Annotated in this window: 98 protein-coding genes, 10 tRNA genes and 3 pseudogenes (2 of these 111 running past the window's edge); 34 read left to right on the top strand and 77 right to left on the bottom strand. The window is 63.0% G+C overall.

Annotated features, from left to right (window positions below; genetic code table 11):
- From ACMGGG_RS06025 to leuC, 7 genes are all read right to left on the bottom strand, one after another.
- On the bottom strand, positions 1 to 103 hold the start of the coding sequence (locus ACMGGG_RS06025; RefSeq protein WP_414155047.1) for a FimV/HubP family polar landmark protein. 2,552 nt of this gene lie to the left of the window's left edge; the window shows 103 of its 2,655 coding nt (coding positions 1-103); the start codon lies at positions 101 to 103; its stop codon lies off the left edge, out of view.
- Between the two features lie 72 nt (positions 104 to 175).
- On the bottom strand, positions 176 to 1,180 hold the full coding sequence (locus ACMGGG_RS06020; protein ID WP_063543863.1) for an aspartate-semialdehyde dehydrogenase: 1,005 nt from the start codon (positions 1,178 to 1,180) through the stop codon (positions 176 to 178).
- Between the two features lie 108 nt (positions 1,181 to 1,288).
- Positions 1,289 to 2,401 carry an aspartate-semialdehyde dehydrogenase gene (gene asd / locus ACMGGG_RS06015; RefSeq protein WP_054893100.1) on the bottom strand — a complete coding sequence of 371 codons (1,113 nt, stop codon included), beginning with the start codon at positions 2,399 to 2,401 and terminating at the stop codon, positions 1,289 to 1,291.
- Positions 2,402 to 2,465: 64 nt separating this feature from the next.
- Positions 2,466 to 3,548 (bottom strand): 3-isopropylmalate dehydrogenase, encoded by a 1,083-nt coding sequence (gene leuB / locus ACMGGG_RS06010; protein ID WP_054893099.1) that lies wholly within the window; start codon positions 3,546 to 3,548, stop codon positions 2,466 to 2,468.
- Between the two features lie 52 nt (positions 3,549 to 3,600).
- Positions 3,601 to 4,365 carry a class I SAM-dependent methyltransferase gene (locus tag ACMGGG_RS06005; RefSeq protein WP_112897761.1) on the bottom strand — a complete coding sequence of 255 codons (765 nt, stop codon included), beginning with the start codon at positions 4,363 to 4,365 and terminating at the stop codon, positions 3,601 to 3,603.
- 143 nt (positions 4,366 to 4,508) lie between these two features.
- Entirely contained in the window at positions 4,509 to 5,153 is a 645-nt protein-coding gene (gene leuD / locus ACMGGG_RS06000) for a 3-isopropylmalate dehydratase small subunit (RefSeq protein ID WP_054893097.1), read from the bottom strand.
- Positions 5,150 to 6,583: a 3-isopropylmalate dehydratase large subunit gene (leuC, locus tag ACMGGG_RS05995; protein WP_063543855.1), complete on the bottom strand. Its 1,434-nt coding sequence runs from the start codon at positions 6,581 to 6,583 to the stop codon at positions 5,150 to 5,152. Before leuC ends, leuD begins: the two co-directional genes overlap by 4 nt.
- Before the next feature lie 131 nt (positions 6,584 to 6,714).
- Between leuC and ACMGGG_RS05990 the strand changes: the two genes are divergently transcribed.
- Positions 6,715 to 7,593: a LysR family transcriptional regulator gene (locus tag ACMGGG_RS05990; RefSeq protein ID WP_054893095.1), complete on the top strand. Its 879-nt coding sequence runs from the start codon at positions 6,715 to 6,717 to the stop codon at positions 7,591 to 7,593.
- Between the two features lie 61 nt (positions 7,594 to 7,654).
- Positions 7,655 to 10,947, top strand: a pseudogene (locus tag ACMGGG_RS05985) (PAS domain S-box protein).
- 83 nt (positions 10,948 to 11,030) lie between these two features.
- On the opposite strand, the gene ACMGGG_RS05980 reads toward ACMGGG_RS05985, so the two are convergent.
- From ACMGGG_RS05980 to gltX, 12 genes are all read right to left on the bottom strand, one after another.
- Entirely contained in the window at positions 11,031 to 11,474 is a 444-nt protein-coding gene (locus ACMGGG_RS05980) for an Hsp20 family protein (RefSeq protein WP_054893093.1), read from the bottom strand.
- Between the two features lie 142 nt (positions 11,475 to 11,616).
- Positions 11,617 to 12,597 (bottom strand): tRNA dihydrouridine synthase, encoded by a 981-nt coding sequence (locus tag ACMGGG_RS05975; RefSeq protein ID WP_414155046.1) that lies wholly within the window; start codon positions 12,595 to 12,597, stop codon positions 11,617 to 11,619.
- Positions 12,598 to 12,648: 51 nt separating this feature from the next.
- The gene (locus ACMGGG_RS05970; RefSeq protein WP_054893091.1) at positions 12,649 to 13,083 is read right to left on the bottom strand and encodes an acyl-CoA thioesterase; all 435 of its coding nucleotides are present in this window, start codon (positions 13,081 to 13,083) and stop codon (positions 12,649 to 12,651) included.
- Between the two features lie 43 nt (positions 13,084 to 13,126).
- Complete coding sequence (locus ACMGGG_RS05965) at positions 13,127 to 13,960, bottom strand: alpha/beta fold hydrolase (RefSeq protein WP_153773431.1); 834 nt, start codon at positions 13,958 to 13,960, stop codon at positions 13,127 to 13,129.
- A gap of 25 nt (positions 13,961 to 13,985) precedes the next feature.
- Positions 13,986 to 14,525: a TetR/AcrR family transcriptional regulator gene (locus tag ACMGGG_RS05960; protein WP_054893089.1), complete on the bottom strand. Its 540-nt coding sequence runs from the start codon at positions 14,523 to 14,525 to the stop codon at positions 13,986 to 13,988.
- Between the two features lie 166 nt (positions 14,526 to 14,691).
- A tRNA-Glu gene (locus ACMGGG_RS05955) sits at positions 14,692 to 14,767 on the bottom strand.
- Positions 14,768 to 14,808: 41 nt separating this feature from the next.
- Positions 14,809 to 14,884, bottom strand: a tRNA-Ala gene (locus ACMGGG_RS05950).
- A gap of 67 nt (positions 14,885 to 14,951) precedes the next feature.
- Positions 14,952 to 15,027 (bottom strand) — tRNA-Glu (locus tag ACMGGG_RS05945).
- A gap of 42 nt (positions 15,028 to 15,069) precedes the next feature.
- A tRNA-Ala gene (locus ACMGGG_RS05940) sits at positions 15,070 to 15,145 on the bottom strand.
- Between the two features lie 53 nt (positions 15,146 to 15,198).
- Positions 15,199 to 15,274, bottom strand: a tRNA-Glu gene (locus ACMGGG_RS05935).
- Positions 15,275 to 15,345: 71 nt separating this feature from the next.
- Positions 15,346 to 15,421 (bottom strand) — tRNA-Ala (locus tag ACMGGG_RS05930).
- A gap of 235 nt (positions 15,422 to 15,656) precedes the next feature.
- Entirely contained in the window at positions 15,657 to 17,138 is a 1,482-nt protein-coding gene (gene gltX / locus ACMGGG_RS05925; protein ID WP_054893088.1) for a glutamate--tRNA ligase, read from the bottom strand.
- 143 nt (positions 17,139 to 17,281) lie between these two features.
- On the opposite strand from gltX, the gene ACMGGG_RS05920 reads away from it, so the two are divergent.
- The gene (locus tag ACMGGG_RS05920; protein WP_054893087.1) at positions 17,282 to 18,355 is read left to right on the top strand and encodes an HlyD family secretion protein; all 1,074 of its coding nucleotides are present in this window, start codon (positions 17,282 to 17,284) and stop codon (positions 18,353 to 18,355) included.
- Between the two features lie 50 nt (positions 18,356 to 18,405).
- A complete protein-coding gene (locus ACMGGG_RS05915; RefSeq protein WP_177339334.1) occupies positions 18,406 to 19,896 on the top strand; it encodes an MDR family MFS transporter in 1,491 nt (496 codons plus the stop codon).
- 37 nt (positions 19,897 to 19,933) lie between these two features.
- Here ACMGGG_RS05915 and uvrB read toward each other — a convergent pair whose 3' ends face one another.
- Complete coding sequence (gene uvrB, locus ACMGGG_RS05910; RefSeq protein WP_054893085.1) at positions 19,934 to 21,949, bottom strand: excinuclease ABC subunit UvrB; 2,016 nt, start codon at positions 21,947 to 21,949, stop codon at positions 19,934 to 19,936.
- On the opposite strand from uvrB, the gene ACMGGG_RS05905 reads away from it, so the two are divergent.
- The 3 genes from ACMGGG_RS05905 (at position 21,948) to ACMGGG_RS05895 (ending at position 23,571) form a co-directional block, all read left to right on the top strand.
- Positions 21,948 to 22,109 carry a hypothetical protein gene (locus ACMGGG_RS05905; RefSeq protein ID WP_155738200.1) on the top strand — a complete coding sequence of 54 codons (162 nt, stop codon included), beginning with the start codon at positions 21,948 to 21,950 and terminating at the stop codon, positions 22,107 to 22,109. The two genes, uvrB and ACMGGG_RS05905, sit on opposite strands and share 2 nt — an antisense overlap.
- Before the next feature lie 127 nt (positions 22,110 to 22,236).
- Complete coding sequence (locus tag ACMGGG_RS05900; protein ID WP_414155045.1) at positions 22,237 to 23,433, top strand: amino acid aminotransferase; 1,197 nt, start codon at positions 22,237 to 22,239, stop codon at positions 23,431 to 23,433.
- 62 nt (positions 23,434 to 23,495) lie between these two features.
- Positions 23,496 to 23,571 (top strand) — tRNA-Asn (locus tag ACMGGG_RS05895).
- Positions 23,572 to 23,651: 80 nt separating this feature from the next.
- On the opposite strand, the gene ACMGGG_RS05890 is transcribed toward ACMGGG_RS05895, so the two are convergent.
- From ACMGGG_RS05890 to ACMGGG_RS05815, 16 genes are all read right to left on the bottom strand, one after another.
- Positions 23,652 to 24,212, bottom strand: a complete 561-nt coding sequence (locus tag ACMGGG_RS05890; RefSeq protein WP_112897758.1) for a DUF1285 domain-containing protein — start codon at positions 24,210 to 24,212, stop codon at positions 23,652 to 23,654.
- Positions 24,213 to 24,222: 10 nt separating this feature from the next.
- Complete coding sequence (locus ACMGGG_RS05885; RefSeq protein ID WP_414155044.1) at positions 24,223 to 24,828, bottom strand: DUF4823 domain-containing protein; 606 nt, start codon at positions 24,826 to 24,828, stop codon at positions 24,223 to 24,225.
- Between the two features lie 65 nt (positions 24,829 to 24,893).
- Positions 24,894 to 25,862, bottom strand: coding sequence for a GTP 3',8-cyclase MoaA (locus ACMGGG_RS05880; RefSeq protein WP_414155043.1), 969 nt, complete (start codon positions 25,860 to 25,862; stop codon positions 24,894 to 24,896).
- 130 nt (positions 25,863 to 25,992) lie between these two features.
- Entirely contained in the window at positions 25,993 to 26,628 is a 636-nt protein-coding gene (locus ACMGGG_RS05875; protein WP_054893080.1) for a TetR/AcrR family transcriptional regulator, read from the bottom strand.
- 568 nt (positions 26,629 to 27,196) lie between these two features.
- Positions 27,197 to 27,979 carry a TatD family hydrolase gene (locus ACMGGG_RS05870; protein WP_414155042.1) on the bottom strand — a complete coding sequence of 261 codons (783 nt, stop codon included), beginning with the start codon at positions 27,977 to 27,979 and terminating at the stop codon, positions 27,197 to 27,199.
- Between the two features lie 36 nt (positions 27,980 to 28,015).
- Positions 28,016 to 29,002, bottom strand: a complete 987-nt coding sequence (locus ACMGGG_RS05865; RefSeq protein ID WP_414155041.1) for a DNA polymerase III subunit delta' — start codon at positions 29,000 to 29,002, stop codon at positions 28,016 to 28,018.
- A complete protein-coding gene (gene tmk, locus ACMGGG_RS05860) occupies positions 28,995 to 29,627 on the bottom strand; it encodes a dTMP kinase (RefSeq protein ID WP_054893077.1) in 633 nt (210 codons plus the stop codon). Before tmk ends, ACMGGG_RS05865 begins: the two co-directional genes overlap by 8 nt.
- 9 nt (positions 29,628 to 29,636) lie before the next feature.
- Positions 29,637 to 30,821 carry an endolytic transglycosylase MltG gene (gene mltG / locus ACMGGG_RS05855; RefSeq protein WP_414155040.1) on the bottom strand — a complete coding sequence of 395 codons (1,185 nt, stop codon included), beginning with the start codon at positions 30,819 to 30,821 and terminating at the stop codon, positions 29,637 to 29,639.
- 3 nt (positions 30,822 to 30,824) lie between these two features.
- Positions 30,825 to 31,646: an aminodeoxychorismate lyase gene (pabC, locus tag ACMGGG_RS05850; protein WP_112897753.1), complete on the bottom strand. Its 822-nt coding sequence runs from the start codon at positions 31,644 to 31,646 to the stop codon at positions 30,825 to 30,827.
- Positions 31,646 to 32,890 carry a beta-ketoacyl-ACP synthase II gene (gene fabF, locus ACMGGG_RS05845; RefSeq protein WP_054893074.1) on the bottom strand — a complete coding sequence of 415 codons (1,245 nt, stop codon included), beginning with the start codon at positions 32,888 to 32,890 and terminating at the stop codon, positions 31,646 to 31,648. The genes pabC and fabF overlap by 1 nt, the downstream gene beginning before the upstream one ends.
- Before the next feature lie 175 nt (positions 32,891 to 33,065).
- Complete coding sequence (gene acpP / locus ACMGGG_RS05840; protein ID WP_054893073.1) at positions 33,066 to 33,302, bottom strand: acyl carrier protein; 237 nt, start codon at positions 33,300 to 33,302, stop codon at positions 33,066 to 33,068.
- A gap of 204 nt (positions 33,303 to 33,506) precedes the next feature.
- A complete protein-coding gene (gene fabG, locus ACMGGG_RS05835) occupies positions 33,507 to 34,247 on the bottom strand; it encodes a 3-oxoacyl-ACP reductase FabG (RefSeq protein ID WP_054925392.1) in 741 nt (246 codons plus the stop codon).
- A 17-nt stretch (positions 34,248 to 34,264) separates the two neighbouring features.
- Positions 34,265 to 35,203 carry an ACP S-malonyltransferase gene (gene fabD, locus ACMGGG_RS05830; RefSeq protein WP_414155039.1) on the bottom strand — a complete coding sequence of 313 codons (939 nt, stop codon included), beginning with the start codon at positions 35,201 to 35,203 and terminating at the stop codon, positions 34,265 to 34,267.
- A 127-nt stretch (positions 35,204 to 35,330) separates the two neighbouring features.
- On the bottom strand, positions 35,331 to 36,341 hold the full coding sequence (plsX, locus tag ACMGGG_RS05825) for a phosphate acyltransferase PlsX (RefSeq protein ID WP_081255216.1): 1,011 nt from the start codon (positions 36,339 to 36,341) through the stop codon (positions 35,331 to 35,333).
- 3 nt (positions 36,342 to 36,344) lie between these two features.
- Complete coding sequence (rpmF, locus tag ACMGGG_RS05820) at positions 36,345 to 36,527, bottom strand: 50S ribosomal protein L32 (protein ID WP_008096416.1); 183 nt, start codon at positions 36,525 to 36,527, stop codon at positions 36,345 to 36,347.
- A 13-nt stretch (positions 36,528 to 36,540) separates the two neighbouring features.
- Positions 36,541 to 37,068, bottom strand: a complete 528-nt coding sequence (locus ACMGGG_RS05815) for a YceD family protein (protein WP_081255215.1) — start codon at positions 37,066 to 37,068, stop codon at positions 36,541 to 36,543.
- Positions 37,069 to 37,163: 95 nt separating this feature from the next.
- On the opposite strand from ACMGGG_RS05815, the gene ACMGGG_RS05810 reads away from it, so the two are divergent.
- Positions 37,164 to 37,742 (top strand): Maf family protein, encoded by a 579-nt coding sequence (locus ACMGGG_RS05810; protein ID WP_414155038.1) that lies wholly within the window; start codon positions 37,164 to 37,166, stop codon positions 37,740 to 37,742.
- 33 nt (positions 37,743 to 37,775) lie between these two features.
- On the opposite strand, the gene ACMGGG_RS05805 is transcribed toward ACMGGG_RS05810, so the two are convergent.
- The 3 genes from ACMGGG_RS05805 to rluC are packed head-to-tail and all read right to left on the bottom strand — an operon-like array spanning position 37,776 to position 40,417.
- Positions 37,776 to 38,771, bottom strand: a complete 996-nt coding sequence (locus tag ACMGGG_RS05805) for a S49 family peptidase (protein ID WP_054893067.1) — start codon at positions 38,769 to 38,771, stop codon at positions 37,776 to 37,778.
- A 2-nt stretch (positions 38,772 to 38,773) separates the two neighbouring features.
- The gene (locus ACMGGG_RS05800; RefSeq protein WP_414155037.1) at positions 38,774 to 39,454 is read right to left on the bottom strand and encodes an HAD family hydrolase; all 681 of its coding nucleotides are present in this window, start codon (positions 39,452 to 39,454) and stop codon (positions 38,774 to 38,776) included.
- A gap of 6 nt (positions 39,455 to 39,460) precedes the next feature.
- Positions 39,461 to 40,417, bottom strand: coding sequence for a 23S rRNA pseudouridine(955/2504/2580) synthase RluC (gene rluC, locus ACMGGG_RS05795; protein WP_063543827.1), 957 nt, complete (start codon positions 40,415 to 40,417; stop codon positions 39,461 to 39,463).
- 742 nt (positions 40,418 to 41,159) lie between these two features.
- Here rluC and rne point away from each other — a divergent pair.
- Positions 41,160 to 44,408, top strand: a complete 3,249-nt coding sequence (gene rne / locus ACMGGG_RS05790) for a ribonuclease E (protein WP_112897750.1) — start codon at positions 41,160 to 41,162, stop codon at positions 44,406 to 44,408.
- A 100-nt stretch (positions 44,409 to 44,508) separates the two neighbouring features.
- Here rne and murB read toward each other — a convergent pair whose 3' ends face one another.
- The 8 genes and pseudogenes from murB to ACMGGG_RS05750 form a co-directional block, all read right to left on the bottom strand.
- Positions 44,509 to 45,528, bottom strand: coding sequence for a UDP-N-acetylmuramate dehydrogenase (gene murB, locus ACMGGG_RS05785; RefSeq protein WP_112897749.1), 1,020 nt, complete (start codon positions 45,526 to 45,528; stop codon positions 44,509 to 44,511).
- Positions 45,525 to 45,989: a low molecular weight protein-tyrosine-phosphatase gene (locus ACMGGG_RS05780; protein ID WP_323453847.1), complete on the bottom strand. Its 465-nt coding sequence runs from the start codon at positions 45,987 to 45,989 to the stop codon at positions 45,525 to 45,527. Before ACMGGG_RS05780 ends, murB begins: the two co-directional genes overlap by 4 nt.
- Entirely contained in the window at positions 45,989 to 46,753 is a 765-nt protein-coding gene (gene kdsB, locus ACMGGG_RS05775) for a 3-deoxy-manno-octulosonate cytidylyltransferase (protein WP_414155036.1), read from the bottom strand. The genes ACMGGG_RS05780 and kdsB overlap by 1 nt, the downstream gene beginning before the upstream one ends.
- Complete coding sequence (locus ACMGGG_RS05770) at positions 46,750 to 46,935, bottom strand: Trm112 family protein (protein ID WP_054893060.1); 186 nt, start codon at positions 46,933 to 46,935, stop codon at positions 46,750 to 46,752. Before ACMGGG_RS05770 ends, kdsB begins: the two co-directional genes overlap by 4 nt.
- Before the next feature lie 41 nt (positions 46,936 to 46,976).
- Positions 46,977 to 47,972: a tetraacyldisaccharide 4'-kinase gene (gene lpxK / locus ACMGGG_RS05765; RefSeq protein ID WP_054893059.1), complete on the bottom strand. Its 996-nt coding sequence runs from the start codon at positions 47,970 to 47,972 to the stop codon at positions 46,977 to 46,979.
- Positions 47,972 to 48,405: pseudogene (locus ACMGGG_RS05760) on the bottom strand (ExbD/TolR family protein). Before ACMGGG_RS05760 ends, lpxK begins: the two are co-directional and overlap by 1 nt.
- Positions 48,402 to 49,037, bottom strand: coding sequence for a MotA/TolQ/ExbB proton channel family protein (locus ACMGGG_RS05755; RefSeq protein WP_054893125.1), 636 nt, complete (start codon positions 49,035 to 49,037; stop codon positions 48,402 to 48,404). The pseudogene ACMGGG_RS05760 and the gene ACMGGG_RS05755 overlap by 4 nt, the downstream one beginning before the upstream one ends.
- A 110-nt stretch (positions 49,038 to 49,147) precedes the next feature.
- On the bottom strand, positions 49,148 to 51,370 hold the full coding sequence (locus ACMGGG_RS05750) for a DNA internalization-related competence protein ComEC/Rec2 (protein ID WP_414155035.1): 2,223 nt from the start codon (positions 51,368 to 51,370) through the stop codon (positions 49,148 to 49,150).
- 142 nt (positions 51,371 to 51,512) lie between these two features.
- On the opposite strand from ACMGGG_RS05750, the gene ACMGGG_RS05745 reads away from it, so the two are divergent.
- Complete coding sequence (locus ACMGGG_RS05745; RefSeq protein ID WP_151924181.1) at positions 51,513 to 52,139, top strand: DUF2062 domain-containing protein; 627 nt, start codon at positions 51,513 to 51,515, stop codon at positions 52,137 to 52,139.
- Here the strand turns inward: ACMGGG_RS05745 and ACMGGG_RS05740 are convergent.
- The 3 genes from ACMGGG_RS05740 to ACMGGG_RS05730 all read right to left on the bottom strand — a co-directional run bounded on the left by ACMGGG_RS05740 (position 52,023) and on the right by ACMGGG_RS05730 (position 54,502).
- Positions 52,023 to 52,802, bottom strand: coding sequence for an ABC transporter permease (locus ACMGGG_RS05740; protein ID WP_054893055.1), 780 nt, complete (start codon positions 52,800 to 52,802; stop codon positions 52,023 to 52,025). The genes ACMGGG_RS05745 and ACMGGG_RS05740 overlap by 117 nt on opposite strands.
- Positions 52,799 to 53,731, bottom strand: coding sequence for an ABC transporter ATP-binding protein (locus tag ACMGGG_RS05735; RefSeq protein ID WP_414155034.1), 933 nt, complete (start codon positions 53,729 to 53,731; stop codon positions 52,799 to 52,801). The genes ACMGGG_RS05740 and ACMGGG_RS05735 overlap by 4 nt, the downstream gene beginning before the upstream one ends.
- Before the next feature lie 147 nt (positions 53,732 to 53,878).
- Positions 53,879 to 54,502, bottom strand: a complete 624-nt coding sequence (locus ACMGGG_RS05730; protein WP_112897747.1) for a glutathione S-transferase — start codon at positions 54,500 to 54,502, stop codon at positions 53,879 to 53,881.
- Positions 54,503 to 54,686: 184 nt separating this feature from the next.
- Here ACMGGG_RS05730 and ACMGGG_RS05725 point away from each other — a divergent pair, with 184 nt between their 5' ends.
- Positions 54,687 to 57,134 carry an acyl-CoA dehydrogenase gene (locus ACMGGG_RS05725; protein WP_414155033.1) on the top strand — a complete coding sequence of 816 codons (2,448 nt, stop codon included), beginning with the start codon at positions 54,687 to 54,689 and terminating at the stop codon, positions 57,132 to 57,134.
- Positions 57,135 to 57,266: 132 nt separating this feature from the next.
- Positions 57,267 to 57,677, top strand: a complete 411-nt coding sequence (locus ACMGGG_RS05720) for a PA2817 family protein (protein WP_054893051.1) — start codon at positions 57,267 to 57,269, stop codon at positions 57,675 to 57,677.
- 99 nt (positions 57,678 to 57,776) lie between these two features.
- On the opposite strand, the gene ACMGGG_RS05715 is transcribed toward ACMGGG_RS05720, so the two are convergent.
- The 3 genes from ACMGGG_RS05715 to ACMGGG_RS05705 form a co-directional block, all read right to left on the bottom strand.
- A tRNA-Gly gene (locus tag ACMGGG_RS05715) sits at positions 57,777 to 57,852 on the bottom strand.
- Between the two features lie 85 nt (positions 57,853 to 57,937).
- Positions 57,938 to 58,013, bottom strand: a tRNA-Gly gene (locus ACMGGG_RS05710).
- Between the two features lie 2 nt (positions 58,014 to 58,015).
- A tRNA-Glu gene (locus ACMGGG_RS05705) sits at positions 58,016 to 58,091 on the bottom strand.
- A 337-nt stretch (positions 58,092 to 58,428) separates the two neighbouring features.
- Between ACMGGG_RS05705 and ACMGGG_RS05700 the strand changes: the two genes are divergently transcribed.
- A complete protein-coding gene (locus tag ACMGGG_RS05700) occupies positions 58,429 to 59,196 on the top strand; it encodes a hypothetical protein (protein WP_054893050.1) in 768 nt (255 codons plus the stop codon).
- A 51-nt stretch (positions 59,197 to 59,247) separates the two neighbouring features.
- Here ACMGGG_RS05700 and ACMGGG_RS05695 read toward each other — a convergent pair whose 3' ends face one another.
- The gene (locus ACMGGG_RS05695) at positions 59,248 to 59,730 is read right to left on the bottom strand and encodes a GAF domain-containing protein (protein ID WP_063543810.1); all 483 of its coding nucleotides are present in this window, start codon (positions 59,728 to 59,730) and stop codon (positions 59,248 to 59,250) included.
- Positions 59,727 to 60,617 carry an ATP-binding protein gene (locus ACMGGG_RS05690; protein WP_054893048.1) on the bottom strand — a complete coding sequence of 297 codons (891 nt, stop codon included), beginning with the start codon at positions 60,615 to 60,617 and terminating at the stop codon, positions 59,727 to 59,729. The genes ACMGGG_RS05695 and ACMGGG_RS05690 overlap by 4 nt, the downstream gene beginning before the upstream one ends.
- 225 nt (positions 60,618 to 60,842) lie before the next feature.
- Between ACMGGG_RS05690 and ACMGGG_RS05685 the strand changes: the two genes are divergently transcribed.
- Positions 60,843 to 63,155 carry a response regulator gene (locus ACMGGG_RS05685; RefSeq protein ID WP_414155032.1) on the top strand — a complete coding sequence of 771 codons (2,313 nt, stop codon included), beginning with the start codon at positions 60,843 to 60,845 and terminating at the stop codon, positions 63,153 to 63,155.
- Here ACMGGG_RS05685 and ACMGGG_RS05680 read toward each other — a convergent pair.
- Both ACMGGG_RS05680 and msrB read right to left on the bottom strand, forming a co-directional pair.
- Positions 63,145 to 63,633: a glutathione peroxidase gene (locus ACMGGG_RS05680; protein WP_063543806.1), complete on the bottom strand. Its 489-nt coding sequence runs from the start codon at positions 63,631 to 63,633 to the stop codon at positions 63,145 to 63,147. The two genes, ACMGGG_RS05685 and ACMGGG_RS05680, sit on opposite strands and share 11 nt — an antisense overlap.
- A 12-nt stretch (positions 63,634 to 63,645) precedes the next feature.
- Entirely contained in the window at positions 63,646 to 64,041 is a 396-nt protein-coding gene (gene msrB, locus ACMGGG_RS05675; RefSeq protein WP_054893045.1) for a peptide-methionine (R)-S-oxide reductase MsrB, read from the bottom strand.
- 168 nt (positions 64,042 to 64,209) lie between these two features.
- On the opposite strand from msrB, the gene ACMGGG_RS05670 reads away from it, so the two are divergent.
- Both ACMGGG_RS05670 and htpX read left to right on the top strand, forming a co-directional pair.
- Positions 64,210 to 65,421: a pyridoxal phosphate-dependent aminotransferase gene (locus tag ACMGGG_RS05670; protein ID WP_054893044.1), complete on the top strand. Its 1,212-nt coding sequence runs from the start codon at positions 64,210 to 64,212 to the stop codon at positions 65,419 to 65,421.
- 228 nt (positions 65,422 to 65,649) lie between these two features.
- Positions 65,650 to 66,537: a protease HtpX gene (htpX, locus tag ACMGGG_RS05665; protein WP_054893043.1), complete on the top strand. Its 888-nt coding sequence runs from the start codon at positions 65,650 to 65,652 to the stop codon at positions 66,535 to 66,537.
- 74 nt (positions 66,538 to 66,611) lie between these two features.
- Here htpX and ACMGGG_RS05660 read toward each other — a convergent pair whose 3' ends face one another.
- Positions 66,612 to 67,259: a thiopurine S-methyltransferase gene (locus ACMGGG_RS05660; RefSeq protein ID WP_063543802.1), complete on the bottom strand. Its 648-nt coding sequence runs from the start codon at positions 67,257 to 67,259 to the stop codon at positions 66,612 to 66,614.
- Between the two features lie 102 nt (positions 67,260 to 67,361).
- Between ACMGGG_RS05660 and ACMGGG_RS05655 the strand changes: the two genes are divergently transcribed.
- Complete coding sequence (locus tag ACMGGG_RS05655; protein WP_063543800.1) at positions 67,362 to 68,129, top strand: DODA-type extradiol aromatic ring-opening family dioxygenase; 768 nt, start codon at positions 67,362 to 67,364, stop codon at positions 68,127 to 68,129.
- Between the two features lie 69 nt (positions 68,130 to 68,198).
- On the opposite strand, the pseudogene ACMGGG_RS05650 reads toward ACMGGG_RS05655, so the two are convergent.
- A pseudogene (locus ACMGGG_RS05650) lies at positions 68,199 to 69,912 on the bottom strand (DEAD/DEAH box helicase).
- Positions 69,913 to 70,293: 381 nt separating this feature from the next.
- Positions 70,294 to 71,049 carry a spermidine synthase gene (locus ACMGGG_RS05645; protein WP_153773490.1) on the bottom strand — a complete coding sequence of 252 codons (756 nt, stop codon included), beginning with the start codon at positions 71,047 to 71,049 and terminating at the stop codon, positions 70,294 to 70,296.
- A 117-nt stretch (positions 71,050 to 71,166) separates the two neighbouring features.
- On the opposite strand from ACMGGG_RS05645, the gene ACMGGG_RS05640 reads away from it, so the two are divergent.
- Positions 71,167 to 72,513, top strand: coding sequence for a class II 3-deoxy-7-phosphoheptulonate synthase (locus ACMGGG_RS05640; RefSeq protein ID WP_151924189.1), 1,347 nt, complete (start codon positions 71,167 to 71,169; stop codon positions 72,511 to 72,513).
- On the opposite strand, the gene ACMGGG_RS05635 is transcribed toward ACMGGG_RS05640, so the two are convergent.
- On the bottom strand, positions 72,494 to 73,747 hold the full coding sequence (locus tag ACMGGG_RS05635; protein WP_414160015.1) for a winged helix-turn-helix domain-containing protein: 1,254 nt from the start codon (positions 73,745 to 73,747) through the stop codon (positions 72,494 to 72,496). The two genes, ACMGGG_RS05640 and ACMGGG_RS05635, sit on opposite strands and share 20 nt — an antisense overlap.
- Positions 73,748 to 73,850: 103 nt before the next feature.
- Between ACMGGG_RS05635 and ACMGGG_RS05630 the strand changes: the two genes are divergently transcribed.
- Together ACMGGG_RS05630 and ACMGGG_RS05625 are read left to right on the top strand one after the other, a co-directional pair.
- Entirely contained in the window at positions 73,851 to 74,267 is a 417-nt protein-coding gene (locus tag ACMGGG_RS05630) for a Spy/CpxP family protein refolding chaperone (RefSeq protein ID WP_054893255.1), read from the top strand.
- Positions 74,268 to 74,336: 69 nt separating this feature from the next.
- Positions 74,337 to 75,668, top strand: a complete 1,332-nt coding sequence (locus ACMGGG_RS05625; protein ID WP_063543796.1) for a sensor histidine kinase — start codon at positions 74,337 to 74,339, stop codon at positions 75,666 to 75,668.
- Between the two features lie 60 nt (positions 75,669 to 75,728).
- On the opposite strand, the gene ACMGGG_RS05620 is transcribed toward ACMGGG_RS05625, so the two are convergent.
- On the bottom strand, positions 75,729 to 76,286 hold the full coding sequence (locus tag ACMGGG_RS05620; protein ID WP_054893256.1) for an NAD(P)H nitroreductase: 558 nt from the start codon (positions 76,284 to 76,286) through the stop codon (positions 75,729 to 75,731).
- Between the two features lie 178 nt (positions 76,287 to 76,464).
- On the opposite strand from ACMGGG_RS05620, the gene ACMGGG_RS05615 reads away from it, so the two are divergent.
- Complete coding sequence (locus ACMGGG_RS05615; RefSeq protein ID WP_414155031.1) at positions 76,465 to 77,919, top strand: TrkH family potassium uptake protein; 1,455 nt, start codon at positions 76,465 to 76,467, stop codon at positions 77,917 to 77,919.
- Here ACMGGG_RS05615 and ACMGGG_RS05610 read toward each other — a convergent pair.
- Positions 77,876 to 78,931, bottom strand: coding sequence for an AraC family transcriptional regulator (locus ACMGGG_RS05610; protein ID WP_054893258.1), 1,056 nt, complete (start codon positions 78,929 to 78,931; stop codon positions 77,876 to 77,878). The two genes, ACMGGG_RS05615 and ACMGGG_RS05610, sit on opposite strands and share 44 nt — an antisense overlap.
- Positions 78,932 to 79,085: 154 nt before the next feature.
- Here ACMGGG_RS05610 and ACMGGG_RS05605 point away from each other — a divergent pair, with 154 nt between their 5' ends.
- Positions 79,086 to 79,397, top strand: coding sequence for a DUF962 domain-containing protein (locus tag ACMGGG_RS05605; protein ID WP_054893259.1), 312 nt, complete (start codon positions 79,086 to 79,088; stop codon positions 79,395 to 79,397).
- 21 nt (positions 79,398 to 79,418) lie between these two features.
- Here ACMGGG_RS05605 and ACMGGG_RS05600 read toward each other — a convergent pair whose 3' ends face one another.
- Positions 79,419 to 80,231: a UDP-2,3-diacylglucosamine diphosphatase gene (locus ACMGGG_RS05600; protein ID WP_063543792.1), complete on the bottom strand. Its 813-nt coding sequence runs from the start codon at positions 80,229 to 80,231 to the stop codon at positions 79,419 to 79,421.
- A gap of 173 nt (positions 80,232 to 80,404) precedes the next feature.
- Between ACMGGG_RS05600 and ACMGGG_RS05595 the strand changes: the two genes are divergently transcribed.
- Both ACMGGG_RS05595 and ACMGGG_RS05590 read left to right on the top strand, forming a co-directional pair.
- Positions 80,405 to 81,166, top strand: coding sequence for an AraC family transcriptional regulator (locus tag ACMGGG_RS05595; protein WP_414155030.1), 762 nt, complete (start codon positions 80,405 to 80,407; stop codon positions 81,164 to 81,166).
- Between the two features lie 114 nt (positions 81,167 to 81,280).
- A complete protein-coding gene (locus ACMGGG_RS05590; protein WP_063543788.1) occupies positions 81,281 to 82,171 on the top strand; it encodes a DMT family transporter in 891 nt (296 codons plus the stop codon).
- Here ACMGGG_RS05590 and ACMGGG_RS05585 read toward each other — a convergent pair whose 3' ends face one another.
- Positions 82,172 to 82,453, bottom strand: coding sequence for a SelT/SelW/SelH family protein (locus tag ACMGGG_RS05585; protein ID WP_063543786.1), 282 nt, complete (start codon positions 82,451 to 82,453; stop codon positions 82,172 to 82,174).
- A 68-nt stretch (positions 82,454 to 82,521) separates the two neighbouring features.
- Between ACMGGG_RS05585 and ACMGGG_RS05580 the strand changes: the two genes are divergently transcribed.
- Entirely contained in the window at positions 82,522 to 84,708 is a 2,187-nt protein-coding gene (locus ACMGGG_RS05580; RefSeq protein WP_414155029.1) for a patatin-like phospholipase family protein, read from the top strand.
- An 81-nt stretch (positions 84,709 to 84,789) separates the two neighbouring features.
- On the opposite strand, the gene ACMGGG_RS05575 is transcribed toward ACMGGG_RS05580, so the two are convergent.
- Together ACMGGG_RS05575 and recQ are read right to left on the bottom strand one after the other, a co-directional pair.
- Positions 84,790 to 85,227, bottom strand: coding sequence for a MarR family transcriptional regulator (locus ACMGGG_RS05575; protein WP_054893265.1), 438 nt, complete (start codon positions 85,225 to 85,227; stop codon positions 84,790 to 84,792).
- A 180-nt stretch (positions 85,228 to 85,407) separates the two neighbouring features.
- Positions 85,408 to 87,555: a DNA helicase RecQ gene (recQ, locus tag ACMGGG_RS05570; protein WP_054893266.1), complete on the bottom strand. Its 2,148-nt coding sequence runs from the start codon at positions 87,553 to 87,555 to the stop codon at positions 85,408 to 85,410.
- Between the two features lie 243 nt (positions 87,556 to 87,798).
- Here recQ and ACMGGG_RS05565 point away from each other — a divergent pair, with 243 nt between their 5' ends.
- Together ACMGGG_RS05565 and ACMGGG_RS05560 are read left to right on the top strand one after the other, a co-directional pair.
- On the top strand, positions 87,799 to 88,386 hold the full coding sequence (locus ACMGGG_RS05565; protein ID WP_054893267.1) for a YecA family protein: 588 nt from the start codon (positions 87,799 to 87,801) through the stop codon (positions 88,384 to 88,386).
- Between the two features lie 9 nt (positions 88,387 to 88,395).
- Positions 88,396 to 88,758, top strand: a complete 363-nt coding sequence (locus tag ACMGGG_RS05560; RefSeq protein WP_054893322.1) for a YbaN family protein — start codon at positions 88,396 to 88,398, stop codon at positions 88,756 to 88,758.
- Positions 88,759 to 88,788: 30 nt separating this feature from the next.
- On the opposite strand, the gene ACMGGG_RS05555 is transcribed toward ACMGGG_RS05560, so the two are convergent.
- Both ACMGGG_RS05555 and ACMGGG_RS05550 read right to left on the bottom strand, forming a co-directional pair.
- Positions 88,789 to 89,520 carry a type I secretion C-terminal target domain-containing protein gene (locus ACMGGG_RS05555; protein WP_414160014.1) on the bottom strand — a complete coding sequence of 244 codons (732 nt, stop codon included), beginning with the start codon at positions 89,518 to 89,520 and terminating at the stop codon, positions 88,789 to 88,791.
- Entirely contained in the window at positions 89,468 to 95,929 is a 6,462-nt protein-coding gene (locus ACMGGG_RS05550) for a retention module-containing protein (RefSeq protein ID WP_414155875.1), read from the bottom strand. The genes ACMGGG_RS05555 and ACMGGG_RS05550 overlap by 53 nt, the downstream gene beginning before the upstream one ends.
- Before the next feature lie 479 nt (positions 95,930 to 96,408).
- On the opposite strand from ACMGGG_RS05550, the gene ACMGGG_RS05545 reads away from it, so the two are divergent.
- From ACMGGG_RS05545 to ACMGGG_RS05535, 3 genes are all read left to right on the top strand, one after another.
- Complete coding sequence (locus ACMGGG_RS05545) at positions 96,409 to 97,782, top strand: TolC family outer membrane protein (RefSeq protein WP_414155026.1); 1,374 nt, start codon at positions 96,409 to 96,411, stop codon at positions 97,780 to 97,782.
- A gap of 76 nt (positions 97,783 to 97,858) precedes the next feature.
- Positions 97,859 to 99,994: a type I secretion system permease/ATPase gene (locus ACMGGG_RS05540; protein ID WP_414155780.1), complete on the top strand. Its 2,136-nt coding sequence runs from the start codon at positions 97,859 to 97,861 to the stop codon at positions 99,992 to 99,994.
- 54 nt (positions 99,995 to 100,048) lie between these two features.
- Positions 100,049 to 101,404 (top strand): HlyD family type I secretion periplasmic adaptor subunit, encoded by a 1,356-nt coding sequence (locus ACMGGG_RS05535; RefSeq protein WP_063543774.1) that lies wholly within the window; start codon positions 100,049 to 100,051, stop codon positions 101,402 to 101,404.
- 24 nt (positions 101,405 to 101,428) lie between these two features.
- Here ACMGGG_RS05535 and ACMGGG_RS05530 read toward each other — a convergent pair whose 3' ends face one another.
- The 3 genes from ACMGGG_RS05530 to ACMGGG_RS05520 form a co-directional block, all read right to left on the bottom strand.
- On the bottom strand, positions 101,429 to 102,028 hold the full coding sequence (locus ACMGGG_RS05530; protein WP_414155025.1) for a tRNA-uridine aminocarboxypropyltransferase: 600 nt from the start codon (positions 102,026 to 102,028) through the stop codon (positions 101,429 to 101,431).
- Positions 102,029 to 102,327: 299 nt separating this feature from the next.
- Positions 102,328 to 103,893, bottom strand: a complete 1,566-nt coding sequence (locus tag ACMGGG_RS05525) for a methyl-accepting chemotaxis protein (RefSeq protein ID WP_063543770.1) — start codon at positions 103,891 to 103,893, stop codon at positions 102,328 to 102,330.
- 140 nt (positions 103,894 to 104,033) lie between these two features.
- Positions 104,034 to 104,927, bottom strand: a complete 894-nt coding sequence (locus ACMGGG_RS05520; RefSeq protein WP_112897730.1) for a LysR family transcriptional regulator — start codon at positions 104,925 to 104,927, stop codon at positions 104,034 to 104,036.
- A gap of 227 nt (positions 104,928 to 105,154) precedes the next feature.
- Between ACMGGG_RS05520 and speB the strand changes: the two genes are divergently transcribed.
- Entirely contained in the window at positions 105,155 to 106,105 is a 951-nt protein-coding gene (speB, locus tag ACMGGG_RS05515) for an agmatinase (protein WP_063543768.1), read from the top strand.
- A gap of 141 nt (positions 106,106 to 106,246) precedes the next feature.
- Entirely contained in the window at positions 106,247 to 107,626 is a 1,380-nt protein-coding gene (locus ACMGGG_RS05510) for a sodium:solute symporter (protein WP_414155024.1), read from the top strand.
- Between the two features lie 226 nt (positions 107,627 to 107,852).
- On the opposite strand, the gene ACMGGG_RS05505 is transcribed toward ACMGGG_RS05510, so the two are convergent.
- Positions 107,853 to 107,981 carry a PA1414 family protein gene (locus ACMGGG_RS05505; protein WP_256093825.1) on the bottom strand — a complete coding sequence of 43 codons (129 nt, stop codon included), beginning with the start codon at positions 107,979 to 107,981 and terminating at the stop codon, positions 107,853 to 107,855.
- 124 nt (positions 107,982 to 108,105) lie between these two features.
- Complete coding sequence (gene ptrR, locus ACMGGG_RS05500) at positions 108,106 to 108,999, bottom strand: putrescine utilization regulator PtrR (RefSeq protein WP_054893277.1); 894 nt, start codon at positions 108,997 to 108,999, stop codon at positions 108,106 to 108,108.
- 106 nt (positions 109,000 to 109,105) lie between these two features.
- Here ptrR and ACMGGG_RS05495 point away from each other — a divergent pair, with 106 nt between their 5' ends.
- On the top strand, positions 109,106 to 110,275 hold the full coding sequence (locus ACMGGG_RS05495; protein WP_063543762.1) for a YbfB/YjiJ family MFS transporter: 1,170 nt from the start codon (positions 109,106 to 109,108) through the stop codon (positions 110,273 to 110,275).
- A gap of 207 nt (positions 110,276 to 110,482) precedes the next feature.
- Here ACMGGG_RS05495 and ACMGGG_RS05490 read toward each other — a convergent pair whose 3' ends face one another.
- The 3 genes from ACMGGG_RS05490 to ACMGGG_RS05480 form a co-directional block, all read right to left on the bottom strand.
- The gene (locus ACMGGG_RS05490; protein WP_063543760.1) at positions 110,483 to 110,728 is read right to left on the bottom strand and encodes a DUF3077 domain-containing protein; all 246 of its coding nucleotides are present in this window, start codon (positions 110,726 to 110,728) and stop codon (positions 110,483 to 110,485) included.
- 402 nt (positions 110,729 to 111,130) lie between these two features.
- Positions 111,131 to 112,057 (bottom strand): DMT family transporter, encoded by a 927-nt coding sequence (locus ACMGGG_RS05485; protein ID WP_414155023.1) that lies wholly within the window; start codon positions 112,055 to 112,057, stop codon positions 111,131 to 111,133.
- Between the two features lie 99 nt (positions 112,058 to 112,156).
- Entirely contained in the window at positions 112,157 to 112,561 is a 405-nt protein-coding gene (locus tag ACMGGG_RS05480; RefSeq protein WP_054893282.1) for a hypothetical protein, read from the bottom strand.
- 405 nt (positions 112,562 to 112,966) lie between these two features.
- Between ACMGGG_RS05480 and ACMGGG_RS05475 the strand changes: the two genes are divergently transcribed.
- Positions 112,967 to 113,374, top strand: the 5' portion of a protein-coding gene (locus ACMGGG_RS05475) for an SPOR domain-containing protein (protein WP_414155022.1). 108 nt of this gene lie beyond the right edge of the window; only the first 408 of its 516 coding nucleotides appear in the window; the start codon lies at positions 112,967 to 112,969; its stop codon lies off the right edge, out of view.

The following is a 113,374-nucleotide window of genomic DNA, read 5'->3' as shown; positions in this document are numbered from 1 at the left end:
CCGACTTGAGGGTCAGCTCCCCCAGGCCAAGGGCATTGGCCATGCCGGACGACAGCGCCGAGGCGGCCGCGATGGCCAGAACCAGTTTGCGAATTCGAAGCATGACCTCTTCCCTTGTATGAATCGTCCTAAAAACCTGCCAGTGGTGTAGGACAAAATTGCTGGCCAGTATCTTTTACGCCATTTTTTTTATCAACAATTGCGCCAATTGTACGGCGTTGAGCGCCGCACCCTTGCGCACGTTGTCGGTGGTCAGCCACAAGTTGAGCTGCTGATCCTCGTCGACGCCATGGCGTACACGACCAACATAGACCACGTCTTGCCCCACTGCGTCACCGACGGGTGTCGGATAATCGTCATTTTCCACACGCTCTACGCTGGCAGCGGCGTCCAGCGCCTGGTTGACCGATTGCAGATCGACCGACTGGCGACTCTGCACCGTCACACTGAAGCTATCGCCGAAAAACACCGGGACTTGAACGCAGCTCACGGAAATCTTCAGCTCAGGCAACCCCAGCAGCACGCGCAGCTCGCTGACCAGGCGACGCTCCAGGGCTGCATGCCCCTGCTCATCGGTGGTCCCCACCTGCGCCAACAGGTTGAACGCCACCTGGCGGTCAAAGAAACGCGGCTCCAACGGGCGGGCGTTGAGCAACTCGGCCGTCTGCCGCGCCAACTCGTTCACCGCTTCGCGCCCCTGGGACGAAACAGCCAGGCAGGCCATTACCTGGACCCGCTCGATATCCAGCAACCCCTTGAGCGGCGCCAGCGCAACGGCCAGCGCGACAGCGGCGCTGCTTGGGCTGGCCAGCAAGGCTGGCAATGCAAGGCTGTCGACGACCTCGCCATTGGCCTCCGGCACCAGCGCCAGCGCGTCATCCAGCCCGCCCGACAGATCGATCACCGAGCAGCCGGCCTCGCGCGCCTTCTGCGCAAAGCTGCGGCTGACTGCAGCACCGGCGGCGAAGAACGCCAGCTTGGCCTGGGCGAAGTCGAAGCTGTCCACCTCACGCACTCGCACCTTCTTGCCAGCAAACATCACACTGCTGCCGGCAGATTCCATACTGGCCAGCAGGTGCAGGGTCGCGACCGGGAACTCCAGCTCCTCGAGAATCTGCACGAGGGTCTCACCGACACTTCCGGTGGCGCCGACGACGGCGATATCTAGGGGTTGGCTCATGGTTTGGCTCCTTCTGCGGGTACGGCGGGAGCGGCACTTTACTTGATTGCCGCACAAACAAAAAACCCGCGCTGTCTCCAGCGCGGGTTTTCGATCAACTTGAGGCGATCAACGCTCCAGCAGAATCCGCAACATGCGGCGCAGCGGCTCGGCAGCGCCCCACAGCAACTGGTCGCCGACCGTGAAGGCGCCCAGGTACTGGGACCCCATGTTCAGCTTGCGCAGACGACCGACCGGAATGTTCAGGGTACCGGTCACGTTGGTAGGACTCAGTTCCTGCATGCTGATCTCACGCTGATTCGGCACCAGCTTCACCCATGGGTTGTGCTGGCTGATCATGCCTTCGATATCGGCGATCGGCACATCCTTGTTCAGCTTGATGGTAAGCGCCTGGCTGTGGCAGCGCATGGCGCCGATACGTACGCAGATGCCATCGACCGGGATCGGACTCTTGAAGCGGCCGAGGATCTTGTTGGTCTCGGCCTGAGCCTTCCACTCTTCGCGGCTCTGCCCGTTCGGCAGTTCCTTGTCGATCCACGGGATCAGGCTGCCAGCCAGCGGCACGCCGAAGTTTTCAGTCGGGTAGGCTTCGCTGCGCATGGCTTCGGCAACCTTGCGGTCGATGTCGAGGATCGCGCTGGCCGGGTTGGCCAGATCGTCGGCCACCGCAGCATGGGTTGCTCCCATCTGCTTGATCAGCTCGCGCATGTTCTGCGCACCGGCACCGGAGGCCGCCTGGTAAGTCATCGCGCTCATCCACTCGACCAGGCCGGCTTCGAACAGCCCACCCAGGCCCATCAGCATAAGGCTGACGGTGCAGTTGCCGCCGATGTAGTTCTTGGTGCCGGCGTCCAACTGCTGGTCGATGACCTTGCGGTTGACCGGGTCGAGGATGATGACTGCATCATCCTGCATACGCAGGGAAGAGGCAGCGTCGATCCAGTAACCCTGCCAGCCGGCTTCACGCAGCTTGGGGAAGACCTCGTTGGTGTAGTCGCCGCCCTGGCAGGTCAGGATCACGTCGAGGGTCTTGAGCTCTTCGATCGAATAAGCGTCCTTGAGCGGAGCAATATCCTTGCCCACGTTCGGGCCTTGGCCACCCACGTTGGAGGTGGTGAAGAACACCGGCTCGATAAGGTCGAAGTCCTGCTCCTCCAGCATCCGCTGCATGAGCACGGAACCGACCATACCGCGCCAACCGATCAGACCTACACGTTTCATCGCAACTACACCTTTGCTAAAAAGTGGGCCGCCATCGAAGGGAAACGATGGCGGGCCAGAGAGATTACAGATTCCGCAGCGCTGCGACTACTGCGTCGCCCATTTCCTGCGTACCGACCTTGGTGCAACCGGCCGACCAGATGTCACCGGTGCGCAGACCCTGATCCAGCACCAGGCTCACAGCCTGCTCGATCGCCTCGGCAGCGGCCTGCTGGTTGAAGCTGTAACGCAGCATCATCGATACGGAGAGGATGGTCGCCAGCGGGTTGGCGATACCTTGGCCTGCGATGTCGGGCGCCGAACCGTGGCAAGGCTCGTACATGCCCTTGTTGTCGGCATCCAGCGAAGCAGAAGGCAGCATGCCGATGGAACCGGTCAGCATGGAAGCCTCATCCGACAGAATGTCACCGAACATGTTGTCGGTCACCACCACGTCGAACTGCTTGGGTGCGCGCACCAGTTGCATCGCGGCGTTGTCGACGTACATGTGGCTCAGCTCGACGTCCGGGTAGTCCTTGGCGACGTCTTCGACCACTTCGCGCCACAGCTGGCTGGAAGCCAGGACGTTGGCCTTGTCCACCGAGCACAGTTTCTTGCCGCGCACGCGGGCCATGTCGAAGCCCACGCGGGCGATACGGCGCACTTCACTCTCGCTGTAGGGCAGCGTGTCATAGGCTTGGCGCTCGCCACCTTCGAGCTCGCGCTGGCCACGCGGAGCACCAAAGTAGATGCCGCCGGTCAGCTCGCGGACGATGAGGATGTCCAGCCCGGAGACGATCTCGGGCTTGAGCGACGAAGCGTCAGCCAGTTGCGGATAGAGGATCGCCGGACGCAGGTTGGCAAACAGGCCCAGTTGCGCACGAATCTTCAGCAGACCGCGTTCAGGACGGATATCACGCTCGATCTTGTCCCACTTCGGCCCGCCGACGGCGCCGAGCAGGACGGCATCGGCCTTGCGCGCGCGCTCCAGGGTTTCGTCAGCCAGCGGTACGCCGTGCTTGTCGATGGCCGCACCACCGATCACGTCGTGCTCCAGGGTGAAGTCCAGGCCGAACTTGTCGTTGGCCAGCTCCAGCACCTTGACCGCCTCGGCCATGATTTCCGGACCGATGCCATCACCTGGGAGAATCAGAATCTGCTTGCTCATGCTTTCCTCTATTCATTCAAACAGCGCGGCTCGGTCAGCCACGCCGGAAACTCTATCGCTCGGCCCACAGCACCAGGACATCCGTGCTGAAGGAGCCATCAGCTTCGATCTGGTAATACTGCCGCACTTCCTCGCCCATCGCCTGCTGCAACTGGCGAATGGCCACACGCATCGGTTCGGGAGTACGCATGCGCTCCACCCAGGATGCGAACTCCAGGCGCAGGCGCTGGCGGCTATGGCTGCGCGTGAACAGCCCTGCCTCGCTGACCTGACGCTGCCACTGGGCGGCAGAATAATCGCGTACATGGCTGGTGTCGCGCAGCACTTCGACACTTTGCAGGTAGGTGTCGAGCAACGGGCTGCCCGGCGACATGACATCGACGAACGCCGCCACGCCACCCGGCTTGAGCACCCGACGCACTTCACGCAGTGCCAGGCCCAGGTCGCTCCAGTGGTGTGCCGAGTAACGGCTGAAGACGAATTCGAACGACGCGTCGGCGAACGGCAGACGCTCGGCGGCACCGCGCTCGGTGACGATATTGGCCAGCCCACGCTCGCTGGCGGCCTTGGCAACCACGTCAAGCATCGACTGGGAAAGATCGTATGCCACGACTTGGGCCACCAGTGGCGCCACGTGAAAACTGACATGACCGGCGCCACAGCCCAGGTCCAGCACGCGAGCAGCGCCCTGCCCTTGCAGCTCGGCCTGCAGCAGGGCGAACTCGCTGCCCTGGGCATGCACGGTGCTGCTGAGGTAGGCGCTGGCCTGCTCGCCGAACTGGCGCTGGACTACTTCGGTGTGGCTGGTACCCGTCATGATTCAATCCTTTTGGTTTTATTGCCTGTACCGGCCTCTTCGCGGGCAAGCCCGCTCCCACTGGTACAGCATTGCCTCAGGCCTTGCGATATCTGTAGGAGCGGGCTCGCCCGCGAAGAGGCCGGTACTGTCACCTACCTGCTTCAGGCATCCCGGAACAGCCAGGGCTGCGCGGCGCGATGCTTGCCTTCGAAGGCCTTGATCGCGTCGCTGTCCTGCAAGGTCAGACCGATGTCGTCCAGGCCGTTGAGCAGGCAATGCTTGCGGAACGCATCGATCTCGAAGTGCAGCACCTTGCCGTCTGGACGGGTAACAGCCTGCGCCTGCAAGTCGATGGTCAGCTGGTAGCCCGGGTTGGCTTCGACCTGCTTGAACAACTCATCCACTTCCTCATCGCTGAGGATGATGGGCAGCAGGCCGTTCTTGAAGCTGTTATTGAAGAAGATGTCGGCAAAGCTCGGCGCAATGATGCTGCGGAAACCGTACTCGTCCAGCGCCCAAGGCGCATGCTCGCGGCTGGAGCCACAACCGAAGTTTTCCCGCGCCAGCAACACGCTGGCACCCTGGTAGCGTTCGTGGTTGAGCACGAACTCCTGGTTCACCGGGCGCTTGCTGTTGTCCTGGTAGGGCTGGCCCACGTCCAGGTAGCGCCACTCGTCGAACAGGTTGGGGCCGAAGCCGGTACGCTTGATCGACTTGAGAAACTGCTTGGGGATGATCTGGTCGGTGTCGACGTTGGCACGATCCAACGGCGCGACGAGGCCGGTGTGCTGGGTAAAGGCTTTCATGCTGCGCTCCCTTGGATCAACTCGCGGACATCGATGAAGTGGCCGGTTACCGCAGCGGCGGCGGCCATGGCCGGGCTGACCAGGTGGGTACGACCACCGGCGCCCTGACGGCCTTCGAAGTTGCGGTTGGACGTCGAGGCGCAATGCTCGCCACTTTCCAGGCGGTCCGGGTTCATCGCCAGGCACATGGAGCAGCCTGGTTCACGCCATTCGAAGCCCGCCGCAAGGAAGATCTTGTCCAGGCCTTCACGCTCGGCCTGGGCCTTGACCAGGCCCGAACCCGGCACGACGATGGCTTGCTTGACGGTAGCGGCAACCTTGCGGCCCTTGGCGATGTCCGCCGCAGCGCGCAGGTCTTCGATCCGCGAGTTGGTGCAGGAGCCGATGAACACGCGATCCAGCTGGATATCAGTGATCGCCTGGTTGGCGGTGAGCCCCATGTACTTGAGTGCGCGCTCGATCGAACCACGCTTGATCAGATCGGCCTCGGCGGCCGGATCCGGCACGCGCTGGTCGACGGCGAGCACCATTTCCGGGGAAGTGCCCCAGCTGACCTGCGGCTTGATCTGTGCGGCGTCGAGTTCGACCACGGTGTCGAACACGGCATCGTCGTCGGAAACCAGGTCTTTCCAGGCCTCGACGGCACGCGTCCAGTCCTCGCCCTTCGGCGCATACGGACGGCCCTCAACATAGGCAACGGTGGTCGCGTCGGTAGCCACCAGCCCGACACGGGCACCGGCTTCGATGGACATGTTGCAGATGGTCATGCGGCCTTCCATCGACAGCTCGCGAATAGCGCTGCCGGCGAACTCCATGGCGTGGCCGTTGCCACCGGCAGTGCCGATCTTGCCGATCACGGCAAGCACGATATCCTTCGCGGTGACGCCGACAGGCAACTGGCCTTCGACGCGGACCAGCATGTTCTTCATCTTCTTGGCGACCAGGCACTGGGTGGCGAGCACGTGCTCGACCTCGGAGGTGCCGATGCCATGGGCCAAAGCCCCGAAGGCGCCGTGGGTCGAGGTGTGCGAGTCACCGCAGACCACGGTCATGCCCGGCAAGGTGGCGCCCTGCTCCGGGCTGATGACGTGGACGATGCCCTGGCGCTCGTCGTTCATCTTGAATTCGACGATGCCGTATTCGTCACAGTTCTCGTCCAGGGTCTGCACCTGCAGGCGCGACACCTGGTCGACGATGGCCTCGATACCCCCCTTGCGCTCTGGCGTGGTCGGCACGTTGTGGTCGGGCGTGGCGATGTTGGCGTCGATGCGCCAGGGCTTGCGATTGGCCAGGCGCAGGCCTTCGAAAGCTTGCGGCGAAGTCACTTCATGGATGATGTGACGATCGATATAGATCAAGGACGAGCCATCGTCGCGCCGTTTGACTTCGTGCGCATCCCAGAGTTTGTCGTAGAGCGTTTTGCCAGCCATCAGACTGTTCCTCATCAGCGTCTTTCTATGCCAATAACCCCTTGGCTTGTACGGACGATGCTATGGGGTTAGATTGAATAACTCAAATTCATAATTTTTATGCTTTGGATAACCAATAGGAATTCGAGCGCATGGACCTCGCCAACCTCAGCGCTTTTATCGCCATCGCCGAAACCGGAAGTTTTTCCGGCGCCGGTGAACGCCTGCACCTGACCCAACCCGCCGTCAGCAAACGCATCGCCGGCCTGGAGCAGCAACTGGATGTACGCCTGTTCGATCGCCTGGGCCGTGAGGTCACCTTGACCGAAGCCGGCCGAGCCCTGCTGCCTCGCGCCTATCAGATCCTCAATGTACTGGATGATACGCGCCGCGCCCTGACCAATTTGACAGGAGAAGTTACCGGGCGCCTGACCCTGGCCACCAGCCATCATATCGGCCTGCACCGCCTGCCCCCGCTGCTAAGGGCTTTCACCCGACAGCACCCTTCCGTGGCACTGGATATTCAGTTTCTAGATTCAGAAACGGCCTACGACGAAGTTCTCCATGGCCGCGCGGAAATCGCAGTGATCACCCTGGCCCCCGAGCCCCATCACCTGGTCCGGGCCGTTCCAGTGTGGGACGACGCCCTGGATTTCGTAGCGGCCCCGGAGCACGCCCTGGCCCTTGATAGCGATGTCAGCCTGGCCGATATCGCCCGCCACCCCGCCGTGTTCCCCGGCGGCAACACCTTTACCCACCACATCGTGCAGCGCTTGTTCGAGAGTCAGGGCCTGACGCCGAACATCGCCATGAGTACCAACTACCTGGAGACCATCAAGATGATGGTTTCAATCGGCCTCGCGTGGAGCGTGCTGCCACGTACTATGCTCGATGAACAGGTTGCACCCATCGCCTTGCCCGGCATACAGCTGTCGCGCCAGCTAGGCTACATTTTGCATACGGAACGAACGCTGTCGAATGCGGCAAAGGCGTTCATGGCATTGCTCGACAGCCACTCGGGGTCCGCCTGACCGTCCATCAGCCAGGCATTTCACTTACAAGGACGCTTCATCCGCCAAAGGTCTGGTACCGATGCCCAAATCAGCAAACCGCTTTCCGCGCCTGCCGCGCATCCCTGCGGTCGATCCCCAGGAGTCCGAGCAGGCCTGGCAGAATGCCCCGCAATTGCTCGCCGCGCTCAACGGCGCACGCCTGGGCGCCTGGCTGTGGGATATCGAAACCGGCCGGGTGAGCTGGTCACGAGGCACGCAGGCGCTGTTCGGCTTCGATCCCCTGCGCCCGTTGCCCGCGGATATCGACTACCTGGACCTGCTGCCGGAGGAGGATCGCGCCCGCACCCGCCAGCTGTTCCACGCCGTGGTCAACGGCGAGCCCGTGGAGCAGGCCATGCGCCATCGCATCCGCTGGCCGGACGGCAGCCTGCACTGGCTGGAAATCAATGGCAGCCTGACCCATGATCGCCATGGCCGTCCACAGATGATCGGCGTGATCCGCGAGATCACCCGTCAGCGCGATCGCGAAACCGCACTGATCAACTCGGAAAAGCGCTTTGCCACCCTCTTCCACCTCAGCCCCAATGCCATCCTCCTGACCCGCCGCCACGATGGCATGATCTTCGAGGTCAACCAGCACTTCGAGGACATGTTCGGCTGGCCCGGCGCCCAGGTCGTCGGCAAGACCAGCGTGGAACTCGGCCTCTGGGTCCACCCCGAACAGCGCCAGCAAGTACTGGAAGCCACTCGCAACAATGGCAGCCCGGTGATCATGGAAGTCCAGTTCCGTGCCACCAGCGGCAACATCCACGATGGCATCCTCTGCACCCAGGGTATCGAGCTTGAAGGTATCACCTACCTGATCAGCACCTTTGTCGACACCACCGAACGCAAGCGGGCCGAGCAGGCACTCAAGGACAGCCAGGAGCGCCTGGACCTGGCCCTGGACTCGGCGCAGTTGGGCACCTGGGACTGGCACATTCCCAGCGGCATGCTCTATGGCTCGGCGCGCGCCGCGCAACTGCACGGCCTTGACCCGGTGCCCTTCCATGAGTCCTTCGAAGCCTTCTTCGAAGGCGTGCCGGAGGAAGAACGCAGCGCCATGCGTCAAGCCTACCGCAGCCTGCGCGAAGGGCCGGCAACTACCAGATCACCTATCGCGTCCAGCTGGAGAACGGCGCATCGCGCTATATCGAAAGCCGTGCGCGGCTTTATCGCGACGAGCATGGCAACCCACTGCGCATGGCCGGCACCTTGCTGGACATCACCGACCAAGTCGAGCGCGAGCAACGCCTGAGCGCCTCGGAAGAGAAGTTCGCCAGCCTGTTCCAGGTCAGCCCCGACCCGATCTGCGTCACTCACCAGGATACGGGCCAGTTCATCGAGATCAATCCAGCCTTCACCCAGACCTTCGGGTGGGACGCCGAACAGGTCATCGGGCGCACCGCCGAGCAGATCGGCCTCTGGGCCGAGTCGTCCGCGCGCGCGCAACGCATCGAGCGGGTGATCCGCGATCAGGCCTTGAGCAATGTCGCGGTCGTGGTCAACCACCGCAATGGCTCACCACTGACCTGCGTGATTTCCAGCCGCCTGATCACCGTGGACAGCCAGCCCTGCAGCGTCACCACGCTGCGTGACATCACCCAGCAACAGCGCGCCGAGGCGGCACTCAAGGCCAGCGAGGAGAAGTTCGCCAAAGCCTTCCACTCGAGCCCCGACGCCATCACCATCACCGAACGGCTCAGTGGACGCTATGTCGAGGTCAACGACGGCTTCTGCCGCCTGACCGGCTACAGCAGTATCGAGGTAGTGGGTCGTACCGTTTTCGAACTGGGCATCTGGGCCGACGACAAGCAACGGGCAGCCTTGCTTGCCGAACTCAAGGAGCGCGGCCGGGTACACCACCGGGAGATGCTCGGGCGCAACAAACGCGGAGACATCCTGACCGTCGAGGTGTCCGTCGAGCCGATCAGCCTCAATGAAACCGACTGCCTGCTGTTGACCGCCCGCGACGTCAGCCAGTTGAAGAACGCACAAGCGCAGATCCGCCACCTGGCCTACCATGACCCGCTGACCAACCTGCCCAACCGCGCCCTGCTGATGGACCGGCTCAGCCAGCAGATCGCCCTGCTCAAGCGCCACAACCTGCGCGGCGCCCTGCTGTTCCTCGACCTGGACCACTTCAAGCACATCAACGACTCTCTGGGCCACCCCGTCGGCGACACGGTATTGAAGATCATCACTGCCCGCCTCGAAGCCAGCGTGCGCCTGGAAGACACCGTGGCACGCCTGGGGGGCGACGAATTCGTGGTCCTGCTAAGCGGTCTGGAGGGGAGTCGCGAGCACGTCGAGGGCAAGGTTCGCGAGTTGGCCGACACCCTGCGCGAACTGCTGGCCGAACCCATGTCGCTGGACGGCCAGCGCCTGCAGGTGACGCCGAGCATCGGCGTGGCACTGATTCCCGACCATGGCATCACCCCGGCCGATCTGCTCAAGCGAGCAGACATCGCCCTTTACCGCGCCAAGGATTCCGGACGCAATACCACCCAGCTGTTCCACACCACCATGCAAAAGGCGGCCAGCGAGCGCCTGCGCATGGAAAACGACCTGCGTCTGGCGCTCGCGCGCGGCGAACTGGCCCTGCACTTCCAGCCCCAGGTGGACGCCCGCGACAACCGCATCGTCGGTGCCGAAGTGCTCTTGCGCTGGCACCATCCGCAACTTGGCCAGCAAGCACCCTCCCAGTTCATCCAGGTGCTCGAGGAAAGCGGCCTGATACTCGAGGTGGGTAGCTGGATCCTTGACGAAGCCTGCGACGCCTGCGCGCGCATGCTCGAGGACGGGCTGATCAGTGCCGACGATTTCAGTCTCTGCGTGAATATCAGCCCCCGGCAATTCCGCCAGAATGATTTCGTCGAACGAGTGCTGCGCAGCCTGGACGACTATCGCTTGCCCAGGCGCATGCTCAAACTGGAGATCACCGAGGGCATTGTCATCCAGAACCTGGAAGACACCATCAACAAGATGCGTGAGCTCAAACGCTACGGGGTGAGCTTCGCCATGGATGATTTCGGCACGGGCTATTCGTCGCTGACCTACCTGAAGCGCCTGCCGGTGGATGCCCTGAAGATCGACCAGACCTTCGTGCGTGACGCGCCCAACGACCCCAATGATGCCGAGATCGTTCGAGCCATCGTGGCCATGGCGCGAAGCCTGGAGCTGGCGGTGATAGCAGAAGGTGTCGAACTGACGGAGCAACTGGAATTTCTCGAGCGACAGGGCTGTTACCTGTACCAGGGCTACCTGCACAGCCGACCGCTGCCCTTGCCGGAGTTTCGCCAGATCTTGCAGGAAACCCCGGCAGACTATTGATAGCGCCCTGCCTCTACGGGAGGGGTGTGCCCCATAAATGCGAAAGGGCACCCTAGGGTGCCCTTCCATTCACTTCACTGCATTCAATTCAGTGCAGCCTTTTCACCATTGATCGGAATACGCTTGGCCTTGGCTTCTTCCGGCACGATGCGCAGCAGGTCGATGCTGAGCAGGCCGTTAGCCAGACCGGCAGCTTTTACTTCAATGTGATCCGCCAGGCGGAACGACAGCTTGAAAGCACGCTGGGCGATACCCTGATGCAGATAGGTGACTTCGGCAGCGCCATTTTCGCGCTTGCCACCGGTAACGGTCAGGACGCCTTTTTCGACCTGAAGGTCGAGATCCTGCTCCTGGAAGCCGGCTGCAGCAACCACGATGCGATAGTGGTCATCGCCATGCTTTTCGACGTTGTAGGGCGGGTAGCTGCTACCGGCCTCATTACGTGCCGCGGATTCGAACAGGTCATTGAAACGATCGAAACCTACGGAATGGCGGAACAGTGGTGCGAGGGAGAAAGCAGTAGTCATGGTCATAAACTCCTGAGATTCAGCAAGTAAGTCACTACGCGACCCGACTTCGGCATCGCGTACTCAAGAGATAGGGTCAGGCAACGGACTTTCAAGGGCTCTCATGAAAAAATCTTCCCACCCCGCACGACGCAGCTGCACATCAGGCGACGCACTCGGTGAAAGAGGCCGTTTTCACTGGCTCGACACCCAGCAGCCGGCTGATGCGGGCGCAGTCATCCTCGCGCCGCAACTCGGCGAACAACAGCACCGCCTCCGGGTAGCTGCGGGTCAACATCGCCAACCACTGCTTCATCCGCCCGGGCGCATAGCGCGGCGACAGTTTGGCTTGCGCCTGGCGCCAGAACTCGCGCAGCAGCGGTAGCAGGTCGCTCCACACCATCGGCTGGTAGTCCCGCCCCTCGCGCGCTGCGGCGATCTGCAAGCCCAGATCCGGCCTCGACACCAGCCCGCGCCCGAGCATGATGTTTTCAGCGCCGCTGACTTCGCGGCAGCGTCGCCAATCATCGACGGTCCAGATCTCGCCATTGGCAAAGACCGGCACCTTGACCACATCCTGCACCCGCGCCACCCACTCCCAGTGAGCCGGCGGCTTGTAACCCTCTACCTTGGTTCGCGCATGCACCACCAAGTGCTGCGCCCCACCGTCGGCCAGCGCGATGCCACACTCCAGCGCACCATTCGGGCTGTCGAAGCCCAGACGCATCTTCGCCGTCACCGGGATCTGCGCCGGTACCGCCCGTCGAACTTCACGAACGATGGCATGCAGCAGCTCGGGCTCCTTGAGCAGCACAGCGCCCCCGCGAGACTTGTTCACGGTCTTGGCCGGGCAGCCGAAGTTGAGGTCGATTACCGGTGCCCCGAGTTCACAGGCCAGGGCGGCGTTGTCCGCCAGGCACAGCGGATCGGAGCCCAGCAACTGCACACGCATCGGCGTGCCGGCAGCCGTGCACGCACCGTTGCGCAACTCGGGTGCCAACTTGTCGAACGACGAAGGTGGCAGCAGGCGATCACAGACACGGATGAACTCGGTGACACACCAGTCGATACCCCCGACGCGGGTCAGCACGTCGCGCAGGATGTTGTCGACCAGCCCCTCCATGGGGGCCAGGGCAATTTGCATTTCAGGGTCCCGACGAGAAAAGGCGGCAGTCTAGCAAAAAATGCCCGTGGATCAGGCGCCGATCAGCGCCGGACCATAGCCCTCGATGAACTCGGCCGGCATCCGCCTGGGCTTGCCGCTGGACAGTTCGATACAGGCAAAGGTGGTTTGCGCGCGCAACAGGGTGACGCCGTCACGTGGGCGCTTGAGTTGAAAACGACGGGTCATGCGCAGGCGCTGATCCCAGTCGATGATCCAGGTGGCCAATTGCAGCTCGTCGTCTTCGTACGCCGCTGCCAGGTAGTCGATCTCATGGCGCACCACGGCCATTGCCCGGTCCAGACGACGGTACTCGGCCAGGTCCAGTCCCAGGCGCTGAGAGTGGCGCCAGGCGCAGCGCTCCAGCCAGGTGACGTAGACAGCGTTGTTGGCATGACCGAGGCCGTCGATATCCTCGGTGCCAACGCGAAGGTCGATGATGAATGGCGCTGCCAGATCCCAGCTCATGCCCGCTCCTGTAGTCAGTGAACGGGCAGAGTGTAACGGATGCTCAGGCGCTTTGCCGTGCCGGTTGCGTCGTACGCGCCAGCAGCTCGAGCACAGCCTGGGCCAGACGCGGGTCAGCCAGCACCCGTTGATGCCCACCTTCCTCCAGCAGCAACAGGCGACTGTCGAACCAGGCCTTGTGGATGAGCTGCGCCTCACTGGCCGCGACCAGCGCATCGTCGGCTGCATGAACCACCAACCCAGGCAACTCGAGCTGGTAGCCACTGACATCCAGCCGATCGATCTGCACGCCCACATCACGCTCGACCTGGCGGATGAAGGCTGCACGCGCCCGCCTGGGCATCCCCAGGCGCCGGGCAAAACCCCGCAACACCCCGAGCAATTGAGCAGGTGCCGCAATGCTCACCGCCGACTCGGCACGCAAGCCCCACTGCAAGGCCAACATGACACTGGCGCCCCCCATCGAATGACCGATCACGGCCCGCAACGGCGGCAGCTCCGCCGCGGCTTCAAGCAGTGCCCGGGCGAACAGCACCACATGCGCCTGCTGCCCCGGCGAACGGCCATGGGCTGGCCCCTCCAGGGACACGACCGTGTGTCCTGCCTGCACCAGGGCTTCGATCAGCGCGGCAAACTGGGTGGGCCGCCCTTCCCAGCCGTGCATCAGGAGCACCGTCGGCCCCTTGCCCCAGCGCAAGGCCGACAGACCGAAGCGCAGGGTGATACGCTCGGCCGAAGCCAATAGCGGTAACTCCCACTGCCGCGCAGGCAGGTTACGCGGCGTCATGAAGGCGCGCCGCATGCGCCCGGCGACATGCTCGGGGGCCAGATGGCCGAGGGTGCCGTTGACGCTGCGAATCCAGCTCAGGGTCGTCATCGCCTTGCTCCAGAGTTGAGGTTGCTCAGATAACCGCCGACTTGGCGGCGCGCAGAATACGGTCGGAAAGTTCGGTAGCGCCCAGGGCTCGGGCCAGGGCCAGGCCGCCGACCATCAGGGCGAGGTCGGCGAACGCCTTGTCGATATCCTCGGGACGATCGACCATCTGCGCCGTCATAAGCTCGAGGTGTTCGGCCAACATTTCGCGAAAGGCTGCGGGCAAACGCTGCATCTCACCCAACGCATTAGGCAAGGGACAGGCGTGCTCATGGGCATCACGGTGCTTGCGCGACAGATAGAAAGCCGCTGCCAGCGCACGACGCTCGGCACCAGACAGGCTGGGGTCGACCTGCGAAAGCAAGGCCCGTCGCTCACCGAGCAACTGGTCGAATGCCGCCAGCATCAATTCATCCTTGCTATCGAAATGGGCGTAGAAGCCTCCGACGGTGAGGCCTGCTGCAGCCATTACCTGACCTACGCTGGGGTCGGCTGGCCCCTGCTGGATCAGTGCGCTACAGGCGGCGTCGAGAATACGCTCGCGAGTCCTGGTCTTTTTATCGTTCATGGGCACCCCCACATATGATGATCGAAATATTACGCATGTAATATTTTCTGGCAAGCGAAATCGCGTACCGCTGATCGGGCACCTGGAAGATTAAGGAGGTAGAAAAACAAAAGGCCCATTCAATAATCGAATGAGCCTTTGAAGTCCCGTAAAACACGGGTAAAAGTGGCGTCCCCTAGGGGACTCGAACCCCTGTTACCGCCGTGAAAGGGCGGTGTCCTAGGCCACTAGACGAAGGGGACGTAACCTTCGTGCCGATCCGTTTTCACGAACCGTGGCAGATTGGTGGAGCTAAGCGGGATCGAACCGCTGACCTCCTGCATGCCATGCAGGCGCTCTCCCAGCTGAGCTATAGCCCCGAAACAAAACAAAAAGCTCACTCAACAGTCGAATGAGCCTTTCAACCCCGCAAAACGCGGGAAGAAATGGCGTCCCCTAGGGGACTCGAACCCCTGTTACCGCCGTGAAAGGGCGGTGTCCTAGGCCACTAGACGAAGGGGACGTAACCTTCGTGCCGATCCGTTTTCACGAACCGCGGCAAAATTGGTGGAGCTAAGCGGGATCGAACCGCTGACCTCCTGCATGCCATGCAGGCGCTCTCCCAGCTGAGCTATAGCCCCGGATTTCTAGCCTCTCGGCCCAGCGACATCATGAAATATCGCTTGTGCAATACTGGCGTCCCCTAGGGGACTCGAACCCCTGTTACCGCCGTGAAAGGGCGGTGTCCTAGGCCACTAGACGAAGGGGACGAACCTTCTTACCTTCAAGACCTGGTTGCTGGACCAGTCTTGCTTCACGACCTTGATCACGAAGCGGAATTTGGTGGAGCTAAGCGGGATCGAACCGCTGACCTCCTGCATGCCATGCAGGCGCTCTCCCAGCTGAGCTATAGCCCCACAATGTCGCTTTGAACTGAATCACCGGCTGGGTGCCTGGCGCTTCATTTTCGTTCATCGCTGTGGACGGGGCGCATATTAAGATCGGATTGCAGCACTGTCAAACGAATTCGTGAAAATATCAAAAATTTTTTTCACAGATAACAATCACTTACCGCCCTGCCCTGCTCCCGGCGATTGCCAGGTCCTGTGGCAGCGGGCAAGCCCACTGCCACAGGGGCGTGAGATAAGCCAATCAGGCGATATTCGCCAGCAGCTTTTCCCACTCCTTGTTCTCTTTCTTCGACACGCCGCCCAGCAGTTCCAGCGCCTGGCGCAGACGGTAGCGGGTCAGGTCGGGGCCGAGAATCTCCATGGCATCGAGCACCGACACCGAGCTGGCCTGCCCCGAAATTGCGGCGAACATCAGCGGCATGGCGTCACGCAGCTTCAGCTCCAGGGCCTCGACCACCGCCTGGATGCAGCCGGTAATACGCTCCTTTTCCCACTGCCGCAGGCTTTCGAGCTTCCACAAGATCAACTGCATGACCTGACGCACCTGATCGGGCGACAGTTTCTTGTGCTCGAACAGCTTGGCATCGAGCTTGAGGGCGCCCTCGAAGAAGAACCCGCCCAGTGGCGCGATCTGGCTGAAGGTTTCGACACGACCCTGTACATGCGGTGCGATCTTCATCATGTAGTCGCTGTTGAACGCCCACTTCTGCACGCGCGCAGCAAACTCCTCGACCGGCAGGTCGCGCAACCACTGGCCATTGAGCCAGGACAGCTTCTCGATGTCGAAGATCGGCCCGCCAAGGGAAATACGCGACAGGTCAAAATGCTCGACCATCTCTGCCAGGGAGAACTTCTCGCGCTCGTCCGGCATCGACCAGCCCATGCGCCCCAGGTAGTTGAGCATGGCTTCAGGCATGAAGCCCATACGCTCGTAGAACGTGACCGAGGTCGGGTTCTTGCGCTTGGACAGCTTGGATTTGTCCGGGTTACGCAGCAGCGGCATATAGCACAGCTTGGGCTGCTCCCAGCCAAAATACTCGTAGAGCTTGATCAGCTTCGGCGCCGACGGCAGCCACTCCTCGCCTCGCAAGACGTGGGTGATGCCCATCAGGTGGTCATCGACCACGTTGGCGAGGAAGTACGTCGGCAGGCCATCGTTCTTCATCAGAACCTGCATGTCCATGCGGTCCCATGGAATCTCGACATCGCCACGCAGCATGTCCGGCACCACACAGATACCTTCGCTCGGCACTTTCATGCGAATCACGTGGGGCTCGCCAGCGGCCAGTCGACGCTGCACTTCCTCGGCGCTCATTTTCAATGCGCGGCCGTCATAGCGCGGTGTTTCGCCACGGGCCATCTGTTCGGCACGCATCTGATCCAGCTCTTCGGCGGTGCAGAAGCAATAGAACGCATGGCCGGCATCGACCAGTTGCTTGGCGTACTTGGCGTAGATCTCGCCGCGCTCGCTCTGGCGGTACGGGCCGTGCGGGCCGCCAACGTCCGGACCTTCATTCCATTCGATACCGAGCCAGCGCAGGGCATCGAAAATCTGCTGTTCCGACTCGCGGGTCGAACGCAACTGATCGGTGTCTTCGATGCGCAGGATGAACTCGCCGCCGTGCTGCTTGGCAAAGCAGTAGTTGAACAGGGCGATGTAGGCAGTGCCGACGTGGGGGTCGCCAGTGGGCGATGGCGCGATACGCGTGCGAACGGTGGTCATGGACAGTCTCGGACGAAAGATGAAACAAAGGCGGGATGTTAGCAGGGTGCGGGCATCGGGCTCCAGCAATGGCGCTATCGTCACTTGTGACGGTGCATTGCCGAGCTGTTAAATTTGCTTACATTTCTGGAACGATAGTCCCTATGCCTGCTCAACTCAAACGCCGCCTGCTGATCTTTCTCACCTTGGTGGTGCTGATCGCCCTCGCCTTTCTCGCCCACTGGTATTTCAAGGGGCGTTTCTACGAGAGCACCGACAATGCCTATGTGCAGGGTGAGATCACTCGCATTTCCAGCCAGCTGGGTGCGCGGGTCGACGAGGTGCTGGTAGAGGACAATCAACACGTCACGCAAGGCGATCTGCTGGTCCGCCTGGAGGTCGCCGACTTCCAGCTGGCGGTCGAGCGTGCCCGCGCGGCACTGGCTACGCGTGAAGCCGAACGCGTCCAGGCGCAAAGCCGACTGACCCAGCAAGACAGCTTGATCGCCGCCGGCCGAGCCCAGGTGGCCGCCAACCAGGCCACCCTTGATCGCTCGCGCCTGGACCTCAATCGTGCCGAAGCCCTGCGCAAACCTGGGTTCGTCTCGGAGGAGCGAGTCACCACCCTGTCTGCGGAAAACCACGTCGCCCGCTCCCAAGTCGACAAAGCCCAGGCCGACCTGCAGAGCCAGCGCCAGCAGATCGATGCATTGACGGCCGAGCTCAAGCGCCTCGATGCGCAAATTGCCAACGCCCGGGCAGATCTGGCACAGGCAGAACTCAACCTTACCCGCTGTGAAATCCACGCCCCCATCAGTGGCACCATCGGCCAGCGCAGCGCCCGCAATGGCCAGGTGGTGCAAGCCGGCGCCTATCTGCTATCGATCGTCCCGGACGAAGACATCTGGGTGCAGGCCAACTTCAAGGAAACCCAGATCGGCAACATGCATCGGGGTCTGCGTGCCGAACTGATCTTCGACAGCTATCCCGACACCCCGATCGAAGGCCGTGTCGACAGCCTGTTCGCCGCATCCGGGGCGCAATTCAGCCTGCTGCCTCCAGACAATGCCACCGGCAACTTTACCAAGGTGGTGCAACGCATTCCGGTCAAGCTGACCTTTGCAGCCAATAACCCCTTGCACGGTCGCATTCGCCCAGGCATGTCGGTAACCGCCACCGTCGACCTGCGCAACAGCGCCGATCAGGCAGAGCGCGGCGAAACTCACGATGGCCGGTGACCAACTGCTGCGACCGACTGCGGAGCCTCAGCCGGCGCGACTGGATTGCGGTGATGAGCGTGATGCTCGGTGCATTCATGGCCGTGCTGGACATTCAGATCACCAACTCCTCGCTCAAGGATATCCAGGGGGCGCTGTCTGCCACCTTGGAAGAGGGCTCGTGGATCTCGACCTCCTATCTCGTGGCGGAAATCATCATGATTCCGCTGACTGCCTGGCTTGTGCAGTTACTATCCGCACGGCGCCTGGCGGTGTGGGTCTCGCTTGGTTTTCTGGCGGCCTCGCTGTTGTGCTCGATGGCCTGGAACCTGGAAAGCATGATCGTGTTTCGCGCTCTCCAGGGGTTTACCGGCGGCGCACTGATTCCGCTGGCCTTCACCCTGACCCTGATCAAGCTGCCCGAACACCATCGAGCCAAGGGCATGGCGATGTTCGCCATGACCGCGACCTTCGCCCCCTCCATCGGTCCGACCCTGGGCGGTTGGCTCACCGAAAACTGGGGGTGGGAATACATCTTCTACATCAACATCCCGCCGGGGCTGGTGATGATCGCAGGGCTGCTCTACGGGCTGGAGAAGAAAGAGGCGCACTGGGAGCTGCTCAAAAGCACCGACTACGCCGGCATCGTCACCCTGGGGGTCGGCCTGGGCTGCCTGCAAGTCTTTCTGGAAGAAGGCCATCGCAAGGACTGGCTGGAGTCGAGCCTTATTGTCGGCCTGGGTACCGTGGCCCTGCTCTGCCTGATCACCTTCGTCATCCTCCAGCTTTCGCGGGCCAACCCCCTGATCAACCTGCGCATCCTCGGCAACCGCAACTTCGGCCTGTCGAGCATCGCCAGCCTGGGGATGGGTGTTGGGCTTTATGGTTCGATCTATCTGCTGCCGCTGTACCTTGCGCAGATCCAGGGCTACAACGCCCTGCAGATCGGCGAGGTGATCATGTGGATGGGAATTCCACAGCTGTTCCTGATTCCGCTGGTGCCGCAACTGATGAAGGTGATTGCGCCCAAGTTGCTCTGCGCACTGGGCTTTTGCCTGTTCGGGGCTGCCAGCTTCGGCTCGGGAGTGCTCAACCCGGACTTCGCAGGGCCACAGTTCAACCATATCCAGATCATTCGCGCACTCGGGCAGCCCATGATCATGGTCACCATCTCGCTGATCGCCACAGCTTACATTCAGCCCCAGGATGCGGGCTCGGCTTCGAGCCTGTTCAACATCCTGCGCAACCTGGGCGGCGCCATTGGTATCGCCTTGCTGGCCACCTTGCTGGATGCAAGGACCAAGGTGTATTTCGACTACCTGCGCGAATCAGTGGTGCCAAGCAACCCGCAAGTGGCGGAGCGGCTGGCCCAGTTGGCCGAACGACTGGGCAGTGACAGCGCGGCACTGGGGCGCTTGAGCGAAATCACCCACCAGCAGGCATTGATCATGGCCTACAACGATGCCTTCCATCTGGTAGGGATCGGTTTGGCGGTCAGCATGGTGGCGGTCTTGCTGACACGCAAACTGCCGCAGGGGCTGAAGGCCGGCGAGGCACACTGACCCTGTAACCCGGCCATTTCTGCGCCGACGAGTGCACTCAGCTGGCGATCAGGCGCTCACGCAGTTGCCCGATCTCGTCGCGCAACTGGGCGGCGGCCTCGAACTCCAGGTCGCGCGCCAGCTGGAACATCTTCTCTTCCAGCACCTTGATGCGCTTGGTGATCTCGCCAGGAGTGGCGAGCTCTGCCTCGTAGCGCGCAGCCTCCTCCGCCGCCTTGGCCATGCCCTTGCGCTTCTTGCTGCGCGCACCGGGCACCGTGGCGCCTTCCAGGATATCGGTGATGTCCTTGACCACCCCCTTGGGCACGATGCCATTCGCCTCGTTGAACGCCACCTGCTTGGCCCGACGCCGCTCGGTCTCGTCGATCGCCCGCTGCATGGAGCCTGTCACCTGGTCGGCATAGAGAATCGCTTTGCCGTTTAGGTTGCGCGCAGCGCGGCCAATGGTCTGGATCAGCGAACGCTCCGAACGCAGGAAGCCTTCCTTGTCGGCATCGAGAATGGCCACCAGCGACACCTCCGGCATGTCCAACCCCTCACGCAACAGGTTGATGCCCACCAGTACATCAAAGGTACCCAGACGCAGGTCTCGGATGATCTCCACCCGCTCCACGGTGTCAATGTCCGAGTGCAGGTAGCGCACACGCACATCGTGGTCTGCGAGGTAGTCGGTAAGGTCCTCGGCCATGCGCTTGGTCAGGGTCGTCGCCAGCACCCGTTCCCCCACCGCCACGCGCTTGCCGATTTCCGACAGCAGGTCATCCACCTGAGTGAGGGCTGGACGCACCTCTACCTGAGGATCGACCAGACCGGTTGGCCGCACCACCTGCTCGACCACACGCCCGGCATGCTCTGCCTCGTAAGGGCCAGGCGTCGCCGAGACGAAGATGGTCTGCGGGCTGACTGACTCCCACTCGTCGAAGCGCATAGGCCGGTTATCCAGCGCCGATGGCAGGCGGAAGCCATACTCCACCAGTGTCTCTTTGCGAGAACGGTCGCCCTTGTACATGGCGCCGACCTGAGGAACGCTGACGTGTGACTCATCGATCACCAGCAACGCGTCGGCAGGAAGATAATCGTAGAGCGTCGGCGGCGGGGCGCCAGCCGGGCGACCGGACAGATAGCGCGAGTAGTTTTCGATACCGTTGCAATAACCCAGCTCGAGAATCATCTCCAGGTCGAAGCGCGTACGCTGCTCCAGACGCTGGGCCTCTACCAGCTTGTTGGCCTTGTTGAGGTACTCCAGCCGCTCGCCGAGCTCCTCCTTGATGCCGTCCACCGCCTCGAGCAGAGTCTCGCGCGGGGTCACATAGTGGCTCTTGGGGTAGAAAGTGAAACGCGGCAGCTTGCGGATCACTTCGCCGGTCAAGGGGTCGAAGGCGGCAATGTTCTCCACCTCGTCGTCGAACAGCTCGATACGGATGGCCTCAAGGTCCGATTCGGCCGGAAAGATGTCGATCACATCACCACGCACCCGGAAGGTGGCACGGGCGAAGTCCATCTCGTTGCGGGTGTACTGCAGGTCGGCCAGCCGACGCAGCAGTGCGCGCTGGTCGAGCTTGTCGCCGCGATCGACGTGCAGAACCATCTTCAGGTAGGTTTCCGGGCTGCCCAGGCCATAGATACACGACACCGTGGTGACGATGATCGCGTCGCGCCGCTCCAACAATGCCTTGGTCGCCGACAGGCGCATCTGCTCGATGTGGTCGTTGATCGAGGCATCCTTCTCGATGAAGGTGTCCGACGACGGGACGTAGGCTTCCGGCTGGTAGTAGTCGTAGTAGGAGACGAAGTACTCCACCGCGTTGTGCGGGAAGAAAGCCTTGAACTCGCCATACAGCTGGGCAGCCAGCGTCTTGTTCGGCGCCAGCACCATGGTCGGGCGCTGGACCTGTTGAATGACATTGGCGATGCTGAAGGTCTTGCCGGAGCCGGTCACCCCGAGCAGGGTCTGGTGCGACAGGCCCGCTTCGATACCCTCGACCATCAGGCGAATGGCTTCGGGCTGGTCGCCGGCCGGCTGGAATCGGGTAACGAGCTGGAACTCGGACATGACGGACCTCTTGGATGTCGCGGCAACTGTAAATTTAGCCAGTAGTCTATACGCAAAAAGACGCGTCGGGGTGGCCTTTGCCGCCGCAGATGTGAACGCTCATTGCGGTGGACAAGGCAATTCGACCAATGGTCGAAAAATATTTGCGCAAAGCGCCTGAAAACCTGTGCCAGAGTGTCGCAGTGACCGATCGGTATCACTATACTGACTCCCCGTTTGCACCGCTTCAGTGCACTGGGCTGGAGGGTGCATTTCCTATCACTCTCCTATTCAGAGCCAAGGTAACAATGAGCCTGTTTTCCGCTGTCGAGCTGGCACCCCGCGACCCCATCCTGGGCCTCAACGAAGCATTCAACGCTGACCCACGTACCGACAAGGTCAATCTGGGCGTTGGCGTCTATTGCAATGAGGAAGGCCGCATCCCGCTGCTGCGCGCGGTGATCGAAGCCGAAACCCAGCGTGTCGCCCAACATGCCTCCCGCGGCTACCTGCCGATCGACGGCATCGCTGCCTACGACCAGGCCGTACAAAAACTGCTGTTCGGCGCTGAATCCGCACTGCTGGCTGAAGGCCGCGTAGTGACCGTGCAGGCTGTCGGCGGTACCGGCGCCCTCAAGATCGGTGCCGACTTCCTCAAGCGCCTTTCGCCGAACGCGGTAGTCGCCATCAGCGATCCGAGCTGGGAAAACCATCGCGCCCTGTTCGAGACTGCAGGCTTCCCAGTACAGAACTACCGCTATTACGACGCACCGAGCAACGACGTCAACCGTGACGGCATGCTCGAAGACCTGAACACGCTGCCCTCGGGCTCGATCGTTGTCCTGCACGCCTGCTGCCATAACCCGACCGGTGTCGATCTGTCGCTCGACGACTGGAAGAACGTGCTGGAAGTGGTCAAGGCAAAAGGCCACGTGCCATTCCTCGACCTGGCCTACCAGGGCTTCGGCGAAGGCATCGGCGAAGATGCCTTCGCCGTACGCCTGTTCGCCGAGTCGGGCCTGGAGTTCTTTGTCTCCAGCTCGTTCTCCAAATCGTTCTCGCTGTATGGCGAGCGCGTCGGCGCGCTGTCGATCGTCACCGCTTCGAAAGACGAAAGCACGCGTGTGCTGTCGCAGGTCAAGCGGGTGATTCGCACCACCTACTCCAACCCGCCGACTCACGGTGCAACCATCGTCGCCACTGTGCTCAACAGCCCGGAACTGCGTCAGATGTGGGAAGCTGAACTGGGCGAAATGCGCGAACGCATCCACGGCATGCGCAAACAGATGGTCTCGCTCCTGGCCGAGTACGGTGCCAACCGCGACTTCAGCTTCGTCGGTCGCCAAGTCGGCATGTTCTCCTACTCGGGCCTGACCGTGGAACAGGTCGCGCGCCTGAAGAACGACTTCGGCATCTACGCGCTGGACACCGGTCGCATCGCTGTGGCGGCACTGAACCAGAGCAACATCCACGTGGTCACCAAGGCCATCGTCGAAGTGCTGTAACTGCTTGATTTGCCAGGGGGCAGCTTGACTTCCCCTTGGCATTCAGTAAGATACGCGCAGATTCCGCGATAGCTCAGTCGGTAGAGCAAATGACTGTTAATCATTGGGTCCCTGGTTCGAGTCCAGGTCGCGGAGCCAGACACTGAAAAACCTCCAGATGCGCAAGCACTGGAGGTTTTTTGTTTTTCCGGGATCAGAAAGATCGTCGCAAGATGCGCTCAGTGGTCGCGCCCGATGGGGTAGAACACCCCGCCACTCCAAACCCCCAACCACTCCTCGCCATCGATCACGCGTGGCACCGCAAGCTCCACCAGTTGGTAGAACACATTGCGGTGGATGAGCGCTTCGAGGTTGCTGCGCATCAGCAGGTAAGGCGATGGCTCATGCGTTGTCGGATCGGTCTCTACCCGAATGGGGTGATCAGGACCGGCCTCGACCTGATCCTCGACATTGCTGGTGAATCGCAGGACCTGCTGCTCACCACTGCCCTCCACTTCCAGGCTGACCGCCACGAACGGCGCATCATCGACACGAATGCCGACCTTTTCCACAGGCGTTACCAAGAAATAGTCATCACCGTCGCGACGAATGATGGTAGAGAACAAGCGCACCATCGGCTTGCGCCCGATCGGCGTCCCCAGGTAGTACCAGGTGCCGTCGCGGGCGATGCGCATATCGATGTCGCCGCAGAAATCGGGATTCCACAGATGTACGGGAGGCAGCCCCTTGTCCTTGGGTATCTGCGCCAGAAGATCGTTGGCCTTGCCCGTACCTGTCATCACCCGTTCCTTACCGACTCATTCCCAGGAGGCTACGAGCGTACTCGCGCATGGGTGCCGCGAGCAAATCCTGCGGCGTATTGTCGTGGAACGTCAACAAACCGCCACGGCTCTTGATGCGTGCGGTATCGATCAAATAGCGCGTGCTGGTTTCGATCAGCATCATCTGCACCACACCCGTGTCCCAACCAAGGCGATCCACTGCCTGCTCGTCGTACCATTCGTCGCCATTACCAATGCGGTCATCGGTGCGAGCGAAACGGGTATAGAGCACGTAATGGGCTCCGACCGAACGCGCCTTGGCTATCGCGTCCTCCAACCCCAACGGCGCCCTGGCGCGACGCACCAACGGGAAGTACTCGACGAAGCTCTTGAATGCTTCTTCTGCAACGGCGTTCTGCTGCGGCACCGGCCCTTTTCCAGGCGGCACGAAAGCGCCCTGGCCAATGAAGATGAACGAATCAGGCTGCAGCCGAACCGACAGGGTTCGAGCGGTATCGCTGTGATCGAGCAGACCGGCGTCGCTCATCTGATAGCGAACACCTTCGCCCATGTCGCTGACTTTCATGCAGCCGCTCAACGCCATCAGCGCCAGCAGCAAGACCAGGCTACGCATCTTTCCTCCAGTGACCGGTGACGAAAAACCGGCGAATAGCCGCCAGATGCAGCTTTTGCGCCAGCTCAGCCGCCGATCACCTTCATCACTGTCACACCCCCCGAGAACGCCAGCTCCTGCTTGTCCGCCAGAGCCTTGACCAGCAGCCGCTGAATCACTGGAAGTGCCTGGTGACGCGGCTTGTCGAGCAGATCGCCGATAAAGTGGCGATTGCCCGAAGACAGGCAGCCATGCAGCCAGCCAGTAGAGGACAGACGCAAGCGCGAGCAGGTCCGGCAAAACGGCACGCTCTCGTTGGCAATCACACCAAAGTAACCTTGGCCCGGAATCTGGTAGCGCAGGGCCGTTGCATCCAAAGCCGCTGGCGCCTGCTGGAAGTGATGATGATCGCCGATCAATGCCAGCAATTGCTCGAGACTGACGAACTGACGCAGGAATGCATTCGAATCAAGCGCCAGGTGACCCATGCGCATCAACTCGATGAAACGCAGTTCATAGCCTCTTGCCAGGCAGTAGTCGAGCAGCGGCACCACCTGATCGAGATTGTGCCCGCGCATCGGCACCATGTTGATCTTGATGCGCATACCCGCCGCACTCGCCTCCTCCATGCCCCTCAGCACGCTGGCCAGGTCGCCGCCCCGAGCGATGCTGCGAAACGCGGTGGGGTCGAGGGTATCGAGCGAGACATTGAGCCGGTCGATACCCGCTGCACGCAACATCGCAAGCTTGCGACTGAGCAACTGACCGTTGGTGGTCAAGGCGATATCCTTGAGCCCCAAGCCACCGATAACCTTCAGGAACGGCTCCAGGCGGGGGCTGATCAATGGTTCGCCACCGGTGATGCGCAGACGCTCAATACCTGCGGCATCGACCAGAAGAGCCACCCCGAGCGCCAGTGCATCGGCGGACAGCTCATCCTGCGCCGCCACCAGGCGCTTGCCATCGGGCACACAGTAACTGCACGCATAGTTGCAGGCAGCTGTCAGGCTGACGCGCAGGTTGCGAAAACGCCTGCCTTGACGATCGACGATCATGGGTGACTCCGGCATGAGAAAAGCGAGTCGGCAAAACTTGACTCAAAGATCAGGTTTTTGCAAGCCCTGTCGCCGAAGCAGAAGTGACTGGCGGAGCCTGTCCGTCATGGACAACGCTCCGCAGGGGTCTTCAGGTGGCCGGTTCCGGGTCGCGCTTGCGCTTGTTGCCCATGCGCACGCCGATGTCCATCAGGAACTGGAAGAAACCTTCCTGATCCTCGAGAACGTTGCTCCAGAACGGCGAGTGATACAGCGCTACGGCGCCATGCACCAACGCCCAGGCAGCGCAGTAGTGGAAGTATGGCGGCACATCCTCGAGCTTGCCTTCACTGATACGGCCCTTGATCAGCTGGGTCAGTCGCTCGAAATTGGAGGCGCGAATACGGTGCAGTTCCTCGACCATCTCCGGCACCTGGTTACCCTTGACCACCTTCTCCTCGAGACGGTCGAACAAGCGGTAGCGCTGGGGATCGCGCATGCGGAACTCGAAATAGGCTCGCGACAGGGCTTCCTTGTCGCGATCGACGTCGTCCGAATGCAACAGCGCGTTCAAATCACGCTCGTAGTCGAGCATCAGGCGCAGGTAGATCTCCGCCTTGGACTTGAAGTGCTTGTAGATCGTGCCTTTGCCGATACCGACCGCGTCGGCGATCATCTCGACGGTGACACTGTCTTCACCCTGTTCGAGAAACAACTTGAGCGCCGTGTCGAGGATTTCTTGCTCGCGGCGACGAAACTCACGGACCTTACGAGGTTCTTTCTGCATAAGAAGGACTGGATGACAATCGAAGCGGATTATTATGCCTAACTTGCAGCAAATTGCACGGATCATCCAACCATATCTGTGTTTCATGATGAGTTCGAGTGCAAACCGGGTCTGCTTGGTCTGAATCCCAGGGATGCGTGAGATACTCCGCGCCCGACTGACACTCGTCTACAACCGACGCGGCAGGGCTCGCCAGACTCGCCAGGCTCATCGAACGCTGTACGCAGCCGGGAAGCCGCGCACGATCTACACACTCTCCAGACTTTTCACCGCACATCTATACAGATAGGTACGTAATAGCAGCAAACTCATCCGATTTCTGCTGGCTGCCATACCCTGATGGCCCATTGGTTGTCAGGTGTATTCCAAATCTGTTTAAAAAACGACCAACTGACGCTGGCAGTGCGAGGATACTCGCCAATACTTGAAGTGTTGGCGCGGCGCATCCCCCCAAGTGGCGCGCCGATAAAGGTGCCCAGGGACCGCGTACCTTTGTTTTACTCCTAATGGTCTTAACCCGGATTCCTCCCCCAGAATCCGGGTTTTTTTTGCCCGCCTTGCTTTAGCTTCAGGCGACGCGTGCCAAGGGGAACAGGCGCTTGAAGTTGGCGGTCGTCTGCTCGGCCAACTGCGCGTAGCTCACCCCTCGCAATGAGGCGACGTACTCGGCGACCTCACGCACGTACTGCGGCAGATTGGGTTTGCCGCGATACGGGATGGGCGCCAGGTATGGCGAGTCGGTCTCTACCAGCAGCCGGTCGACAGGCACCTGGCGTGCGACCTCGCGCAGGGCGTCGGCATTGCGGAAAGTGACGATTCCGGAGAGCGAGATGTAATACCCCAGATCGAGTGCAGCCTTGGCCATGTCCCAGTCTTCTGTAAAGCAGTGCAACACGCCCGCCTGCGGCAGACTGGCCTCGCGCAGCAGCGCCAGGGTGTCGGCCCGCGCCGCGCGCGTGTGAACGATCACCGGCTTGCCTGTCTGCCGGGACGCCTCCAGGTGCAAGCGGAAAGACGCCTGCTGCAACTCGGCGGCCTCAGGCTCGTAGTGATAGTCCAATCCGGTTTCGCCAATGGCCACCACGTGCGGGTGAGCCAGTTCGCGCAACAACCATTCCAGCGCCGGCGTCTCCCCCGGGGCCAGGTCGAGCGGGTGCACGCCCACCGAACAGTCGACGTCGGCGTACTGCTCGCTCAGGGCCTTGACCGCCCCGGCGTTCTCGGCGCTTACGCCGATGCACAGAAAATGCCCGACCCCACGCTCGCGGGCCGCCCGCAGGGCGGCGTCGAGCGAGCCCGCATGGGCGCTCAGGTCAAGTCGGTCGAGGTGGCAATGGGAATCTACGAGCATGGAATGAAAGCACACATGAAAATGAACGATGGGGAATCAGCGCGTGGCCAGCATCTGCAGCCAATGGGCCAACAGGGCTTCGAGCAGCAGCACGCGATTGAGGTTGGCCTTGCCCTGCACTTTCTGGCGCTGCTCGAGAATCCAGGCCTGGACCTCGAGCACCCTGCCCTGCCTGCTCTTCTGCGCAAGGTATTGTATGACCTTGCGCATGTCGGCCAAGCCTAGCCCGTCTTCGTCCTGGGTCAATTGGTAGCGCAGGATCAGGTGCGACCAGTCGCAGAACCAGTCGAACAGCAACAGCAGCGGCACGTTGTTCCAGGCCTCAGCCAACTGGCTGGGCGATTGCTGCTGCTTGATCAGCTTCTTCACCCCCTCGGTGACCAGTGCCCGTTGCTCGCGCACACCCTGGGACTGCAACTTGACAGCCATCAGTGGCGACTCTGCCGCCAGGGTCAGCAGTTCGTCACGCTCGACCTGATCGAGCTCCGGTAGCGCCGTCGCCAGCCAGGCCTGACTCTGCGCAAGCGTCGGCTGCGCACAGGCGACTTGCTGGCAACGGCTCTTGATCGTTGGCAACAAACGGCTGGGCTGATGGCTCACCAGCAGCAGCACGGTATCGCCCGAAGGCTCTTCGAGACTCTTGAGCAAAGCGTTGGAGGCGTTGACGTTCATCGCTTCGACCGGCTCGATCAGTACCACCTTGCGCCCGCCCAGCTGCGCAGTCTGCACCACGAACGAAACCAGATCCCGCACCTGGTCGACCTTGATGGGCTTGTCGGCCTCTTCGGGTTCCAGCACGAAGTTATCGGGATGGCTGCCAGCCTTGAGCAACAGGCACGACTTGCATTGCCCGCAGGCATCCACCCCTTGCGGCTGCTGGCACAGCAGGCGAGCCATCAGGCGCTCGGCCATGGCGCGCTTACCGATACCCTGCGGCCCGTGCAACAGGTAGGCATGGGCATGCTGGCTGCGCCCGGCCAACTGCTGCCAGAGCGCTTGCTGCCAGGGGTAGGCCTCAGCCACGGCAACGCTCCAGGATACCTGGCAGCAATGCGTCGATGGCGCGCTGCACCGCCTCAAGCGGCTGCCCGGCATCCAGCAGGCTGTAGCGCTGCGGCGCTTGGCCTGCGCGCTGCAGATAAGCCTGACGCACCGCCTCGAAGAATGCCTGGCCCTCCTGCTCGAAGCGGTCCAGGCGACCGCGGGCGGCAGCACGGGCAAGACCGACTTCTACTGGCAGATCGAAGACCAGGGTCAGGTCTGGGCGCAGCGTGCCCTGAACGAAGTCTTCCAGCACCGCGATGCGCTCCACAGGCAGGCCACGTCCCCCGCCCTGATAAGCGTAGGTGGCGTCGGTGAAACGGTCGCAAAGCACCACGGCGCCCCGCGCCAGTGCTGGGCGAATGACCTCGGCCAAGTGCTGGGCGCGCGCAGCGAACATCAACAGGAGCTCGGTGTCGACCGCCATGGTTTCGTCGCTGGGAGCGAGGAGCAACTCGCGGATACGCTCGGCCAACGGCGTACCACCAGGCTCACGGGTCATGACCACATCCACGCCCTGCTCACGCAGGCGCGCGGCCAGGTACTCGCGATTGGTGCTCTTGCCTGCACCTTCGGGGCCTTCCAGAGTGATGAACAAACCGCTCACGGGCATTCCTTACTGTTTTTCGGTGGGCGCCGGCGCTTGTGCGGGCGCGGGCTCTTCGGCGGACTGGGCTGGTGCGCCTTCAAGGGGTTCGCCGGACCGAGGCGCGGCTTCAGTTGGCGGCTCGGCCACCGGTGCCTGATCGGCCGTGCCCCGCGGGGCTTGTGGCGCCGGACTGGAACGGTAGTCGGCGCGGCGCTTGAGCTGGTATTCGCGCACAGCCGTGTTGTGGTCGTCCAGGTCATCGGAGAAGACGTGGCTGCCATCGCCACGCGCGACGAAATACAGGCTGGTACCGTCTGACGGATTCAGCGCGGCGTGAATCGCTTCGCGCCCGACCATGGCAATCGGTGTCGGCGGCAGGCCGGTCATGGTGTATGTGTTGTAGGGTGTCGGTGCACGCAGGTCGGCACGCGTGATCTTGCCGTTATAGCGCTCCCCCATGCCGTAGATAACCGTAGGATCGGTCTGCAGCATCATGCCCAAGCGAAGGCGGCGCACAAATACGCCTGCGATCTGCCCTCGCTCCTGAGGAATACCGGTTTCCTTCTCCACCAGCGAGGCCATGATCAGCGCCTGGTAGGGATCACGGTATGGCAAATCGGTCATCCGATCCGCCCACTCCTTGGCCAGCACCTCCTCAAGGCGCATGTAGGCTTGCTGCAACAGTTCGACATCGGTCATGCCGCGCACGAAGCGATAGGTGTCCGGGAAGAAACGCCCCTCAGGGAAAACACCGGTATGCCCAAGCTTGTCCATCACTTCAGTGTCGGAGAGCCCGTCGAGGGTGTGCTTGATCTTTTCATGCCTGGCCACGGCCGTGCGCACCTGGCGGAAGGTCCACCCCTCGACCAGGGTGAGGTTGTACTGCACCACATCGCCACGGCGCCAGGCGTCGAACAGGGCTTCGACGGTCATTCCGGGCGTCAGGCGGTACTCACCCGTATGCAGTGCGGTGCCAGCCAAGTTGAAACGCCAGTAAAGACGCAACCAGAAGGCATCGTCGAGCAGCCCCTCGCTCTGCATGCGGTAGAACATGCGGTTGGGGTTGGTGCCATTGGGCACATCGAGCAGGCGCTCTTCGGTGACATGCAGCGGCTGCTCCAGGACCGAGTTAACCTTCCAGGCCGACCAGCCTACGGCCAGGCCGGCAAGGATCAGGCCCATTTCCAGCAGCAGCAGGATTTTGCGTCTCACGAATCAGGTATCCAGTAACGTACGGGCAACGGCCTGCAGTTTACGGGTGAGCGGCCCGGCCGGCCAGTCGAGGTTGAGCGCAGCGACAGTACGCACGGGCCAAATTCCATACACGCTGTTGCAGACGAACACCTCGTCGGCCGCCTCCAGATCGGCTTGCACAAGGTCGCCGGTCCGGACTTCGATACCCAGCGCCGGGGCTTCGTCCAGCAGCGCAGCGCGCATGACGCCTGCCACGCCGCAGCGGCTCAGGTCGGCAGTCAGCAGCACGCCGTCGCGGACCAGGAACAGATTACTGTAGACCCCTTCGATCAGGTGCCCCTGCACGTCACGCATCAGACCCTCGGCATAGGCAGAGTCCTGCCATTCGGCGCGAGCCATTACCTGCTCCAGGCGATTGAGGTGCTTGAGCCCGGCCAGCAGCGGCTGCTGCGCAAGACGGGTCTGGCAGTCGAACAGTCCGATGCCTTGCTCGGCGTTGCCCGCAGGATAAGCTGGCATTGGACCGCCCTGGAGAATGCGTCGGGTCAAGGCTTCGGAGGCGGGCGCATAGCCGCGCTGGCTATCACCACGAGTGACGATCAGTTTGGCTACGCCTTCACCGAGCTGGCTGGCGTAGCGCAGCAACTCGTCGCGAACAAGCGCAAGATCGATATCGATCGCCAGCCGCTGGCAACCCAGCGCGAGACGTTCGAGATGTCGCGACAGCAGGCTGGGCCTGCCGCCGCGCACGGCGATAGTCTCGAACAGACCATCGCCATAGGCCAGGCCGCGGTTCTGCAGGTTGACTGCAGTCGCCGGCTGGCCGTCGATCCAGCTGTGCATCAATCGGCGAACCGGCGGAATACCAGCGAACCGTTGGTACCGCCAAAGCCGAAGGAGTTGGAGAGCACGACATCGATCGGCATGCTGCGCGCCTGGTGCGGCACGAAGTCCAGATCGCAACCTTCGTCGGGCTCGTCCAGGTTGATGGTCGGCGGCGCCATCTGGCTGTTGATTGCCAACACGCTGAAGATCGCTTCTACCGCACCGGCAGCCCCCAGCAGATGGCCGGTCATCGACTTGGTCGAGCTGACGGCCAGCTTGTAGGCGTGCTCGCCGAAGACACGCTTGATGGCCGCCACTTCGGCGATATCGCCAGCAGGAGTCGAGGTGCCGTGGGCGTTGATGTAGCTGACCTCTTCAGGCTTCACACCCGCATCACGCAGGGCGTTGACCATGCAGCGTGCAGCGCCGTCGCCGGTATCCGGTGGCGACGTCATGTGGAACGCGTCGCCGCTCATGCCGAAACCGACCAGCTCGGCATAGATGGTCGCGCCACGAGCCTTGGCGTGTTCGAGTTCCTCCAGCACCAGGGCACCGGCGCCATCGGACAACACAAAGCCATCGCGCCCCTTGTCCCACGGACGGCTGGCACGGGACGGCTCGTCATTGCGAGTCGAAAGCGCCCGCGATGCGCCGAAACCGCCCATGCCCAAACCGCACGCCGCCATTTCCGCACCGCCGGCGATCATCACGTCGGCCTCGCCATAGGCGATATTGCGCGCAGCCATGCCGATACAGTGGGTACCGGTGGTGCACGCAGTGGAGATAGCGTAGTTGGGGCCCTGCAGCCCAAGGTGGATCGACAGGAAGCCGGAGATCATGTTGATGATCGAGCCGGGGACGAAGAATGGCGAAATCCGGCGCGGCCCTTGCTCGTGCAGGGTTCGGCTGGTGTCTTCGATATTGGTCAAGCCACCGATGCCCGACCCCATGGCCACGCCGATACGCTCGCGGTTGGCGTCGGTCACTTCCAGGCCGGCATTGCGCACCGCCTGGAAACCGGCCGCCAGACCGTACTGGATGAACAGGTCAAGCTTGCGAGCTTCCTTGGCCGACAGGTACTGCTCGACCTCAAAGCCCTTCACCGAGCCGCCAAAACGGGTGGAGTAGGCACTCAGGTCCGTGTGTTCGATCGGACCGATGCCACTGCGGCCAGCCAGAATGCCCTGCCAGGTGCTTGGTACATCAGTACCCAGTGGCGACAGCATACCCATACCGGTGACCACGACGCGTCTACGCGACACAGCACTCTCCTTTTCTAATAACAGAGTCTCTTGCGATTGCATTCAGCATGGCCGAATGAAATGGCAACAGGCTCTCGATTGCCCGGTGAATGACGCCAATGGCTCGCAAAGAAAAAACCGCACGCCGGCAAAGGCAGTGCGGTTTTTCCCGACAAGAAGCGTCGACTGAAACGTCTTAGGCCTTGTGGCTGTTGACGTAGTCGATTGCAGCTTGAACGGTAGTGATCTTCTCGGCTTCTTCGTCAGGGATTTCGGTCTCGAATTCCTCTTCCAGAGCCATCACCAGCTCAACGGTGTCAAGCGAATCGGCACCCAGGTCATCAACGAAGGAAGATTCGTTCTTGACTTCCTCTTCCTTGACGCCCAGTTGCTCGGCGACGATTTTCTTGACGCGTTCTTCGATGGTGCTCATACCTAGTTTTCACTCCTAATGGACATATGTCATGCAGCTGGCCGGTGACCAAGTTTATAGGAAGACGCCTGCTTTTCAAGCGTAACGCGCCTTCACGAGAGATACCCGGCCTGCCACCTGGAATCTGGTTGCAGCTTTATAACGGATTTTAGGCTTGCAGTATGACTGTTTTTTTAAGCAATCCGTCACATTGAGTTGCTGATGTTACATGTACATCCCGCCGTTCACCGGCACGGTAGCGCCTGTGACATAGGCTGCGCCGTCGGATGCCAGGAAGGAAACCACTTTCGCGATCTCCTCGGCCTGACCCAGGCGGCCCAGCGGAATCTGGGTCTGCAGCGCTTCACGCTGCGCTTCGGGCAGCTCGCGGGTCATGTCGGTATCGATGAAGCCCGGGGTGACCGAGTTTACAGTGATACCGCGCGAGCCGACTTCACGCGCCAGGGCACGGCTGAAACCTTCGAGGCCCGCCTTGGCAGCGGCGTAGTTGGCCTGGCCGGCGTTACCCATGGCACCGACGACCGAACCGATGCTGATGATACGACCCCAGCGCGCCTTGGTCATGCCGCGCAGCACGCCCTTGGACAGACGGTAGAGGCTGTTGAGGTTGGTGTCGATGACATCGAACCATTCTTCATCTTTCATGCGCAGCATCAGGTTGTCGCGGGTGATGCCGGCATTGTTGACCAGGATCGCCGGAGCACCGAACTGCTCGGTGATCGCTGCCAGCACGGCACTCACGGACTCTTCGCTGGTGACATTGAGTTCAAGACCGGTACCGGTGATACCGTGCTCCTTGAGGGTCTCGGCGATACGCTGGGCACCCGAAGCGGAAGTGGCGGTACCGATTACGGTAGCGCCCTGGCGGCCCAGTTCCAGGGCGATGGCCTGGCCAATACCACGGCTGGCGCCGGTGACCAGTGCAACTTTACCTTGCAGGCTCATGCAAGTTTCTCCAGATATCAGGCCAGCGCCGCACGGGTGGCGGCGACGGCGTCAGGGGTATTGAGGTTGTAGGTGGTAACGCCATCGGCGCAACGCTTGTTCAGGCCAGCCAGGACCTTGCCCGGGCCGCACTCGACCAGATTGACCGCACCGCTGGCCGCCAGGGTCTGCACACACTCCACCCAACGTACCGGCTGGTACAGCTGCGCCAACAGGTCGCGCTTGAGTGCGTCGAGATCGGCAGCGATGGCGGCGGTGACGTTCTGCACCACCGGAATCTGCGGCGCCTTCCACTCGATGGCGTTGACCGCTTCAGCGAAACGCTCGGCAGCCGGTTTCATCAGCGCACAATGCGACGGCACGCTGACCGCCAATGGCAGCGCACGCTTGGCGCCCTTGGCCTTGCACAGCTCGATCGCACGATCGACCGCCGCCTTGTTACCGGCGATGACGACCTGGCCCGGGGAGTTGAAGTTGACCGCACTGACCACTTCATCCTCGGCAGCCTCGGCGCAGATGGCTACCACATCAGCATCATCCAGGCCGAGAATCGCAGCCATGGCACCGTGACCTGCAGGCACGGCTTCCTGCATCAGCTGGCCACGGCGCTCGACCAGGCGAACGGCGTCCTTGAGCGACAGGCTACCGGCAGCGACCAGGGCACTGTACTCACCCAGGCTGTGACCAGAGACCAGGGCGGGTTGCGCACCACCCTCTTCCAGCCACAGACGCCAAAGGGCGGTAGAGGCCGTCAGGATCGCCGGCTGGGTCTTGTCGGTTTGATTGAGTTGTTCTTCCGGACCTTCCTGGACCAGCTTCCACAGGTCGTAGCCCAGAGCCTCGGAAGCCTCCTTGAAGGTCTCGACGATTACCGGCTTTTCAGCGCCGAGCTCGGCGAGCATGCCCAGCGACTGGGAGCCTTGACCAGGAAAGACGAATGCGAGGGATGCAGACATTGAACAAGCCCTTATGATCTTGTCGTCGGATAGGGTGCGCCCCACCAATGGCGAGGCGCGGAATCTGAAAACTTGGATGGAAACGCAGACCAAGCGGTCACATTTAACCACTTCATCGCCAATATGCCTAAAGCAACAGGTCTTCGAGACGACCGTGCAGCCGCTGCGGCAGGTTTTCCTGGATCTCGATCAGCGCGCGCTGGATGGCGCTCTGCAGGCCCTGTACGCCTGCCGAACCATGACTCTTGATGACGATCCCCTGCAAACCGAGAAAACTTGCGCCATTGTGTCGCGCCGGTGCCAGGTCAGCCTGCAGGCGCCTGAGCAACGGCATCGCCACCACCCCGGCCGCACGAGAAAACAGCCCACCCTTGAACAGCGCCTCTATACGCGCACCGATCATGCTCGCCAGCCCTTCGCTGGACTTGAGCAGGATATTGCCGACGAAGCCGTCGCACACCACCACATCCGCCTCGCCGCGATACAGGCCATCGCCTTCGACAAAACCGATGTAGTTCAGCCCACGGGCATTGTGCAACAGACTGGCGGCCAGTTTGACCTGCTGGTTGCCCTTGATATCCTCGGTACCGACATTGAGCAACGCCACGCGCGGTCGCTGGATCCCCAGGGCCTGAGCCGCCACCGACCCCATCACGGCGAACTGGTAGAGGTTCTCGGCACTGCAATCGACATTGGCCCCCAGGTCGAGCAACTGACAATAGCCAGCCTGGGTCGGAATCGCCGCCACCATGGCGGGGCGATCGATGCCCGGCAGCGTCTTGAGGACAAAGCGCGACAGCGCCATCAGCGCCCCGGTGTTCCCGGCGCTCACACAGGCCTGAGCCTTGCCGTCACGCACCAGCTCAAGGGCGACGCGCATCGACGAATCAGGCTTGCCGCGCAACGCCTGCGAAGGCCGCTCGTCCATGCCCACCACCTCGCTCGCCGCGACAATTTGCAGGCGCGCACGATCGGCAGCTGCAAGGCCACTGACAAGTTCTTCAAGGAGAGAGGGTTGACCGACGAGGGTCAGGTGCAGCGAGGGGGTAGCCGAAAGGCAGGCAATGCTAGCCTGGACAATGCTGCGGGGACCGAAGTCCCCGCCCATTGCGTCGATCGCGATGATCTGAGCGGACAAGGATTACTCGTCAGCGCCCTTGTCGATCACTTTGCGACCACGGTATACGCCTTCTGGCGAAACGTGGTGGCGCAGGTGTACTTCACCGGTGCTCTTCTCTACGGACAGCGCGTTTTCCGACAGGGCGTCGTGCGAACGGCGCATGTCACGGGCAGAGCGGGATTTTTTGTTCTGCTGAACAGCCATAATTGATTAACTCCTAAACGTTTGGGTCACGCTTTAACTGCGCCAAGACACTGAACGGGTTGGACCGCGATACCTCGTCCTTGCTCGATTCGGGCTCGTCTGCGCCCGCCGGCTGCTGGCATTCTTCCGGATGATGAGCAGGCACGATGGGGAGGGCGAGCAAAAGCTCCTCCTCGATCAGCGCCTGCAGATCCAAAGGATCTTCGCCCAGTTCCAGCACGTCATAGCCTTTCGGCAACGACTGGGTATTCGCACCCTCCTTCACCACGGCATAAGTACATTCGCTGTGGATCGGCAGGGTGACCAGCTCAAGACAACGCTGGCAAACCATTTTGACTTCGACATTCAGATCGCTGTGGATAACCACAACGTGCTGCTCGTCTCGCTCAAAATCGAACTTCGCCTGCACCGTACCGACATTATCGGAAAGCGGGTCGCAGAGTCTTTCCAAATCAGCGAGTTGCAGCGAACCTTGAAGGGTTACGCCACGATCGGCTAATTTGCGCGGGTCAACGTGAGGTGGAATCGGGTCATTCAACATAGGCGCAGCATTCTAGGGATGCCCCCCGCCCCTGTCAAAGGAAATTAGGCGGCATCACACATGTTAGAATCGGTTCAATTGCGAAGGAGTCTACCATGCTTCCCCTGCTGCTTGCTTCAAGCTCCCCCTACCGGCGCGAATTGCTCCAGCGCCTGCGCCTGCCTTTCACCTGGGCAAGCCCCGATATAGACGAAGGGCGCAATGCCGAGGAGCCGGCCACCGAACTGGTTCGCCGCCTGGCCCGACAAAAAGCCGAAGCCCTGGCGAACAGCCATTCGCAACACCTGATCATCGGCTCGGACCAGGTCGCCGTGCTGGGCGAGCAGATCCTTGGCAAGCCACACACCTTCGAACGCGCGTGCGAGCAATTGCTGGCTGCCAGCGGCCAGCAAGTCACTTTCCTGACCGGCCTCGCCCTGCTCAACAGCAGCACAGGGCAATGCCAGGTCGACTGCATACCATTCACCGTAACCCTGCGCGAACTGGACCGCGAACGGGTCGAGCGCTACGTGCACGCAGAGCAACCACTGGACTGCGCAGGGAGCCTCAAGGCGGAGGGATTGGGGGTGACACTGTTCCAGAGCACCCACGGCTGCGATGCGACGAGCCTGATCGGGCTCCCGCTGATTCGCCTGGTGGACATGCTGCACGCAGAAGGTGTGCAGCTACCCTGAAAGACGGGGCTGCCAGGCAGCCCCACTCATAACTCAACGCAGGGATGGCCCCTGGAAGCCCATGTACATGGCCAGACGCTCGGCGACGCTGGCACCGATACGCTTGGAGAAGCGATCGAACGGCGATTCCTGCACCGTGAAGTCCACCAACTCCTTCTCGCCGACGATGTCACGCGCCACATAGCTGGCACTGCCCAGCCCATCGATCAAGCCTAGCGCCTTGGCCTGCTCGCCCGACCAGATCAAACCACTGAACAGCTCGGGATGCTCCTTGTCCTTCAGACGCTCACCTCGCCCCTGCTTCACCATGGCGATGAACTGATTGTGCGTGGTATCCAGCACACCCTGCCAGAACGCTGTCTCTTCAGGCTTTTGCGGCGAGAACGGGTCGAGGAAGGCCTTGTGCTCACCAGAGGTATAGGCACGACGCTCGACACCAAGCTTCTCCATGGCGCCGACGAAGCCGTAGCCCGCGGCAGTCACACCAATGGATCCGACCAGGCTGGCCTTGTCGGCGTAGATCTCGTCCGCCGCACTGGCGATGTAGTAGGCGCCCGAAGCACCAAGGTCAGTGATCACCGCATACAGCTTGATTGCCGGATATTCAGCACGCAGCCGACGAATCTCGTCATATACGTAACCCGCCTGCACCGGGCTGCCGCCCGGACTGTTGATGCGCATCACCACAGCCTTGGTCTTGGCGTCCTTGAACGCCTCACGCAGGCTCTTGATGATGTTGTCGGCGCTGGCAGCTTCCTGATCGGCGATCACCCCGCGCACTTCCACCAAGGCGGTATGATTGGCACTGCGCGAAGCCGTGCTCTCCATATCCATCAGCGGAGAGAACAGGAACAGGAGACCGAACAGGTAGAGAAAGGTCAACAGCTTGAAGAAGATCCCCCAGCGCCGCGCACGACGCTGCTCCTGAACACCCGCCAGGAGCGTCTTTTCGAGCAGCTTCCAGCTCTTGCGCTCTTCCTTGTCCTGCGCCGCACCCTCGGACTCAGGGGCTTTCCACTCGTCAGCCATGCTCACCTACCTTGGAGTTGAAGCTGCGCGGGACCAGCCAGCCACTCACGCAACTGTGAAAAATGCTCGACGCACACCTGCGGCCCGAATTCGCTCAGCGCCTGCAGCGACATCGCGCCATACCCCACCGCAACCGAGTGCATGCCTGCATTACTGGCCATCTGCAGATCGAATGCCGAATCTCCGACCATCAGCGCCCTGCCAGGTTCGACCCAGCAATGGGCGAGAATTTCCTCAAGCATCAACGGATGGGGTTTACCGCGGGTTTCATCAGCGGCCCGAGTGATATCGAAATACCCTTCCCAGCCATTGGCCTTGAGCACCCGGTCGAGCCCACGACGCGCCTTGCCGGTGGCCACCGCCAGACGATAGCCCTCACTACGGAAGGCTTCCAGCGACTCCACCACCCCTTCGAACAGCGGTGAGGGCTGCTGATCCAGCGCCGTGTAGATATCTGCATAGTGCTGGCGAAAAATCTCGAGCTGCCGGGCATCCAGATGCGGATAGAGCACCGAGATCGCCTCGCTTAGGGCCAGGCCAATGATGCCCTTGACCGCAGCGTCGGCACTGGGAGCCTCGCCGGCACGCTCGGCAGCGGCATTCATCGCTTCGACGATGCGTCCGATGGAGTCGGCAAGGGTGCCATCCCAATCGAAGATCAGCAGCTCGTAGGGTTTGCTCATGACAGATCAGGTCGCACTCAGGCGCTCCACGGTCTTGGCCCACATCTCGTCCACCGGCGCCTCGAGCTTCAATTCGCCACCGTCCGGCAGGGGCACGGTCAACGCATAAGCGTGGAGGAACAGGCGCTTGCCGCCCAGATCACGAATTTCGCGGGTGAAGTCTTCATCGCCGTACTTGCTGTCACCGGCGATCATGTGCCCGGCATGGAGCGTGTGCACACGGATCTGGTGGGTGCGACCGGTAATCGGACGCGCCTCGACCATCGTGGCGAACTCACCGAAGCGACGCAGCACGCGGAACAGCGTCAACGCTTCCTTGCCCTCTTCGTCTACTTCGACCATGCGCTCGCCAGAGCGCAGGTTGCTTTTCTGCAAGGGCGCATTGACCTGTTTCTTCGACGTTGGCCAGTGCCCACGCACCAACGCCATGTAACGCTTGTCGACGCCATCGCCACGCAGCGCTGCGTGGAGGTGACGAAGCATGCTGCGTTTCTTGGCGATCATCAGCAGGCCCGAGGTGTCGCGGTCCAGCCGGTGCACCAATTCGAGCTCCTTGGCATCCGGACGCAACTGGCGCAGCGCCTCGATCACCCCGAAGCTCAGGCCACTGCCACCATGCACGGCAATACCGGCGGGCTTGTTCATCACGATCAGCGCCTTGTCTTCGTAGACGATCGCCGCCTCCAGCCGCTGTAGCAACCCCTGCGCCACGGGAGCCGGCTCGTCGCGCTCGGGCAATCGGACAGGCGGCACGCGCACGATGTCACCCGCCTGCAGCTTGTATTCGGGTTTGATGCGCCCCTTGTTCACCCGCACCTCACCCTTGCGCAGGATGCGATAGACCAGGGTCTTGGGCACGCCCTTGAGGGCCGTGATGAGGAAGTTGTCGATGCGTTGGCCGGCAAGTTCCGGCGCGACTTCGATCAGCTGAACGCCGGAAGTCGGGGGATTATTGGTCGTCATTGCTGGATCATAACAATTTTTTATGGAATTGAAGCACTTAATGATTACTGCTATAGTCGCGAACGCCGCCAAAAGCGGTAGGTCAGTACCGCACGGTTTCGAACCGGCCCTGACCAACGCAATTCTCGAGGACGCGAGGCCGTCCGACGGGGTTTTCGCCAGTTTACCGAAATGCCTGGAATCGCCACCAGCGCCGAGCAGAGAAGAACGAAAAAAAACGACAAGTGCGGTGTTTCACCTCCCTCCTGTTCTTTTTCGCATGCCCCTGCCCCGCCTCGTCGCTTCCGTGCAGCGCCTGGCGAATGCTTCGGAAATACCTGCCTTGGACATGAATGGCGCCAGCCCAGAATCTGCGCTGGCGAAAAATGCAACCCGTTGCGGATTCAGCGCGCGGCAGCACCCGAATTATCAGGGATACGTGCAGGGTGGAGATGTACAGCCCGGACCGTACAGCACGGCCGGCCACCGGCCCACTGTAATGGCCCGGCGAGCGGAACCGGTGTTTGCAGATGCCCCAGAGGCGTCCACGGCCCTCGGCTGATTCCTCCTCCTGACTGAGTGCGATAGGCACCGCAGCAAACAGGACGCGTCGTCGCGACAACGGCAGGCTGGGCAACCGGCTGGTGCCGAACGTCGTTGGACACGGGGGTGGCACGCCACCCTTTGCGCACCTTGGCACCGACCATGAGAAGTCGTGTGTGCCGAACGCCGTTTCCGGCAGCCCGGAAACCGACGGTACAACATGAAAAGAATGCTGATTAACGCAACTCAACCCGAAGAGTTGCGTGTAGCCCTGGTGGATGGCCAACGCCTCTACGACCTGGATATCGAGTCCGGCGCGCGTGAGCAGAAAAAGGCCAACATCTACAAAGGCAAGATCACCCGCATCGAACCCAGCCTCGAAGCCGCCTTCGTCGACTTCGGTTCCGAACGTCACGGCTTCCTGCCGCTGAAGGAAATCTCCCGCGAGTATTTCAAGAAGTCGCCTGAAGGTCGGGTGAACATCAAGGAAGTGCTGAGCGAAGGCCAGGAAGTCATCGTCCAGGTCGAGAAAGAAGAACGTGGCAACAAGGGCGCTGCCCTGACCACCTTCATCAGCCTCGCCGGCCGCTACCTGGTCCTGATGCCGAACAACCCACGCGCAGGCGGCATTTCCCGCCGCATCGAAGGCGAAGAGCGCAACGAGCTGCGCGAAGCCCTCAACGGCCTGACCGTTCCCGGCGACATGGGCCTGATCGTGCGCACTGCCGGCCTGGGCCGCAGCAGCGAAGAGATGCAGTGGGACCTCGACTACCTGCTGCAACTCTGGACCGCCATCAAGGAAGCCTCCCAGGATCGCGTCGCGCCCTTCCTGATCTACCAGGAAAGCAACGTCATCATCCGCGCCATTCGCGACTACCTGCGCCAGGACATCGGTGAAGTGCTGATCGACAGCATCGATGCCCAGGAAGAAGCCCTGACCTTCATCCGCCAGGTGATGCCGCAGTACGCCAGCAAGGTCAAGCTGTACGAAGACAGCGTCCCGCTGTTCAACCGCTTCCAGATCGAAAGCCAGATCGAGACCGCCTTCCAGCGCGTGGTCGACCTGCCGTCCGGCGGTTCGATCGTCATCGATCCGACCGAAGCCCTGGTCTCCATCGACATCAACTCGGCGCGCGCCACCAAAGGCAGCGACATCGAGGAAACCGCCCTGCAGACCAACCTGGAAGCGGCTGAGGAAATCGCCCGCCAGCTGCGCCTGCGTGACATCGGTGGCCTGATCGTCATCGACTTCATCGACATGACCCCGGCCAAGAACCAGCGCGCCGTCGAGGAACGCGTTCGCGAATGCCTCGAAGCCGACCGCGCCCGCGTCCAGGTCGGCCGCATCTCACGCTTCGGCCTGCTGGAGATGTCTCGCCAGCGCCTGCGTCCGTCGCTGGGCGAAAGCAGCGGCATCGTCTGCCCGCGCTGCTCGGGCACCGGCATCATCCGTGACGTCGAGTCCCTGTCGCTGGCGATCCTGCGCCTGATCGAGGAAGAAGCACTGAAGGACCGTACCGCCGAGGTACGCGCACAGGTGCCGATCCCGGTAGCCGCCTTCCTGCTCAACGAGAAGCGCAACTCGATCACCAAGATCGAACTGCGCACCCGTGCACGCATCATCATCCTGCCGAACGACCACCTGGAAACCCCGCACTTCGAAGTCCAGCGCCTGCGCGACGACAATCCGGACGTGCTGAACAACCAGTCGAGCTACGAGATCGCCACCAGCGAAGCCGAGGAAGCGCCGCAACCAACCGCTACCCGCACCCTGGTTCGCCAGGAAGCTGCAGTGAAGACCGCTCCGGCTCGCACCAACGCTCCCGAGCCTAGCCCGAGCGAAGAAAAACCTGCTGCAACCGCTCCAGCGCCTGTCGCCGCGCCAGAGCCAAGCCTGTTCAAGGGCCTGGTCAAGTCGCTGGTCAGCCTGTTCGCCGGCAAGGAAGAACCCGTCGTCGCTCCCGCCGCCACCCCCGAGAAGCCAACCACCGAGCGCAGCCAGCGCAACGAGGAACGCCGCAACGGCCGTCAGCAGAGCCGCAACCGCAATGGCCGTCGCGATGAAGACCGCAAACCGCGTGAAGAGCGCAGTGAGCGCACCCCACGCGAAGAGCGCCAGCCACGTGAAGAGCGTGCGCCACGCGAAGAGCGCGCACCTCGTGAAGAACGTGCACCACGCGAAGAACGTGCACCTCGTCAACCACGCGAAGACCGTCGTGGTAATCGTGAAGAACGCGTCCGCGAATTGCGCGAGCCACTGGATACCGCCCCGGCGGCCCGTGAGGAGCGTGCTCCACGCGAAGAGCGCGCACCTCGCGAGGAACGCGTAGCCCGCGAGGAGCGCGCACCACGTGAGGAACGCGCACCACGCGAAGAACGTGCCCCACGCGAAGAGCGCGCACCTCGTGAAGAGCGCCCGGCCCGTGAGGAACGCGCACCACGCGAGGAGCGTGAAGAGCGCGCACCACGCGAAGAACGGCAACCACGCCAGCCGCGCGAAGAGCGCCAGCCACGTGCCGCCGAACAGGCTGCCGAGGCGAGCGAGGAGCAACTGCCTAACGAAGAACTGCTGCAGGATGAGCAGGAGGGTGCCGATGGCGAACGCCCTCGCCGCCGCTCCCGTGGCCAGCGTCGCCGCAGCAACCGTCGTGAGCGCCAGCGCAATGCCAATGGTGAACTGATCGACGGCGATGATGAAACCGGCGAAGAGCAGCAGCCAGAGCAGCACAAGGCCACTGAGCTGGGTGCCGAACTGGCCGCAGGCCTGGCAGTCACCGCTGCCGTTGCCAGCAGCAATATCAGTGCCGACGCCGAGGCCCAGGCCAACGAGCAGGCCGAGCGCGCCACCGCCACTGTCGTGGAGGCTGACGACCGTGAAGTGGTTCAGCCCGCCGAGCCGGCCGAGGTTGTCGCCAAAGCTGAGGAAGTCGCGATCGCGCCTGTCGTCGAGCAGCCGGTCAATGCGCCTGTGACCGTGGTCGAACCAGGCATCGAGCCTGTCGTCGAAGCGCCTGCACAACCACAGGCCGAAGTGGCCACCAGCGAGCCTGCGCCTGCAGTCGAAGCGCCAGCCACCGAAGCACCGGCCGTGGAAGCGAGCGAAGCGGAGAAGGCACCGGTTGCTGAAACTGCCGTAGAGCAAGCACCCGCTGTCGAAGCCGAAGTGATCGAGCCTGTCGTGGTCGAGCCAGTGGCTGTCGAGGCAGCACCGGTCGTCGCTGAAGCAGCCCCTGCCGAAGAGCCTGCCCCTGCCGTAGCTGAAACTGCTCCGGCCCAAGAGCCGGCTGTAGAAGAAGCGGCCACCATCATGCTGCCGAACGGCCGTGCGCCGAACGACCCGCGTGAAGTGCGTCGCCGCAAGCGTGAGGCTGAAGCCGCTGCCGCTGCTGCTGCCGCAGCCCAGGCTGCCGCCGAAGCTGCCCCGGCACTGGAAACCACCGAGGATGAGCACAAACCTCACCACGGTTGATTCCAGCAGCTGAATGAAAAACCCCCGCCAGTGCGAACTGGCGGGGGTTTTTCTTTATCGCTCAAAACCCAGGAAAGCCGGGCCAGCCTGGTGGTGGCGATCAGTACAGATTTGGCTCCATCTCCAACTCGACGCCAAACCGTTCAAGGATATCCGCCTGGATTCGCTGCGCCAGGGCGTGCAACTGTGCGCCACTCGCCTGGCCGTAATTGACCAGCACCAGCGACTGCAAGCGATGCACACCAGCATCACCCTCACGGTAGCCCTTCCAGCCCGCCTGCTCGATCAGCCAGCCTGCCGCCAGCTTGACCTGCCCCTCAGACTGGGGATAGGCGACCAGACTCGGATAACGTGCGCGAATACTCTCAGCCAACTGCACCGAGACCACCGGGTTCTTGAAGAAGCTGCCAGCATTGCCCAGCTCTGCCGGATCCGGAAGCTTTTCGCGACGAATACTGCAGATGGCATCGCTGATGGCCTGTGCAGTCACTTCCTGCACGCCCTGCTCTTGCAAGCGCTGTCGAACCGGCCCGTAGTCCAGGTGCGCACGCAATGTACGGCTCAGCACAAAACGCACACGCAGGATCAACCAACGGCCCGGGTTGCGCTTGAACACACTGTCGCGATAGGCGAACGCACACTCGTTCAACGTGAAGTCGCGCAGCTGGCCGGTCTCACGGTCCAGAGCGGTCAAGCCTGCGAACACATCCTTGATCTCGACCCCGTACGCACCGACGTTCTGCATCGGTGCCGCCCCGACCGTGCCGGGAATCAGGCTGAGGTTCTCCAGCCCGCACAAGCCCTGCGCCAGGCTCCATTGCACGAACGGATGCCAGGGCTCGCCTGCCTCGGCCTCGATCACGACACGCTCGCCATCGTCACTGAGGATGCGTCGGCCACGACTGGCCACGTGCAGTACCAAGGCATCGACGTCGCGGGTCAGCAGCAGGTTGCTGCCGCCGCCGACCACCAGCACCGGCAACTGCCGTTGCGCAGCCAGTGCCAGAGCCTGGCGGACCTCATCGTCGTCATGGGCCAAAGCGAGGTAGCGCGCCTTGACGTCGATACCGAAGGTGTTGAACGGCTTGAGCGATACACGCTCCTGCCACTGCGCTGTCATAACCGCCCCTTGATTTCCACGACCAGCTCGCGACAGGCCGCTTCGATCAGGTCCAGAACCTGCTCGAAACCTTCGGCACCGCCATAGTAAGGGTCCGGCACCTCATCCAGCATCGCGCCATACCTGCGCAGGAACAGGTCGAGCTCGCCGCGCGCATCGTGCGGGCGTAGCGCCTGCAGGTTACCCAGATTGCTCTTGTCCATGGCCAGGATCAGGTCGTACTCACCGAAGTGAGCGGCCTTGACCTGCTGTGCGCGCTGGCGCGACAAGTCATAACCCCGTACCAGTGCAGCCTTGCAGGTACGGCTGTCGGGCGCCTTGCCCACGTGCCAATCTCCGGTGCCTGCTGAGGCCACGTGCACGCGCTCTGCAAGCCCTGCAGCCTGCAATTGGTGGCGCAGAACACCCTCGGCGGTGGGTGAACGGCAGATATTGCCCAGGCAGACGAACAATACGCGCATCAGGCCTCCAGCAAGCGCCGTACGCGCTCCAGGTCTTCAGGGGTATCGACACCCACTGCCGGCGCTTCGATGGCATCCTCGACATGGATACGCACCCCATGCCAAAGCGCCCGCAACTGCTCCAGCGCCTCGGTCTGCTCGAGCCAGCACGGGCCCCAACCGACGAAATCCTGCAGGAAGCCGACACGGTAGGCATACATGCCGATATGACGACGATACGGCACCCCATCCGGCAACAGGTCGCGGCCTTTGGCGAAGGCATCGCGCGCCCATGGCAGCGGCGCACGGCTGAAGGTCAGGGCAAGGCCGTTCTTGTCGCTGACCACCTTGACCGCGTTGGGGTTGAACACGCTTTGCGGCTCGTGGATCGGTTCGGCCAGGGTTGCGATACCCGCCTCGGGGTGAGCCGCCAGATTGGCGGCCACTTGGTCGATGATCACCGGCGGAATCAACGGCTCGTCGCCCTGCACGTTGACTACGATGGCGTCTGGCGGCAGACCCAGATGCGCGACCACCTCGGCCAAACGGTCGGTACCCGACTCATGGTCGGCACGCGTCATCAGCACTTCGGCGCCAAAGGCCTGGCATGCTTCGAGAATACTGGCATCGTCGGTAGCAATGACTACCCGTGCAGCACCGCTCTTGAGGGCCTGTTCCCAGACATGCTGGATCATTGGCTTGCCGGCGATCGGTAGCAACGGCTTGCCCGGCAGGCGCGTGGAGCGCAGCCTGGCAGGAATCACCACAGTGAAATTCAGGCTCATTTGTCCAGGCGCTCGTCGTCGCTCAGGGTGCGCGCCTCGCTCTCCAGCATGACCGGGATGCCGTCGCGGATCGGATAGGCCAGGCCGGCGCCCTTGCTGATCAGCTCGGTCTTGTCGGCGCTGAGCTTGAGTGGGCTTTTGGTGATCGGGCAGGCCAGGATATCGAGCAGTTTGGTGTCCATGGAGGTGTCCTTGAGGCCGGAGGCCGGAAAGTGGAAGTGATTCAAGGCAGCAGACGAGCGAGCTGCGCATCGAACCAGGCGACGAAGGATGGAGACGGTTCGGCATCAACGGCCAGGTACCACCAGTCGTCACCTGCAAAGTCACGGCATTTCACCGCGTCCTTTTCAGTCATGACCAATGGCAGCGGTGGCTCGAATGCCAGGCTCTGGGCATCGAACTGCGCATGGTCGGCGAAAGGGTGCGGCACGGGCTGCCAGTTTAGCCCTTGCAGGGTGTTGAAGAAACGTTGCGGGTTGCCAATGCCAGCCACGGCATGAAGGGCCTGACCGGCAGGAAAATGCTCGAGCGGACGACGCTCGCCGGTACGGAGGTTGACCAATGCACTCGGGCGCAGACCGAACGCGAATCCACGCGGCGGATCGACGGTCGCACCGTTGTGCAGCACTGCACCGACGTCATCCAGGCGCTCGACCGGCTCACGCAACGGGCCGGCCGGCAGGCATCGGCCGTTGCCGAGACCACGGGCCGCGTCGATCAGCACCAGCTCCAGGTCGCGCGCCAGCCGGTAATGCTGCATGCCGTCATCACAGAGAATCAGGTCCAAGGGCTCGCTGGCCAACAGCGCTCGCACGGCACGGGATCGGTCAGGGTCGATCATCAGCGGCACGTCGGTACGCTGCACGATCAGCAACGGTTCGTCTCCGGCCTGCGCAGCGCTCTGACTGGCGCGGACCCGCCAGGGGAAATGAGGCGGCTTGGCGCCATATCCACGACTGACCACGCCGACCTTCAGCCCCAGGCTTCGGCAATGCTCGATCAGCCAGAGGATCATGGGCGTCTTGCCGGTCCCCCCGACGGTGATATTACCCACCACGATGACCGGCACCGGAGCCCGATAGCTGGCGCTTTCGCCACTCAGGAAACGCGCACGCTTGCGCGTCACCACCCGCCGGTAAAGGGCCTCGAGCGGGCGCAACAGCCCCAGAGCGGGATGGCCTTGGTACCAGGCCGCGAGCAGACGATCGGTGAAAGCCATCAGGGCGTCCCCGGAGCCGCCTCGACGGTGGTCATGCGCAGGTGGCTGAAGCCGAGCTTGCCGGCAGCATCCATCGCCGTGATCACCGCCTGGTGCGGGGTCTTGCCATCGGCACTGATCGCCAGAGGCAATGTGTTGTCCCCCCGGACTCTCGCTCAAGGGCCTCGGTCAGGGTGGCCAGGTCGCTCTTGGGCAGCAGGTGGTTGTTCACCGAATACACGCCATCGGCGCTGATCGTCACCTCCACCAGCTTGCCATCCTGCGGCGCGGCCGGTGCGCCGCTGGCGGTCTCGGGCAACTCGACACGCAGTTGGGTCTCGCGGGTGAACGTGGTGGTGACCACGAAGAACAGCAAGAGCACGAACACCACATCGATCAGCGATGCAAGGTTGATGTCGACGTTCTCGCGTTGTCGATTGCGCCGGAACTTCACGCCTTGCCTCCGGCCACCTCGACCTCGCGATCGCCCTGCAGCACCTCGACCAGCTTGATCGCCTCCTGCTCCATGCCAACCACCAGCTCATCGATGCGGCGCAGCAGGAAACGGTGGAAGAATACGGCGGGGATACCAACCATCAGGCCCGCTGCGGTGGTCACCAGCGCCTTGGAAATACCCCCGGCGAGCACCGCGGCGTTGGCAGTCATCTGCGAGCCCATGAACGCACTGAAGATGTCGATCATGCCAAGTACGGTGCCAAGCAGACCGAGCAACGGCGCCATTGCAGCGATGGTGCCCAGCGTGCTGATGTAGCGCTCGAGCTCGTGGATGACCCGGGAGGCGGCCTCCTCGATGCATTCCTTCATGATCTCGCGGCCATGGCGAGAGTTTGCCAGGCCCGCGGCGAGAATCTCGCCCAAGGGGGAGTCGGCGCGCAAGGCCTTGAGCTTGTCACTGGTCAGTTGCTTGTCCTTGATCCACATCCATACCTGGCCCAGCAGGTGCGGCGGGGTGACGCGACTGGCACGCAGGGTCCACAGGCGCTCGACGACAATTGCCATGGCTGCGACGGAGCTCAGAATGATCGGCAGCATCATCCAGCCGCCGGACTTGACCAATTCCCACACAGTAAGCATCCCCCTGAAAAAGGCCGCCACTCTACCATAGGCAGACATGGGGCTCATCTGCCGAAGGTCAGGGGCTGGCGGGTGACCAGCATATTTCAGGTGTGCACGGCCTAGGAAGGCGGCTCACGCCAGAAGCGCCGCTGCACACGCAACCCCTCGACCTCTCCGTGCCTGCCCAGTCGCAGGCGCAGCGCCCCTTGCAATGCCGTGTCATGCACTGCCAGCCCATGCCGCCGATAGCGCTCGATCACCTGCGGGTGCGGGTGACCGAAACCATTGTGTCGCCCACGGGAAATCATCACGCCACGCGGCGCGATGGCGCGGATGAAAGGCTCGGTGGAGGAACTACGGCTACCATGATGCGGGGACTGCAGCCAGTCGATACGCGCCGCATTGGCGGACTCCAGCCAGGCACGCTCGGCACCGGCCTCCATGTCGCCAGCCAGCAGCAAGCGCTCACCCTGGGCCTCGACCAGCAGCACACAGGAGCGGTCGTTGCTGTTCTTGCCACTGGGCCAGTGCCACAGCGAGAACATCACGCCATCCCACTCCCAGCGCTCACCACTGCTGCACACCTGCGCGTCCAAGACTGCGGGCAACTCCCGTGCTTCGCCAGCCAGCACCCGCACCACCGGCAGGCCGCGCTGCACGGCGAGAGCGCCGCCGGCGTGGTCGGCATGTGCATGGCTGATCAGCATCAGATCGAGCTGGTTGACACCCAGCCTGCGCAAGGTCGGCAGCACCACGCTCTGCCCAAGGTCACTGGTGCCCATCGCCGGCCCGGCATCGTAGAGCAGGCTGTGATGCCGCGTGCGCAACAGCACCGCCAAGCCTTGACCCACGTCCAGTTGCCAGACTTCCACCTCTGCGTGCGGCACCTGCTCGCGAGGCGCCCACAGCGCCAGCAGCATCACCGCCCCCAGTCCTCGCAGCGGCACGCCGCGTGGCAGCAAGAGCAGCAACGCGCCCGCACACACCAGCGTCCACGCCCACAGCGAAAGCGGCGGGGGCGTCCAGGGTGGACGCCATTCGGCCAGCAGGCCGAGCGCGCGAAACATCAGGTCGATCAACCCACCTGCCAGCCACAGCAACGATTCCCCCACCCCTGCCAACGGCAGCGTCGCCGTTCCGAGCAGGGCCAATGGCAACACCGCCAGGCTGATCCAGGGTACTGCCAGGAGATTGACCAACGGCGCGCTGAGGCTGACAGGCAGACCCAGCGCCAGCATCGCGGGCAGCAAACCGATGGCGATCACCCATTGAGCACGACTCCAGGCCTGCCAGGGCCGCCAGCCACCCAGACGCGCGCTGAAGCAGTAGATCAGCACTGCCACCGCCGCGAAAGACAGCCAGAAGCCCGGCATCAGGCTGGCCAGGGGCTCGAACAGCAATACACCGACCAAAGCCAGCAACAAGGGGAAGAACGCCCCCAGATGACGAAAGCGCAGACGCCAGACCAAGACAGTGGCCAGCATCAGGCATGCACGCTGCACAGGCACCTGAAAGCCAGCCAGGGCGCCATAGGCCAAGGCTGCCGCCATCGCCAGGCCGCACGCCCAGGGCAACCACGGTAGCCTCCCTGGCCAGGCACCCAGACGGGCCAGTCCGGCAACCAGCCCATAGATCAGCCCCGCCAGCAAGCCAATGTGCTGCCCCGAAATCACCATCAGGTGCACGGTGCCGGTCGCCTGCAAGGCCTGCCAGTCCTCCCGCGCCAGCCCAGAACCGTCACCGAGCACCAACGCCGCCAGCACCACCTCCCGCCCTTGGGCGTCCACCGCCAGCAAGCGCTGGCGCAGCCTGTCTCGCCAGCCCCCGCTCGCCGGGGCCAGCATCTCCCCGGCCTTGACCGTTCCTGTGGCACCAATGCGCCGTGCCAGCAGCATTGCCTCACGGTCGGGACCATGGGGATTGAGCAGCCCCTGAGGGCGTCTGAGGTTGACCGCGAGCCGCCAGCGCTCGCCAGTCCGGACCATGGGGCCGTCGAACCAGCTCAGTTGCATCCGGCGGGGTAACTTCGCACGCCGGGACTGTGCCTCGTCCAGCTCGAAACGCACGCTGCGCCCGGACTGCGTCGCCAGCCCCGTCACCCTGCCCTCCAGCCACAGCGTGCGCCCATCGAGCTCGGCGATCAGGCGATCATCAAGGGCCTGCTGCGCCGACCAGCAGGCCCAGCTCAGCCCCAGCAGGAACCACCCTATCGGCCAGACGCGAGTGAACAGGCACATCAGTGCCGACAAGAACAGAAGGAACAGCCATCCGACCGACGGCAAGGCAGGCAAGAGACCCAGGCTCAACAACCCGAGCGCCAGCGCAGACATCCCTGTGCGCATGAAGTAAAGCTCCGCAAGCGTAATCACCCCGTCAGGCTAGGCCTGTTTGGCCGCCGAGCTCACTCAACAATTGTCACAAACTCTGAACGAGGCTGACGTGGAATCAAGGCATACTCGCCCTATTCGAGCACCGGGAGCCTACATGCCGCGCCGCCTCTTCAAACGCTACATGCCGGATCCGACCAGCATTCGGGAACACAAGTCCTTACGCTTTTTCGGCCGATTGCTGCACGACCCCAACCTCTGGCACCTGAATCGCCATTCGGTCGCTCGGGCCATGGGCGTAGGGTTGTTCGCAGCGCTCATCCCCATCCCCATGCAGATGCTGCTGGCCGCCAGCCTGGCGATACCGGTACGCGGCAACCTGCCCATCGCGGTCAGCCTGGTCTGGCTGACCAACCCGCTGACCATGCCACCGGTGTTCTTCGTCACCTACATGACCGGCGCGTGGCTGATGCAGATTCCTCCGCGAACGCTACCGGAAGAACTGACCTTCGAATGGATCACCGACCAACTGTCCACCGTCTGGCAGCCTTTCCTGCTCGGCTCGGTGGTGTGCGGCGTGATACTGGGCGTTGCCGCCTACTTCACCACCTTGCTCTACTGGCGCTGGTGGGTCGGCCGGCAGTGGCGCCGGCGCAAGTGCAGGGTGTCATGCACGCATGCCGCGACCACTGACCAGCAGGCGGACGCACAGGGTATAGAGCACCGCGGTAGCCACCAGCATGAAGGTGATCGCCGTACCAATGCTGATATCCGACACCCCTAGAATGCCGTAGCGGAACGAGTTGACCATGTGCAGCACCGGGTTCGCCAGCGACACGGTCTGCCAGAACGGCGGCAGCAGGTTGATGGAGTAGAACACGCCACCCAGGTAGGTCAGCGGTGTCAGAACAAAGGTCGGAATGATCGAGATATCGTCGAAATTACGTGCGAAAACGGCATTGACGAACCCCAGCAGCGAGAAGATCGTCGCCGTCAGCAGCACCACAACGATGGTCACACCCAAGTGATGCACCTGCAGGTGGGTGAAGAACATCGACAGGATGGTCACGATCACGCCGACCGCCAGGCCGCGTAACACACCACCGAGGGCGTAGCCGACGAGAATGGTGTGCGGCGAGACCGGCGAGACCATCAACTCTTCGATCGAACGCTGGAACTTGCTGCCGAAGAAGCTCGACACCACGTTGCCGTAGGAGTTGGTGATCACCGACATCATGATCAGCCCCGGCACGATGTACTCCATGTAGGTGAAGCCACCCATGTCGCCGATCTGACGGCCGATCAGGTTACCGAAGATGACGAAGTACAGCACCATGGTGATCGCCGGCGGCAGCAGGGTCTGCGGCCAGATACGCAGAAAGCGTCGAACCTCGCGATAGACGATCGTATTCAGGGCGACCCAGTTGGTGCGCAGTTCCACACTCATACCGCCACCTTCGACAGATTCTTTTCCACCAGGGCCACGAACAACTCCTCGAGTCGGTTGGTCTTGTTACGCAGGCTCTGCACCTCGATGTTCTGCAACGCCAATTGGCCGAACAACGCTGTGATGCCGATATCCTTTTCCACCTGCACTTCCAGCGTGTGCGGCGTGATCAGCCGGCACGGGTAACCTTGCAGCTTCGGCGCCGCGGGCAGGTCCTGCTTGAGGTCGAGGACGAAGGTCTCGACGTGCAGCTTGCCCAGCAACTGGCGCATGCTGGTGTTCTCGACAATGGTGCCGTGGTCGATGATGCCGATGTTGCGGCACAGCTGCTCGGCTTCCTCGAGATAGTGGGTGGTGAGGATGATGGTGATGCCTTTCTGGTTCAGCTCGGTGAGGAAACTCCACATCGAGCGACGCAGTTCGATGTCCACGCCAGCCGTCGGCTCGTCGAGGATCAGCAAGCGCGGCTCATGGATCAGCGCACGGGCGATCATCAGGCGACGCTTCATGCCGCCGGACAGCGACCGCGACTGCACGTCGCGCTTGTCCCACAGCCCCAGTTGGGTGAGGTACTGCTCGGCACGCTCCTTGGCCAGCTTCGGCGGGATGCCGTAGTAGCCGGCCTGGGTGACGACGATGTCGAAGGTCTTCTCGAACTGGTTGAAGTTGAACTCCTGGGGCACCACGCCGATGCTGCGCTTGAGCGCGGCTGGCTGGCGATCCAGGTCGTGGCCGAAGACATTCACCGTGCCGCTGGTCTTGTTCACCAGGGTCGAAAGAATGCCGATAGTGGTGGATTTACCGGCGCCATTGGGGCCCAGCAAGGCAAAGAAGTCACCTTCGGCGACCTCCAGGTCGATGCCCTTGAGGGCCTGAAAGCCGTTGCCGTAGGTCTTGATCAGCTGTCTTATGGACAGGGCAGAACTCATAGCGGGTCACGTACCGAAGAAAAAGGTTCAGGACACGCCAGGTCAAGTCACTGGCGCAGTGAGTAGTGCGGCCATGGTGCAAGGCCTGACCGCACAAGTACAGTCATGTATATCGATAGTGACTATCGAAACGGGCGGGGTATCCGCTCAGGTCAGCGCCGTCATTACTGCGGCCTGATAGGCCGGACGCGCCTTCAGGCGCTCGTACCAGGCCTGCAGGTTGGGGAGATCGGGACGCTCGATGGGCATCTCGAACCAGGCGTAGGCAAAGCAGCCCAGCGGAATGTCGCCCATGCCGATCTGCTCACCGGAAAGGTAGGGTTGGGTGGCCAGCGTCTTGTCGACGATCGCCAGCAACTCGCCGCACTTTTCCCGCGCAGCGTTGATCGCCGTCCAGTCACGCTCATTCTCCGGGGTACGCAGCATGCCCCAGAACAGCGGGCGGAACGGCGCGGCAAAGGAAGAGGTGGTCCAGTCCATCCACTTGTCCGCCAGGGCACGCTGGCGCGGATCGTCCAGGTACCAGCCCTGCTCAGCACCATATTCGGCGCTCAGGTAGCGCACGATGGTGTTGGACTCCCAGAGGACGAAGTCGCCATCCTCGAGCATCGGCACCAGGCCATTGGGGTTGCGCTCACGGTACTGAGGCTCGTTGACCACACCGAACGCCCCACCGGCGTCGATCGACTCGAACTCCAGCCCCAACTCGTGGGCAATCCACAACGCCTTGCGCACATTGCTCGAGTTCTTGCGACCCCAGATCTTCAGCATGACAACGTCCTTAGTGAGTGCAGAGGGTGGACAGTCTACTCCACAGTGACGCCACCTGTACCAGGGGACAATGCTCTGAAACTCCTGTGGCCACACCCTGTCACTGTTCTTAGCGAGCCATCCGGCGCATCGCGTCTAAGCTATCCGGGATGGCTCGAGCCCAAGCTTCCAAGGAGGAAGAACTATGCTGCTGTTGTGGTTGGTGGTGCTGGTGATCGGCGCCGCATATCTCACCCATCGACGTCTGGCACCGCTGCAGATCCTCGGGGTGATCGCCGCCTATGTGCTGTTGATGGGCATCTTCGCCGACGCACCTGGCTGGCTGCTGACCGTGATCTGGCTGGTGCTGGCCGCCAAGGCCGCCCTGCTGATATTGCCGCAGTGGCGGCGCCAGGTGTTCACCGGCCCCGTGTTCAAATGGTTCCAGCGCACCCTGCCACCCATGTCGCAGACCGAGCGCGAAGCGATCGACGCGGGCACTGTATGGTGGGACGGCCAGCTGTTCAGCGGCCAGCCCGACTGGAACACCCTGCTCGACTACCCTGCCCCCACGCTCACCGCAGAAGAACAGGCGTTCATCGATGGCCCCACCGAGGAACTCTGCGCCCTGGTCAGCGACTGGCAGATCGGCCAGGACCTCGACCTGCCACCCGCAGCCTGGGAACACATCAAGCAGCACGGCTTCTTCGCCCTGATCATCCCCAAGGAATACGGCGGGAAGGGCTTCTCCGCCTACGCTCACTCCCAGGTGGCGATGAAACTCGCCACTCGCAGCGGCGACCTGGCTTCGACCGTGATGGTGCCCAACTCGCTCGGCCCGGCCGAACTGCTGCTGCACTATGGCACCGATGAACAGCGTAACCACTACCTGCCGCGCCTGGCCCGTGGCGACGAAATCCCCTGCTTCGCCCTCACAGGCCCACTGGCCGGCTCCGACGCTGGCGCCATGCCTGACACCGGCATCGTCTGCAAGGGGGAATGGAACGGCGAGGAAGTCATCGGCCTTCGCCTGAACTGGGAGAAGCGCTACATCACCCTCGGCCCGGTGGCCACCCTGCTGGGCCTGGCCTTCAAGGCCTACGACCCCGATCACCTGCTGGGCGAACAGGAATCCCTGGGCATCAGCCTGGCACTCATCCCCACCGACACCCCGGGCGTGGAGATCGGCAAGCGCCACCTGCCGCTGGGTGCAGCCTTCATGAATGGCCCGAACAGCGGCAAGGACGTGTTCGTGCCCCTGGACTTCCTCATCGGCGGCAAGGACATGCTCGGCAAGGGCTGGATGATGCTGATGAACTGCCTGTCGGTCGGGCGCTCCATCTCGCTGCCTGCGGTTGGCACAGGCGCTGCCAAGTACACCAGCCTGGTCACCGGCCAGTACGCCCGCGTCCGCGAGCAGTTCAACGTGCCGCTGTCCGCCTTCGAGGGCATCCAGGAATCGCTGGCACGAATCGGTGGCAACGCCTGGCTGATGGACAGCGCCCGCCTGCTCACCGCCAAGGCAGTGGACCTGGGCGAGAAGCCCTCGGTACTTTCGGCAATCCTCAAGTACCACCTGACCGAACGCGGCCGTGAATGCATCCAGCACGCCATGGACGTACACGGCGGCAAGGGCATCATCATGGGCCCGAACAACTACCTGGGTCGCAATTGGCAGGGCGCGCCGATCTTCATCACCGTCGAGGGCGCCAACATCCTGTCACGCAACCTGATGATCTTCGGACAGGGCGCGATCCGCTGCCACCCCTTCGTCCTCAAGGAAATGGCTCTCGCTGGGCGCGAGGATCGCGAGCAGGCACTCAACGAGTTCGACGATCTGCTGATGAAGCACATCATGTTCGCCGCCAGCAATGCGGCCAGCACTTTCGTGCTCGGCATCGGACTGGGGCACTTCGAGAAGATGCCGGGCGACGCCCTCAGCCAGGGCTACTTCCGTGCGCTGAACCGTCAGGCGGCCGCATTCGCCTTGCTTGCCGACCTGTCGATGATGCTGCTCGGCGGCGCGCTGAAGCGGCGCGAACGCCTGAGCGCGCGTCTGGGGGATGTCCTCAGCTACCTGTACCTGTCATCCGCAGCGCTCAAGCGCTATCACGACCTCGGCTCACCCGAGCACATGCAACCTCTGCTGCGCTGGGCGCTGGAAGAAAGTCTGGGGCAGGCCGAAAAAGCCCTCGACCGGCTGCTCGATAACTTCCCCAATCGCTTCCTCGGCTGTGCGTTGCGGGTTCTGGTCTTCCCGTTCGGTCGCCGCCACACCGGACCAAGCGATGAACTGGATAAAGAAGTTGCTGAACTGATCGGCCGACGCAAGGGTGATCCGGCACTGGAGGAACTGCTGGCGGGCTGCTTCCGCCCTGACGGCGAAGGTGATCCGGTAGCCGCCCTGCAGACAGCTTGCGACCTGCTGGACGAGGTGGCGCCACTGCACAAGGCGCTGCACCAAGGACTCAAGGAGGGCAAGGTGCATCCCTCGCCGGGCCAGTCGGACATCGAAGCCGCCGTGCAGGCCGGCGTGCTGCAGGCTGATGAAGGCGAGAGACTCCAGGCAGCCGAAGCCGCGCGCCGGACAGTGATCGATGTAGATGCTTTCGACAAGGCGCAACTGCTGCCCGCGGAGGGCAAGGTGCGCTGAGCACCTTCAGTCAGACAGATCCCCGGCCCCTGGCGGGCCGGCGGTCAGCGCAGTGCGAGCGGCTGCGCCTGCCCCTGCGGGGCAAAACCTGCGTATACTCCGGCCCCCGTTTCAACACCAGAGGATCGCCCCATGGCCAACCCCCACCTGGAGTACCACCTGCAACTGCTCCAACACCTGCGCACCATCCTGGTGGCCCTGGGCGACGCCGAGCAAGTGCCGGAAGAAAGCCACGCCCTGTTCCTCGAACGCTTCGACGAACTGCTGACCCTGCTGCCGCAGAACCCACTGGAAAGTCAGTATCTGGGCCAGGACCTGATCTGCCAGGTGATCACGCGCTACCCGCAAATCGCTCATCTGGTTCCGCGTGACCTGCTGTGGTTCTTCGGCGGCGACTGTCTGCACTACATGCCCGATGAAGAACTCGAGCTGTACCAGACGCTGGAAGAGCGTCGCTACGAGGCCGAGCAGAATGAAGAGCCCTTCGACTGGAACCTGGAGAAGCAGTTGCTGAGCGCACCCGACCAGGGCGAGCGCCACTGAGCAAAAATGGCCACGGGCATTACAAATGTCCGTGGCCCCATGGCTGCGATGTTTTTGAAGGCAAAAAAAACGCCACTTCGATGAAGTGGCGTTTTCAAATGGAGCGGGAAACGAGACTCGAACTCGCGACCCCGACCTTGGCAAGGTCGTGCTCTACCAACTGAGCTATTCCCGCAATGTGAAGCAAAACCGCATTTGGCGTGAATGGCCTGAACCTTTCACTGCCGCTGCACCGTCAATGGACGCCACAGTTCTAAAACTGGAGCGGGAAACGAGACTCGAACTCGCGACCCCGACCTTGGCAAGGTCGTGCTCTACCAACTGAGCTATTCCCGCATTGGCGTCCCCTAGGGGACTCGAACCCCTGTTACCGCCGTGAAAGGGCGGTGTCCTAGGCCACTAGACGAAGGGGACACACTACAACTTCACTGCCTGCTGCGTTTGGCTGTGTGCTTTACGCTGCAAGTGGCGCGCATTCTATGGATGCCTCGACAAGCCGTCAACCCCTTTGTGGAAATTTATTTAAATCAACGACTTCCGCCCCTGTACATAGGTCGCGCATGATGCGCCCGGGGATTGGCGTTGCTTTTCTGACGCCAGCCCGGCAAGCTCGCATCAAAGTGCCAGCACTGTAGATTTTTGGCCTTGAGCCGACACCCATGGGTAGAGCCTGTCCGCCAGGCTGCACTGTTCGCCCCCTGGCGAACTCACTACACTCAATGATGCAAAACTTCTTCATGAGGCGTTAACGGTGACACCACTTCTGATCACCCTGCTCATCGTGGCGGGTATCGCGTTGCTGATCGTGATCGGCTACCTCAACAATGTCGTGGAAAACGCCAAGCTCGAGCGCGCGCGCCTTAAAGTCGAGCTGACCGAACGCCTGCGCCGCTGCGGCGAGATCACCGAAACCTTCCCCGGCCAACTGATGACTCCGGCGCTCAAGCTGCTGCTGACCCGCCTGGAGCTGAATCTCAATCAGCGCCTGCTGGCGCTGGACAAGCATAACGGCGATTTCAAGGCGCGCATCGTCGAACTCGAAGGGTTGATTGCCAAGGGCGACAAGTTGCCGGTCAACAACCCGCCGAGCCCGATTCAGACCGAGGTCAAGGCCAAGGACGTGCGCTTCCTGCTCGAGTCGCTGCATAACCAGATCGTGCGCGCTACCCAGGAAAACTTCCTGCAGTCCAACGAAGGCAAGTACTGGGTCAGGGAAATTCGCCACATCCTGGTGCTACTGCACATCGAATTCTTCAATAACCTGGGCCAGCAGGCGTTGCAGCAGAATCAACCAGGCCATGCGCGCCTGGCGTTCGAACGCGGCGTGCAGTACCTGCGCAAACAACCGGAACCGAAACAATATGAAGAGCAGCTGACCTACCTGGAAAAACTGCTCGCTCGCGCCAACGCGCAAGTACTGGACCAGATGGAACCGGCCGAAAATGACCAGAACGCGCTGACCCAGGGTCTGAAAACCGATGAAGACGAGACGTGGAAAAAGCGGGTGATCTACGACTGATCCACAACCGTTGAAAACAAGAAGGGCCGCAAAAGCGGCCCTTCTTGTTTTTCAGCAGTCGCTCAACGCCAGGAAGATCGACGCCAGGCGTTCCAGCCCTCGCTGATCGGCCTCACTGAAACGCGCAAGGCTCGGGCTGTCCAGGTCGAGCACGCCAATCAGCCTGCCCTCCTTTACCAGCGGAATCACCAGCTCGCTGTTGGATGCGCTGTCACAGGCGATGTGTCCAGGGAAGGCATGCACATCCTCCACTCTCTGGGTCTGCAGGGTGGCTGCTGCCGTGCCACACACACCCTTGCCGAATGCGATGCGCACGCACGCCACCTGCCCCTGGAACGGCCCGAGCACCAGTTCTTCGTTGCGGTTGAGGTAGAAACCCGCCCAATTCAGGTCTTCCACCTGGTGGTAGAGAAATGCCGAGAACTGCGCGGCGTTGGCGATGAAATCACGCTCGTCGGCGAACAGCGCCTGCACTTGCGCAGCCAGCAGGTCGTAGCCATCGAGGCCTTTGCCACTGGCGTTGAGGTCGATCATTGGTTCTGCTCCAGCAATTGCAGTCCAACCCAGTAGCGGGCGAACTGGTAGGCACAACGGCCATTACGGTTGCCGCGGCCGGTGGCCCAGCGCGCAGCGAGGATGTCGAGTTCTTCAGTACGCTGCCAGACCAGCCCGGCCGGGCGCGCCAGTTGGCCGATCCAGTGCTCGACCACGTTGAGGAAATGCTCCTGGGTGAACGGGTAGAACGACAACCACAAGCCAAAACGGTCGGACAGGGCGATCTTGTCTTCCACCGCTTCGTTGGGGTGCAGCTCGCCGTCGATCATCTTCCAGTTTTCATTGTCGCTCTGCTTCTCGGGCACCAGGTGACGGCGGTTCGAGGTGGCATAGAGCAGGACGTTGTCCGGCGCCTGTTCGAGCGAACCATCGAGCACACTCTTGAGCACTCGGTAATCGCCCTCTCCCGCCTCGAACGAAAGGTCGTCGCAGAACAGGATGAAGCGTTGCTCGAGCTTTTGCAGTTGCTCGACCACCCGCGGCAAGTCGGCCAGATGATCGCGCTCGATCTCGATCAGGCGCAGGCCCTGCCCGGCATGTTCGGCCAGCAGCGCGCGTACCAGCGACGACTTGCCGGTGCCCCGCGAGCCCCACAGCAGGGCGTGGTTGGCGGGCATGCCATTGATGAACTGATGGGTGTTGCGGCCCAGTTGCTCACGCTGCTGATCGACCCCGATCAGGTCCGAGAGCCGGATGTCGAGGCTGACTTCCAACGGCATGAGGTAGCCGCTGCGGCCATCACGCTGCCAGCGCGCAGCGAGGGTCGACGACCAGTCGATCTGCGGGCGGGGCGCCGGCAGCAGTGGTTCGAGGCGCGTCAGTATGGATTCAGCGTGTTCCAGGAATGCAATGAGGCGGGTGTCCATGAAGGTTTCCTTAATCAAGACCGGTTCAGGAGCCGAGGCGCAGCCATTGCGCGACGACACTGCCCCTACAGAGCCAACAGGGGTTGTGGGAGCGAGCTCGTCTCGCGATGGCCGCGCACCGGCCCATTGATTGGATCGCTCGAAACAACAGACAGACCCGCCAGCAGCCGGGGCTGATCGGCTATGCTTGCGCAGCGCAAGGGGCGTTGAACCGGCTCGGGAACCATGGATATCAAGTTCACCAATCGCCTGTCATACAAGCAAGCCCGGTTGACAGTCCTGGTCGGCTTCATCCTGGGAACATTGCTCAGTCTCATCCAGATCGGCATCGATTATGCCAGCGAAGACGCGTCCATCAACCGCGAAGTGCAGGCATTGCTGCAAATAAGCCATGACCCGGCCTCGCGCATCGCCTACAACATCGACGCGGAGCTGGCCCAAGAGCTCACCGGCGGGCTGCTGCAGTCGCCAGCGATCATCCGCGCACGCCTGATCGACAACAACGATACGGTGCTGGCCGACGTCCATCGCCCGCGCCAGGAAGACAGCTATCGGCCGCTCAGCGACTTTCTGTTCGGCGAGCAGCGCCAGTTCAAGGATCGCCTGTTCCTCGCCCACATGCCCGACGATTACCTCGGCACCCTGTACCTGGATGTCGACACCTATGCCTTCGGCAGCCGCTTTCTCGACCGAGCCGGCATCACCCTGCTCAACGGCTTCGCCCGCAGCCTGGTGCTGACCGGCATTCTCCTGGGGTTGTTCTACATCATGCTGACCAAACCCCTGGTCACCGTCATCGGCGCCCTGAGCGGCAGCGACCCACGCCAGCCCGGCCAGACTCGTCTGGACTACCCCAACGGTCATGAGCACGACGAGATCGGGGTACTGGTGAAGGTCGCCAACCAGCAATTCGTCAGCATGGCCACCGAGATCCAGCAGCGGCGCAACGCCGAAAACCGCCTCACCCAGTACCTCAACGAACTGGAAGACATCGTTTCGGCCCGCACCGAAGAACTCAAGGCCAGCAACAGCCGGCTGAGCCAGTCCAACGAGGAACTGGAGGAAGCCCGCCGCCGCGCCCTGGACATGGCCCAGGCGCGCGCCGCCTTCCTGGCCAACATGAGCCACGAGATCCGCACGCCGCTCAACGGCATGCTCGGCATGATCGCCCTGGCCCTGGACAGCGGGCTGAACGCCGAGCAACGCCAGCAGCTGTCGATCGCCCACGACTCAGGCAAAGTGCTGGTCGAGCTGCTCAACGATATTCTCGACCTGTCCAAGTTCGATGCCGGGCAACTGGAGCTCGAACGCATCCCATTCGACATGGGGGCAATGGTCGAGGACACCGCCAACCTGCTGTCGCAGAACGCCGCGCCCAGTGTGGAACTGACCTGCCTGATCGCTCCGGACTTTCCCAGCACCGTGCTCGGCGACCCCACCCGGGTACGCCAGATCGTCAGCAACCTGCTGTCCAATGCGCTCAAGTTCACTCGCTTCGGGCGTGTCGACCTTCGTCTTTCGAGCATCGTCGGCGGCGTACGCCTGGAAGTGTGCGACACCGGTATCGGAATCCCGGAGGAAGCCCAGGTGCGCATCTTCCAGCCCTTCACCCAGGCTGGCGCAGGCATCACCCGCCAGTATGGCGGCACCGGCCTGGGCTTGGCCCTGACCCGTAACCTGTGCAAGGCCATGCAGGGGCATCTGCATATCAACTCGCAAACCGGCTTCGGCAGCCGCTTCAGCGCCGATCTTCCGCTGCCCACGCACACCGAAGCAGTCCCGCCTGCGCCGCTTAAGGGTCAGGTGGTGGCACTGAGCAACGCCTCCAGCGGTCTGGCTGAACTGTTGCATGGCCTGCTGCCAAGCTGGGGGCTGGATTATCAGCGACGCGACGATGCCAGTGGGCTCGACGGCATGGACATCGACCTGCTCATCACCGACGACACCGAGCACCTGTTCGAACTGCGCCCCGGTATCAAGGCACCGATCCTGCTGGTCACGGCCTATGGCAACTTCCTGCCCGCAGAGCAGACCGCGCAATTGGCCCCTTTGCACCAGCAGGCTCGCCCGCTGGCGCGCAATGCCCTGTACCAGATGCTGCGCCGCACCCTGCAAGGCGAAAACGCTACACCTGCACCCTCGGAGGTCGGCCGCCTGCTGGAACGACGCGCTCAGATCCTGCTGGTGGAAGACAACCCCGTGAACCAGTTGGTAGCCAAGGGCATGCTCGCCAAGCTCGGCTGCCAGGTGCAGGTTGCCGCCCATGGTGCCGAAGCGCTGGAGATCCTCGAGCGCGAAGGCTTCGACATGGTGCTGATGGACTGCAACATGCCGGTGATGGATGGCTACGAGGCCAGCCGGCGCATCCGCCAGAGCGGGCGCTGGCCCGACCTGCCGATCGTCGCCCTGACCGCCAACGCCATGCCCGAAGAGCGCGAACGCTGTCGCGCCGCGGGCATGAACGACTACTTGGCCAAGCCGTTCCGGCGCGAAGAATTACTCGCCCTGATCGACCATTGGGTGCCGGTCAGCGGCTGAGCAGACGCTCGATATCGGCTTCCAGCGCCTGCGGCTTGGTGGTCGGTGCGTAGCGCGTGACCTTGCCACTGGACGGGTCGACCAGGAACTTGGTGAAGTTCCACTTGATCTTCTGCGTCCCCAGCAGGCCGGGCGCTCGCTTCTTCAGCTCGGCGAACAGCGGGTGGGCGCCCGGGCCGTTCACCTCGATCTTGCGAAACAGCGGGAAGCTCACGCCAAAGTTGAGTTCACAGAACTGCGAAATTTCCAACGCATCGCCCGGTTCCTGCTTGCCGAACTGATTACACGGAAAGCCCAGTACCACAAGGCCCTGCGCGGCATGGTCCTGCCACAGTTTCTCAAGCCCCTTGTACTGCGGCGTGAAACCGCACTGACTGGCGGTATTGACCACCAACAGCGCCTTGCCGGCGAAGTCGCCGAGTTTTTTCTGCTCCCCCTTGAGGGTGACGCAGGGAATGTCCAGCAACGCATCGGCCATGTCGATCTCCCTTCACGCTTGCGGTTTGAAATCCAGGCATACCGAGTTGATGCAGTAGCGCAGCCCTGTCGGTGGCGGGCCGTCCGGGAACACGTGGCCCAGGTGCGCATCGCACTGGGCGCAGGTGACTTCGGTGCGGATCATGCCGTGGGAGGTGTCGCGGATCTCGATCATCGCACTGTCCTCGATCGGCGCGTAGAAGCTCGGCCAGCCGCAACCGGAGTCGAACTTGGTCTGCGCATCGAACAACGGCAGGCCACAGCAGATGCAGTTATAGATGCCGGCGCGCTTTTCGCTGTTGTATTTGCCTGTGAACGGTCGTTCGGTCCCCTTCAGGCGGCATACCTGGTATTGAGCGGGGTCGAGCATCTCGCGCCATTCTTCAAGTGTTTTGTCGATCTTTTGCATGGATGGACCTCGGCAGGCTGAATTTCACCCTGCGCCGTCTTTTCCCTGGCGCGGGTGGCACGTATATTAGTTGGCTTGTGTGCAGACGATCAGTCTGGCACCCGCGCCCCGTCCTTTTCAAACCTTTTGACGACCGCGCCCCGCGACTTATCCATTCGGGATCACATCATGCAGTTCAGCAAATCGAACAAGCTCGCCAATGTCTGCTACGACATTCGCGGTCCGGTGCTCAAGCACGCCAAGCGTCTGGAAGAGGAAGGCCAGCGCATCCTCAAGCTGAACATCGGCAACCCGGCGCCCTTTGGTTTCGAGGCGCCGGACGAAATCCTCCAGGACGTGATCCGCAACCTGCCGACCGCCCAGGGCTACAGCGACTCCAAAGGCCTGTTCAGCGCGCGCAAGGCGGTGATGCAATACTGCCAGCAGAAGCAGATCGAAGGCGTCGGCATCGAGGACATCTACCTGGGCAACGGTGTGTCCGAGCTGATCGTGATGTCGATGCAGGCGCTGCTCAACAACAATGACGAGGTGCTGATCCCGGCCCCCGACTACCCACTGTGGACCGCAGCGGTGAGCCTGGCCGGCGGCAAACCCGTGCACTACCTGTGCGACGAGCAGGCCGACTGGTTCCCCGACCTTGACGATATCAAGGCCAAGATCACCCCGAACACCAAGGCCCTGGTGATCATCAACCCGAACAACCCGACCGGCGCGGTGTACTCCAGGGAACTGTTGCTCGGCATGCTGGAACTGGCCCGCCAGCACAACCTGGTGGTGTTCTCCGACGAGATCTACGACAAGATCCTCTACGACGAAGCCGTGCACATCAGCACCGCCTCGCTCGCCCCGGACGTGCTGTGCCTGACCTTCAACGGCCTGTCGAAGTCCTATCGGGTCGCAGGCTTCCGCTCCGGCTGGCTGATCATCTCCGGGCCCAAGCACCACGCGCAGAGCTATATCGAAGGCATCGACATGCTGGCCAACATGCGCCTGTGTGCCAACGTGCCGGCGCAGCACGCCATCCAGACCGCCCTGGGTGGCTACCAGAGCATCAACGACCTGGTATTGCCGCCGGGCCGCCTGCTCGAACAGCGCAACCGCACCTACGAGTTGCTCAACGCCATCCCCGGCGTCAGCTGTGTCAAGCCTATGGGCGCCTTGTACGCCTTCCCGAAAATCGACCCGAAGGTCTGCCCGATCCACAACGACGAGAAGTTCGTCCTCGACCTGCTGCTGTCAGAGAAACTACTGATCGTCCAGGGCACCGCCTTCAACTGGCCGTGGCCGGACCACTTCCGCGTCGTCACCCTGCCGCGAGTGGATGACCTGGAGCAAGCCATCGGCCGCATCGGCAACTTCCTGCGCACCTACTCGCAGTAAAGCGATCAAGGCCTTGTCGTGCCAACCGGCCGTGTTGGCACGACGTCCTCCGCACCACGGATGAATTCTTACATCCTGCAACGGTCTATCTCCCGGCGACTCGCCGCGGCTCTGTCATACTTCGCGGTACACAGTTTGAAATAGTCGGCCAGTTGAATCGCCTTGGCCGCCACCTTATATACCCCGCAGTAGAGCGACATTTTCATCCGTCAGGAGAACGTAACAACCATGATGCGCATTCTGTTGTTTGTAGCCACCAACCTTGCGGTGGTGCTGGTTGCAAGCATTACCCTCAGCCTGTTCGGTTTCAACGGGTTCATGGCCGCCAACGGCGTCGACCTGGACCTGAGCCGCCTGCTGGTCTTCTGCGCCGTGTTCGGGTTTGCTGGCTCGCTGGTTTCGCTGTTCATCTCCAAGTGGATGGCGAAGATGACCACCGGTACCCAGATCATCACCCAGCCGCGCACCCACCACGAACAGTGGCTGCTGCAGACGGTCGAGGAGCTGTCCCGCGAGGCGGGCATCAAAATGCCGGAAGTGGGCGTGTTCCCCGCCTACGAGGCGAACGCCTTCGCCACAGGCTGGAACCGCAACGACGCACTGGTCGCCGTTTCGCAGGGCCTGCTCGAGCGCTTCTCGCGGGACGAAGTACGTGCGGTACTGGCCCATGAGATCGGCCACGTCGCCAACGGTGACATGGTCACCCTGGCACTGGTCCAGGGCGTGGTGAACACCTTCGTGATGTTCTTCGCACGTATCATCGGCAACTTCGTCGACAAGGTGATCTTCAAGAACGAAGAAGGCCAGGGCATCGCCTATTACGTCGCGACCATCGTCGCCGAGCTGATCCTGGGCATTTTGGCCAGCATCATCGTCATGTGGTTCTCGCGTCGCCGCGAGTACCGCGCCGACGAAGCCGGGGCTCGCCTGGCGGGCACTGGCGCGATGATCGCTGCCCTGCAGCGCCTGCGCTCGGAACAAGGTATGCCGGTGCACATGCCAGATACGTTGAAGGCCTTCGGCATCAACGGCGGCCTCAAGCAGGGCCTCGCCGGCCTGCTGATGAGCCACCCGCCGCTGGAAGACCGTATCGATGCACTGCGTCGTCGCGGTTGATTCAAAGCGGCAATTGGAAAGGGCGACTCAGGTCGCCCTTTTCTTTGCTCGTATTCTGGCCAGAAGAAGGCCGATCATCGCTGCAACCGATAGACCCGCTCCATCAGGCTGCCGACTCCCGCCTTCTGGAATTTGGGGCTGTCCTCGATGATATCCGGCGCCTCCAACTCGGCCACTTCTTGCCATCCAGCAAATCCGCGCCGGACTTCGTCATCCGGCACCGAGAACGGCGGCCCATCCAGACGCGACTGATCGTAATCCAAGGTAACCATCAGCCCCTGGCAAGCAGCCGGCAGGCAGGCAGAAAGCAACTCAAAGTAACGGGTACGCAGCGCCTGCGGTAGTGCAATCACCGCAGCGCGGTCATAGAGCCCCGTGCACTGTGCCAGATCTTCCGCCTGCAACGCGAAGAAGTCACCACACCACATCTCCACCAGGCCGCTGCGCCAAGTCTCGAAGGCGCCATGGCGGGACACCTCGGCCTCAAGGCTGTGCTCCCGGAAGAAATCCGCCACCGCACGTTGCGACATTTCCACCCCTAGCACGCGATACCCCTGCCCCGCCAACCAGGCGACGTCCAGGCTCTTGCCGCACAAGGGCACCAGCACCTGGCTGCCGGGGGCCAGCATTGGCCAGTGTGCCTGCAGGTACGGGTTCACCTGCGACTGGTGAAAGCCGATCTGGTTGTCCGCCCACCGCTTGTGCCAGAACGCTGGCTCCATGACTCCTCCGATTTTTTCGATAGATAACTTGCAAAACTTATATTGGATGTCGATCGGTAACTGATCGAAGATGGCGGCATCTTAACCGCTCAGGACCCCGCCATGCTGCCTAGCCTGTTCATTTCCCATGGTTCGCCCATGCTTGCCCTGCAACCCGGCGCCAGTGGACCTGCACTGGCCCGCCTGGCGGCAGGCCTGCCGCGGCCGAAGGCGATAGTGGTGGTTTCCGCGCACTGGGAGAGCCAGGGACTGTCGGTGATGAGTGGCGCCCAGCCCCAGACCTGGCACGACTTTGGCGGCTTCCCTGCTGCGCTGTACGCCGTGCAGTATCCGGCCCCTGGCGCTCCCGAGCTGGCACGCCGGGTAGCAGGCTTGCTCGGTGACGCCGGGCTGCCCGCCCAGCTCGATGCACAACGCCCCTTCGACCACGGCACCTGGGTGCCACTGTCGCTCATGTACCCGGATGCTGGCATCCCGGTAATCCAGGTTTCGCTGCCCAGCCGCCAGGGCCCGGCCCTGCAGTTGCAGGTTGGCAAGGCCCTGGCCGGCTTGCGCGCCCAGGGCATACTGCTGGTCGGTTCCGGCAGCATTACCCACAACCTGGGCGAACTGGACTGGCATGCCGGGCCAGACGCCATCGAGCCCTGGGCACGCGCGTTCCGCGACTGGGTGGTCGAGCAATTGAAGGCAGAGGATACGGCCACGCTGGAAGACTATCGGCAGCAGGCACCTTTCGCGGTGCGCAACCACCCGAGCGATGAGCACCTGCTGCCCTTGTTCTTTGCCATGGGCGCAGGCGACAGGTTCGGGATCGTGCACCAGGGCTTCACGATGGGAGCACTGGGAATGGATATCTACAGATTCGACTGATTTCATACACCCCAATCGGCAGGCAAAAAAAATCCCCGGCAAGCCGGGGATTTTTCATTGCTGCAGGACTCAGTCCTCGCGATAGCGGCGCAGCTTCAGTTGCTTGCCGGCCACGCGGGTGTCCTTGAGCTTGGACAGCAGACGCTCCAGGCCCTCTTCCGGCAGCTCGACCAGGCTGAAGCTGTCGCGCACCTGGATGCGACCGATAGCGTCACGGGCCAGGCCGCCTTCATTGAGAATCGCACCCAACAAGTTTTTGGCGGCGATACCATCACGGGCACCCAGGGCGGTACGGCAACGCACGCGGCCTTCGGCCAGCGGCATCGGCGCGCGACGCTCGCGGTCACCGCGCTCGCTGCGCTCACCACGATCACTGCGCTCGCCGGTGCGCTCACGCGGCGTGTAGGTCGGCACCAGCGGTTGCTCGCGCTCGACGGCAGCCAGGTCCAGCGGCTGGCCATTGGTGGCCTTGCGCAGCAACGCGGCAGACAGCGCGCGAGCCGAGCAGCCCAGGTCGGCAGTCAGGCGGTCGAACAGCTCACCATGGGTGGCCTCAGCTTCAGCCACCAGCGGTGCGAGGCTTGCGGTCAGCTTCTTGATGCGCGCATCCAGCACGGCCTGTGGGCCAGGCAGACGAGCCTCGGCAACCTTCTGCCCGGTAACACGCTCGATCACCTGCAGCATGCGACGCTCACGCGGCGTCACCAGCAGCAGTGCGCGCCCATCGCGACCAGCACGACCGGTACGGCCGATACGGTGTACGTAGGATTCCGGATCGTATGGCATGTCCACGTTGAACACGTGGGTGATGCGCGGTACGTCCAGGCCACGGGCAGCGACGTCGGTAGCGACGACGATGTCCAGGCGACCGTCCTTGAGCGAGTCGATGACGCGCTCACGCTGGTTCTGGGCGATATCGCCGTTCAGCGCGGCAGCCTTGTAGCCCTTGGCTTCCAGCGCGGCGGCCAGGTCCAGGGTGGCTTGCTTGGTACGCACGAAGGCGATCAGCGCGTCGAATTCCTCGACTTCCAGCAGACGCAGCACAGCCGGGATCTTCTGGTCGGCGTGGACCATCAGATGGGCCTGCTCGATCGCGGTGACGGTCTGGGTCTTGCTCTGGATCTTGACGTGCTTGGGCTCGCGCAGGTGACGCTCGGCGATCGAACGGATCGACGACGGCAGGGTCGCGGAGAACAGCACGGTCTGGCGGGTGGCAGGGATGGCGTCGAAGATCACTTCGAGGTCGTCCATGAAGCCCAGCTTGAGCATTTCGTCGGCTTCGTCGAGTACCAGGTACTGAACGGTGGACAGCACCTTCTCGTCACGACGCAGGTGGTCGCACAGACGGCCAGGCGTGGCGACGACGATCTGCGCACCGTTACGGATGGCACGCAGTTGTGGGCCCATCGGGGCACCACCGTACACAGCCACCACGTTAACGCCCGGCATCTGCTTGGCGTAGGTTTCGAAAGCGGTGGCTACTTGCAGCGCCAACTCACGGGTTGGCGCCAGGATCAGGGCTTGCGGTTCGCGCTTGCTCACGTCGATCTTGTTGAGGATCGGCAGGGCGAAGGCAGCGGTCTTGCCGGTGCCAGTCTGCGCCTGGCCGATCATGTCATGACCGGCGAGAATGATCGGGATCGACTGTTGCTGGATGGCCGACGGCTCTTCATAGCCGGTGGCCAGAACGGCGGCAACGATGTTCGGATGAAGATCGAGAGCGGCGAATCCGCCGGTTTCCTGGGTCATGGGTCTGCCTCTATGTGCATCCGCAAAGACCCATGCTCCAAAGCTGCACATGCCTTGAAAGACCCGGAGGTCACCCAGGCAGCTTTGGCGGCGGGGATTTGCGAAAACGATTGAAAAAGAATTACGTGGGAAAGGTCCGCCTAGCGGACGTGCAGCCGAAGCTGGACTCGGAGGATTTGCACCACCTGATTTTGAGGTCCGCTAAAAGACCGGCGCGTACTATATACGAATTCGCGTTGATCTGTGAGAACTTTTTCACAGGAAGTGGCCATTATAAGGCCATCATTTAATCGAAAACTGAAACGTTTTTTCACGAGCGGCGGCGACTGCTTCGCGGGTAAACCCGCTCCCACAGGGGCAGCGCTGTCCCTGTGGGAGCGGGTTTACCCGCGAAAGGTACACCGCAGCTTTACGATCAGCTCGCCGGCCGAACTTCGCGAATCAGGTAGTCCAGCGAATAGCCCAGCCGCGCTGCCAACGCCTCGGCCCGCGCCCGCAACCCCTCCAGATCCAGTGCCTGCTCCAGATCCGCCGGCACCAGCAGGATCACGTTGCCCTCCTTCACCGGCAGCTCCCAGTAATGCCGGTGATACAATCCACGCAACAATGCCGCACCCAAAGGCCGACCATCGTCGCCGGCCCACTGGTTGATCACCAGCCAGCCTCCCGGATTGAGCTGCTGCTGGCACTGTTCCAGAAAGCCCCAGGCCAGATGGCCTACGCCCGGGCCATGATCGGTATAGAGATCGACGAAGATCAGGTCGGCTTTTTCAGCCGTGGGCAGCAGCTCCAGGGCATCGCCAACGCGCACGTACAAGCGCGGATCATCGTCGAGCCCCATGTATTCCATGGCCAGACGCGGCACGTCCGGGCGCAGCTCGATGGCCTCGACATCCTCCAGCGGCAGGAACTTCAAGCAGGCCTGGGTCAGGGTACCGGCCCCCAGCCCCAGGAACAGCGCGCTCTCCGGCTGCGGATGGCAGAGTGCACCGACCAGCATTGCACGCGTGTAGTCGTACTCCAGCCAACTGGGGTCGGCGGTGAAGGTACAGCTCTGCTCGATGGCGTCACCGAATTCGAGGAAGCGATAATCCTCGACCTCGTACACACTGATGACCCCGTAGGCATCTTCCACCCGGGCCAGCAGCCGTTCTTCCCGCTCCGTCGCCATCGCCTGCCACCTGCACACACAAAAACCGGCATTGTCCGCCAATGCCTGCGGTGCAACAAGCGCGCTGCCAACTGTTACCATGGCAGCTACGCCTGAACCGACCACATCGAGCCCGTGATGAACCGACCCTGGACCCCCGACAGCTGGCGCGCCCTGCCGATCCAGCAACAACCGACCTACCCCGACGCCACTCACCTGCTCAAGGTCGAGCAGACCCTGGCCAGCTACCCGCCGCTGGTGTTCGCCGGCGAAGCCCGCGAGTTGCGCCGCCAGTTCGCCGAGGTCACCCAGGGCCGCGCCTTCCTGCTGCAAGGTGGCGACTGCGCCGAGAGTTTCGCCGAGTTCTCCGCCGCGAAGATCCGCGACACCTTCAAGGTGCTGCTGCAGATGGCCATCGTCATGACCTTCGCCGCTGGCTGCCCGGTGGTGAAGGTCGGGCGCATGGCCGGGCAGTTCGCCAAACCGCGCTCGGCCAACGACGAAACCATCGGCCAGGTCACCCTGCCCGCCTACCGCGGCGACATCGTCAATGGTATCGGCTTCGACGCCGCCAGCCGCGTCCCCGACCCTGAGCGCCTGCTGCAGGCGTACCACCAGGCCACCGCCAGCCTCAACCTGCTGCGCGCCTTCGCCCAGGGCGGCTTCGCCGACCTGCACCAGGTGCACAAGTGGAACCTGGATTTCATCGCCAACTCGGCGCTGGCCGACAAATACCATCAGCTTGCTGATCGCATCGACGAGACCCTGGCCTTCATGCGTGCCTGTGGCCTGGACAGCGCACCGCAACTGCGCGAGACCAGCTTCTTCACCGCCCACGAGGCGCTGCTGCTCAACTACGAGGAAGCCTTCGTACGCCGCGACAGCCTGACGGGGGACTACTACGACTGCTCGGCGCACATGCTGTGGATCGGCGACCGCACCCGCCAGCTCGACGGTGCCCACGTGGAGTTCCTGCGGGGCGTGCACAACCCGATCGGGGTCAAGGTCGGCCCAAGCATGAACACCGAGGATCTGATCCGCCTGATCGACGTGCTCAACCCGGACAACGACCCCGGCCGCCTTAACCTGATCGTGCGCATGGGGGCGAACAAGGTCGGCGATCACCTGCCCGGGCTGATCCGCGCCGTCGAGCGCGAGGGGCGCCAGGTGCTGTGGAGCTCCGACCCGATGCACGGCAACACCATCAAGGCCAGCAGTGGCTACAAGACCCGCGATTTCGCGCAGATCCTCGACGAAGTGCGGCAGTTCTTCCAGGTGCACCAGGCCGAAGGCAGCCACGCCGGGGGTATCCACATCGAGATGACCGGGCAGAATGTCACCGAATGCATCGGCGGCGCCCGACCGATCACCGAAGATGGCCTGTCGGACCGCTACCACACCCATTGCGACCCCCGGATGAACGCCGATCAATCACTGGAACTGGCCTTCCTGATCGCCGAAACCCTCAAGCAGGTGCGTCGCTGAGGGCCTGACGCAACGGCCCTGCCGACTCGCGCGCGCAATCCAGGCGCACCCGCTCCAGGCCCAGCCACCCCGCCAGCCGTTCCAGACTGCGGGCCAGGGCCTGGAAGCCCTCTTCATCCAGTCCCTGGACCTCCTCATGCACGGCATGCACCGCCAGCTCACCGCGTGCTCGCTCTGCACGCAGGTCCAGGCGCGCGGCGATACGGCCGTCGTGCAGGAACGGCAACACGTAGTAGCCATAAACCCGCTTGTGCGCCGGGGTGTAGATCTCCAAACGGTAGCGAAAGTCGAACAGCCGCTCGGTACGGGCCCGCTCCCAGACCAACGAATCGAACGGCGAAAGCAAGGCACTGGCCTCCACTCGCCGGGGAATGCGCGGCGTGCCGGCGCAGTACGCCGGCTGCTTCCAGCCCTGCACCGTGCAGTGTTGCAAGCGACCCTCGGCGAGCAGTTGCGCCAGGGCAGCCCGCGCCTGCGCAGGCGTGAGCCTGAAATAGTCGCGCAGGTCTTGCTCGGTCGCCACGCCCAAGGCCGTGGCGGCTTGCAGCAACAGTCCTTGCTGGGCTTCGCTGTCGGATAGCTCGGGCTGATCGAGGATCGCCGCCGGCAGCACGCGCTCCGGCAGGTCGTACAGGCGCTCGAACCCGCGGCGCCCGGCGACGGTGACCCGCCCGGCCGCGAACAGCCACTCCAGGGCATGCTTCTCCTCGCTCCAGTCCCACCATGGGCAGGCGCGCTCTTGCCGGGTCGACAGGCTTCCGGCGCCCAAGGCGCCCTGGTCGCGCACCGCAGCCAGCACGCGGGCAATGACATCCTGACGCTCGCGGCCGAACTGCGCCAACTGCCGGTAGATACCCTCGCCCTGTTGCGCTCGCGCCATGCGCCAACGCATCAGCGGATAGAGCGACAGCGGCAGCAAGGACGCCTCATGCCCCCAATACTCGAACAACTGGCGCTGACGCCCACGGCCCCAGGCCAACTGGTCGAGCAATTCGGTCGGGTAGTCGCCCAGGCGTGAGAACAGTGGGAGGTAGTGCGAGCGCACCAGCGCATTGACCGAATCGATCTGCACCACGCCCAGACGCTGCAGCATGCGCTTGAGCGCAGCTGGCGTCGCGGCCTGGGGCTTACCGAAGCCCTGCGCAGACAGGGCCAGGCGTCGGGCCTGCTTGAGGGAAAGGCTGAAGGTCACGGCAAGAGCTCCACGGCAAGTCGGGTCACAGTGTAGCGCCATGACCGTCTTTACCCAGCCTTTACCCTGCCCTGACCGCCCTTGACCTTGATCTCCCTAGACTGGGCTCATCCGGTAACCACCGGCCTCAGAAAGGAGAAACACCATGCGCAAGACCCTTATCGCCCTGATGTTCGCCGCAGCCCTGCCGACCGTAGCCATGGCCATGCCAGACGGCGGCCCACGCGGTGACGGCCCGCATCACCGCGGTGACGCGCCTTTCGCGCAGCTTGACCTGACCCGTGACCAGCGCCAGCAGATCGGCAAGTTGATGGGCGAGCAGATGAAGCAGCGCCGCGACGTCACCGAACGCTACCTGGCCAAGCTGCCGGCGGCGGACCAGAAAGCCATGCAGGACGAGATCAAGGCCGGTCACGACAAGACCCAGAGCCAGATCCGCGCCCTGCTCAAGCCAGAGCAACAGAAGCAGTTCGACGAACTGCAGAGCAAACGCGCGGCAGACAAAGCTGAATGGCAGCAGTTCCAGGCCTGGAAAGCTGAAAAAGCCGCCAAGGCCCAGTAAGCTGTCCGACCGGTGCCCGGCTCGCGTCAATGCGGGCCGGGCCTTTCTCGTGTGTGGGAGGTACTCGTCTTGCGTTCATTGTTCTGGCGCATCCTGGCCAGTTTCTGGCTGGCCATCGCCCTGGTTGCGGGCCTGTCGATCCTGCTTGGCCACATGCTCAACCAGGACGCCTGGATTCTCAGCCGCCACCCGGGCCTGAACACCCTGGCCAGCCGCTGGGTACAGCACTATGAACAGGAAGGCCTGGAGGCATCGCAGCGCTTTCTGGAACGACGCAAGCAGCGCTACAAGATCGACGTCCAGGTGCTCGACGACAGCGGCGATGCCGTGGTACCCGGAACCTTCCCGCGTCGCGCCGAAGATTTCGAGCGACGCCAGCACAACGACGAGCGGCGCCTGCCCTGGCGCCGCCTCACCGAGGAGTACACCAGCCCTGCCACGGGCGAAACCTACCTGCTGATCTACCGCATCCCCCACCCGGAGCTGATGGCCTGGCACCGTGAAAGCCTGATCTGGCCGCTCAGCGCCCTGGGAATCGCCCTGGTGGTGCTGACCTTGTTCAGCTTGCTGGTGACCCTCTCGATCACCCGCCCTCTCAGCCGCCTGCGCGGTGCGGTGCACGACCTGGGCCAGACCAGCTACCAGCAGAACAGCCTGGCGCGACTGGCGGTACGCCGCGACGAGTTCGGCGTCCTGGCCAACGACTTCAACAAGATGGGCGCCCGCCTGCAAAGCCTGATCGGCAGCCAGCGCCAATTGCTGCGTGACGTCTCCCACGAACTGCGCTCGCCGCTGGCGCGCCTGCGCATCGCCCTGGCCCTGGCTGAACGCGCCGAGCCCGAACAGCGCCAGGCCCTCTGGCCGCGCCTGACCCGCGAGTGCGACCGGCTGGAAGACCTGATCAGCGAAATCCTGGTGCTCGCCAGGGTCGATGCCGAGCAGGCGCATGCCGAGCCCGTCGATCTCAACGCACTGCTCGGCAGCGTGCGCAAGGATGCCCAGCTCAGCGTGCCGGAACAGGAAGTACGCCTGGAGGCCGAGCCAGGGCTGACCCTGCAGGGCTGGCCGACCTTGCTGGAGCGGGCGGTGGACAACCTGGTGCGCAATGCGCTGCGCTTCAGCCCGGCAGGACAGCCCATCGAGATTCGCGCCAGCCGCGAGCAGGAACACCTGCTGCTGAGCGTGCGCGACCACGGCCCCGGTGTGGCGCCAGAACACCTTGCGCAGCTGGGTGAGCCGTTCTTCCGCGCGCCGGGGCAGGACGCGCCGGGCCACGGGCTTGGCCTGGCGATCGCCCGGCGCGCGGCCGAGCGACATGGTGGGACGCTGGTGCTGGAGAATCATCCGCAGGGGGGCTTTGTCGCGCGGCTGGAGCTGCCGGTGGCCCAGGCAACGGCTTGAACGTGCAAGAGCCGACTGGGCCCGCGCTTGGGCTGCGCAGCAGCCCAACACCCCCTCCGATCACTCGCCCCAGGCGCTGACGAACTCGGCCGTCTCCAGCACTGGCGGGGTACGCGGCTCATTGATCGGCGTGCCCAGGTACAGGTAACCGATCAGTTCTTCGTTCTCGGCCAGGCCCAGGCCTTTGTTCACATGGGCATCGAACGCCATGTCGCCGGTGCGCCACACCGCGCCGATCCCCTGGGCATGTGCCGCAATCAGAATGCCGTGGGCAGCGCAGCCTGCCGCCAGGCGCTGCTCCGACTTCGGCACCTTGAAGTGATCCTGTAGACGGGCAATGACCACAATCAGCAAGGGCGCGCGCAGCGGCATGGCCCGGGCCTTGTCCAGTGCCGCCTGGCTGGCATCGCCTTTGGCCTGCACGGCTTCGGCGAACAGCTCGCCGAGCTTTTCGCGCCCCTGCCCTTCGATGGTCAGAAAACGCCATGGGCGCAGCTGGCCGTGGTCCGGCGCACGCAGCGCCGCCTGGAACAACCCCTCGCGTTGCGCGGCATTGGGCGCGGGTTCAGTCAGGCGTGGCACGGAAACACGGTTGAGCAATGCGTCGAGAGCCTCCATCGGCTACCCTCCTGGCAGAAGAAATGTGCCGCCATTCTAAAGGACCTCGCGCACATGTGGAGTCGACTTGCCCGCGATCGCGATCAAAAGACCGCACCCCCACCGCCGGGCACACGTTTACATCCGGCGACCCACAGGTAGAATGGCGCCCTTTCCGTTTCGAGTCAGAGCAGATCACATGGCGTTGCCGACCTTAAGGATCATTGGTTTCATCATCGGCATCTTCCTGATCACCCTGGCGGTGAGCATGGTCGTGCCCATGGCGACCCTGCTGATCTTCGAGCGCACCGGCGACCTGCCGTCGTTCCTCTGGTCGAGCCTGATCACCTTCATCGCAGGCCTGGCGATGGTCCTGCCGGGCCGCCCGGAACACGTGCACCTGCGCCCCCGTGACATGTACCTGCTGACGGTGAGCAGCTGGCTCGTGGTCTGCGTGTTCGCCGCCCTGCCCTTCCTGCTGACCCAGCACATCAGCTACACCGACGCCTTCTTCGAAAGCATGTCCGGCATCACCGCCACCGGCTCCACGGTGCTCAGCGGCCTGGACAACATGTCGCCGGGCATCCTCATGTGGCGCTCGATGCTGCACTGGCTCGGCGGTATCGGCTTCATCGGCATGGCGGTCGCGATCCTGCCGTTGCTGCGCATCGGTGGCATGCGCCTGTTCCAGACCGAGTCCTCGGACCGTTCGGAAAAGGTCATGCCGCGCTCGCATATGGTCGCCAAGTTCATCGTCGCGGTGTACGTCGGCATCACCGTACTCGGCAGCCTGGCGTTCTGGTGCGCGGGAATGAGCCCCTTCGACGCGATCAACCACGCCATGTCGGCGATTTCCACCGGCGGTTTCTCCACCTCCGACCTGTCGCTGGCCAAGTGGGACATTCCTGCGGTGCACTGGGTCGCGGTGGTGGTGATGATCCTTGGCAGCGTGCCCTTCACCCTTTACGTGGCCACCCTGCGCGGCAATCGCCGGGCGCTGATCCGCGACCAGCAGGTACAGGGGCTGCTCGGGTTGCTGGTCGCCACCTGGGTCGTGCTCGGCACCTGGTATTGGGCCACCACCGACCTGCACTGGCTCGACGCCTTCCGCCACGTGGCACTGAACGTCACCTCGGTGGTCACCACCACCGGATTCGCCCTGGGCGACTACAGCCTGTGGGGCAACTTCTCGCTGATGCTGTTCTTCTATCTCGGCTTCATCGGCGGCTGCTCCGGCTCGACCGCCGGTGGCATCAAGATTTTCCGCTTCCAGGTCGCGTACATCCTGCTCAAGGCCAGCCTCAACCAGCTGATCCACCCGCGCGCAGTGATCAAGCAGAAATACAATGGTCACCGCCTCGACGAAGAAATCGTGCGCTCGATCCTGACCTTCTCGTTCTTCTTCGCCGTGACCATCTGCGTCATCGCCCTGTTGCTGTCGCTGCTGGGCGTGGACTGGATGACCGCCCTGACCGGCGCGGCCAGTACCGTTTCCGGCGTGGGGCCGGGCCTGGGCGAGGTGATCGGCCCGGCCGGCAACTTCGCCAGCCTGCCGGATGCCGCCAAGTGGATTCTCGCCGGCGGCATGCTGCTCGGCCGCCTGGAGATCATCACGGTGCTGGTGTTGTGCATGCCTGCGTTCTGGCGTCACTGACCACTGACGCCTCCAGGCGCGCGCGGTACTCGCTGGGCGTGACGTCGAACCAGCGGCGGAAGGCCCGGTAGAAATTGCTCGGATCGGCAAAACCCAGCAGATAAGCGGTTTCCAGCAGGGTCATGCCTGGCTGCGCCAGGTATTGCTCGGCCAGCTCGCGCCGGGTGTCGTCCAGCAGGGTCTGGAAACTGGTGCCTTCCTCCTGCAAGCGCCGCTGCAGCGTGCGCTGGGACAGGTGCAAGGCCTGGGCCACGGTTTCGCGCTTGGGTTCGCCCTGGGGCAGGATACGGCACAGGGTCTGGCGCACCCGATGGGTGACGCGACTTTCCGAGAAGCGCGCCAGGTATTCGCCCGCAAAACGGTCATGGAGAATTGCCATCGCTTCGTTGGCGGTGGGCAGCGGCGCTTCCATGTCGGCTCGCTCGAGCACCAGCGCATCGTGGGGAGCCCCAAACACCAGTGGCGCGCGGAACGCGACCCGATAAGGCTCGACATTCCTGGGTTGCGGCCCCTGGATCAGCACCCGGCGCGGCTGTACCGGACGACCACTGAGCCAGCTGCACAGCGACAGCGCGCAGGCCAGCGAGGCTTCCGAGCTGTGCCGGGTCGGCGGCAGGTGATCACCGTGGACGGTAAGAATCAGCGAATAGCCCTCAGGCCCGAGACGAAAGCTCAGGTCGGAGCTTTCGGCGATGATGCGCTGGTATCGCACCAGGCGCTCGAAGCCTTCGGCCAGCGTACGGCTGGACATCAGCGCATAGCCGACCACGTGGAAGGACGCCGGCCGCACCACTCGCGCCATGTTCAGGCCAATGGCCTCGTTTCCCGACAGCTCCACCGCCAACTGCCAGAGACGGGTCATGGCGTCCTGCGGGAAGCGTGCATCCGGATCGTCCAGGGCGGCGAAATCCAGCCCGAGCTGCTTGAACATGGCACGGCAGTCGAGCCCTTCCAGCTCGAGCGCCTTGACGATCCCTGATGCCCAGCTGGCTGACGTGGTTCTTTCACTCATGACAGATTTCTTGTGCTGACCGCTCCAGCGGTGAATCAAAAGGATAGTCAATTGGCGCCAATTGTCACTGGTAGCCACTCCCGGTGACTCTAGACTCGAAACAGGCTCCACGCCGTGTATCTTGAACAAAAACGCACCTGCGGGAACACAGCCCATGAACAGCACAGCGCAGTTTCGCAGTTTTGCCGAGTTCTACCCCTACTACCTTGGCGAACACGCCAACCCTACTTGCCGACGCCTGCACTTCGTCGGCACCAGCCTGGTCATCGCCCTGCTGGCCTACACCATTGGCAGCGGCAACTGGCTGCTATTGCTGGCCATACCGTTCGCCGGGTACGGCTTCGCCTGGGTCGGACACTTCTTTTTCGAGAAGAACCGACCGGCCACCTTCACGTATCCGCTGTATAGCCTGATTGGTGATTTCGCGATGTTCCGCGATATCTTGCGAGGCAAGATCAGTCTTTGAGAGGCCTGCGGCCGCGCCGTACTATGCCGGCGCGCGCAATGCAGCGAGACGCTCGGTCTCCCGCGCCTGGGCATCGGCCAGACGGTACAGCTCGATGTGGCCGTCCCAGTGCTCGATCAACGCCGTGCACGATTCCACCCAGTCTCCGCAGTTGAGGTACTCGACCTCGCCCACCTTGCGGATCTCGGCGTGGTGAATATGCCCACACACCACGCCCTGGAACCCCCGGCGTGTGCACTCATGGGCAATCGCATCCTCGAAGTCGCTGATGAAATTCACCGCACCCTTGACCTTGTGCTTGAGGTACGCCGACAACGACCAGTAGCCATACCCGTAGCGGGCACGCCAATGGTTGAGCCAACGATTGAGCACCAGGGTGAATTCATAGGCACGGTCGCCCAGAAACGCCAACCAGCGGTGATAGCGGGTGATCACATCGAACTGGTCACCGTGCACCACCAGCAGGCGCCGACCATCGGCGGTAAGGTGCTCGGCCTCGTCGACCAGTTGGATATTGCCCAGGATCAGCTTCGAATAACGGCGCAGGAACTCGTCGTGGTTACCGGTGACGTAGATCACCTCGGTACCGCGCTTGCTCATGGTCAACAGGCGACGAATCACATTGGTATGGGCTTGCGGCCAATAGATACCGCTACGCAGCTTCCAGCCGTCGATGATGTCGCCGACCAGGTAGACGCGGTCGGCCTGGTAGCCCTTGAGAAACTGCGACAAGTGCTCGGCCTGGCAATCCCGGGTGCCCAAGTGCACATCGGAGATCCACAGGGTGCGCACCCGCTGCTTGCGTGACGGACGGACAAGTTCGGCATGTGTCATGGGGCGGCCTCCGGCGCTGTTTGCAGGAGACTGGCAGGTGCGCATGACAGATCGGTGGCAGTCGTGTGACGAGTGGTCGGGCGCGGATTGCGCATTGTTTACCTTTCGCGGCTAAAACCGCTCCCCCTGCGCGGCACTGCGATACACTGCTCCCCTGCCCCAAGGATGCTCCCATGGTCGGTCCGATCCTGTCCCTGCGCCATTACCGCGACGAGTTGCTCGCCCATAGTCACGAACACCCGCAACTGGTGTTCGGCCTGCGTGGGCACCTCGATTTCGAAGTACAGGGCCGAGGCACGCGCATCGACCGCCAGGGGCTCATCGTGGTCCCCGCCGGTTTTCACCACACCTGCGCCAGCGACGCGGGCAGCCACTGCCTGGTGCTGGATATTCCAGGCGAGCATTGGCTGCGCGAGCAGATGGGCGGCCACGCCGAGGCCAGCCACCGCCTGCTCGAACGCCCAGCGGCGCTGCTGCTCGACGGCCGCCAGCAGCAACTGGTGGATTGGCTCGCAGCGAGCGCGGTGGACGATCCGCTGATCAGCCGCCAAGGCGCACTCCTGCTGCTGGCCAGCCTGAACACCGCCGCCGCCCCCACCACGCCCAGCAAACGCCTGCCCTACGCAGCCTTCGATGCACATATCGAGCGTCATGCCGCACACCCTCTGCAAGTCGCCGACCTGGCAAGGCTGGCCGGTTTGTCAGGTGCTCGCCTGCACGCACGCTTCGTCGAGGAATGCGGCATAACACCGATGGACTACATCCGCCAGCGGCGTTTGCTCAAGGCGCGGCAACTGATCGTCCTTACCTCGCTGCCGATGGGCGAAATCGCCGCACAGGTGGGTTACAGCTCGCAGAGTGCGTTTTCGGCGGCGATATTGCGGGCGTTCGGCCTTACGCCGCTGGCGCTGCGACGAGAGTCTGGCGACAACTGACGCCAGGATGACGACAGAATCTGTTTTCCCCCGGCTCTACACTGTGCCTGTGCCAGCCTGTGGGTATGGTCTACCCGCGCAAGTGCCAGCAAAGATCTCGAGCAAGGACTCACCATGAACCACCGTACTGCCCTCGGCGCCCTGCACATCGGCGCGCTGTTCTTCGGCCTCACCGGCGTCTTCGGCAAACTGGCCGCCAGTGCCACGCCCTCGATCATCGTCTTTGGCCGCGCACTCTTCGCGGTGCTGGCCCTGGCCCTGTTCGCCGGCCTCGCCCGCAAGGGCTGGCAGCGACTCAGGGCCCAGGACCTGGGGCGCCTGCTGCTTGGCGGCATATTGCTGGCCGGGCACTGGGTGAGCTTCTTCATCGCCGTGCGGGTCGGCGGCGTTGCCATCGCTACCCTCGGCTTTGCCAGCTTTCCAGCGTTCACCGTGATCCTCGAAGGCGTGCTGTTCCGCGAGCGCATCCGTCGCAACGAAGCCCTGCTGGTACTGCTGGTAAGCATCGGCCTGGTGCTGGTCACCCCGGCGTTCAACCTGGCCAGCGAGGCCACGGGCGGCCTGCTTTGGGCCTTGCTTTCGGGCCTGCTGTTCTCGCTGCTGTCGCTGACCAATCGAGCCGGCTCCGGCCGCGTGCCTGCGGTACAGGCTGCGCTGTGCCAGAACCTGGTGGTCGGTGTGTGCCTCCTGCCCTTCGCCTTGCCGGGGCTCGGCGCGGTGAAGCCCATGGACTGGCTCTGGATCGCCCTGCTCGGCATCTTCTGCACCGGGGTGGCGCACAGCCTGTTCGTCGCCAGCCTGGCAGTGATCAAGGCCCGCACCGCCTCGGTGGTGTTCGGCATGGAGCCGGTCTACGGTATCGCCGTGGCCTGGATGGTGTTCGCCGAGACGCCTACCCTGCGCATGCTCGCTGGCGGGGCGCTGATCATCTTTGCCATCGTGCTGTCCAGCCGCCTGTCTGCCGAGCCACCGCCAAGGAGGGAACGCCTGGCCGAAGGCGCATGATCAACGGTCGTTGTGGCCCAGGTCTCGCTGCGGGTCGATCTGGTCACGCACCCGCTGCTTGAGCACCTTGGCCTCGGGGAAGCCACCATCGAGCTTGCGCTCCCAGATCTGCGCGCCGTCGCAGGTGATTCGAAACACCCCACCGGTACCCGGTTCCAGGGACACTCGGGCAAGATCATCGGAAAAGGTACTGAGCAGCTCCTGAGCCAGCCAGGCAGCACGCAGCAGCCATTGGCACTGCGTGCAATACGTGATGACAACTTCTGGCTTGGTATCGGCCATGTGGAGACAGTTCCTGGTGAGTGAGCCGCTTATACTAGCGGTCTTTGCCCATCGCGTTGAGACTCACGATGCATCATCTGCTGTTATGCCTGTTGCTGGCGCTCACCTCGTTCACCGCCCTGGCCGTGGAGCCGCCTCGGCCCAAGGTCGGCCTGGTACTGTCGGGGGGTGCTGCCCGCGGCCTTGCGCATATCGGCGTGCTCAAGGCCCTGGAAGAACAGGGCGTGCACATCGACGCCATCGCCGGGACCAGCATGGGTGCGGTGGTTGGCGGCCTGTATGCCTCCGGCTACAGCATCGAGGAGCTCGAACACCTGGCCCGTACCCTCGACTGGCAGCAGGCACTTTCCGACGCACCGCCGCGCAAGGATGTGCCGTTTCGCCGCAAGCAGGACGACCGCGATTTCCTGGTCAAGCAGAAGCTGAGCTTTCGCGATGACGGCAGCCTTGGCTTGCCGCTGGGGGTGATACAGGGCCAGAACCTGTCATTGCTGCTGGAAAGCAAGCTGGCCCACACCGCTGACATTCGTGACTTCGACAAACTGCCGATCCCGTTCCGCGCCGTTGCCACCGACATCGCCAGCGGTGAGAAGGTGGTGTTCCGCCGTGGTCACCTGCCTCAGGTGGTGCGCGCCAGCATGTCGATTCCGGCAGTGTTCGCCCCGGTCGAGCTCGACGGGCGCCTGCTGGTGGACGGTGGCATGGTCGACAACATCCCGCTGGATGTGGTGCGCGAAATGGGCGTGGACATGGCCATCGTCGTCGATATCGGCACCCCGCTGCGCAGCCGCAAGCAACTGGCCACGGTCGTGGACGTGCTCAACCAGTCGATCACCCTGATGACCCGGCGCAACTCCGAGGAACAACTGGCCAGCCTGCACCGCGACGACATCCTGGTACAGCCAGCACTGGCAGCCTTTGGCGTGACCGACTTCGGCCGTGCCCAGGACATGATCGACGCCGGCTACCGCGCCACCCGCGCCCTCGACGCACGCCTGGCGGTGCTGCGCCAGGCTGGCGGCGACAGCCAGTTGGCCGTGGCACGCTCTGCGCAACAGCGCACGCCCATCATCACGGCGATCAAGGTGGAGAACGATTCAAAGGTCAGCGATGACGTGATCCGCTACTACATCCGCCAGCCCCTGGGCGAGCCGCTGGAGCTGGAGCGCTTGCAAACCGATATGGGTACCCTCTACGGCCTGGACTACTTCGACCGGGTGCAGTACCGCGTGGTGCACAAGGGCGAGGAGAACACGCTGGTGATCAACGCCCGGGGTAAACGCGGCGGTACCGACTACCTGCGCCTGGGCCTGAACCTGTCCGATGACATGCGCGGCGACAGTGCCTTCAATCTGGGTGCCAGCTATCGGATGAACGGCATCAATCGCCTGGGCGCTGAATGGCTGACCCGGGCACAGATCGGCGATCAGCAGGAGCTCTACAGCGAGTTCTACCAGCCGCTGGACGTCGGCTCGCGCTACTTCGTCGCCCCGTACCTGTCGCTCGGCTCGCAGAACATCGAAGCGACCCTGGACAACGACCCGGTGGCCGAGTACCGCCTGGAACGCTACGGCTTTGGTCTGAACCTGGGTCGACAGATCGGCACCTACGGGGAAGTACGCCTGGGCGTAGGCAAGGCCTGGGGTGAGGCTGAAGTGCGCATCGGCGACCACGACCTGCCAAAGGTCAGCTTCAATGAAGGCTTCTACGAACTGAAATACTCCTTCGACACCCTCGACAACGTGTACTTCCCCCACAGCGGCGAAGACATCGGCCTGACCTTGCGCAAGTACGACCGCTCGCTGGACTCGGACATCGACTACCGACAGTGGCTGTTCAACATCGACAAGGCGTTGAGCTACGGGCCGAACACCTGGGTATTCGGCGGCCGCTATGGCCGCACCCTGGACGATACCGAGGTGGTGACCTCCAGCTTCGTGCTTGGCGGCGCTCGGCAGCTATCGGGCTTTCGCCAGGACTCGGTGTCGGGGCAGAACATCAGTCTGATGCGCGTGGTCTATTACCGTCGCCTGACACCCCGCGCCTACCTGCCGCTGGACTTCCCGCTATACCTGGGTGGCTCGCTGGAGCGTGGCCGCGCCTGGAACAACGACAACGAGTTCGACAGTGGTTATATCAACGCCGCGAGCATCTTCCTTGGGCTGGACACGCCGCTCGGGCCACTGAACATCAGTTATGGCGCCAACACCGAGCACCAGAAGGCGGTGTACCTGAATCTGGGACACACCTTCTAGAGCGCACGAAGGCGCGACAAAAAAACGGATAGGGCGTGAGCCACTATCCGTTTTCTTGTACCGCTAAGCGTGGTGCTGGGGTCAGGACTTCTCGAGATTGCCCAGAATCTTCGCGTGCACGCGCATGCACACCTCCAGATCCGCCTCATCAACGCCCGTGAAGAGTTCGGCGCGAAGGGCATTGGCAATGGTTTCGATCTGATCGATGAGCGGTTTTGCAGGCGGGCACAACAGGATCTTCTTCGCCCGCCGATCTTCCATGACCGCTTGGCGCCGTACCAGCCCCTGACTTTCCAGGCTGTCGAGCAGACGCGCCAGGGTCGGGCCTTCGACGCCGACACTCTGCGCCAGCTCGCGCTGGGTCGGCGATTCGTCGAAACGGGCCAGGTGCAGCAGCACCAGCCAGCGGGCCTGGGACAGGTTCAGCCCAGCCAGGCGGCGGTCCAGTTCGGCGCGCCAGCCCCGGGACATCTGGGCCAGCTGCATGCCGAAGCGGTGTTGGTTGTCGGTCAGGGGCATAAGCAACTCGATCGATAGAACTAATTATTAGTCAGCTAATCATGCCCCGGGGTATCAGGCAAGGCTCGACGAGTGGGAAAGGTCCGATAATCGACAAAAAGAATGACAAAGGTCAGCAATGGCCGGGATACCCGGCGTTGTCAGCGGCACCCTACGCTTGCGGCAACAGGCACTGCTGCCTCAAAGCTCGAACTCCGCCGCCAGCGCCGCACGCACGCAATACAGCACCCCTTCCGGCACGCGTTGGCCAAACTGCGGAGCGATGGCCGAAACCGGCGGCAGTTCACCCTCCCCGTCGAGGAATGCGTCCTGCACCTCCATCATCAATTCTTCTGGCAAGTCCAGCGCCTGCTCCAGGCTCAGCTCCTGGCGCCCGATGGCCTCAGCCAACAGGCTGTAGACGTTTTTCTCGCTGCAGTTCAACTGCCCGGCGATCTGCGCCGGGGTCATGCCAGCGCGGGCCAGGCTGACCAGTTCGTGCCGCAGGTCGAGCACCACCTTCGGCGCCTCCTCGGTGCCGCCGGCGCCGTTGAGCACTTCCAGGAACGCCTGGCCATAGCGCTCCAGCTTGCGCGCCCCCACGCCGCTGACCTGGGCCATGTCGCTGAGACTGGTGGGCTGGCTGCGCAGCATCTCGAGCAACGTCGAATCGGGGAAGATGACATAGGGCGGCACGCTGTGCTCCTCCGCCAGCTTGCGGCGCAGTGTGCGCAGCGCTTCCCACAGCTCGCGCTCTTCGGCACGCACCAACTGACTGGCTGGGCTGCCGCCGCCACTGCCCGAGGACTTGGCCACGGTCTGCGGCTTGAGATCGCGGCGCAATTGCAGGTTCACTTCGCCGCGCAGCAGTGGCCGGCAGGTGTCGGACAGACGCAGGCCGCCATAACCCTCGAGGTCGATGTCCACCAGGCCGCGGGCAACCAGCTGACGGAACAGCGACCGCCATTCGTGCTCGCCCAACGCCTTGCCGACGCCGAATACCGACAGTTTCTCGTGACCGAAATTGCGTACCTTCTCGGTATCCTTGCCCAGCAGGACATCGACCAGATGGCCGACCCCATAGCGCTGGCCAGTGCGAAACACGGCCGACAGTGCCTGACGCGCGGGCTCGGTGGCATCCCAGGTCTGCACATTGTCGACGCAGTTGTCGCAATGGCCGCAGGGCTGCTCGAGCACCTCATCGAAGTAGGCCAGCAGCGACTGGCGCCGGCAGCGCGTCTCTTCGCACAGCGCCAGCATCGCGTCGAGTTTATGTTGTTCGATACGCTTGTGACGCTCATCGCCTTCGGAGTTCTGCAGCATCTGCTTGAGCATCACCATGTCCTGCAGGCCATAGGCCATCCAGGCATCGGACGGCAGGCCATCACGCCCGGCCCGACCGGTTTCCTGGTAGTAGGCCTCAAGCGACTTGGGCAGGTCCAGGTGAGCGACGAAACGCACGTTGGGCTTGTCGATACCCATGCCGAACGCGATGGTGGCCACCATGATCAGCCCTTCCTCGTTGAGGAAGCGGTGCTGGTTGGCCGAGCGGGTCTCTGCAGCCAGGCCGGCGTGATAGGGCAGCGCCGGGAATCCCTGCTCGCAGAGGAAAGCGGCGGTTTCATCGACTTTCTTGCGCGACAGGCAGTAGACGATGCCGGCGTTGCCGCGCCGCTCGCCGAGAAACGCCATCAGTTGCTTGCGTGGCGACTCCTTGGGCACGATGCGATAGAAGATGTTGGGCCGGTCGAAGCTCGATAAGAAACGCTCCGCGCCCTGCAGGTGCAGGCGCTGGACGATTTCCTCACGGGTGCGCATGTCGGCGGTGGCGGTCAGGGCAATACGCGGCACGTGCGGGAACAGTTCGGCAAGCTGGCCCAGTTGCAGGTACTCGGGGCGGAAATCATGCCCCCATTGCGACACGCAATGCGCTTCGTCGATGGCGAACAGCGAGATGTCCAGGTCGCGCAGGAACTCCAGCATGCGTGGCTGCACCAGGCGTTCAGGCGCCAGGTACAGCATCTTCACCTCACCGCGGCGCAGGCGCCCAGCCAGGTCGCGCTGCTGCTCGGGGCTGAGCGTCGAGTTCAGCGCGGCCGCGGCCACCCCCAGCTCGTCGAGCGTGGCGACCTGGTCGTCCATCAACGCGATCAGCGGCGACACCACCACGGTCAGGCCCGGACGCAGCAGGCCTGGCACCTGGAAACACAGCGACTTGCCACCACCGGTGGGCATCAGGACCAGTGCATCGCCCCCGTTGGCCACGCATTCGATGATCGCCGCCTGGCGACCTCGGAAGCTGTCGTAGCCGAAGATATCCTTGAGGACGCGCTGAGCCTGTTCGAGCATTTGCCACTCCAAATCGCCGTACCATCCTGGACACAGGCTGGACGATAAATCCGCCGCGCGCACACCGAATGCGTAAGCGGTTTTTGCCGGGCTGCGCAGAAACGCCAGCTGGCTTGAAAAACCGCGGAGTATACCCGACTGCCCTGCTCTGCGGCAGGCTACGGTGACAGACGTTCCCTTTGCCCCGCCAAGGCTGCAAGGTGCTAGAATTCACTATCGTTTATTCCCCAAGGTAGCCCTGTAATGTCCTTCGCCGAGCAACTGACCCGCCTGCAAGCCTTCCTCGACGCCGACGAGCTGCACGAGGAAGCACTGGACTACGTCGCCGCACACGGCTACCTGACCGCGTTGTCGATCTGTGCCGAGGACGTCCCCGAGCGCGAATGGATCGACGCGCTTTTCGCCGAAGAACCTCACTACGCCAGCGAAGCCCAGCGCACCGAGATCGAAGCGACGCTGGTGGCCCTCAAGGGCCACATCGCTCGCCAGCTGGCCAGCGACGAAGAGTTCGACCTGCCTTGCGAGCTGGACCTGACCGACGAGCCGGACGATTCCGACCTGCGCGGCTGGTGCATCGGCTTCATGGAAGGCGTGTTCCTGCGTGAAGAGGCCTGGTTCGAGAACGCCGAAGAGGAAGTCAGCGAAATGCTGCTGCCGATCATGGTTGGCTCGGGCCTGTTCGACGAGCAACCTGAGTTCGCCGACATCGCCAGCAACGCCAACCTGCAGGACGACATGGTCGTGCAGATTCCCGAGGCACTCAGCGCGCTGTTCCTGCTGCTGCACGCGCCGGACGAAAAACCAGCCCTGCTCAAGCCGCGCCACCACTGATTCGCAGTGGTGCGCTACCTGCTGCTGGCCGTCGGCTGGCTCAGTGTCGCGCTGGGGGTGCTGGGGATCTTCCTGCCGGTGTTGCCCACCACCCCTTTCCTGCTGCTGGCGGCGGCCTGTTTCGCCCGCAGCTCACCACGATTCCACGACTGGTTGGTGAACCACCCCAGGCTCGGACCGTGGATTCGCGACTACCTCAACGGCGACGGTATCCCGCTCAAGGGCAAGGTCTACGCCATCGGCCTGATGTGGGCGAGCATCGGGCTGTCGTGCTATCTGGTGCCGCTGTTCTGGGCCAGGGCCTTCATGCTCACCAGTGCCGTACTGGTCACCCTCTACATCCTCAAGCAGAAGACCCTGCGCCTGCCCTGAACACGCGGCTACGGAAAGCAAGCCCGGTCGTCACACGGTATCCACCTTCAACGAATGATCGTTGAGCATGCCGTTGATGACGGTCGCGGTATCGTGCCCCGCCGCGATCATGCCTCCCGCCCCCGCCGTCACCCCGTAATGCTGGGCAAGGTCGACACCGGCAAGATCGATGGTCTGGGTCGCCGCAGCGCCCGCCACGCTGCTGACCTCGATGGTCGAGACCACATTGACCCCACTGCCACTGACCTTGAAGTGCAGGTAGTCATCCAGTGACGCCGCCGTGGCGTTCTCGCCCTGCAGCAATTGCGACAGGTCGAGCCGGTCGCTGCCCGGCGTGAAGTCGGTCACCCGGTCGTGCCCGGTGTCGCCTTTCTGCCAGACGAAGGTGTCGTTGCCGCTGCCGCCAGTGAGTGTGTCGTTGCCTGGCCCGCCAATGAGGATGTCGTTACCGCCACCGCCGATGAGGATGTCGTCCCCCAGGCCGCCGCTGAGCACATTGTCCCCATCGTTGCCGATCAGCGTGTCGTTGTAGTCCGAGCCGATCAGGTTCTCGATGCTGACCAAGGTGTCGAGCCCCGCACCGCCGGTGTTCTGCGCACCGGCATGGCCGAGATCGACCGTCACCCCGGCAGTGGCCGACGCGTAGCTGGCGGTGTCATTGCCTGGCCCACCGTCCAGCAGGTCGTTGCCGGGGCCACTGATCAGCAGATCATCTCCCCCCGCCGTACAGGGCGTCGTTCCCCACCCCTCCCACCAGCACATCGTGACCGGCACCACCGTTCAAGGTGTCATCGCCATTGCCCGCCAGCAGTACATCGTCGCCCGCCGTGCCCTGCAAGGTGTGACCTGCCTGATAGGTGATGTCCACCGCCCCGGAGGCGCTGCCACCATGGTTGTCGCTGAGCGTGTAGCTGCCCTGGTAGACCTCGCTTTCGGCATGGCTGTAGTCGATCACCAGGCTCAGCTTGTAGTTCTCCGCCGCCTTGCTGTTGCCCAGGGCGTTCTCGCTGTTGATCACATGAATGCTGTACACACCGTCGTGGCTGGCCGTGAAGCTGCCACCGTCGGCGATGGGCTGGTAGTTGCCATTGGCATCCTTCCATTCCAGCATCAGGTTGCCTGCCGGGCGGTCATGGTCGAGGCTGAGGCTTTCGCCCTTGCGCAGGGTTACGGTCAATGTGTCCTCATCGTTGGCATTGCCGGTGCTGATCGAACCCAGGTAGCCAGCAATCACCAAGGCCGCTGTCATGGAACCCGAGACCGCAGTGAAGTCACTGCGCGCCAGGTCCTTGAGCTGGTTCTCGGGCTTGTTGGCGGTGCCGTCGAACTTGAGCGTCTGCACCTGGCTGCCCACCGTGAAGCCCGCGCCTTTGTCGGCAAAGCCCGTGTTGAAGGTGATGGGCGCAGCGCTCAGGTGGTCGTGATCCGCATCGCTGTCATTGGCCAGCAGCGCCTCGGCCGGTACGGTGACGCTGGCACCGGCGATGTTGGTGATGATGTGGTCGGCCCCCGCCACCGGGGCGCTGTTGCTGTTGATCTTCACCACCAGGCTGGCACTGCTGGTGTCGCCATCGTTGTCGCTGACAGTGAAGCCGAATTTCTCGACCTGGCTGCTGCCGGCGTCCTTTGGCGGCGTGTAGGTAAATTCGCCGGTGTCCATGTCCACCAGCAGCGTGCCACCGAGCGCTGTCTTGATCGACAGGGTATTGCCGGTGGTGTCGAAACTGGCCTTGTCCGGGCCACCGGCTACCGTATAGCCGCCCTGGCCGGCGTTGGCTTTCGGGTCGAAGGTGTAGGTGGTGCCATCGACCAGCAGCGCCTTGATGAAGCCGCCATCGGCACCGAAGTGGCCACCGCTCATAAGGCTGCCGGTAATCGGCGCACCTTGTACCGTGCCGGACAGCACCGCGCTGAGCTGGCTCAGATCGGTGACCACCACCGAGTCGGTGTCGACATGGCTGCTGCCATCGTAGGCCAGCGGGTCGAGGTTGGCCTGATTCACCCCGGTGCCGAGGCCAATGGCGTAGGACTTGATCCCGTTGTTGTCGAGGAAGCTTTCCCAGGCTGTTTCGCGCACGGCGGTCATCGAATGGCCGTTTGTGGGCACGCCGTCGGAGAAGAAGTAGCTGATGTTCTGCGCCCCCGCGATCTTGCCGCTGGTGACAAAGGCTTCCTGCGCCTTGGTCGCGGCGGAGTCGTAGTAGGTCGAACCGTCGGCGCTCAGCCCGGCGACGATGCTCTTGGCCTCGGCGATCGACACCCAGACCGGCGTCTTGACCCAGGCCCCGGTGGCGAAGGTGACAATCTGCACCTTGATATCGCCCATGTCGTCGTACTTGTCGAGCAAGGCGTTGATCGCCTGCTTGGCCAAGGCCAGACGGCTCAGCCCCTGCACACCAGAGTCAACGTTCATGCTGCCGGAGACATCGATCACCAGCAGGATATTGGAGTCCACCTGGCCGGGCGTGATGCTGCGCTCGGCGCACACGGCCTTGGGCACATCATCGACGATGGAAATGGCGATGCTGCTGGTGACACTGTTGCCCAGTGAATCGGTGGCCTTGTAGGTGAAGTACTCGACGACTCGATTGGCGCCATCGTCCGCCCCACCCGGCGTTTTCGGTGCCGAGGTCAGGGTGTAGGTGTAGGAGCCGTCGGCGTTGATCTGGATTTGCCCGAACTGGCCGACAGCATTGCCCACCAGGCTATAGGTCAATGCACCAACACCCCCGCCGACCGATCCCACCAGGCTGCCGGAGGCGGTTTCCGCCGTTGAGTGCGGGTCGCTGCCCGTGACCGTGCCCGCCGCCAGGTCGTTACCGTCCTTGACCAGGTCGAGCGCTTTCTCGTACACGGTTACGTCACGGTCCTCACAGGCCACCAGCTTGCTGTCCTGCACATTGATGGTGATGGTCGTGGTGCTCTCGTCACCATCGGCATCGCGAATGGTGTAGACGAACACGTCGCTAGCGCCGGCCTTGGACACACTGTCAGGGTTGGCGTGATAAGTCGCATTGCCTTGGGCATCGAGGGTCAGGTAGCCGTACTGGCCCATGACCTGGCTGCCAAGCTGGCCAATTGCCGAGGTCGAGGTGTCGGAGCCTGCGCGCACACCGATCACATACTGACCATCTGCCCGCACATCGGCACCGACAATATCGTTGTCCAGCACATTGCCGCTGACCACACCACCTTCAGTCACGCTGGCCACATCGCAATGGGCCTTGGGTACGTCGTCGACGATGGTGATGACGATGGTGCTGGTGGTCGAGTTACCTACGGAGTCCGTCACTTGATAAGTGAAGGACTCGGTCAGGCTGTTCGCACCGTCATTGACGTTGCCCGGCGTTTTCGGTGCCGAGGTCAATGTGTAGGTGTAGGAACCATCGGCATTGAGCTGGATCTGGCCATATTGCCCAGTGGCGTTGCCCACCAGGCTGAAGGTCAGGGCGCCAACACCCCCTCCCACCGAGCCCGCGAGGCTGCCGGATGCGGTTTCCGCTGTCGAGTGCGGGTCGCTGCCGGTGACATTGCCTGCCGCCAGGTCGTTGCCATCCTTGTTCAGGTCCAGTGCTTTTTCATACACCTTCACTTCGCTGTCTTCGCAGGCCACCAGCTTGCTGTCGTGCACGTTGATGGTGATGGTCGTGGTGCTCTCGTCGCCGTCGGCGTCGCGGAGGGTGTAGACGAACACGTCGGTAGCGCCGGCCTGGGACACGCTGTTGGGGTTGGCGTGATAGGTCGCATTGCCCTGTGCATCGACGGTCAGGTAGCCGTACTGGCCCATGACCTGGCTGCCGACCTGGCCAATCGCCGAAGTCGAGGTGTCGGAGCCGGCACGCACGCCGACCACGTACTGGCCGTCCCCCCGCACATCGGCGCCGACAATGTCGTTGTCCAGTACGTTGCCGCTGACCACACCGCCCTCAGTCACGCTGGCCACATCGCAGTGCGCCTTGGGCACATCGTCGACGATGCTGATGACAATGGTGCCGGTGGTAGAGTTGCCCAGCGAATCCTTCACCTGGTAGGTGAAGGACTCCGTCAGCGTGTTCGCGCCGTCGTTGACGTTGCCCGGCGATTTCGGCGCCGAGGTCAAGGTGTAGGTGTAGGAACCATCGGCATTGAGCTGAATCTGCCCGTACTGCCCCGTGGCGTTGCCCACCAGGGTGAAGGTCATCGCCCCGATACCGCCACTCACCGACCCGGCCAGCGAGCCCGATGCCGTCTCGCCTGGGGAATGCGGATCGCTGCCGGTGACGCTGCCCGGCGCCAGATCATTGCCATCCTTCACCAGGTCCAGCGCCTTCTCGTACACCGTCACGCCGCCATCAGGCGTCGCGACCAACGAGCAGTCGTGGATATCAATGGTGATGGTGGTGGTGCTCTCGTCACCGTCGGCATCGCGGATGGTGTAGACGAACACATCCGTGGCACCGGGCGGCGTGACGCTGTCGGGGTTGGCGTGATAGGTCGCGTTGCCCTGGGCATCGAGGGTCAGGTAGCCATACTGACCGACCACCTGGACGCCCAGTTGGCCGATGGCCGACGTGGAAGTGTCCCCGCCTGCGCGAACCCCGACCACATATTTGCCATCGGCCACCACATCGGCACCGAACACATCATTGACCAGAACGTTGCCACTGACCGTGCCGCCCTCGAAGACATTGGCGAAATCGCTGTGTGCCTTGGGCACGTCGTCGACGATGGTGATGACGATGGTGCTGGTGGTCGAGTTGCCCAGCGAATCCTTCACCTCGTAGGTGAAGCTCTCGGTCAGACTGTTCGGCCCATCATTGACGTTATCCGGCGATTTCGGCGCCGAGGTCAGCGTGTAGGTGTAGGAACCATCGGCATTGAGCTGGATCTGGCCATACTGGCCCACCGCGCTGCCCACCAGCGTATAGGTCAGGGCGCCAATGCCACCGCTCACCGAACCCGCCAGGCTACCGGAGGCGGTTTCGCCGGTGGAGCTCGGCGCACTGCCGGTGACGGTACCCGGCGCCAGGTCATTGCCGTCCTTCACCAGGTCCAGCGCCTTCTCGTACACCGTCACGCCATCGTTAGGCCCCGCGATCAGCGAGCAGTCCTTGACGTTGATGGTGATGGTGGTGGTGCTTTCGTCACCGTCGGTGTCGCGAATGGTATAGACGAACACATCGGTGGCGCCGGCCGGCGCCACGGCATTCGGGTTGGCATGGTAGGTGGCGTTGCCGGCGGCATCGATGGTCAGGGTGCCGTACAGGCCACCGATCGCGGTGTTGAGATTGCCGATGGCCGAGGTCGAGGTATCGGACCCCGCCCGCGCGCCCACCACCACATTGCTGGTGCCAGCCTGGTCGGCGCCCAACTGATCGTTAAGCAACACATTGCCGCTGACCGTGCCACCTTCCACCACGCTGGCCGAATCGGGCTGCGCCTGGGGCACGTCGTCGACGATGTTCACATCCAGGGTGGCCATGGCGCTGCTGCCATCGGTGTCCTGGGCGATCACGCTGAAATGCTCGCTCAGGCTGTTGGTGCCCTCGCCCACGGGATGGCCTTCGTTACCGAGCAAGGTGTAGCTGTAGCTGACCACGCCGGTGGTCGGGTTGTAGCCGGTGATGGTCAGGGTGTTGCCCAGCGCGGTCGTGATCGACTGCGGGAAGCCCGCCACCAGGCCGCCGCTGACCACGCTGATACCGCCGACCGTCAGGGTCTGCAGGCCGTCCGGTGCACTGACGGTAAAGCTGCCGCTCTGGGTCAGGGCGGTGCTGTCCGGCGCACTGCCGTTGCTCAAGTGCTTCTCGTAGACCGTCAGTTCACCGCCCTCCACATCCAGGCCGCCGAGCGTTACCGGATCGTCGAGGTTGGTGATGTTCAGGGTCAGGGTCGCACTGCTGGTGTCACCGTCCGCATCCTTCAGAGTGTAGGTGAAGGTCTCGACGCCATGTCCGCCACCGTTGAGGTTCTTGAAGTCCGCATCCTCGGGGTTGAGCGTGTAGGTATAGGAGCCGTCCGCAGCGAGCACCAGGGTGCCGTAGGTTCCGACGTAGGTACCGGCCACCACGGGGCCGCCGACCACCCGATCAGCGCCCTGGACGTCGTTGTCCAGCACGTTGCCGGTAAGTTGGGTGTGCTGCTCGGTGGCAGTGACCGCATTGGTGTCGTTGACCGCCGTGGGCACATCGTCGCGAATGATCACGTCCAGCGAACCACTGGCCACATCGCCATCCGTGTCGCTGACCAGCACCGGGAAATGCTCGCCGAGTTCATTGCTGCCCGCTCCGTCCGGATGCTGCTCGGCGCCGGTGAGGGTGTAGCTGTAGCTGACCACGCCCGTGGACGGGTTGTAACCGGTGATGGTGAGGATGTTGCCAAGGCCCGTGGTGATCGACTGGCCCACGCCGGTCACCACCCCGGCAGTCACCACGTTGATACCACCGACGCTGAGGTTGAACACACCATCCGGCGCGACCACGGTGAAGCTGCCGGACTGGGTCAGGGCCGCCGGGTTGCTGGCCGACCCCAACGGCAGGTTCGCTTCGTTGAGGGTCAGTTCGGCGGGGCTCAGGTCGAGCCCGCGCAGGGTCACAGGATTGTCCGGCGGTGTGACAGGCGGATTTACAGGAGGATTGATCGGTGGAATGGCCGGAGGCCCGAACGGCCCTGCGTTGTTGTCGACATCCAGGGTACCGATGTAGCGGTTGGCCAGTTCCGGAATACCGTTGAAGCCTGCGGTAGGGAAGCCGATGGTCGGATCGACCCGCCCGGCCACTTCGGTCAGCAACACGAAGCTGTGCCCGCCGCCCAAGGCCCCGGGCGCGCCATTGGCGCCAGGCCCGGCGGCGGGTGCCTCGCCCTCCTGCGTCGGGTCGGCACCTGCGGCAATGGCTTGTTGCAGGCGCTCGACATCGCTGAGCTGCGCCTGGCTGGGCAGCGTATCAGGGGCATGTACGTGGGGAGCTCGGTTGGCCAACAGGTCCGGGGTCATCTCCAGGCTGCTGCCTCGTCCCAACGTCAGCTCGGCGCCGTTGTGCAAACGTACGGCCACAGCACCGGCGGCCCCGGTTTCCAGTTGCTCGCCAGCGAACAGGCGGTCGCCCTCCACCAGCAGGCGCTTGGCACCATCGCTGCCCACCGCGAATACCTGGCCTATGACCTTGCTGACCACGCCAATTGATTTAGCCATGAACGCACGCCTCCCCTGCCGATTGGCTTTCTGCAGTGGCGGACAGGCCAGGTAATGCGGGAAGCGATCCTTTGCGGGTCTCGCGTCTGTCACAAGGGTGAGAAATCGCCTTCACCAAGACAGCTCAACACGTGCGGTAGTGGTAATTGGCCATTATTTTAATGCCAATTTTTTGTCGCCAAAATCCGCCGTTGTTGTCCTCTCCAGGGTCCTTAGCTGCAAAAAATCTGGAACTTTCTCAGAAGCCCGGAAATCAGGTACTGCAGCCGATTTACCCGAGCGCTTGAATAGAACAATGTCTCGGTTTGCTTAGACCGCATAAGTTTTTTTTCGCATAGACCTTATGAAAAAATCTTCTTAGCTCGCCCGTTAAATGTTCTTAGCTCTGTTGTTACAAACCTGAAACGGTTTCAACTCAATTTTTCGTCATTTTTTTGGCGAATAGCAGGATCTTTTTAAAGACCAGGGAGAAGTACCCCATGCGCGTGTTAACCCCCATCACCAGTGCGATTCTGTTGGCCATGGCCTGTGCCAACGCTCAGGCGATGTCGATCACCGAAGCTGTCCAGAGCGCCGTGGACTACCACCCTCAGATCAGCTCCAATCGCAACAGCAAGCTGTCGGCCGATGAGGATGTGAAGTTCGCGCGCGGAGGCTACTTCCCCACGGTCGACCTGGTGGCTGGCTATGGCCGTCAGCGCTCGGACAACCTCAATACGCGCGGCATCAACCCCGACGGCACGCGTAACCACAACAAGGAAACCCTCAACTACACACAGTCCGAACTGCGCCTGCGGCAAATGATCTTCGACGGCTTCAACACCGCCAACGAAGTCGGGCGTACCGAATCGGTGGCCACCTCGCGCGCGTACTACACCCAGGCCATCGCCCAGGATGTCGCCCTGCGCGCCATCGAGGTGTACCTGGAAGTACTCAAGCGCCGTGAGCTGGTGACCCTGGCCAAGAACAACCTGCAGGCGCACCTGCGCGTCAACGACCAGATCGGCCTGCGCAGCGAACGCGGTGTCGGCAGCACCGCCGACCTCGACCAGTCCCGCGCCCGTCGCGCCCTGGCGGAAAACAACCTGGACACCGCCGAGGTCGACCTGGCCGACGCCGAGGCCAACTTCTACAGCGTCATCGGTCGCCAGCCGGACGAACTGGAAACGCCGACCTCGATCAAGATCCAGATGCCCGGCACCCTCGACGAAGCCCGCCAGGGCATGCGCGAGAACAACCCGTACCTCAAGTCCGCCCAGGCCGATGTCAACGCGGCGGAGAAACAGTACGAAGTGGCCAAGTCGCCGTTCTACCCGCGCCTGGACGCAGTGCTGGCCACCGGCGCCAACAACAACCTGGGCGGCGAGCGCGGCCACAGCAACAACGACTGGCAGGCCGGCGTCGAGCTCAGCTACAACCTGTTCCGGGGCGGCAGCGACAAGGCGCGCTTGCAGTCCGATGCGCACAAGATCAACCAGGCCATGGACATCCGCAACAATGCCCTGCGCGAGCTCACCGAGAACCTGAGCCTGGCCTGGAACGCCATGAACAACGCGCGCAAGCAGACCCCTAGCGCCCGCGAATACGCCGAGACCACTCAACGCGTACGCGGTGCCTACCAGGACCAGTTCGGCCTGGGCCAGCGCACCCTGCTCGACGTGCTCGACAGCGAGAACGAGCTGTACAACGCCAACCGCCGCTACACCGAGGTGCGCTACACCGAAGAGTTTTCCATGTACCGGGTGCTGGCGACCATGGGCGAGTTGCTGAGCAAGCAGCGCATCTCGCTGCCACCGGAGGCCATCGCCAAGACCGACGTACGCAATGAGGCGCAGTTGCCCGACATGCGCTAGGCCCTGCATCAGGCGGCTGTAGACCTCTGCAGCCGCCTCCCGTCCACCGCGGCAGGAGTAGGCCATCGTGACCAGTATGCAAAGCACGCAGCCCACCCTGGCTGCGGATGATCCGTTGCTCGATGGCCTGCTGATCCTGTGCAAGGTTCATGGGTGCCCGGCCAGCCGTGCCAGCCTGTGCGCCGGCCTGCCGCTGGCCGACCAGCGCCTGAGCCTCGAACTATTGCCCCGCGCCGCCGCCCGCGCCGGCCTGCAGGCACGCGTACTGCGCCGCGAACTGAGCGCCATCAATACACTGAACCTGCCGGTACTGTTGCTGCTCGGCGATGGACGCAGCGCCGTACTGCAACGCTGGAGCGAAGATGGACGGGCGCTGATCCTGCCGTGCGAGGCCGACGGTGGCGAGCAATGGGTGGAGCGCCAGGCGCTGGAGCAGGCCTACAGCGGGCAAGCCCTGTTCGCCCGCCCACGACATACCCTCGAAGACCTGCGTACGCCACTGCTGCCACGGGTCGAAGCCTGGTTTCGCGACACCCTCAAGCATTCGCGCTGGCTGTACAGCGATGCCCTGCTGGCCAGCCTTCTGATCAACCTGCTCGGGCTGATGGTGCCGCTGTTCGTGATGCAGACCTACGACCGCGTGGTGCCCAACCAGGCCCTCTCGACCCTGTGGGTGCTGGTCATCGGCCTGTTCATCGGTACCGCCTTCGAATTGGTGCTGCGCATGGTACGCGCACACCTGCTGGACCAGGCCGGCAAGAAGACCGACCTGATCCTGTCGGCCACGCTGTTCGAACGCATCACCGGCATGGCCATGAAAGCACGTCCGGCCAGCATCGGCGGCTTCGCCCAGAGCATCCACGACTTCCAGGGCCTGCGCGAATTCCTCACCGCCGTGACCCTGACCAGCATCATCGACCTGCCCTTCGTGGTGCTGATGTTGCTGGTCATCGGCCTGCTCGGCGGCTGGCTGGTGCTGATCCCGCTGGTCGCCTTCCCCCTGGCGGTGGGCGTGGCGTTGTTCATCCAGATACGCCTGCGCGATACGGTGCAGAAAAGCCTGAGCCTCGGCGCCGTGCGCCAGGCCTTGCTGATCGAAACCCTTGGCGGCCTGGAAACCCTCAAGGCCTGTGGCGCCGAAAGCGAACGCCAATACCAGTGGGAACACACCAACGGCGCCATCGCCCGTCTCGACGCCCATGCCCGCAACCTGTCGGCCCTGGCCAGCAACGGCACGCTGTTCATCCAGCAGTTCTGCGGCATGGCCACCATCGTCGCGGGGGTCTACTCGATCATCGCCGGCAGCCTCAGCGTGGGCGCGCTGGTCGCCTGCTACATGCTCGGCAGCCGGGTGCTGGCGCCGCTGGGCCAGATCGCCGGGCTGATCACCCGCTACCAACAAGCACAACTGACCATGCGCAGCACCGACGCACTGATGAGCTTGCCACAGGAGCGCCAACCCGGTCAGCAGGCGCTGGAGCATACGGTGCTGCAAGGCGGCCTGGGCATCAGCCACGTGACGTTCCGCTACCCCGGCCAGGTCGCCGCCGCACTGAACGATATCAACCTGTCGATCAAGCCCGGCGAGCGCATCGGCATCATCGGCCGCAGCGGTTCGGGCAAGAGCACGCTCGGGCGATTGTTGATGGGGTTTCATCACCCTGACGAAGGCCAGGTGCTGCTGGACAACCTTGACCTGCGCCAGCTGGATATCGCCGACCTGCGCAATCAGCTTGGCTATGTCGCCCACGACATGCCCCTGCTGGCAGGCAGTCTGCGCGACAACCTGACCCTGGGCGCACGCCACGTCAGCGATGCGCGCATGCTCGAAGTCGCCGAGCTGACCGGAGTCAGCGAACTGGCCCGCCAACACCCGCAGGGCTTCGACCGCCCGCTGGGCGAGCGCGGCCAACTGCTCTCCGGCGGCCAGCGCCAGGCCGTCCTGCTGGCCCGTGCACTGTTGCTGGAGCCGCCGATCCTGATCCTCGACGAACCCACCAGCCACATGGACAACAGCAGCGAAGACCAACTGCGCCAACGCCTGCTGGCCTGGGTGCCCGGCAAGACCCTGCTGCTGGTCACCCACCGCAGCTCGATGCTCAGCCTGGTGGATCGGCTGGTGGTACTGGACAACGGCAAGGTGGTGGCCGACGGGCCGAAGGACGCGGTGATCGACGCCCTGCGCAAAGGCCGTATCGGCGCAGCCCTGTAAAAGACGTGAAGGACGGCGCTGCCACAGGCACCGTGGTTTTCATCGGAGGTAGACATGCCCCTCAGCCATAGTGTGCGCAGCCAGCTCTCCGGCGCCGACAAGCATGCCGAGCGCGACTACATGCCGGAGCTGGCAGGTGCCACCCTGCAGGACTCGCCGCGCCTGTCGCGCATCACGGTGTGGCTGGCAGCAGCGCTGTTGCTGGTGGCCCTGGTCTGGGCAAAGTTCGCCGTGCTCGACGAGGTCACGGTCGGCGAAGGCAAGGCCATCCCCTCGAGCAAGGTGCAGGTGATCCAGAACCTCGAAGGCGGCATCGTCACCGAGATCTTCGTGCGCGAAGGGCAGATGGTCGACAAGGGCGCCACCCTGCTGCGCCTGGATGACACCCGTTTCAAGTCGAACAAGGGCGAGAGCGAAGCCGACCGTTATGCCCTGACCGCACAGGTCGAGCGCCTGTCGGCCGAGGCAGAAGGGCGCCCCTTCGCGCTGTCGGACGAAGTCCGCGCCAAGGCACCGCAGGTGGCCGAAGACGAAATCGCCCTCTATCAATCACGCCAGCGCCGGCTCGCCAGCGAGAAGCAGACGCTCAACGAACAACTGCGGCAGAAGACCCAGGAACTCGCCGAATTCCGCTCAAAGGTCGAGCAGTACCGTTCGGCCGTTGGCCTGCTGCAGCAGGAGCTGGACATGTCGTCACCCTTGGTGAGCAAGGGCGCCATTTCGCCGGTGGAGATCCTGCGCCTCAAGCAGCGCAGCGTCGAAGCCCGCGGCCAACTGAACGCGACCAACCTGGCCATCCCTCGCGCCGAAGCGGCCATCGCCGAGATTCGCAGCAAGATCCAGGAGTCCGATGCAAGTTTTCGCTCGGACGCCGCCAAGGAGCTCAACGACAAGCGCACGGAACTGTCGAAGATCACCGCCACCAGCATCGCCATCGACGACCGGGTCAACCGCACCACCGTGGTGTCGCCGGTACGGGGCATCGTCAAGCTGCTCAAGGTCAACACCATCGGCGGCGTGGTCCAGCCCGGCAGCGACCTGGTGGAGATCGTCCCAATCGAGGACAACCTGCTGATCGAAGCCAAGGTGCGCCCGCAGGACGTGGCGTTTCTGCATCCGGGGCAGGTGGCGATGGTCAAGTTCAGTGCCTACGACTACACCATCTATGGCGGGCTCAAGGCCACGCTCGAGCTGATCAGCGCCGACACCGTCACCGACGACAAGGGCAATGCGTTCTACCTGATCCAGGTGCGCACCGAGAAAAACCATTTGGGCGGGGACAACAAGCCGCTGCTGATCATCCCGGGGATGACCGCGACAGTGGACATCATCACCGGGCAGAAGAGCGTGCTGGATTACCTGCTCAAGCCGGTGATGAAGGCCCGGACCGAGGCGATGCGCGAGCGGTGAGGGTCTTGGGATTGGTGGTGACCATCATTCTCCCCCATGATTCCGAGCAAAGGTCTCAGCCCCCATGGCGCTGATCTGCCCCTCGATCAACGCCTCGAACGGCCTGAGCAATTCATCGAAATTCGCTGGCTGTTCCAACACATTCAACGCCTGCACCACCGCTTCGATGGTCGACACCGCACCTGCCTCCGGCGCCTTGCGCAGTCGGTAGCGCGAGGGCTGGAGCTGGCCGAGCGTCACCCGCGGAAGTTCCTCGAGCAGCGGGTTGAGGTACAGCAACTTGCGTGCCTTGCGCCAGGTCCCGTCTGGGACGATCAGCAGCAACGGCAACGCATCGCCTTCGCCATAGGCCGACACCACCTCGGCCTGCTCGCCCGGGAACAACAGCACCGGACGATAGCCGGGAGTGGCCAGCAGTGCGGGCAGATCCTCGAAGACCTCAGCAATCAACAGTTCGGCATTGCGCAGCCCCAAAGCCGCCAGGCGGGCGGTGTTCAGGGCGTGGCTGGTTTCACTGGGGTGCTGCAGCAGGACCACGCGGGTGCGGCTGTCGAGTGATGGGATCAGTGGGCAGAGGCAATGGGCGAGCGGGCGCTGGCAGCGCTCGCAGCGGGGTCTGGGCATGGGGGTCTCCGTTGGCGGAGGGATTTTGCCATATGCCGGGGCTATATGCCGGAAATCGGGGCCCGCCTTGCGGGCCATTCGCGGGACAAGTCAGGACGCCGAACCGCCGCTCCCACAGGACAGCACCACGCGCCTCGAATGCGGCGCTGTCCTGTGGAAGCGGCGGTTCGGCGTCCCGACTCGTCCCGCGATGGGCCGAGCAGCGGCCCCAGGATCTGTGCAGCTACACAGGATGCAGGGGCTGCTACAGCAGATCGCAGTACCTGGCAGGAGCAGGTTTGTCGGCGTCGCCATCCCCTCTAACGATTGAACCGCTCCGCCAGGCTATGCAGGTACTCCGCCATCCGCTCCAGGTCCTGGCTGATCTCGGCGCCCTGCTTCGCCTGCCCAGCGCTTTCGTCGCACAGGTGGGCAATGCGCACGATCTGCTGGTTGATATCCTCCGCCACATGGCTCTGCTGCTCGGACGCAGTCGCCATCTGCTGGCTCATACCGGTAATGCGGCTCACCGCCTGGACGATGCCTGTCAGTGCCGACTGCACCGCCTCGACGCTGTGCACGCTGTCGCGGGAAATCTGCTCACCGCGGCTGGCGCTGCTCACCGCACGCTCGGCACCGGCCCGCAGCGAGGCGATGATCTGGTGGATTTCCTCGGTGGAGGTGCGGGTGCGCTGGGCCAGCGAACGCACCTCGTCGGCCACCACCGCAAAGCCCCTGCCCTGCTCCCCGGCACGCGCCGCTTCGATTGCGGCATTGAGCGCGAGCAGGTTGGTCTGCTCGGCGATCGAGGTGATCACATCCACCACACTGCCGATGGACTGGGTCTGCTCGGCCAGGGCATTGACCGCCTGGCCGATGTCGTTCACCGCCTCGCTCATGCTGCCCATGGCCCGCAGGCTCTGCTGGGCCAAGTCACTGCCCTGCTGCGCGAGCTGGTCGGCATCGCCGGCCGCATGGGCGGTGCTCTGCACGTTATGGGTCACCTGCTGGATGGTCGCCGCCATCTGCGCGATGGCGGTGGCCGACTGGTCGGTTTCGCTGCGCTGTCGGTCGAGCATCTGCGCCTGGGCATCAGACAGTTCCGCTGACTGTGCGGCCCGTGACTTGACCCCAACGCCAGCGTCCACCAGCCGCGTGAGCGCAGTCTGCAGACGTGCCTCTTCGCTGATGATCGCCAGGTCGAGCTGGCCGCGCAGACCGGGGTTGTCACTGTAGGTCAGGGCAACCAGCGGGCTGGTGAAGGCCTTGGGATGCTCGGCCAGGGTACGGCGGATGGCCTGGTTCTGCCGGTGCTCGATCAGGTACCAGGCACTGAACAGGCTGACCATCAGCAGGCCCAGCGCCGCATAGGGCGGTAGCCACAGGTAGCCTGCCGCCGCAATCAGCCCGGCACCCACCAGTGGCCAGCCAGTCCCCAGGCCATGCGCCAGCCGCGCCGCCCAGGGCACTGGCGAGCGTTCGGCCCGCAGGCGTGCGTACAACGCTTCGGCACGACGAATCTGTTCGCGGGTCGGCACCGAACGCACCGATTCGTAGCCACTGATGCGGCCGTTCTCGTAGACCGCCGTGACATAGGCGCTGACCCAGTAGAAGTCGCCGTTCTTGGCGCGGTTCTTCACCACCCCCATCCACGGCTTGCCCTGCTTGATGGTTTCCCACATATGGCCGAACACCGACGGCGGCATGTCGGGATGGCGCACCAGGTTGTGCGGCTGCCCCACCAACTCGTCGTAGGTGAATCCGCTGATCGCCACGAACGCATCGTTGCAGTAGGTGATCCGGCTGTTCAGGTCGGTGGTGGAAATCAACCGCTGCTCGCTGGAGAACGTTCTTTCATGCTCGGTTACCGGCAGATTCGTGCGCATCTCGGGCGGTCCTTGCTTGTGTAGACGAGGGGGAAATTTCATCAAAGCAAGTAAAGGTTTAGCAGAGCATTTTCACGTGAGGGATGAGCATTTGTAAGAAAAGTTCCCGACCTGACGGAATGTATTTTCGGCAGCGCCGATCAGCCCACATTCAATTGCGACTTGAGCAGGTCACGGAAGGTCTGGATCAACGGTTCGCGGCTGCGCCCACGCCGGATGATCAAAGAGAATGGTGCCTGATAGCCGAAGGTAGACGGCGATAACACTCGCAGATCACCTTTGTCAGCCCAGGCCTGGGCATAGTGCTCAGGCAGGTAACCGATGTAGGCACCGGACAGGATCAGGATCAACTGCGCCTCCATGCTTTCCACGGTCGCGGCGCTGTGCTTGAAGCCGTGACGGGCCAGCTCCGCCTGGCTCCAGTAACCGCGCCCGACCATGCGCTGCTGGGTGATGACCTGCGCCGGAATACGCCGCTCGCTGAACAGCGGGTGGCGGCTGCTGCAGTACAGCCAGTGCTGCTCGCGGTACAACGGCTGGTACACCAGGCCGCTCATGCGCGAAGAAAAGGCGCCGATGGCCAGGTCCAGGCGGTTGTCCTGCACACCCAGCTGCAGCTCGTAAGGGCTGGACACCGACAGGTGCAAGTGTACGGCCGGGTGCTCCTGGCTGTAGGCGCCGATCGCCTCGGCCAGGGGCAGCGCGCGATCGCCGACGGTGGAGTCGATCACCCCCAGGTTGAGGGTGCCGCGCAGCTCACCCTTGAGCGCCGCAGCGTATTGCTCGAAACCGTCGAGCTCGCCCAGCAGGCGCAAAGTCTCCTGGTGGAACAGCTCACCCTTGCTGGTCAGGCTGAAACCACCACGGCCGCGGTGGCACAGCACCAGGCCCAGGGCACTTTCCAGCTGGCTCATGTAGGTGCTGATGGCCGACGTGGAAAGGTTGAGGTCACGCTGGGCGTTGGCGAAACCTTGGTGACGCACCACGCTGACGAAGATGCGCAGCAGTTTCAGGTCGGGCAGCGATGAGGCCATGGCGCACAGGTTCCGCAGAGTGGAAATCCGTCAGAGTCTACCGCGCCTTCGTCGCGATAGTTCAGAAATTCCTGAAGTAAGTATTTGTCGGTAGCGATTCTTCCGGCGCACTACCTTGCGCAGACTTGGCCGAAATGTCCCTGGTCGCCGGCGCCTTCGCGCTTGCCGAGCGTGCCGCGACACAGGTTCGAACAAACAGAACAATCGACCGACTGATGAGGCCCACCGTGGACAAGATTCTCCACCAACCACTGGGCGGCAACGAAATGCCGCGTTTCGGCGGCATCGCCACCATGCTCCGCCTCCCCCACCTGCAAAGCGCCGAAGGCCTGGACGCCGCCTTCATCGGCGTGCCGCTGGACATCGGCACCTCGCTGCGCTCCGGTACCCGCTTCGGCCCGCGGCAGATCCGCGCCGAATCGGTGATGATCCGCCCGTACAACATGGCGACCGGCGCCGCCCCGTTCGACTCGCTGTCGGTCGCCGACATCGGTGACGTGGCGATCAACACCTTCAACCTGCTCGACGCCGTACGCATCATCGAAGAAGCCTACGACGAGATCCTCGAACACAACGTCATCCCCATGACCCTGGGTGGCGACCACACCATCACCCTGCCGATCCTGCGCGCCCTGCATAAGAAGCACGGCAAGATCGGCCTGGTGCACATCGACGCCCACGCCGACGTCAACGATCATATGTTCGGCGAGAAGATCGCCCACGGCACCACCTTCCGCCGCGCCGTCGAGGAAGGCCTGCTGGACTGCGACCGCGTGGTGCAGATCGGCCTGCGCGCCCAGGGCTATACCGCCGATGACTTCAACTGGAGCCGCCGCCAGGGCTTCCGTGTGGTGCAGGCCGAAGAGTGCTGGCACAAATCGCTGGAGCCGCTGATGGCCGAAGTGCGCGAGAAGGTCGGCGGTGGCCCGGTGTACCTGTCGTTCGATATCGACGGCATCGACCCGGCCTGGGCGCCAGGCACCGGCACCCCGGAAATCGGCGGCCTGACCACCATCCAGGCGATGGAAATCATCCGCGGTTGCCACGGCCTGGACCTGATCGGCTGCGACCTGGTCGAGGTCTCGCCACCGTACGACACCACCGGCAACACCTCGCTGCTGGGCGCCAACCTGTTGTTCGAAATGCTCTGCGTGCTTCCCGGCGTAGTGCGTCGCTGATCACCTGAAACACCTGCAATACCCAGGCAGGAGCCGTGGGACAGGGCCATAGAGGCCCGCCAACACTCGATGAGGAGCGCCGGACGCGGTGAGAGCGTCCGAGCGATCGATCTCGCATAATAAAGATAATCGGAGACACCCATGGCCTTGGACATCATTGTTGTACTGATCTACGCCGCTGGCATGCTCGGGCTTGGCTGGTACGGCATGCGGCGTGCGAAGACCCACGAAGACTACCTGGTCGCCGGACGCAATCTCGGCCCGACCCTCTACATGGGCACCATGGCCACCACCGTGCTCGGCGGTGCATCCACCGTCGGCACCGTGCGCCTGGGCTATGTCCACGGCATTTCCGGTTTCTGGCTGTGCGCGGCCCTGGGCCTGGGCATCATCGCCCTGAACCTGTTCCTCGCCAAACCGCTGCTGCGCCTGCGCATCTTCACCGTGACCCAGGTCCTGGAGCGCCGCTACAACCCGATGGCGCGCCAGGCCAGTGCAGTGATCATGCTGGCCTACGCGCTGATGATCGGCGTGGTCTCCACGCTGGCCATGGGCACCGTGCTGCAAGTGCTGCTCGATGTGCCGTTCTGGATGGCCTTGCTGTTCGGCGGTGGCGTGGTGGTGGTCTACTCGACCATCGGCGGCATGTGGTCGCTGACCCTCACCGACATCGTGCAGTTCGTCATCAAGACCGTGGGCCTGATGTTCATCCTCCTGCCGGTCTGCCTGTACAAGGCCGGTGGCTGGGATGCACTGGTGGCCAAGCTGCCGGCGGCGAGCTTCCAGCTCACCACCATCGGCTGGGACACCATCATCACCTACTTCCTGATCTACTTCTTCGGCATCCTGATCGGCCAGGACATCTGGCAGCGTGTGTTCACCGCACGTGACGAGAAAGTCTGCCAGCGCGCCGGCACCGCCGCAGGTGTGTACTGCGTGATCTACGGCCTGGCCTGCGCGCTGATCGGCATGGCCGCCCACGTGCTGATGCCAGACCTGGCCAACCCGAACAACGCCTTCGCCGAGATGATCAAGACCACCCTGCCCGACGGCATCCGTGGCCTGCTGATGGCGGCGGCACTGGCGGCGATGATGTCGACCGCAAGCGCCGGCCTGCTGGCGGCGTCCACCACCCTGACCGAAGACCTGCTGCCCAAGCTGCGTGGTGGCAAGCGCTCGAGCCTGGGCGTGAACCGCCTGTTCACCCTGCTCACTGGCGTGGCCGTGCTGGTGATCGCCCTGGCGGTGAACGATGTGATCAGTGCCCTGACCCTGGCCTACAACCTGCTGGTTGGTGGCATGCTGATCCCGCTGATCGGGGCGATCTTCTGGAAACGCGCCACCACCCCGGGCGCAATCGCCAGCATGTCGCTGGGCTTTGCCACCGCGCTGTTCTTCATGTTCACGGACGGCCTGGATGCCAACTCGCCGATCTACTACAGCCTGGCGGTAGGCCTGGTGAGCTTTGTCGTGGTCAGCCTGATGTCGCGTAAACCGACGGCGGCGGTGAACCTGGCCTGATCTCCAGGGCAGAAAATCTCCGGACCAGCCCGCCCCTACCCTGTGGAAGCAGCTGTCTTGTTCAAAATCTAAAGGTCAGCCCAATCCCTGTGGGAGCGGGCTGGTCCCGCGATCACCGGCGAAGCCGGTGCCATGCACTGCGAAAGCCACACCACAGATCCCCCTTGCAAAGACGCAAAAGGCCGCCGCATCCCCCAAGGATGCAGCGGCCTTTTTCCTGCGCTAATCAGCGCCGACGCGGCTGGCGCTTGCGCTGTTCTTCGTCGGTGGGGATCGGTACCGGTTGCAATGGCGGCGGTACCAGACCAAGGGCGACGGCAAGGTCGTGGAGCCAGTTGTACATGCGCTTGTTCATAGTGCCCCCTTCACGGGTCAGCCTTGCGGCAAATCAGTCCTGCGATGCTTCATACAGATCATAGTCCCATGTTCTGTATATCGCCTGCGTCTAATCTTACAGATATGGGCGATTTTGCCGCAGATCAAGCGGAAACGCCGTACTCCGACAGCCGGTTTACTGTTTCACCTTGTTGCAGGTCGATCCACGCCTGCAAATTCGCCCCGCACATGCCCTGGCGCCACATCAGCCAGGTCTCGGCATGATCGAACGGCGCCTGCAGCGGATGCGCGCTGACCCGCTCGCGGCCCGGCAGGCTGTCGAGCATCGACTGCGACATCATCGCCACCCCCGCCCCCGCGATCACGCACGCCAGCATGCCCTGGTACGATTCGATCTCCATCACCCGCCCCATTGGCGTGTGGTCGTGCGCATACCAGGCCTCCAGACGCATGCGGTAGGCACACCCCTGGCGGAACGTGAACACCGAACGCCCGGCCACATCACGCGCACTGTGCACCGGTGGATGCTCAGGGCTGGTGATCAGCACCAGCCGTTCCTCGCACAACGGCACGCCATCGAGCCCGGCCAGCCCCGGCGGGCCATCCACCAACGCGGCGTCCAGGCGGCGCTCGAGCAGGCCCTGCAACAACTCGCCACTGGGCGCGGCCTGCACCTGCAGGTTCACTGCCGGATAGGCCTGATGGTACCGCGCAAGCAACGCCGGAAGCTGGATGGCCGCCGTGCTGTACATGGTCCCGATGATGAAGTCCCCGGCTGGCTGACCGCCCTGCACCGCCGCCATGGCTTCATCGCGCAGTACCGAAAGCCTGTGCGCATAGTCCAGCAACACCTTGCCGGCCGGCGACAGCTGCAAGCGCTGACGCTCGCGCAGGAACAACTCCACGCCCAGCTGCTCCTCGAGCTGACGCAGGCGCGTCGACAGGTTCGACGGCACCCGGTGCAGGCGCTCGGCGGCGCGAGTCACTGAACCCTCCTCGGCGACGGCCTGGAAGATTCGCAATTGGCTGAAGTCCACGACATTCTCCAAAACAGAACAACTTGATCATCATTATTCAATTTTATTGAAAGTCAAGAACTCCTAACCTGCCATCCATCGCTTACCACTGCGCAGGAGTCTTACCATGTCGCCCCTACTGCAACTCATGGCCAGTGCCGTCGCACTGATGATGGCCATGGGCATCGGCCGCTTCGCCCTGACCCCGCAGATGCCCCGCCTGATTGCCGAGGGCCAGTTCGACCTGACAGCCGGCGGCCTGGTGGCCGCTGCCAACTATCTCGGCTATTTTCTGGGCGCCGTGGACGGCATGTTCGCCCGCCACCCGCACCAGGTGCGCCTGCGCCTGCATGCCGGGCTGTGGCTGTGCGTGCTGCTGACCCTGGCCTCCTGGGCTGCCAACGGATTCTGGAGCCACCTGCTGCTGCGCTTCGGCACCGGTGTGGCAAGCGCCTGGGCATTGGTGATGCTGACCAGCCTCAGCCAGCACGTGGCCAGCAGCCATGGTCGCGCGCGACTCGGCGCCTTGGTGTTCGCAGGCCCAGGCGTGGGAATCGCCGTCACCGGTTTCCTCGCGCTCGGTGCGCACCTGCTCAGCCTCGATTCGGCGGCGCTGTGGTTGGTGTACTCGGTGGCCGCGCTGGTGATGCTGCTGGCTGTGCTGCCGTGGCTGCCGCGCGCTCATCTGCTGAAGCCTGCGACCAACACCGCAGCGGTACAGGCTCCACACCAGCGCAGCATCGCCCGTCTGGCGGTGGTCTATGCGTTGTACGGCATCGGCTACATCCTCCCCGCCACCTTCCTCTCGCAGATGGCCAGCCAGCAATTCCAGGGGCAGTGGCTTGCCGACCTGTTCTGGCCCGGCTTCGGCCTTGCCGCAGCGCTTGGCGTGGTGATCGTCAGCCTGCGCGGCCCGGGTCGCACCAGCGTCTGGCTGACCGCCACACTCTGGCTGCAAGCCTTGGGCGTGCTGGCCTGCCTGCTGGGCGGCGGTATCGGACTGGGGCTCGGGGTACTGCTGTGCGGTGCGCCGTTCCTGGCCTGCATGCAGTTGGTGATGCAGCGTTCGCGAGAGCTCGCGCCCCACGCCACCCAGCGCAACGCCGGCCTGCTGACCGCCTGCTTCGCCCTCGGCCAACTCAGCGGCCCCTTGCTGGCCGCGCTGAGCAACCACTTCAGCGGCGGGCTGCAACCCGCACTGTTGCTGGCGGCTGCGGGGCTGGGGGTCGCCGGGTTGCTGGTGGCGACAAGCAGATCGGATCAACGCGCTGCCGAGCAACTGGCGACCACAGTGTAGGAGCAGCTGTCTCGCTCAACATCTAAAGGTCAGCCCAATCCCTGTGGGAACAACTGTCTTGCTCAAAATCTAAAGACCAGCCCAATCCCTGTGGGAGCGGGCTTGCCCGCGAACACGGGCGTAGCCCGTGCCAGGCAGCGCGATATCTTCTTCGCGGGCAAGCCCGCTCCTACAGGGTCGAGGCGGTTTCGTAGCCGGGCAGTGGCCTCAATGCACCGAGTTACGCCCAACCTCCAGGTCGTTCAGCAACGCCTTGGCCATCGCGCTCAGGTAGTGCAGTGCGGTGATGCTCACCGGGTCCACCTGTTCCTGCTCGCTCAATTCGCGGACACAGCCAAGGATCACCGACACTTCTTCAAGCACCCGCTCGAAAGGAATGCCAGGCTGTACGCGGTACATGTCCAGGAAAGTCGCCACACCGGCGGTGGTGTAGCCATCGGATAGATCAGTCATGTTCACGTTTCCTCACTGTGGTGCGGGGAACGTGCTTAAGGCGGGGTGGATCGGGGACGAGCTTTTTCATGGGGTCAAATCTCACGTCTGGTCAGAGATATCACCACCCCACTCTTTCTCACGGAATTAGGGTGGCAACCGTGCACGGAGTGAGAAACCGAGGACGTGAGAGCCCGGCCGGACCGAAGCCCGTCCGCACACGGCTGCCATAAAGAAGTGCCGCTGCCACGTCGTCGGGTTTCTCACGCCCGGTCGCCAAATGACGACCCGGCGAAGTTATCCCTGACGCATTTCCACGACAATTAAGACGCTTCCGCAAGCCGCGTAGGATAGATCCTAACGACTCAAAACCTGACACCGGCGCCCGAGAATTAGGAAAAATCAGACACGCCACAGCCCGCCTTACCCCACCGCCCGACGCAACTGCCGCCGCACCCAAGGCTCGGCACTCACCAGCACCACACCACCGAGCACCATCACCGCCCCCACCACGAAGTTCACGCTCAGCGGCTCATCCAGCAACAACACCCCGAACGTCACCCCGAACAACGGCGTGATGAACGAAAACACCGCCAGGTTCGACGCCAGGTACTGGCGCAGCAACCAGAACCAGGTCAGGTAACTGAAGAACGACACCACCAACCCCTGGAACAGCACGCTGCCCAGTGCCAACGGCGTGAACGACACCGCACCGATCTGCCCGCTGAACAACGCCATCAGCAGCAAGCCGACGAAGCCCACCATCAGCTGATAGAACAGCGTCAAGGTCGCCGGCGCCTCCGACAGCCGCGAAGCCCGCACCACCACCGTGGTCGCACCCCACATCAGCCCGGCCAGCACCGCCATGGCATCGCCGAGCAGCACCCGCCCATCGAGTTGATCCAGCGACAGCCCGCCCGCAAAGGCCAGGGCAATCCCGGCAAACGCCAGCGCAATCCCCAGCCACTGCAACAAACGCAGACGCTCGCTGGGCAATATGAAGTGCAGCCCCAGCGCGGTGAACACTGGGGCCGTATAGAGAAATACCGACATATGCGCCGCCGAGGTCAGCTTCAGCCCCTCGGCGATGAACAGGAACTCCAGCCCGAACAACGCCCCGGCCAGCAAACCCGCGCGCCAGGTGCTGCCCAACTGCGCCCAGCCGCCCCGCCAGCACATCAGCAGCCCGACCAGCACTGCAGCGATACCGGAGCGAAACGCCGCCTGCATCACCGGCGCGATATCCACGGCAGCCCATTTGATCATCACCTGCTGGGAGCCCCAGATCAGGCACAACCCCAGCATCACCTGCAGGGCAAAAGCGTCAGTGTTCTTGCGGGCCGCGCTCATGGGCGGGCCTCGTAGCGGGTCAGGGGCATGGGCAACGCTCGGCAGTCGGAAAATGGATCCATTGCCGATTATCGGTGCGCCCGCCCTGCCGATACCAGCCTAAATCGCACCTGGCGTGATCTGCGGCTTGCTTGAGACCTGATCGAAGGTGGACTCATCCAGCGCATCTGCCTGCTGATCCAGCTTCAAGCGTGGGCTGTCCGCTCCTGGAATCGCGCTGTCGATGAGGCTGAGCAGGCGCGAGCCGCGCTCGGTGAGCACGAAGTTTTCACCGTTGCCGCCATCCTCTTCAGGTCGGCTTTCGATGAAGCCGCGTTGGAACAGCAGCTTTTCGTATTCACAGGCGCGGGTTTTCAGCTGATCCAGATCGCCCACCGGCTGGCCTTTGGCGGCCATCGCCGCAGCATGCTGCTCGGCGTAGGGGCGTGGCGTGAAGCTTTGACCTGCGCCGTTCTGCACCTCGTGCAGCAAGCGTTCGATCAGGTCCCAGTCGTAGGTGCTCATGGCAGTGGCCTCTTGCTGTGGACGGTGGGTACACAGCATGGGACCGGAGGCGTTGGAGGTCCGTTCAAATCATTGACAGGACACGGCTGGAGTCGGCTGGGCCTGCGAACAGGCGCCTACGGGACTTCGGACTGACTGTTTTCATGTACGCGAGAAAAGCCTTCTCTGCAGTTCCCAAAACAGATCAACACGACTCATCTGAGCTGTGCTGAAATAGCCGACCGCTGCGCCAGACGCCGTAAAGCACGGCCCTAACCCTTGCGGGTTAAGCATGTACAAGCTTCAAACAAACCCGTCATGACCGTTGCCAGCGTGGCGCAATGCCCTCGCAGAACGGAATTTCGCTGAGCGACCCGCCGCCTGGAACCGCGGAGTCTCGCTCAAGGATCAAAATAAGGAATTGCAATGAATCTCTTTCTGGTGCTCTGGATCGTTATCCTGGCGATGACTGCTTATGCAGCCAAAAGCCGCGGCCGCTCAGTGCCAAGATGGATTGCGATCGGTTTTTTCTTTCCTGGCCTGGCATTGATCACCGTGCTGGTACTGCCACGACGAGCAAAAACTGGCGTTGACGGCCTGGTGCACGAAGATCTGCGCCCTTGCCCCTCCTGCGCACAGGACATAAAGGCCTCAGCCTCACGCTGCAAGCACTGCGCAGCGGAAGTAGAGCCCATAGCGTTGAGAGAGCGCAGTGGTTGGGTAGCACGTATTACTGCTGAAACCGACGAAGAATTTGAACGTCTCGCCAAGCAGATCGAACTGATGGACATTCCCGCGATTCTCGATGAACCCCCTCACCTGTTCGCCGGCCCG

It is taken from the genome of Pseudomonas sp. BNK-44-b, from assembly GCF_047456245.1.
Lineage (GTDB): Bacteria > Pseudomonadota > Gammaproteobacteria > Pseudomonadales > Pseudomonadaceae > Aquipseudomonas > Aquipseudomonas machongensis.
The sequence above is the reverse complement of the archived record's forward strand: the minus strand, read 5'-3'. Positions and strand labels throughout refer to the sequence as shown.

Excerpts from the sequence above, each read along its gene's own strand:
- ACMGGG_RS06020 (WP_063543863.1), bottom strand. The coding sequence starts at position 1,180 with ATGAGCCAACCCCTAGATATCGCCGTCGTCGGCGCCACCGGAAGTGTC.
- asd (WP_054893100.1), bottom strand. The coding sequence starts at position 2,401 with ATGAAACGTGTAGGTCTGATCGGTTGGCGCGGTATGGTCGGTTCCGTG.
- leuB (WP_054893099.1), bottom strand. The coding sequence starts at position 3,548 with ATGAGCAAGCAGATTCTGATTCTCCCAGGTGATGGCATCGGTCCGGAA.
- ACMGGG_RS06005 (WP_112897761.1), bottom strand. The coding sequence starts at position 4,365 with ATGACGGGTACCAGCCACACCGAAGTAGTCCAGCGCCAGTTCGGCGAG.
- leuD (WP_054893097.1), bottom strand. The coding sequence starts at position 5,153 with ATGAAAGCCTTTACCCAGCACACCGGCCTCGTCGCGCCGTTGGATCGT.
- leuC (WP_063543855.1), bottom strand. The coding sequence starts at position 6,583 with ATGGCTGGCAAAACGCTCTACGACAAACTCTGGGATGCGCACGAAGTC.
- ACMGGG_RS05990 (WP_054893095.1), top strand. The coding sequence starts at position 6,715 with ATGGACCTCGCCAACCTCAGCGCTTTTATCGCCATCGCCGAAACCGGA.
- ACMGGG_RS05980 (WP_054893093.1), bottom strand. The coding sequence starts at position 11,474 with ATGACTACTGCTTTCTCCCTCGCACCACTGTTCCGCCATTCCGTAGGT.
- ACMGGG_RS05975 (WP_414155046.1), bottom strand. The coding sequence starts at position 12,597 with ATGCAAATTGCCCTGGCCCCCATGGAGGGGCTGGTCGACAACATCCTG.
- ACMGGG_RS05970 (WP_054893091.1), bottom strand. The coding sequence starts at position 13,083 with ATGAGCTGGGATCTGGCAGCGCCATTCATCATCGACCTTCGCGTTGGC.
- ACMGGG_RS05965 (WP_153773431.1), bottom strand. The coding sequence starts at position 13,960 with ATGACGACCCTGAGCTGGATTCGCAGCGTCAACGGCACCCTCGGCCAT.
- ACMGGG_RS05960 (WP_054893089.1), bottom strand. The coding sequence starts at position 14,525 with ATGAACGATAAAAAGACCAGGACTCGCGAGCGTATTCTCGACGCCGCC.
- gltX (WP_054893088.1), bottom strand. The coding sequence starts at position 17,138 with ATGACCACCGTTCGCACGCGTATCGCGCCATCGCCCACTGGCGACCCC.
- ACMGGG_RS05920 (WP_054893087.1), top strand. The coding sequence starts at position 17,282 with ATGCCTGCTCAACTCAAACGCCGCCTGCTGATCTTTCTCACCTTGGTG.
- ACMGGG_RS05905 (WP_155738200.1), top strand. The coding sequence starts at position 21,948 with ATGACGGACCTCTTGGATGTCGCGGCAACTGTAAATTTAGCCAGTAGT.
- uvrB (WP_054893085.1), bottom strand. The coding sequence starts at position 21,949 with ATGTCCGAGTTCCAGCTCGTTACCCGATTCCAGCCGGCCGGCGACCAG.
- ACMGGG_RS05900 (WP_414155045.1), top strand. The coding sequence starts at position 22,237 with ATGAGCCTGTTTTCCGCTGTCGAGCTGGCACCCCGCGACCCCATCCTG.
- ACMGGG_RS05890 (WP_112897758.1), bottom strand. The coding sequence starts at position 24,212 with ATGACAGGTACGGGCAAGGCCAACGATCTTCTGGCGCAGATACCCAAG.
- ACMGGG_RS05885 (WP_414155044.1), bottom strand. The coding sequence starts at position 24,828 with ATGCGTAGCCTGGTCTTGCTGCTGGCGCTGATGGCGTTGAGCGGCTGC.
- ACMGGG_RS05880 (WP_414155043.1), bottom strand. The coding sequence starts at position 25,862 with ATGATCGTCGATCGTCAAGGCAGGCGTTTTCGCAACCTGCGCGTCAGC.
- ACMGGG_RS05875 (WP_054893080.1), bottom strand. The coding sequence starts at position 26,628 with ATGCAGAAAGAACCTCGTAAGGTCCGTGAGTTTCGTCGCCGCGAGCAA.
- ACMGGG_RS05870 (WP_414155042.1), bottom strand. The coding sequence starts at position 27,979 with ATGCTCGTAGATTCCCATTGCCACCTCGACCGACTTGACCTGAGCGCC.
- pabC (WP_112897753.1), bottom strand. The coding sequence starts at position 31,646 with ATGCACAGCTGGATCGACGGCCAGCCGGCGACTGCAGTCAACCTGCAG.
- acpP (WP_054893073.1), bottom strand. The coding sequence starts at position 33,302 with ATGAGCACCATCGAAGAACGCGTCAAGAAAATCGTCGCCGAGCAACTG.
- fabG (WP_054925392.1), bottom strand. The coding sequence starts at position 34,247 with ATGAGCCTGCAAGGTAAAGTTGCACTGGTCACCGGCGCCAGCCGTGGT.
- fabD (WP_414155039.1), bottom strand. The coding sequence starts at position 35,203 with ATGTCTGCATCCCTCGCATTCGTCTTTCCTGGTCAAGGCTCCCAGTCG.
- rpmF (WP_008096416.1), bottom strand. The coding sequence starts at position 36,527 with ATGGCTGTTCAGCAGAACAAAAAATCCCGCTCTGCCCGTGACATGCGC.
- ACMGGG_RS05815 (WP_081255215.1), bottom strand. The coding sequence starts at position 37,068 with ATGTTGAATGACCCGATTCCACCTCACGTTGACCCGCGCAAATTAGCC.
- ACMGGG_RS05810 (WP_414155038.1), top strand. The coding sequence starts at position 37,164 with ATGCTTCCCCTGCTGCTTGCTTCAAGCTCCCCCTACCGGCGCGAATTG.
- ACMGGG_RS05805 (WP_054893067.1), bottom strand. The coding sequence starts at position 38,771 with ATGGCTGACGAGTGGAAAGCCCCTGAGTCCGAGGGTGCGGCGCAGGAC.
- ACMGGG_RS05800 (WP_414155037.1), bottom strand. The coding sequence starts at position 39,454 with ATGAGCAAACCCTACGAGCTGCTGATCTTCGATTGGGATGGCACCCTT.
- rluC (WP_063543827.1), bottom strand. The coding sequence starts at position 40,417 with ATGACGACCAATAATCCCCCGACTTCCGGCGTTCAGCTGATCGAAGTC.
- rne (WP_112897750.1), top strand. The coding sequence starts at position 41,160 with ATGAAAAGAATGCTGATTAACGCAACTCAACCCGAAGAGTTGCGTGTA.
- murB (WP_112897749.1), bottom strand. The coding sequence starts at position 45,528 with ATGACAGCGCAGTGGCAGGAGCGTGTATCGCTCAAGCCGTTCAACACC.
- ACMGGG_RS05780 (WP_323453847.1), bottom strand. The coding sequence starts at position 45,989 with ATGCGCGTATTGTTCGTCTGCCTGGGCAATATCTGCCGTTCACCCACC.
- kdsB (WP_414155036.1), bottom strand. The coding sequence starts at position 46,753 with ATGAGCCTGAATTTCACTGTGGTGATTCCTGCCAGGCTGCGCTCCACG.
- ACMGGG_RS05770 (WP_054893060.1), bottom strand. The coding sequence starts at position 46,935 with ATGGACACCAAACTGCTCGATATCCTGGCCTGCCCGATCACCAAAAGC.
- lpxK (WP_054893059.1), bottom strand. The coding sequence starts at position 47,972 with ATGGCTTTCACCGATCGTCTGCTCGCGGCCTGGTACCAAGGCCATCCC.
- ACMGGG_RS05750 (WP_414155035.1), bottom strand. The coding sequence starts at position 51,370 with ATGCGCACAGGGATGTCTGCGCTGGCGCTCGGGTTGTTGAGCCTGGGT.
- ACMGGG_RS05745 (WP_151924181.1), top strand. The coding sequence starts at position 51,513 with ATGCCGCGCCGCCTCTTCAAACGCTACATGCCGGATCCGACCAGCATT.
- ACMGGG_RS05740 (WP_054893055.1), bottom strand. The coding sequence starts at position 52,802 with ATGAGTGTGGAACTGCGCACCAACTGGGTCGCCCTGAATACGATCGTC.
- ACMGGG_RS05735 (WP_414155034.1), bottom strand. The coding sequence starts at position 53,731 with ATGAGTTCTGCCCTGTCCATAAGACAGCTGATCAAGACCTACGGCAAC.
- ACMGGG_RS05730 (WP_112897747.1), bottom strand. The coding sequence starts at position 54,502 with ATGCTGAAGATCTGGGGTCGCAAGAACTCGAGCAATGTGCGCAAGGCG.
- ACMGGG_RS05725 (WP_414155033.1), top strand. The coding sequence starts at position 54,687 with ATGCTGCTGTTGTGGTTGGTGGTGCTGGTGATCGGCGCCGCATATCTC.
- ACMGGG_RS05720 (WP_054893051.1), top strand. The coding sequence starts at position 57,267 with ATGGCCAACCCCCACCTGGAGTACCACCTGCAACTGCTCCAACACCTG.
- ACMGGG_RS05695 (WP_063543810.1), bottom strand. The coding sequence starts at position 59,730 with ATGATCGACCTCAACGCCAGTGGCAAAGGCCTCGATGGCTACGACCTG.
- ACMGGG_RS05690 (WP_054893048.1), bottom strand. The coding sequence starts at position 60,617 with ATGGACACCCGCCTCATTGCATTCCTGGAACACGCTGAATCCATACTG.
- ACMGGG_RS05685 (WP_414155032.1), top strand. The coding sequence starts at position 60,843 with ATGGATATCAAGTTCACCAATCGCCTGTCATACAAGCAAGCCCGGTTG.
- ACMGGG_RS05680 (WP_063543806.1), bottom strand. The coding sequence starts at position 63,633 with ATGGCCGATGCGTTGCTGGACATTCCCTGCGTCACCCTCAAGGGGGAG.
- msrB (WP_054893045.1), bottom strand. The coding sequence starts at position 64,041 with ATGCAAAAGATCGACAAAACACTTGAAGAATGGCGCGAGATGCTCGAC.
- ACMGGG_RS05670 (WP_054893044.1), top strand. The coding sequence starts at position 64,210 with ATGCAGTTCAGCAAATCGAACAAGCTCGCCAATGTCTGCTACGACATT.
- htpX (WP_054893043.1), top strand. The coding sequence starts at position 65,650 with ATGATGCGCATTCTGTTGTTTGTAGCCACCAACCTTGCGGTGGTGCTG.
- ACMGGG_RS05660 (WP_063543802.1), bottom strand. The coding sequence starts at position 67,259 with ATGGAGCCAGCGTTCTGGCACAAGCGGTGGGCGGACAACCAGATCGGC.
- ACMGGG_RS05655 (WP_063543800.1), top strand. The coding sequence starts at position 67,362 with ATGCTGCCTAGCCTGTTCATTTCCCATGGTTCGCCCATGCTTGCCCTG.
- ACMGGG_RS05645 (WP_153773490.1), bottom strand. The coding sequence starts at position 71,049 with ATGGCGACGGAGCGGGAAGAACGGCTGCTGGCCCGGGTGGAAGATGCC.
- ACMGGG_RS05640 (WP_151924189.1), top strand. The coding sequence starts at position 71,167 with ATGAACCGACCCTGGACCCCCGACAGCTGGCGCGCCCTGCCGATCCAG.
- ACMGGG_RS05635 (WP_414160015.1), bottom strand. The coding sequence starts at position 73,747 with ATGGCGCTACACTGTGACCCGACTTGCCGTGGAGCTCTTGCCGTGACC.
- ACMGGG_RS05630 (WP_054893255.1), top strand. The coding sequence starts at position 73,851 with ATGCGCAAGACCCTTATCGCCCTGATGTTCGCCGCAGCCCTGCCGACC.
- ACMGGG_RS05620 (WP_054893256.1), bottom strand. The coding sequence starts at position 76,286 with ATGGAGGCTCTCGACGCATTGCTCAACCGTGTTTCCGTGCCACGCCTG.
- ACMGGG_RS05615 (WP_414155031.1), top strand. The coding sequence starts at position 76,465 with ATGGCGTTGCCGACCTTAAGGATCATTGGTTTCATCATCGGCATCTTC.
- ACMGGG_RS05610 (WP_054893258.1), bottom strand. The coding sequence starts at position 78,931 with ATGAGTGAAAGAACCACGTCAGCCAGCTGGGCATCAGGGATCGTCAAG.
- ACMGGG_RS05605 (WP_054893259.1), top strand. The coding sequence starts at position 79,086 with ATGAACAGCACAGCGCAGTTTCGCAGTTTTGCCGAGTTCTACCCCTAC.
- ACMGGG_RS05600 (WP_063543792.1), bottom strand. The coding sequence starts at position 80,231 with ATGACACATGCCGAACTTGTCCGTCCGTCACGCAAGCAGCGGGTGCGC.
- ACMGGG_RS05595 (WP_414155030.1), top strand. The coding sequence starts at position 80,405 with ATGGTCGGTCCGATCCTGTCCCTGCGCCATTACCGCGACGAGTTGCTC.
- ACMGGG_RS05590 (WP_063543788.1), top strand. The coding sequence starts at position 81,281 with ATGAACCACCGTACTGCCCTCGGCGCCCTGCACATCGGCGCGCTGTTC.
- ACMGGG_RS05585 (WP_063543786.1), bottom strand. The coding sequence starts at position 82,453 with ATGGCCGATACCAAGCCAGAAGTTGTCATCACGTATTGCACGCAGTGC.
- ACMGGG_RS05580 (WP_414155029.1), top strand. The coding sequence starts at position 82,522 with ATGCATCATCTGCTGTTATGCCTGTTGCTGGCGCTCACCTCGTTCACC.
- ACMGGG_RS05575 (WP_054893265.1), bottom strand. The coding sequence starts at position 85,227 with ATGCCCCTGACCGACAACCAACACCGCTTCGGCATGCAGCTGGCCCAG.
- recQ (WP_054893266.1), bottom strand. The coding sequence starts at position 87,555 with ATGCTCGAACAGGCTCAGCGCGTCCTCAAGGATATCTTCGGCTACGAC.
- ACMGGG_RS05565 (WP_054893267.1), top strand. The coding sequence starts at position 87,799 with ATGTCCTTCGCCGAGCAACTGACCCGCCTGCAAGCCTTCCTCGACGCC.
- ACMGGG_RS05555 (WP_414160014.1), bottom strand. The coding sequence starts at position 89,520 with ATGTGCTGGTGGGAGGGGTGGGGAACGACGCCCTGTACGGCGGGGGGA.
- ACMGGG_RS05550 (WP_414155875.1), bottom strand. The coding sequence starts at position 95,929 with ATGGCTAAATCAATTGGCGTGGTCAGCAAGGTCATAGGCCAGGTATTC.
- ACMGGG_RS05545 (WP_414155026.1), top strand. The coding sequence starts at position 96,409 with ATGCGCGTGTTAACCCCCATCACCAGTGCGATTCTGTTGGCCATGGCC.
- ACMGGG_RS05540 (WP_414155780.1), top strand. The coding sequence starts at position 97,859 with ATGCAAAGCACGCAGCCCACCCTGGCTGCGGATGATCCGTTGCTCGAT.
- ACMGGG_RS05535 (WP_063543774.1), top strand. The coding sequence starts at position 100,049 with ATGCCCCTCAGCCATAGTGTGCGCAGCCAGCTCTCCGGCGCCGACAAG.
- ACMGGG_RS05530 (WP_414155025.1), bottom strand. The coding sequence starts at position 102,028 with ATGCCCAGACCCCGCTGCGAGCGCTGCCAGCGCCCGCTCGCCCATTGC.
- ACMGGG_RS05525 (WP_063543770.1), bottom strand. The coding sequence starts at position 103,893 with ATGCGCACGAATCTGCCGGTAACCGAGCATGAAAGAACGTTCTCCAGC.
- ACMGGG_RS05520 (WP_112897730.1), bottom strand. The coding sequence starts at position 104,927 with ATGGCCTCATCGCTGCCCGACCTGAAACTGCTGCGCATCTTCGTCAGC.
- ACMGGG_RS05510 (WP_414155024.1), top strand. The coding sequence starts at position 106,247 with ATGGCCTTGGACATCATTGTTGTACTGATCTACGCCGCTGGCATGCTC.
- ACMGGG_RS05505 (WP_256093825.1), bottom strand. The coding sequence starts at position 107,981 with ATGAACAAGCGCATGTACAACTGGCTCCACGACCTTGCCGTCGCCCTT.
- ACMGGG_RS05495 (WP_063543762.1), top strand. The coding sequence starts at position 109,106 with ATGTCGCCCCTACTGCAACTCATGGCCAGTGCCGTCGCACTGATGATG.
- ACMGGG_RS05490 (WP_063543760.1), bottom strand. The coding sequence starts at position 110,728 with ATGACTGATCTATCCGATGGCTACACCACCGCCGGTGTGGCGACTTTC.
- ACMGGG_RS05485 (WP_414155023.1), bottom strand. The coding sequence starts at position 112,057 with ATGAGCGCGGCCCGCAAGAACACTGACGCTTTTGCCCTGCAGGTGATG.
- ACMGGG_RS05480 (WP_054893282.1), bottom strand. The coding sequence starts at position 112,561 with ATGAGCACCTACGACTGGGACCTGATCGAACGCTTGCTGCACGAGGTG.